This is a genomic window from Streptomyces sp. NPDC021224 (genome assembly GCF_044332905.1).
In the GTDB taxonomy this organism is placed as follows: Bacteria; Actinomycetota; Actinomycetes; order Streptomycetales; family Streptomycetaceae; genus Actinacidiphila.
The window spans coordinates 372,147-461,370 of record NZ_JBIRPW010000007.1; the positions used below are offsets into that span (position 1 = coordinate 372,147).

General features: G+C 74.0%; 73 protein-coding genes and 1 riboswitch (1 of these 74 running past the window's edge). Of the genes, 34 read left to right on the forward strand and 39 right to left on the reverse strand.

All coding sequences use genetic code 11. The annotated features are described in order from the left end of the window. Nucleotides 1-409, reverse strand: the 5' portion of a protein-coding gene (locus ACH4PY_RS20520; RefSeq protein WP_398184419.1) for a ribonuclease H. 314 nt of this gene lie to the left of the window's left edge; the window shows 409 of its 723 coding nt (coding positions 1-409); the start codon lies at nucleotides 407-409; its stop codon lies off the left edge, out of view. Nucleotides 410-551: 142 nt separating this feature from the next. Here ACH4PY_RS20520 and ACH4PY_RS20525 point away from each other — a divergent pair, with 142 nt between their 5' ends. Further along, nucleotides 552-2,564: a SpoIIE family protein phosphatase gene (locus ACH4PY_RS20525; protein ID WP_398184422.1), complete on the forward strand. Its 2,013-nt coding sequence runs from the start codon at nucleotides 552-554 to the stop codon at nucleotides 2,562-2,564. 79 nt (nucleotides 2,565-2,643) lie between these two features. On the opposite strand, the gene ACH4PY_RS20530 is transcribed toward ACH4PY_RS20525, so the two are convergent. After that, nucleotides 2,644-4,008 carry an NAD(P)/FAD-dependent oxidoreductase gene (locus ACH4PY_RS20530; protein ID WP_398184425.1) on the reverse strand — a complete coding sequence of 455 codons (1,365 nt, stop codon included), beginning with the start codon at nucleotides 4,006-4,008 and terminating at the stop codon, nucleotides 2,644-2,646. Nucleotides 4,009-4,304: 296 nt separating this feature from the next. Here ACH4PY_RS20530 and ACH4PY_RS20535 point away from each other — a divergent pair, with 296 nt between their 5' ends. Further along, a complete protein-coding gene (locus ACH4PY_RS20535; protein ID WP_398184428.1) occupies nucleotides 4,305-4,826 on the forward strand; it encodes a hypothetical protein in 522 nt (173 codons plus the stop codon). Here the strand turns inward: ACH4PY_RS20535 and ACH4PY_RS20540 are convergent. Next, nucleotides 4,798-6,045 carry an MFS transporter gene (locus ACH4PY_RS20540; RefSeq protein ID WP_398184431.1) on the reverse strand — a complete coding sequence of 416 codons (1,248 nt, stop codon included), beginning with the start codon at nucleotides 6,043-6,045 and terminating at the stop codon, nucleotides 4,798-4,800. The genes ACH4PY_RS20535 and ACH4PY_RS20540 overlap by 29 nt on opposite strands. Before the next feature lie 180 nt (nucleotides 6,046-6,225). Here ACH4PY_RS20540 and ACH4PY_RS20545 point away from each other — a divergent pair, with 180 nt between their 5' ends. From ACH4PY_RS20545 to ACH4PY_RS20575, 7 genes are all read left to right on the forward strand, one after another. Continuing rightward, the gene (locus tag ACH4PY_RS20545; RefSeq protein ID WP_398184434.1) at nucleotides 6,226-6,690 is read left to right on the forward strand and encodes a MarR family winged helix-turn-helix transcriptional regulator; all 465 of its coding nucleotides are present in this window, start codon (nucleotides 6,226-6,228) and stop codon (nucleotides 6,688-6,690) included. A gap of 85 nt (nucleotides 6,691-6,775) precedes the next feature. Further along, nucleotides 6,776-7,453, forward strand: a complete 678-nt coding sequence (locus ACH4PY_RS20550; RefSeq protein WP_398184438.1) for an NAD(P)-dependent oxidoreductase — start codon at nucleotides 6,776-6,778, stop codon at nucleotides 7,451-7,453. Nucleotides 7,454-7,561: 108 nt separating this feature from the next. Continuing rightward, nucleotides 7,562-8,227, forward strand: coding sequence for an epimerase (locus tag ACH4PY_RS20555; RefSeq protein WP_398184441.1), 666 nt, complete (start codon nucleotides 7,562-7,564; stop codon nucleotides 8,225-8,227). Between the two features lie 100 nt (nucleotides 8,228-8,327). Continuing rightward, on the forward strand, nucleotides 8,328-9,071 hold the full coding sequence (locus ACH4PY_RS20560; protein WP_398184444.1) for an HAD family hydrolase: 744 nt from the start codon (nucleotides 8,328-8,330) through the stop codon (nucleotides 9,069-9,071). Further along, nucleotides 9,068-11,431 carry a glycoside hydrolase family 65 protein gene (locus ACH4PY_RS20565; protein WP_398184447.1) on the forward strand — a complete coding sequence of 788 codons (2,364 nt, stop codon included), beginning with the start codon at nucleotides 9,068-9,070 and terminating at the stop codon, nucleotides 11,429-11,431. Before ACH4PY_RS20560 ends, ACH4PY_RS20565 begins: the two co-directional genes overlap by 4 nt. Before the next feature lie 68 nt (nucleotides 11,432-11,499). Further along, complete coding sequence (gene sthA, locus ACH4PY_RS20570) at nucleotides 11,500-12,903, forward strand: Si-specific NAD(P)(+) transhydrogenase (RefSeq protein WP_398184450.1); 1,404 nt, start codon at nucleotides 11,500-11,502, stop codon at nucleotides 12,901-12,903. Between the two features lie 152 nt (nucleotides 12,904-13,055). Then, nucleotides 13,056-15,146: a cellulose binding domain-containing protein gene (locus ACH4PY_RS20575; protein WP_398184453.1), complete on the forward strand. Its 2,091-nt coding sequence runs from the start codon at nucleotides 13,056-13,058 to the stop codon at nucleotides 15,144-15,146. Nucleotides 15,147-15,227: 81 nt separating this feature from the next. Here the strand turns inward: ACH4PY_RS20575 and ACH4PY_RS20580 are convergent, their stop codons facing one another. The 4 genes from ACH4PY_RS20580 to ACH4PY_RS20595 all read right to left on the reverse strand — a co-directional run bounded on the left by ACH4PY_RS20580 (nucleotide 15,228) and on the right by ACH4PY_RS20595 (nucleotide 18,783). Beyond that, entirely contained in the window at nucleotides 15,228-16,262 is a 1,035-nt protein-coding gene (locus ACH4PY_RS20580; RefSeq protein WP_398184456.1) for a PHP domain-containing protein, read from the reverse strand. Between the two features lie 85 nt (nucleotides 16,263-16,347). Next, nucleotides 16,348-17,181, reverse strand: coding sequence for a GH25 family lysozyme (locus ACH4PY_RS20585; RefSeq protein WP_398184459.1), 834 nt, complete (start codon nucleotides 17,179-17,181; stop codon nucleotides 16,348-16,350). A 105-nt stretch (nucleotides 17,182-17,286) separates the two neighbouring features. Beyond that, nucleotides 17,287-18,021, reverse strand: coding sequence for a DUF4232 domain-containing protein (locus ACH4PY_RS20590; RefSeq protein ID WP_398184462.1), 735 nt, complete (start codon nucleotides 18,019-18,021; stop codon nucleotides 17,287-17,289). 153 nt (nucleotides 18,022-18,174) lie between these two features. Continuing rightward, nucleotides 18,175-18,783 carry a DedA family protein gene (locus ACH4PY_RS20595; RefSeq protein WP_398184465.1) on the reverse strand — a complete coding sequence of 203 codons (609 nt, stop codon included), beginning with the start codon at nucleotides 18,781-18,783 and terminating at the stop codon, nucleotides 18,175-18,177. A 376-nt stretch (nucleotides 18,784-19,159) separates the two neighbouring features. On the opposite strand from ACH4PY_RS20595, the gene ACH4PY_RS20600 reads away from it, so the two are divergent. Beyond that, on the forward strand, nucleotides 19,160-20,260 hold the full coding sequence (locus tag ACH4PY_RS20600; RefSeq protein WP_398184468.1) for a hypothetical protein: 1,101 nt from the start codon (nucleotides 19,160-19,162) through the stop codon (nucleotides 20,258-20,260). 17 nt (nucleotides 20,261-20,277) lie between these two features. Here the strand turns inward: ACH4PY_RS20600 and ACH4PY_RS20605 are convergent, their stop codons facing one another. The 3 genes from ACH4PY_RS20605 to ACH4PY_RS20615 form a co-directional block, all read right to left on the reverse strand. Further along, nucleotides 20,278-21,363 (reverse strand): P1 family peptidase, encoded by a 1,086-nt coding sequence (locus ACH4PY_RS20605; protein WP_398184471.1) that lies wholly within the window; start codon nucleotides 21,361-21,363, stop codon nucleotides 20,278-20,280. 28 nt (nucleotides 21,364-21,391) lie between these two features. Then, on the reverse strand, nucleotides 21,392-21,736 hold the full coding sequence (locus ACH4PY_RS20610) for a hypothetical protein (RefSeq protein WP_398184474.1): 345 nt from the start codon (nucleotides 21,734-21,736) through the stop codon (nucleotides 21,392-21,394). A 69-nt stretch (nucleotides 21,737-21,805) separates the two neighbouring features. Next, on the reverse strand, nucleotides 21,806-22,126 hold the full coding sequence (locus ACH4PY_RS20615) for a DMT family transporter (protein ID WP_398184477.1): 321 nt from the start codon (nucleotides 22,124-22,126) through the stop codon (nucleotides 21,806-21,808). Nucleotides 22,127-22,157: 31 nt separating this feature from the next. Continuing rightward, nucleotides 22,158-22,218: riboswitch (guanidine-III (ykkC-III) riboswitch) on the reverse strand. Between the two features lie 253 nt (nucleotides 22,219-22,471). Between ACH4PY_RS20615 and ACH4PY_RS20620 the strand changes: the two genes are divergently transcribed. Beyond that, on the forward strand, nucleotides 22,472-24,142 hold the full coding sequence (locus tag ACH4PY_RS20620; protein WP_398184480.1) for a GDSL-type esterase/lipase family protein: 1,671 nt from the start codon (nucleotides 22,472-22,474) through the stop codon (nucleotides 24,140-24,142). Here the strand turns inward: ACH4PY_RS20620 and ACH4PY_RS20625 are convergent. Continuing rightward, the gene (locus tag ACH4PY_RS20625; protein WP_398184483.1) at nucleotides 24,132-24,389 is read right to left on the reverse strand and encodes a CocE/NonD family hydrolase C-terminal non-catalytic domain-containing protein; all 258 of its coding nucleotides are present in this window, start codon (nucleotides 24,387-24,389) and stop codon (nucleotides 24,132-24,134) included. The two genes, ACH4PY_RS20620 and ACH4PY_RS20625, sit on opposite strands and share 11 nt — an antisense overlap. Before the next feature lie 353 nt (nucleotides 24,390-24,742). Between ACH4PY_RS20625 and ACH4PY_RS20630 the strand changes: the two genes are divergently transcribed. From ACH4PY_RS20630 to ACH4PY_RS20645, 4 genes are all read left to right on the forward strand, one after another. Next, a complete protein-coding gene (locus ACH4PY_RS20630) occupies nucleotides 24,743-26,188 on the forward strand; it encodes an MFS transporter (protein WP_398184486.1) in 1,446 nt (481 codons plus the stop codon). Between the two features lie 138 nt (nucleotides 26,189-26,326). Continuing rightward, nucleotides 26,327-28,372 carry a DNRLRE domain-containing protein gene (locus ACH4PY_RS20635; RefSeq protein ID WP_398184489.1) on the forward strand — a complete coding sequence of 682 codons (2,046 nt, stop codon included), beginning with the start codon at nucleotides 26,327-26,329 and terminating at the stop codon, nucleotides 28,370-28,372. A gap of 249 nt (nucleotides 28,373-28,621) precedes the next feature. After that, nucleotides 28,622-29,650, forward strand: coding sequence for a LacI family DNA-binding transcriptional regulator (locus ACH4PY_RS20640; RefSeq protein WP_398184492.1), 1,029 nt, complete (start codon nucleotides 28,622-28,624; stop codon nucleotides 29,648-29,650). 274 nt (nucleotides 29,651-29,924) lie between these two features. Continuing rightward, a complete protein-coding gene (locus tag ACH4PY_RS20645) occupies nucleotides 29,925-31,337 on the forward strand; it encodes an MFS transporter (RefSeq protein ID WP_398184495.1) in 1,413 nt (470 codons plus the stop codon). Nucleotides 31,338-31,530: 193 nt separating this feature from the next. On the opposite strand, the gene ACH4PY_RS20650 is transcribed toward ACH4PY_RS20645, so the two are convergent. The 8 genes from ACH4PY_RS20650 to ACH4PY_RS20685 form a co-directional block, all read right to left on the reverse strand. After that, complete coding sequence (locus ACH4PY_RS20650; RefSeq protein WP_398184498.1) at nucleotides 31,531-32,151, reverse strand: TIGR03086 family metal-binding protein; 621 nt, start codon at nucleotides 32,149-32,151, stop codon at nucleotides 31,531-31,533. Continuing rightward, entirely contained in the window at nucleotides 32,139-33,170 is a 1,032-nt protein-coding gene (locus ACH4PY_RS20655; protein ID WP_398184501.1) for an RNA polymerase subunit sigma-70, read from the reverse strand. Before ACH4PY_RS20655 ends, ACH4PY_RS20650 begins: the two co-directional genes overlap by 13 nt. A gap of 116 nt (nucleotides 33,171-33,286) precedes the next feature. Continuing rightward, nucleotides 33,287-34,042, reverse strand: a complete 756-nt coding sequence (locus ACH4PY_RS20660) for an SDR family oxidoreductase (protein ID WP_398184504.1) — start codon at nucleotides 34,040-34,042, stop codon at nucleotides 33,287-33,289. A gap of 122 nt (nucleotides 34,043-34,164) precedes the next feature. Next, nucleotides 34,165-34,533, reverse strand: coding sequence for a DUF427 domain-containing protein (locus ACH4PY_RS20665; protein WP_398184507.1), 369 nt, complete (start codon nucleotides 34,531-34,533; stop codon nucleotides 34,165-34,167). 61 nt (nucleotides 34,534-34,594) lie between these two features. Further along, entirely contained in the window at nucleotides 34,595-36,637 is a 2,043-nt protein-coding gene (locus tag ACH4PY_RS20670) for a GTP-binding protein (RefSeq protein ID WP_398184511.1), read from the reverse strand. Nucleotides 36,638-36,815: 178 nt separating this feature from the next. Beyond that, a complete protein-coding gene (locus tag ACH4PY_RS20675) occupies nucleotides 36,816-37,565 on the reverse strand; it encodes a succinate dehydrogenase/fumarate reductase iron-sulfur subunit (RefSeq protein WP_398184514.1) in 750 nt (249 codons plus the stop codon). After that, nucleotides 37,562-39,520: a fumarate reductase/succinate dehydrogenase flavoprotein subunit gene (locus ACH4PY_RS20680; RefSeq protein ID WP_398184517.1), complete on the reverse strand. Its 1,959-nt coding sequence runs from the start codon at nucleotides 39,518-39,520 to the stop codon at nucleotides 37,562-37,564. The genes ACH4PY_RS20675 and ACH4PY_RS20680 overlap by 4 nt, the downstream gene beginning before the upstream one ends. Before the next feature lie 10 nt (nucleotides 39,521-39,530). Then, on the reverse strand, nucleotides 39,531-40,235 hold the full coding sequence (locus tag ACH4PY_RS20685; RefSeq protein WP_398184520.1) for a succinate dehydrogenase cytochrome b subunit: 705 nt from the start codon (nucleotides 40,233-40,235) through the stop codon (nucleotides 39,531-39,533). Between the two features lie 93 nt (nucleotides 40,236-40,328). Between ACH4PY_RS20685 and ACH4PY_RS20690 the strand changes: the two genes are divergently transcribed. Beyond that, nucleotides 40,329-41,261: a LysR family transcriptional regulator gene (locus ACH4PY_RS20690; protein WP_398184691.1), complete on the forward strand. Its 933-nt coding sequence runs from the start codon at nucleotides 40,329-40,331 to the stop codon at nucleotides 41,259-41,261. Between the two features lie 61 nt (nucleotides 41,262-41,322). Here ACH4PY_RS20690 and ACH4PY_RS20695 read toward each other — a convergent pair whose 3' ends face one another. Further along, entirely contained in the window at nucleotides 41,323-42,774 is a 1,452-nt protein-coding gene (locus ACH4PY_RS20695; RefSeq protein ID WP_398184523.1) for an MFS transporter, read from the reverse strand. Between the two features lie 151 nt (nucleotides 42,775-42,925). On the opposite strand from ACH4PY_RS20695, the gene ACH4PY_RS20700 reads away from it, so the two are divergent. Continuing rightward, a complete protein-coding gene (locus tag ACH4PY_RS20700) occupies nucleotides 42,926-43,336 on the forward strand; it encodes a winged helix-turn-helix transcriptional regulator (RefSeq protein ID WP_398184694.1) in 411 nt (136 codons plus the stop codon). 10 nt (nucleotides 43,337-43,346) lie between these two features. Here ACH4PY_RS20700 and ACH4PY_RS20705 read toward each other — a convergent pair whose 3' ends face one another. Next, nucleotides 43,347-43,973, reverse strand: coding sequence for an RraA family protein (locus tag ACH4PY_RS20705; protein ID WP_398184526.1), 627 nt, complete (start codon nucleotides 43,971-43,973; stop codon nucleotides 43,347-43,349). A gap of 61 nt (nucleotides 43,974-44,034) precedes the next feature. Next, nucleotides 44,035-46,089, reverse strand: coding sequence for a phosphocholine-specific phospholipase C (locus tag ACH4PY_RS20710; protein WP_398184529.1), 2,055 nt, complete (start codon nucleotides 46,087-46,089; stop codon nucleotides 44,035-44,037). Nucleotides 46,090-46,408: 319 nt separating this feature from the next. Here ACH4PY_RS20710 and ACH4PY_RS20715 point away from each other — a divergent pair, with 319 nt between their 5' ends. Next, nucleotides 46,409-48,016, forward strand: coding sequence for a purple acid phosphatase family protein (locus ACH4PY_RS20715; protein WP_398184532.1), 1,608 nt, complete (start codon nucleotides 46,409-46,411; stop codon nucleotides 48,014-48,016). Nucleotides 48,017-48,144: 128 nt separating this feature from the next. On the opposite strand, the gene ACH4PY_RS20720 is transcribed toward ACH4PY_RS20715, so the two are convergent. Continuing rightward, complete coding sequence (locus tag ACH4PY_RS20720) at nucleotides 48,145-49,227, reverse strand: tyrosine-protein phosphatase (protein WP_398184535.1); 1,083 nt, start codon at nucleotides 49,225-49,227, stop codon at nucleotides 48,145-48,147. A gap of 155 nt (nucleotides 49,228-49,382) precedes the next feature. Continuing rightward, nucleotides 49,383-50,210, reverse strand: a complete 828-nt coding sequence (locus ACH4PY_RS20725; RefSeq protein WP_398184538.1) for an endonuclease/exonuclease/phosphatase family protein — start codon at nucleotides 50,208-50,210, stop codon at nucleotides 49,383-49,385. 228 nt (nucleotides 50,211-50,438) lie between these two features. On the opposite strand from ACH4PY_RS20725, the gene ACH4PY_RS20730 reads away from it, so the two are divergent. Together ACH4PY_RS20730 and ACH4PY_RS20735 are read left to right on the forward strand one after the other, a co-directional pair. Then, complete coding sequence (locus ACH4PY_RS20730; protein WP_398184541.1) at nucleotides 50,439-51,107, forward strand: helix-turn-helix domain-containing protein; 669 nt, start codon at nucleotides 50,439-50,441, stop codon at nucleotides 51,105-51,107. A gap of 93 nt (nucleotides 51,108-51,200) precedes the next feature. Continuing rightward, a complete protein-coding gene (locus ACH4PY_RS20735; protein WP_398184544.1) occupies nucleotides 51,201-53,585 on the forward strand; it encodes a glycoside hydrolase family 65 protein in 2,385 nt (794 codons plus the stop codon). A gap of 13 nt (nucleotides 53,586-53,598) precedes the next feature. Here the strand turns inward: ACH4PY_RS20735 and ACH4PY_RS20740 are convergent, their stop codons facing one another. From ACH4PY_RS20740 to uppS, 3 genes are all read right to left on the reverse strand, one after another. Continuing rightward, nucleotides 53,599-54,666, reverse strand: coding sequence for an alcohol dehydrogenase catalytic domain-containing protein (locus ACH4PY_RS20740; RefSeq protein ID WP_398184547.1), 1,068 nt, complete (start codon nucleotides 54,664-54,666; stop codon nucleotides 53,599-53,601). A gap of 138 nt (nucleotides 54,667-54,804) precedes the next feature. Continuing rightward, entirely contained in the window at nucleotides 54,805-55,542 is a 738-nt protein-coding gene (locus ACH4PY_RS20745; protein WP_398184550.1) for a class I SAM-dependent methyltransferase, read from the reverse strand. A 51-nt stretch (nucleotides 55,543-55,593) separates the two neighbouring features. Next, nucleotides 55,594-56,370, reverse strand: a complete 777-nt coding sequence (gene uppS, locus ACH4PY_RS20750) for a polyprenyl diphosphate synthase (protein WP_398184553.1) — start codon at nucleotides 56,368-56,370, stop codon at nucleotides 55,594-55,596. A gap of 349 nt (nucleotides 56,371-56,719) precedes the next feature. Here uppS and ACH4PY_RS20755 point away from each other — a divergent pair, with 349 nt between their 5' ends. Continuing rightward, nucleotides 56,720-58,189, forward strand: a complete 1,470-nt coding sequence (locus ACH4PY_RS20755) for an MFS transporter (RefSeq protein ID WP_398184556.1) — start codon at nucleotides 56,720-56,722, stop codon at nucleotides 58,187-58,189. A 38-nt stretch (nucleotides 58,190-58,227) separates the two neighbouring features. Beyond that, a complete protein-coding gene (locus tag ACH4PY_RS20760) occupies nucleotides 58,228-58,995 on the forward strand; it encodes a TetR/AcrR family transcriptional regulator (protein ID WP_398184559.1) in 768 nt (255 codons plus the stop codon). A gap of 154 nt (nucleotides 58,996-59,149) precedes the next feature. On the opposite strand, the gene ykgO is transcribed toward ACH4PY_RS20760, so the two are convergent. Then, nucleotides 59,150-59,272, reverse strand: a complete 123-nt coding sequence (ykgO, locus tag ACH4PY_RS20765) for a type B 50S ribosomal protein L36 (RefSeq protein ID WP_031521705.1) — start codon at nucleotides 59,270-59,272, stop codon at nucleotides 59,150-59,152. 116 nt (nucleotides 59,273-59,388) lie between these two features. On the opposite strand from ykgO, the gene ACH4PY_RS20770 reads away from it, so the two are divergent. Next, nucleotides 59,389-59,658, forward strand: coding sequence for a hypothetical protein (locus ACH4PY_RS20770; protein ID WP_398184563.1), 270 nt, complete (start codon nucleotides 59,389-59,391; stop codon nucleotides 59,656-59,658). Here the strand turns inward: ACH4PY_RS20770 and ACH4PY_RS20775 are convergent. Further along, on the reverse strand, nucleotides 59,598-60,581 hold the full coding sequence (locus tag ACH4PY_RS20775; RefSeq protein WP_398184566.1) for a LysR family transcriptional regulator ArgP: 984 nt from the start codon (nucleotides 60,579-60,581) through the stop codon (nucleotides 59,598-59,600). The genes ACH4PY_RS20770 and ACH4PY_RS20775 overlap by 61 nt on opposite strands. A 69-nt stretch (nucleotides 60,582-60,650) precedes the next feature. Here ACH4PY_RS20775 and ACH4PY_RS20780 point away from each other — a divergent pair, with 69 nt between their 5' ends. Beyond that, nucleotides 60,651-61,265 carry a LysE/ArgO family amino acid transporter gene (locus ACH4PY_RS20780; protein ID WP_398184569.1) on the forward strand — a complete coding sequence of 205 codons (615 nt, stop codon included), beginning with the start codon at nucleotides 60,651-60,653 and terminating at the stop codon, nucleotides 61,263-61,265. Between the two features lie 123 nt (nucleotides 61,266-61,388). On the opposite strand, the gene ACH4PY_RS20785 is transcribed toward ACH4PY_RS20780, so the two are convergent. Both ACH4PY_RS20785 and ACH4PY_RS20790 read right to left on the reverse strand, forming a co-directional pair. Continuing rightward, nucleotides 61,389-63,488: a SpoIIE family protein phosphatase gene (locus ACH4PY_RS20785; protein ID WP_398184572.1), complete on the reverse strand. Its 2,100-nt coding sequence runs from the start codon at nucleotides 63,486-63,488 to the stop codon at nucleotides 61,389-61,391. A gap of 215 nt (nucleotides 63,489-63,703) precedes the next feature. Beyond that, nucleotides 63,704-64,747 carry a LacI family DNA-binding transcriptional regulator gene (locus ACH4PY_RS20790; RefSeq protein WP_398184576.1) on the reverse strand — a complete coding sequence of 348 codons (1,044 nt, stop codon included), beginning with the start codon at nucleotides 64,745-64,747 and terminating at the stop codon, nucleotides 63,704-63,706. 386 nt (nucleotides 64,748-65,133) lie between these two features. Here ACH4PY_RS20790 and ACH4PY_RS20795 point away from each other — a divergent pair, with 386 nt between their 5' ends. Continuing rightward, complete coding sequence (locus ACH4PY_RS20795; protein WP_398184579.1) at nucleotides 65,134-65,973, forward strand: aldo/keto reductase; 840 nt, start codon at nucleotides 65,134-65,136, stop codon at nucleotides 65,971-65,973. Nucleotides 65,974-66,019: 46 nt separating this feature from the next. On the opposite strand, the gene ACH4PY_RS20800 is transcribed toward ACH4PY_RS20795, so the two are convergent. From ACH4PY_RS20800 to ACH4PY_RS20815, 4 genes are all read right to left on the reverse strand, one after another. After that, nucleotides 66,020-67,027, reverse strand: a complete 1,008-nt coding sequence (locus ACH4PY_RS20800) for a LacI family DNA-binding transcriptional regulator (protein ID WP_398184582.1) — start codon at nucleotides 67,025-67,027, stop codon at nucleotides 66,020-66,022. Between the two features lie 141 nt (nucleotides 67,028-67,168). Further along, the gene (locus ACH4PY_RS20805; RefSeq protein ID WP_398184585.1) at nucleotides 67,169-68,167 is read right to left on the reverse strand and encodes an ABC transporter substrate-binding protein; all 999 of its coding nucleotides are present in this window, start codon (nucleotides 68,165-68,167) and stop codon (nucleotides 67,169-67,171) included. Nucleotides 68,168-68,253: 86 nt separating this feature from the next. After that, nucleotides 68,254-69,306, reverse strand: a complete 1,053-nt coding sequence (locus tag ACH4PY_RS20810; RefSeq protein ID WP_398184588.1) for an ABC transporter permease — start codon at nucleotides 69,304-69,306, stop codon at nucleotides 68,254-68,256. Next, nucleotides 69,303-70,100 carry an ATP-binding cassette domain-containing protein gene (locus tag ACH4PY_RS20815; protein ID WP_398184591.1) on the reverse strand — a complete coding sequence of 266 codons (798 nt, stop codon included), beginning with the start codon at nucleotides 70,098-70,100 and terminating at the stop codon, nucleotides 69,303-69,305. The genes ACH4PY_RS20810 and ACH4PY_RS20815 overlap by 4 nt, the downstream gene beginning before the upstream one ends. 367 nt (nucleotides 70,101-70,467) lie before the next feature. On the opposite strand from ACH4PY_RS20815, the gene ACH4PY_RS20820 reads away from it, so the two are divergent. After that, nucleotides 70,468-73,569 carry a GH92 family glycosyl hydrolase gene (locus ACH4PY_RS20820; RefSeq protein WP_398184594.1) on the forward strand — a complete coding sequence of 1,034 codons (3,102 nt, stop codon included), beginning with the start codon at nucleotides 70,468-70,470 and terminating at the stop codon, nucleotides 73,567-73,569. 69 nt (nucleotides 73,570-73,638) lie between these two features. Here the strand turns inward: ACH4PY_RS20820 and glgC are convergent, their stop codons facing one another. Both glgC and glgA read right to left on the reverse strand, forming a co-directional pair. Continuing rightward, on the reverse strand, nucleotides 73,639-74,856 hold the full coding sequence (gene glgC / locus ACH4PY_RS20825; RefSeq protein ID WP_398184597.1) for a glucose-1-phosphate adenylyltransferase: 1,218 nt from the start codon (nucleotides 74,854-74,856) through the stop codon (nucleotides 73,639-73,641). Nucleotides 74,857-74,901: 45 nt separating this feature from the next. Then, entirely contained in the window at nucleotides 74,902-76,077 is a 1,176-nt protein-coding gene (glgA, locus tag ACH4PY_RS20830) for a glycogen synthase (protein ID WP_398184600.1), read from the reverse strand. Between the two features lie 468 nt (nucleotides 76,078-76,545). Here glgA and ACH4PY_RS20835 point away from each other — a divergent pair, with 468 nt between their 5' ends. The 3 genes from ACH4PY_RS20835 to ACH4PY_RS20845 all read left to right on the forward strand — a co-directional run bounded on the left by ACH4PY_RS20835 (nucleotide 76,546) and on the right by ACH4PY_RS20845 (nucleotide 79,430). Further along, nucleotides 76,546-77,106 carry a GNAT family N-acetyltransferase gene (locus ACH4PY_RS20835; protein ID WP_398184603.1) on the forward strand — a complete coding sequence of 187 codons (561 nt, stop codon included), beginning with the start codon at nucleotides 76,546-76,548 and terminating at the stop codon, nucleotides 77,104-77,106. A 350-nt stretch (nucleotides 77,107-77,456) separates the two neighbouring features. Then, complete coding sequence (locus ACH4PY_RS20840) at nucleotides 77,457-78,443, forward strand: acetylxylan esterase (protein ID WP_398184606.1); 987 nt, start codon at nucleotides 77,457-77,459, stop codon at nucleotides 78,441-78,443. Nucleotides 78,444-78,644: 201 nt separating this feature from the next. Beyond that, the gene (locus tag ACH4PY_RS20845; RefSeq protein WP_398184696.1) at nucleotides 78,645-79,430 is read left to right on the forward strand and encodes an RNA polymerase sigma factor SigF; all 786 of its coding nucleotides are present in this window, start codon (nucleotides 78,645-78,647) and stop codon (nucleotides 79,428-79,430) included. Nucleotides 79,431-79,504: 74 nt separating this feature from the next. Here ACH4PY_RS20845 and ACH4PY_RS20850 read toward each other — a convergent pair whose 3' ends face one another. After that, complete coding sequence (locus tag ACH4PY_RS20850; protein ID WP_398184608.1) at nucleotides 79,505-81,061, reverse strand: MFS transporter; 1,557 nt, start codon at nucleotides 81,059-81,061, stop codon at nucleotides 79,505-79,507. 183 nt (nucleotides 81,062-81,244) lie between these two features. On the opposite strand from ACH4PY_RS20850, the gene ACH4PY_RS20855 reads away from it, so the two are divergent. The 4 genes from ACH4PY_RS20855 to ACH4PY_RS20870 all read left to right on the forward strand — a co-directional run bounded on the left by ACH4PY_RS20855 (nucleotide 81,245) and on the right by ACH4PY_RS20870 (nucleotide 84,437). Beyond that, nucleotides 81,245-81,976 carry a YoaK family protein gene (locus tag ACH4PY_RS20855; RefSeq protein WP_398184611.1) on the forward strand — a complete coding sequence of 244 codons (732 nt, stop codon included), beginning with the start codon at nucleotides 81,245-81,247 and terminating at the stop codon, nucleotides 81,974-81,976. A gap of 35 nt (nucleotides 81,977-82,011) precedes the next feature. Beyond that, a complete protein-coding gene (locus tag ACH4PY_RS20860; protein WP_398184614.1) occupies nucleotides 82,012-82,737 on the forward strand; it encodes a hypothetical protein in 726 nt (241 codons plus the stop codon). Between the two features lie 112 nt (nucleotides 82,738-82,849). Further along, nucleotides 82,850-83,185: a YciI family protein gene (locus ACH4PY_RS20865; RefSeq protein WP_398184617.1), complete on the forward strand. Its 336-nt coding sequence runs from the start codon at nucleotides 82,850-82,852 to the stop codon at nucleotides 83,183-83,185. Between the two features lie 7 nt (nucleotides 83,186-83,192). Further along, entirely contained in the window at nucleotides 83,193-84,437 is a 1,245-nt protein-coding gene (locus ACH4PY_RS20870) for an RNA polymerase sigma factor (protein WP_398184619.1), read from the forward strand. 312 nt (nucleotides 84,438-84,749) lie between these two features. Here ACH4PY_RS20870 and ACH4PY_RS20875 read toward each other — a convergent pair whose 3' ends face one another. Then, nucleotides 84,750-87,434 carry a glycoside hydrolase family 9 protein gene (locus ACH4PY_RS20875; RefSeq protein ID WP_398184622.1) on the reverse strand — a complete coding sequence of 895 codons (2,685 nt, stop codon included), beginning with the start codon at nucleotides 87,432-87,434 and terminating at the stop codon, nucleotides 84,750-84,752. A gap of 330 nt (nucleotides 87,435-87,764) precedes the next feature. On the opposite strand from ACH4PY_RS20875, the gene ACH4PY_RS20880 reads away from it, so the two are divergent. After that, nucleotides 87,765-89,132: a glycoside hydrolase family 3 N-terminal domain-containing protein gene (locus ACH4PY_RS20880; protein ID WP_398184625.1), complete on the forward strand. Its 1,368-nt coding sequence runs from the start codon at nucleotides 87,765-87,767 to the stop codon at nucleotides 89,130-89,132. Nucleotides 89,133-89,224: the final 92 nt, after the last annotated feature.

Below are 89,224 nucleotides of genomic sequence, written 5' to 3' on the forward strand. Positions count from 1 at the left end.
GCCGGTCGCCGTCGACCTGGTGCGCGGGCACGTAGCGGAAGTCCACCTCCCGCCCGGACAGCAGCGCGTCGATGCGCACCACCAGCTCCTGGTTGGCGACGGGCTTGCCCGCGGCCGTCTTCCAGCCCTTGCGCTTCCAGCCCGGCAGCCAGGTCGTGACGGCCTTCATCGCGTACTGGGAGTCCATCCGGACCTCCAGCGCGACGTCCGGTTCGACCGCCTCCAGCAGCCGTTCGAGCGCGGTCAGCTCGGCGACGTTGTTGGTCGTGCTGCCCAGCGGACCGGCCTCCCAGCGGACCGGCTCGCCCCGGTCGTCGGCGATGACCCAGGCCCAGGCCGCAGGTCCAGGATTGCCCTTCGATGCCCCGTCACACGCGGCGATGATGCGTTCACCCACGTGTCCGAGCATGCCAGCTCCCCCGGCCGGGAAGCACATCGCCCCCGGCCGCCGGTCCGCGCGCCCCGCGCGGGCGCGCTCCGCATGCGCCGACCGCCGCCGTCGCCCAGCATGGGTACGGACAGGACCACCGCTGCGGCGAGAGGGCGCCGGGATGGGCAACGGAGCGGGCCGTCCGGCGCCGCGCGAGCCGTCGGACGCCGACAGGCGGGCCGGTTCCGGCGAGCCCGCGGACCCCCGGGACGGCGGACCCGACCCCGCCGAGCAGCGCCAGATCGACGCCATGAACCGCTTCACGGACCACCCGGGCGCCCCTCCCCCGGACCCCGGTCCGGATTCCGCTCCCGCCGCCGGTGGCACGCCCGCCGACGGCCGGCTGCGGGACGCGGTGCTGCTGGAGGCCGGCCACGACCTCGCCGAGGCCGATTCACTGTCGGCCGCCCTCAAGACGGTGACCAGGCTCTTCTCGCCCGGCTTCACACTGGACGGGCTGGTCGTCTTCGGGCTCACCGACAAGTACCTCAAGGTGCTGGGCCAGTACGGATTCCGCCGCCGGGAGGGCGAGGAGACCTTCCGGATGGTGGCCGGGGCGCCCTTCCCGGCCACCGAGGTGATCGACACCGGCCGCCCGGTCTACCTCAGGTCGGCCGCCGAGTACCGCAGGCGCTTTCCCGCCACCTGGCCGATCGCCGCCCGGCACGGTCGGAAGTCCTGGGCCTTCCTGCCGCTCGTGACGTCGGGCAGCATCAGCGCGGTGTGCCTGATGGCCTTCCGCGAGCCGGTGGAGTTCACCGACGACGAGCGGGCGCTCCTGGTGCTGGCCTCGCGGCTGGTCGCGCAGGCCCTGGAGCGCACCCGGACCGGCACCGCGGAGCTGGCCCTGTCGCGCGGGCTGCGGCGCAGTATGGGCGCGACCCCGCCCGCGGTCCCCGGCCTGTCCGTCGCCACCCGTTACATCCCGACCGGCGGCGGACTGGTGGTCGGCGGCGACTGGTACGACGTGATCAACCTGCCCGGCGGCCGCCTGGCCGTCGTCATCGGCGACGTCCAGGGCCACGACGTGCACGCCGCCGCGCTGATGGCGCAGCTGCGCACCGCCGTGCACGCCTACGCGGCCGAGGGGCACGGCCCGGACGCGGTGCTGGCCCGCGCCTCGCGCTTCCTGGCCGCCCTGGACGACGACCGCTTCGCGACCTGCCTGTACATCGAGGCCGAACCGGCGTCGGGCGTGCTGCACATCGCCAGGGCCGGGCATCCGCACCCGGTGCTGCGGCTCGCGGACGGCACCTGCATGCTCAAGCACGTCAACGGCGGGCTGCCGCTCGGCCTCATGCCCGGCACCGAGGACTTCCCCGTCACCGACATGGAGCTGCGGCCCGACGAGATCCTGATGCTGTGCACCGACGGCCTGATCGAGACCGGCGGGCACGACATGTACAGCGGCTGGGTGCGGGTCAGGGACGCCTTCTCGCCGGGGCCCGCCGAGGATCTGGAGGGCATCGCGGACACCCTCATCCGCGCGGTGCACCACCCGCTGGCACAGTCGGCGCAGCGCGGTCCCGAGGGTCACGACGAGCACGCGGCCGCGGGCGCCCGGCACGACCTGGCGCCGCGCAACGAGGACGACATCGCGCTGGTGCTGCTGCGCCGCGACGCCGGGGTGCTCCAGCGGGCGGTGCCCGAGCGCAAGCTCGTGCTGACCATCGAGCAGGACCAGGCGCAGGGCCTGTCCGAGGCCCGCGCGGAGCTGCAGGCGCTGCTGCACGACTGGGCGCAGCCGGACCAGGTGGACACCGCGGTGCTGCTGACGTCGGAGCTGGTCGGCAACGTGCTCATGCACACCGACCAGTCGGCGTCGCTGTCCGCGTCGCTGACCGGCGAACCGGGCCGCCGGGTGCTGCGGGTGGAGGTGTCCGACAACGGCGACGAGCTGCCGCACCAGCGCAGCCCCGGGGAGCTGGCCTCCTCAGGGCGTGGGCTGATGCTGCTGGACATCCTGTCCGGCCAGTGGAGCGTGCGCCCGGAGTCGGAGGGCAAGACGGTGTGGTTCTCGCTGTGGGAGGACGAGGAGGAGAGGGGGGCCGAGGAGGCCGAGGATGAGGCGGAGCAGCTGGCCGAGGACCCGGCGGCCGTGCTGGACCGGATGGAGGACCCGGAGGGGTTCTGAGCTTCCGGGGCGCGTGCGCGGGGCGCGGCCGGGCGGGAGGACCGCCTGCCGCGCCCCGCGTACGCGCCTGCGCCGGCCGTCAGGTCTGCGGCTGCGTCCCGGCGATCTGCTCGCGCATCTCCTCGGCCGACAGGTAGGCGTCGGTGTACTCGAAGTCCCGCAGGGTGGCGGGCTTGCGCGACTGGAAGCCGGTGCGCACGAAATCGTCCCCGGCAGCCGCGTTGAGCAGCCAGTCCGTCATCACCCGGGTCTTGGCGACGTTGGTGCGCAGCGCCGACCAGTGGTAGCCGCGGGCGACGGCCTGCGCCGGCATCCCGCGCAGCTCGACGCCCAGCGGCTTGGACACCGCGTCGCGGCCGCCGAGGTCGACGACCAGGCCCATGTCCTTGTGCCGGTAGGGCTTGAGCGGCTGGTGCCGCAGGGCCGCGATGACGTTGTCGGCGGCGCGCACGCCCTGCCGCATCGCGTGCTGCGCGGTGGGCGGGCAGACCGCGTCCTCGTCGTCCTTGGTGAGGTCGGGGACGGCCGCGGCGTCGCCGAGGGCGAAGACGCCCTCCCGGCCGGGCACGGCCATCTCGGGGGTGACGACGAGCCGGCCGCGCGCGGTCTCCGCGTCCAGCGTGCCGACCAGCGGGCTCGCCACGACGCCCGCGGTCCAGATGAGGGTGCGGCAGGGCAGCACCCGGCCGTCGGTGAAGGTCACCTCGGTCGGCGAGGCCTTGGCGATCGAGGTGCCGAGCGAGATCTCGATGCCCCGGTCGCGCAGGATCTGCTGGGCGCTGCTGCCGAGCTTGTCGCCCAGCTCGGGCATGAGCTTGGGGGCGATGTCGATCAGGTGCCACTTGATGAGCTTCGGGTCCAGCCGCGGGTAGCGGTGCAGTGCGGCGGTCGTCAGCCGTTGCAGGCAGGCCGCGGTCTCGGTGCCCGCGTAGCCGCCGCCGACGACCACGAACTGCAGCCGCGACTCGCGCTCCAGCGGGTCGTGGGAGGCGTCGGCGAGGTCCAGTTGCGCGATGACGTGGTCACGCACGTACGCGGCCTCGGCGAGGGTCTTCATCCCGCGGGCGTTCTCCACCAGGCCGGGGATGTCGAAGGTGCGGGTGATGCTGCCGGGGGCGAGGACGATGTAGTCGTAGGGCTCGTTGAACATCTCGTCGGTTATCGTCCGGACCACGCAGACCTTGGCCTTGGTGTCCACACCGACCGCGCCGCCGGGGACGATACGGGTGCGGTAGCGGCGGCTGCGGCGCAGCGACACGGCGATCGACTGCGGGGCGAGGATGCCGGAGGCGACCTGCGGCAGCAGGGGCAGGTAGAGCTGGTAGGAGAACGGCGTCACGAGGGCGATGTCCGCCTCGTCCCGGCCGAGGTTGCGCTCCAGCCTGCGGACGCAGCCCACTCCGGCGAAGCCGGCTCCCACCACGAGGATCCTGGGTCGTGCCACGATGTCCGTCCCTTCTGGGGCTGCGTACGGTCCGGTCGTTCGCCTTCCCGCCGCCGGCGGCTTCGCACCTCCTCCTGTCCTACCCCGGGCTCCCGGCCCCCGCCAGCCGAGCGGCCCCGGTCGGAGGGCGCGGTGGGCCGGTCCGCGCCGGACCCCGGAGCGCGCGGACGGGTGGCTTCCGGGCGGGGTCCGTCCGGGGCGGAGGCCACTACGATGCAGGTGCTCTCGCACGGTTCGCCCTCGTTGTCCCCCGGGGCCGCGGCCGGCCCCGGGGTCCCCCACTTCCGGAGGTAGACATGCGCAGCACGCACCAGCGGTTACGCAGGTTCGGCACCGTCACGGCCGTCGCCCTGCTGGGCGCCGGTCTCGGGATGCCGGCCGCGTCCGCGGCCCAGGTGGACCCGCTGCCGATCCAGCCGCACCAGACCTTCGTCGGTCAGGTCAACGGCGTCACGATCGGCGCGGTGATCCAGGTCGGCTGCTTCGGCCCGGTGAGCGGCACCTCGACCGGCCACCCGTTGGCCGGCCAGACGGTGTCGGTCCAACTGGTGTCCGGGGCCACGCCGGTCGCGGCCCGGGTCGGGTACACGGGAGAGTCGGCCGACCGCGTCCTGGTCGCCTTCGGCAACCCGACCTCGGCGGCGCCGGCCACCGAGATCAAGGCGTACGGCCTGAACGTGCCGATCCCGCAGAGCCTTAACCTGCCCTGCTCCGGCACCGGCACGGTCGGCTTCGTGCCGGTGCCGACGAGCGCGACGGCGCAGCCCGCCACCGTGGACGTCACCTACGTCAGCGTGGGCGCGACTCCCGCGGGCTGAGCGCGGCCCCCGCCGCGGCCGGGTCCGCGGGGGCGGACCCGGCCGCGGAACGCGCGACCACCCGTCCCGGGCGGCGGGCGCCGCGCTCCAGCACGAGCGACGTCACGGCCAGCAGCACCGCGCCGCCCGCCAGGCCCACACCGACCCAGTTGGCGGCGGTGTAGCCGTGGCCGGCCGAGATGACCAGGCCGCCGAGCCAGGCGGCGAGCGCGTTGCCGAGGTTGAAGGCGCCGATGTTGGCGGCGGAGGCGAGCGTCGGCGCACCGGCGGCCTGGTCGAGCACCCGCTTCTGCAGCGGCGGGGTGGTGGCGAAGCCGAGCGCGCCGACGGCGAAGACGGTGGCGGCCGCGGCGGCCTGGTGGTGCGCGGTCACCGTGAAGGCGGCGAGCACGGCGGCCAGTCCGACGAGCGCGGTGAGCAGGGCGGGCATCAGCCGCCGGTCGGCGAGCCGCCCGCCGGCCAGGTTGCCGACGACCATGCCGAGGCCGAGCAGCACCAGCAGCCAGGTGACACCGCCGTCGGAGAAACCGGCGACGTCGGTCATCATCGGCGCCAGGTAGGTGATGGCGGCGAAGACCCCGCCGAAGCCGAAGACGGTCGTGCCGAGCGCGAGCAGCACCTGCACGTTGCGGAAGACGGCGAGCTCGTGCCGCAGGCTCACGCCTTCCGGGCGCGGCAGGTCGGGGACGAGCCGGGCGACGCCGAACAGGCCCGCGACCCCGAGGACGGCGACCACCAGGAAGGTGACGCGCCAGCCCGCGCCCTGGCCGACGAGGGTGCCCAGCGGCACGCCGACGACGTTGGCGACGGTCAGGCCGGTGAACATCGTCGCGATGGCACCGGCTCGTTTCGCGGGCGCGACCAGTTCGGCGGCGACGACCGAGCCGATACCGAAGAAGGCGCCGTGCGCGAGCGAGGTGACCACCCGCCCGGCCAGCAGCACCGCGAAGTCCGGGGCACCGGCCGAGACAAGGTTGCCGACCGTGAACAGCCCCATGAGCAGCATCAGCATCCGCTTGCGGGTGATCCGGGTGCCCAGCGCCGTCATCAGCGGCGCCCCGGCGACCACGCCGAGCGCGTAGCCGGTGACGGCCAGGCCCGCCGTCGGGACCGAGACGCCGAAGGCGTCGGAGATCTGCGGCAGCAGCCCGATGGGGACGAACTCGGTGGTGCCGATCCCGAAGGCCCCGATGGCCAGGGCCAGCAGCGCGAGAGGCATGAGGCGCAACCCTTCCGATAATCCCGCCGCACGGCACGGCGGCACGTTGCCCGCGAGGGCACGTAACGAGCGTTGACAATAATTGCAGACGCGGATTAATTGCAAGCGCGTTAGAGTAGGGCGAGTGCGCACGGCAGCGGAGCCGGGCGCCGGACCGCCCGCACCGGGCCAGGAGGAGCGATGACCGCCACGGATCCGGCCATGACCGCACTCGCCGGCGGGTGGTGCGCGCTGTCCCTGCTGCACGGCCGGATCGAGGCGCACATCGAGCGCGCGCTGCAGACCGACCACGACCTGAGCGTCCGGGAGTTCTCGCTGCTGGACGTGCTCAGCCGGCAGCACGACGGCGACGGCGGCCATCTGCAGATGAAGCAGGTCGCCGACGCGGTGGTGCTCAGCCAGTCCGCGACGACCCGGCTGGTCACCCGGCTGGAGGAGCGCGGGCTGCTGTCGCGCTACCTGTGCCCGACCGACCGGCGCGGCATCTACACCGACGTCACCCCGGCCGGGGCCGACCTGCTCGCCGCCGCCCGTCCGACCAACAACGCGGCGCTGCGCGAGGCCCTCGACCAGGCCGCCCAGGACCCGCAGCTCGCCCGGCTGGTCAGCGCCGTCGAACACCTCGCCGACCCGGTCGGCGCCTGACACCCCGCCCCGCCCGCGCCGTGCCCGGGTACGGTACGAGCGGGGCCGCGGCCCGGCGTGCCGCCGCCCGCGTACCCCGCCGGACATGCAGCGGCACCGGACACGACAGCAGCGGGAGGACGCCGTGCGGATCGCGGTCTTCGGCAGCAGCGGCGCGACCGGGCGCCAGGTGGTCGCCCAGGCGCTGGCCGCCGGGCACGAGGTGACCGCCTTCGTGCGGGACCCGGCCAAGGCGCCGCCCGCGCGCGCCGGGCTGACGATCGCCGTCGGGCAGGTGACGTCCGACCAGGAGGCGGTGACCGCCGCGGTCACCGGCACCGACGCCGTGATCGTGGCCCTGGGCACCGCACGCACCTGGCAGGGCCTGCGGGCGCCCACCGTCATGGCCGAAGCGGCGCCGCGGATCGTGGCGGCGATGCGCGCCGCCGAGGTCTCCCGGGTCGTGTGGCTGTCCGGCCTCGGCGTCGGCGACACCCTGGCGGAGGTCCCGCCGGTGCCGCGGCTCGGCTACCGGCTGCTGCTCGGCCGGGTCTACGCCGACAAGGCCGCGGGCGAGCGGGTGCTGCGCGACAGCGGCCTGGACTGGACGCTGGTCTACCCGGTGATGCTCACCAACGGCGCCCACACCCGCCGCTACCGGCACGGCGAGAAGCTCGACCTGCACGGGACACCGACCGTCTCCCGGGCCGACGTCGCCGACTTCCTGCTGGGCCGCGCCGTCACCGGCGACTACCTGCACAAGATCGCGGTCGTCTCCGACTGAGCGGTGAACCGGGCCGCCCGCCAGGGGAGTTACCATCGTCCCTCCGCGGGTGCCGCCGGCGCCCGGCCAGCGGTGACGGCGGATGCGGGAAGGCGGCGGCGGTCCGCGATGAAGGTGGTTGTCTTCGGTGCCTCGGGCATGGTCGGGCACGGGGCGCTGCGCGCCGCGCTGCGGGACGAGGGCGTGACGGAGGTGGTCGCGGTCGGCCGCGGCCCGCTCGGCACCGCCCACCCCAAGCTGCGCGAGGTCACCCACTCCGACTTCGCCGACCTGTCCCCGGTCGCGGCCGAGCTGGCGGGCGCGGACGCCTGCTTCTACTGCCTGGGAGTCTCCACCACCGGGCACAGCGCCGAGGTCTACCGCCGGGTCAGCCACGACTTCCCGCTCGCCGCCGCCCGGCTGCTGTCGGCGGGCAACCCCGAACTGACCTTCACCTACGTCTCGGGGGCCGGCACCGACAGCACCGAGCAGGGCCGGGTGGCCTGGGCGAGGATCAAGGGCGGCACGGAGAACGCGCTGCTGGCCCTGGACATGCGCGCGTACATGTTCCGCCCCGGGTACATCCGCCCGGTGGACGGCGCCGTCTCCCGCACCCCGCTCTACCGCACCGTCTACCGGCTGACCTCGTGGCTCTACCCGCTGGCGCACCGGCTGGTGCCGGACCGGGTGACCACCACCGAGGTGCTGGGCCGGTCGATGCTGGCCGCCGTACGGCTGGAGGGCGCGGGCCCGCACATCCTGTCCACCCGGGACATCAACCGGCTCGGCGGCTGAACGCCGGGCCCGCCCGGACGGCGGGCGGCCGTTCGGCGAGTCGGGCGGACTTCCGGGACGGCTGACATACCCGGCCCGGTCAGCGGGCACAAGCTGCGTCATGACCGAGATCGGCCTTCCCGACGGCATCCGTGCCTGCCTCTTCGACCTCGACGGTGTGCTCACCCCGACGGCGCTGGTGCACGCCGCCGCCTGGAAGGACACCTTCGACGCGGTGCTGCGCACCATCGAGGGCCCGGACTTCCAGCCCTTCGACGCCACCGCGGACTACGACACCTACGTGGACGGCCGGCCGCGCGCGGACGGGGTGCGCAGCTTCCTGTCCTCGCGCGGCATCGAGCTGCCCGAGGGCGAGGAGGACGACCCGCCCGAGCTGAACACCGTGCACGGCGTCGGCAACCGCAAGAACGTGCTGGTGCTGGAGAAGATCCGCGAGGAGGGCGTCGCGCCCTACCCCGGCTCGGTGCGCTACCTGGAGGCGGTGCGCGCCGCGGGGCTGCGCACCGCGGTGGTCTCCTCGTCCGCCAACTGCCGGGACGTGCTGGTGGCCGCCGGGATCGAGCAGCTGCTCGACGTGCGCATCGACGGCAACGTGGCCCGTGAGCGGGGCCTGCGCGGCAAACCCAAGCCCGACACCTACCTGGAGGCGGCGAGCGACCTGGGCTTCGGCCCGGACGAGTCCGCGGTCTTCGAGGACGCGCTGGTCGGCATGGACGCCGGGCGCGCCGGGCGGTTCGGCCGGGTCGTCGGCGTGAACCGCACCGGGCAGGCCGAGGAGCTGCGCCGGCACGGCGCCGACGTCGTCGTGACCGACCTCGCCGAACTGCTGGAGCCCGCCCGGTGATCACCGACCCGGCCTACGAGGTCTCACCGTGGAGCCTGCGCGAGCTGGAGCTCAACCTCGACCTGCTGCCGCAGAGCGAGTCGGTGTTCGCGCTGTCCAACGGCCACATCGGCTGGCGCGGCAACCTCGACGAGGGCGAGCCCAACGGCCTGCCCGGCACGTACCTCAACGGGCTGCACGAGCTGCACCCGCTGCCGTACGCCGAAGCGGGCTACGGCTACCCGGAGTCGGGCCAGACGGTCATCAACGTCACCAACGGCAAGCTGATCCGGCTGCTGGTCGACGACGAGCCGTTCGACCTGCGCTACGGGACGGTCCGCAGCCACGTGCGGGAGCTGGACCTGCGGGCCGGGGTGCTGCGCCGGGAGTGCGAGTGGGTCTCGCCCGCGGGGCGCGCGGTGCGGGTGCGCTCGACCCGGATGGTGTCCTTCCGGCAGCGCGCGGTCGCCGCCATCGCCTACGAGGTGGAGCCGCTGGACGGCGAGGTGCGGCTGGTGGTCCAGTCGGAGCTGGCGGCCAACGAGGAGGTGCCGCACTCCCCCGGCGACCCGCGGGTGTCGGCCGCGCTGTCCTCGCCGCTGATGGGCGAGGAGCACTCCGCCACGGGCACCCGGCTGCGGCTGGTGCACTCCACCACCCGCAGCAAACTGCGGGTCGCGGTGGCCGCCGACCACCGGGTGGAGGGCCCGGCGGGCACCACGCAGGTGTCGGCGGACTCCGCCGACGACGTGAGCCGGCTGACCGTCACCTCGGTGGTGGGCGCCGGGCAGGCGCTGCGGCTGGAGAAGTTCGTCGCCTACGGGTGGTCGGCGACCCGCTCGCTGCCCGCGCTGCGCGACCAGGCCGACGCCGCCCTGGTGGGCGCCAGGGACACCGGCTGGAAGGGCCTGCTGGACCAGCAGCGGGCGTACATGGACGACTTCTGGGACCGCGCCGACGTCGAGGTGGACGGCGACACCGAGATCCAGCAGGCGGTGCGCTTCGCGCTCTTCCACGTGCTCCAGGTCGGCGCGCGGGCCGAGGAGCGGGCCATCCCCGCCAAGGGCCTGACCGGCTCCGGCTACGACGGCCACACCTTCTGGGACGCCGAGACCTTCGTGCTGCCGCTGCTGACGTACACCTCGCCGCGGGCCGCCGCGGAGGTGCTGCGCTGGCGCCGCAACACGCTGCCCGCCGCGAAGGAGCGGGCCCGCCAACTGGGCTTCGCCGGCGCCGCCTTCCCGTGGCGGACGATCAACGGCGAGGAGGCGTCCGGCTACTGGCCGGCCGGCACCGCCGCCTTCCATGTCAACGCCGACATCGCCGACGCGGTCGTGCGCTACGTCGCGGTCACCGGCGACGAGGACTTCGAACGCAGCACCGGGCTCGAACTCCTCGTCGAGACCGCCCGGCTGTGGCGTTCGCTGGGCCACCACGACCACGCGGGCGCCTTCCACATCGACGGGGTGACCGGACCCGACGAGTACAGCGCGATCAGCGACGACAACGCCTACACCAACCTGATGGCGCAGGCGAACCTGGAGGCCGCCGCGGACGCCGCCGAGCGGCACCCGCGGCACGCCGCGGAGTTCGGCGTGACCGACGAGGAGACCGCTGCCTGGCGGGACGCCGCGGCGGCGATGGCGCTGCCCTACAACGACGGCCTCGGGGTGCACGAGCAGTCGATGGGCTACACCCGGCACCAGATGTGGGACTTCGGCCGCACCGACCCCGAGAACTACCCGCTGATGCTGCACTACCCGTACTTCGACCTCTACCGCAAGCAGGTCGTCAAGCAGGCGGACCTGGTGCTGGCGATGTACCTGCGCGGCGACGCCTTCACGCTGGAGCAGAAGGCCCGCAACTTCGCCTACTACGAGCCGCTGACCGTGCGCGACTCGTCGCTGTCGGCCTTCGGGCAGGCGGTGATCGCCGCCGAGGTCGGGCACCTGCAGCTGGCGTACGACTATCTCGGCGAGTCGGCGATGATCGACCTGGAGGACCTGGAGAACAACGCGCGCGACGGGCTGCACATCGCGGCGCTGGCCGGCACCTGGACGGCGCTGGTCGCCGGGCTCGGCGGGATGCGGCTCTTCGACGGCGGCCGGCTGCGGTTCGCGCCCCGGCTGCCGGAGACGCTCAGCCGCATCTCCTTCCGGCTGCTCTTCCGCGGCCGCCGGCTGCGGGTGGAGGTCGGCCGCGGCACGGCGACGTACACCCTGGCGTCCGGCGAGCCGCTCCAACTCGTCCACTACGGCGAGGAGTTCACCCTCACCACGGACAAGCCCGCCGAGCGGGAGCTGCCCGCGTCCGAGCACCGCCCGCCGCCCGCGCAGCCGCCGGGCCGCGCCCCGCTGCGGCGCCCGCAGCACCCGAAGTAGCCGCGCCGCCGGGCCCCGCGCGTACCGAAGCGGTGACGCCCGCGCGGCCCGGCTGACAGACTGGCCGGGTGCGCGACTACGACATACTGGTGATCGGTTCGGGCCCCGGCGGGCAGAAGGCGGCCATCGCGGCCGCGAAACTCGGGAAGCGGGCGGCCCTGGTCGACCGCTCGGACCGGCTCGGCGGGGTGTCCCTGCACACCGGCACGATCCCGTCCAAGACGCTGCGCGAGGCGGTGCTCTACCTCACCGGCCTCAACCAGCGGGATCTGTACGGGCAGAGCTACCGGCTCAAGGAGGACATCACCGTCGCCGACCTGACGGCCAGGACGCAGCACGTCGTCGGCCGCGAGGTGGACGTGGTGCGCAGCCAGCTGTCCCGCAACCGCGTCACGGTGCTGGACGGGACCGGGCGCTTCCTGGACGAGCACACCGTGGCCGTGACGGACGCGGGCGGCCAGGAGCGGGTGGCGACCGCCGACCGGATCGTCATCGCGACCGGGACGCGTCCGGCCCGCCCGGCGAGCGTGGAGTTCGACGACCGCACGGTGATGGACTCCGACAGCGTGCTGCGCATGGAGCGGGTGCCGCGCTCCATGGTGATCGTCGGCGCCGGGGTGATCGGCATGGAGTACGCCTCGATGTTCGCCGCGCTCGGCAGCCGGATCACCGTGGTCGAGCAGCGCGAGGGCATGCTGGACTTCTGCGACGCGGAGATCGTCGAGGCGCTGCGCTACCACCTGCGCGACCTCGGGGTGACCTTCCGCTTCGGCGAAACGGTGGCCGCGGTGGAGCGGCACGAGAACGGCACCCTGACGGTGCTGGCCAGCGGCAAGAAGATCGCGGCCGACGCCGTCATGTACTCCGCCGGACGGCAGGGCCTGACCGACGGACTGGCGCTGGACAAGGCGGGCCTGGCGGCCGACAAACGCGGCCGGCTCGCGGTGGACGAGCACTACCGCACCACGGTGCCGCACATCTACGCCGTCGGCGACGTCATCGGCTTCCCGGCGCTCGCCGCGACCTCGATGGAGCAGGGCCGCTGCGCCGCCTACCACGCCTTCGGCGAACCGGCGCACGCGCTCGCCGACCTCCAGCCGATCGGCATCTACACGATCCCGGAGATCAGCTTCGTCGGCCGCACCGAGGACGAGCTGACCGATGCCTCGGTGCCCTTCGAGGTGGGCGTCTCGCGCTACCGCGAGCTGGCCCGCGGCCAGATCATCGGCGACGCGCATGGCATGCTCAAGCTGCTGGTGTCCCCGCAGGACCGGCGGCTGCTGGGTGTGCACTGCTTCGGCACCGGCGCGACCGAGCTGATCCACATCGGGCACGCCGTGATGGGCTGCGGCGGCAAGGTGGACTACCTGGTCGACGCGGTCTTCAACTACCCGACGCTGGCCGAGTCGTACAAGGTCGCCGCGCTGGACGTCACCAACCGCATGCGGCAGATCGACCGGCTCGGCGCCTGACGCCTGCCGCGCGCGTCCGGGCGCGGCCGGGGAGCCGTTCCCGGTCCGCGTCCGGGCATTGACAACGGGGGTCGCCGTGTCAAATATGGGAGCGCTCCCACGCACCGCACCGCGCACACCCCCACGTCACGCCTCGCGAAGGTGAGAGACCGTTGCGTCCAGGCATTGCGAAAAGTTCCGCACATCCGCGCAGACGGCTCGCCGCCTGCGCCTCCGCGCTCGCGCTCGGCGCCGCGCTGCTGGCCGGCGGCGGTACCGCGCTGGCCGACGACCCCGGCGCCCCGGCCCCCCAGTCCGTCGGCGTCACGGTGAACGCCGCCGAGGGCCAGGGCACCATCCCGGGCACCGCGTACGGGCTCAACAGCGCGGTGTGGGACTCGCAGATGAACGTCCCCGAGGTCCAGGACCTGCTGTCGGCCGCGAACATCGGCATGATGCGCTACCCCGGCGGCTCCTACGGCGACATCTACCACTGGGTCGACAACACCGCCCCGGGCGGCTACGTCGCACCCGGCACCGATTTCGACGCCTTCATGGGCACGGTCAAGAAGATCGGCGCGCAGCCCATCCTCATCGCGAACTACGGCTCGGGCACCCCGCAGGAGGCCGCGGACTGGGTGCGCTACGCCAACGTCACCAAGAACTACGGCGCGAAGTTCTGGGAGGTCGGCAACGAGCTGTACGGCAACGGCCACTACGGCAGCGGCTGGGAGACCGACAACCACGCCGACACCTCGCCGACGGCCTACGCGCACAACGTCGCCGACTACGCCGCCGCGATGAAGGCCGTCGACCCGAGCGTCAAGGTCGGCGCGGTGCTGACGCTGCCCGGCAACTGGCCGGACGGGGTGATGGCGGGCGGCGAGACGTCCGACTGGAACCACACGGTGATCCCGCTGATCGCCGGCAAGGCCGACTTCGTCATCGTCCACTGGTACCCGGGCGGCTCGGACGCGGCCGGGATGCTCAACACCCCCTCCCAGCTGTCGGGCGAACTCGCCCAGCTGCACGACCAGCTGGCCGCGGGCGGCGCGGCGGACATGCCGGTCGCGCTGACCGAGCTGAACTCCAACGTCTTCGAGGACACCCAGCCCAACGCGCTGTTCGGCGCGGACGCGTACCTCACCGCGCTGCAGAACGGCGTCTTCACCGTCGACTGGTGGGACACCCACAACGGGCCCGGCGCGATCAGCACCGCCCCGGACGGCGCGACGGACTTCAACGACTACGGCATCCTCTCCAGCGGCACCTGCGTCGGCGACGTGTGCGAGCCCCCGCTCAACACGCCCTTCGCGCCCTACCACGCCATCTCGATGCTCAGCCATCTCGGCACACCCGGCGACCAGCTCATCGGTGCGGCCAGCGGCAGCCCGCTGGTGGCGGCGCACGCGGTGCACCGCAAGAACGGCGACCTGAGCGTCATGCTCATCAACAAGGACCCGGCCAAGGCGCAGACCGTGGCCCTGAGCTACCAGAACTTCCTGCCGGACGGCGGGGCGGCCACCGTCGACACCTTCCGCGACCAGGCCTCCTCGATCGACAGCGCCACCGCGCCGAACACCGGCAGCTGGACGCTCCCGCCGTACTCGATCACCACCGTGACCGTGCACCCGAAGGCCGGCACCGGCTCGGCCCTGAGCGCACCGGGCGCCCCGAAGGTCACCGCCGCGGGCGCCACGACCGCGACGGTGAGCTGGACGCCCTCGACCGGCGGCAAGGTGGACCGCTACGAGGTCTACCGGCAGATCGGCGCCAACAGCGAGCTGGTGGCGACCTCCACCGGCACCTCGGCGACCGTGTACAACCTGGTGCCCGGCAGCACCGGCACCTGGAACATCCTGGCCAGGGACTCCAGCGGCCACCTGTCACGCCCCTCGGACCCGCTCACCGTCCGCACCGGCACCCCGCAGGACTCCACCTGCAAGGTGTCGTACGACCTGACGGCCGGCTGGGGCAACGGCTTCAACGCCAACGTGACGGTCACCAACACCGGCCCGGCGACCATCAACGGCTGGACGCTCGCCTTCACCTTCCCGAGCAGCGGCGAGTCGGTCAGCGGCTTCTGGAACGCCGTCCTGAAGTCCGACGGCAGCCATGTGACGGCGACCCCGGTCGACTGGAACGCCACGCTCGCCCCGAACGGCGGCAACTCGGCGACCTTCGGCTTCACCGGCGCCAACAACGGCGCCTACCAGCCGCCGACGGTCTTCACCCTCAACGGGACGGTGTGCACGACGGTGTGACATCCTTCCCTTCCCGGGACTGCCTGCCGCACCCGGCGCCTGTCAGGGGCGCCGGGCGCGGCAGGTGCTTTTCCGCGCCCCTCACGGCGGGGGCCCGCCGCCGCTCCAGGCGAGCAGCCGGTCGGCGGTCCAGGTGGTGACGACGCGCTCGGCCGGGATCCCGGCCTCCTCGGCGCGTGCGCAGCCGTAGGCCTGCCAGCCGAGCTGGCCGGGCGCGTGCGCGTCGCTGTCGATCGCGAAGAGCACGCCCGCGTCCCTGGCCAGGGCCAGCAGCCGGCGCGGCGGGTCGAGCCGCTGCGGACTGCTGTTGATCTCCACCGCGGTCCCGGCCTCCGCGCACGCGGCGAACACCGCCGCGGCGTCGTAGGAGGACTCCGGACGGGTGCGGCGCTCGCCGATCAGCCGGCCCGTGCAGTGGCCGAGCACGTTCACCAGCGGGTTGCCGACGGCGCCGAGCAGCCTGCGGGTGAAGGCGGGAGCGGCCATCCGCAGCTCGGAGTGCACCGAGGCGACGACGAGGTCCAGCCGCGCGAGCAGCTCGTCGTCCTGGTCGAGCGAGCCGTCCGGGAGGATGTCGCACTCGATGCCGGTCAGCAGCCGGAAGGGCCGGGGCCCGCGGGCGAGCTGCTCGTTCAGCTCGGCGACGGTGTCGAGCTGGCGGCGCAGCCGGTCGGCGGTCAGCCCGTGGGCGACACGCAGCCGCGGCGAGTGGTCGGTGAGCACCGCCCACGCGTGGCCCTCGGCGCGGGCGGCCCGCGCCATCACGGCGATCGGGCTGTTGCCGTCGGACCAGTCGGAGTGCAGGTGGCAGTCGCCGCGCAGCGCCGCGTGCAGGGCGGCGCCGGCCGGGGTGAGCGGGCCGCCGTGGTCGCGTTCGAGGTCGGCGAGGTAGCCGGGGACGCGGCCCTGCGCGGCCTCGGCGAGCACCGTGCCGGTGGTGCTGCCGATGCCCTTGAGATCGGTGAAGCGGCGGGCCGCCGTACGCCGCTCCAGCTCGCCGGGCGGCAGGGCGGACAGTACGGCGGCGGCGTTGCGGAACGCGCGGATGCGGTAGACGGGCGCGTCGGCGCGTTCCAGCAGGAAGGCGATCCGCTCCAGTGCCTCGATCGGCTCCATGGACAGCGGTTTCCCGGCCCGGCCCCGCGCGTAACGGGGCGGCGTGCCGGGTCACACGTTCGGGACCCCGGCCGGGCGGGCGCCGTCAGACGTTGGGCACGTGCAGGGCGTCCCACGTCTCGCGGCCGGGCGGCCACTTCAGCGCGTCGCCGGACCAGCCCTTGTGGTGCTCGGTGTTGTACTTGCGCTGCCAGGCCTCGTAGGAGGCGATGTCGCCGGAGCCGATGACATCCTTGTTGGCCGTGCTCCGGTAGTGGTTGCAGCCGACCGCGACCAGCCGGTCGTGCATCGCGGCCACGACGGGCGAGCGGCGCCCGGTGGTGAACCACGCCGAGCCCGGGAAGGGCTCGTAGCGCGGTGCGGCGGCGCTCCCGCCCGCCCAGGTGTGCAGGGCGGCGCGGTCGGCGAATTGCCCCACGTTGCGGTCCAGGCCGCCGGCCTCGCTGTACTGGTGGAAGAGCCAGGGATGCTCGACGCGCGGATGGCCCTTGGGCGCCGAGGGGTCGGCGATCCACAGGCCGTCGGCGCAGTAGGACGTGCTGTCGCGGTGCAGCCAGAAGTCGCGGTTGCAGTACAGGACGACGCGGTACTCGGGTGCCTTGGCCTTGACGTGCTTGAGCCAGCCGTCCTTGTCGGCGCCGGAGACCCCGGCGTCCTCCCAGTCGAAGGCCAGGAAGTCCCCGGTCTTCGCCCCGGCGTGCGCCAGGAAGTAGTCGGCCTGGGCGCTCACCGAGCCGGGCCGGGCGAAGTGGTAGTGGCCGACGACCAGGCCGTGCTCGCGGGCGGTCGCGACCTGCCCGGCGTGCCTGGGGTTGGTGTAGCTCGATCCCTCGGTGGCCTTGACGACGACGAAGTCCAGGCCGCTGGTGCTGTAGTCGCTGCTCTGGTACGAGGCGACGTCGATGCCGTTGACCGTCACGGCGGTCCCTTTCCGTGCTCGTGCGCTGGTGCGGTGGTGCGGGGTGGTGCGGTGGGTCTCGGGTTCTCGGGGTTCGCGGAAGGCGGTCGGTCGGAGGGGGGCCGGTCAGTGCACGGGGCCGACGTCGAAGGTGTCGCCGCAGACGACGGGGTTCTTCGTGGCCAGCGTCATGGACTGGGTCGATCCGGGCGGGTAGACCATGATCAGCGTGGGCGTCCGCCAGCAGCCGCCGTCCCTGACGCCCTGGTTGAGGGTGTGCAGGTCGGCCTCGACGGTCTGGCCCGGCGCGATCCGCACCGCCGCCGCCTTGACCGTCTGGCGCGTCGCGGGCTTGCCGATGACGCTGCCGTCGCCGCGCAGCAGGGAGACGCCCGGGAAGCCGTTGAGGACACAGGCGTGGCCGGTGGTGTTGGTGAAGTCCAGCGGGTAGTAGATGTTGCCGGCGCCCGGGTCGCCGCGCCCCAGGGTCATCTTGAGGTCGGTGACCGTGCAGCGAGCGGTGGACTGCTGCTGCGCGCCGCCGGAGGAGCCCCCCGAGCCGGAGGAGCCCGCCGAGGCGGAGGACCCGGTGGTGGCCGGGGACTCCGGGGTGGCCGTGGCCTGACCGGCGGACGTGCCGTCGGTGGGCGTCGCGGTACCGGAGGTGGCGGCCGGGGCCGACTGCGAGGTGTCGTTGCCGTCGGCGGAGGGCGCGGCGGCCGAGCCGTCGCCGTTGCCGCCGCAGCCGGTGGCCGCGGCGGACAGCAGGGCCACCGCCGCGGCGGTGAGGACGGCCGGACGGCGCCGCGACCGCGGTCGCGGCCGGTCCGCCGTCCCGGAGGGAGAGGACGAGTTAGCCATACTGCTCGGTTTCTCACGCCGGGCCGGTTTCGAACCTCGTCCGGCTCGATTGTTGCTGTTTCCGCACATTGTCACCGCGCGGAACTGCCGAAACAGCACGCTCGTACGACCCACGTACGTGCGTACGGCCCGGGTGGACGCGGCCCGTCGCCGTCAGTCGTGCTCGCGGCGCCGCTTGCGGACCTGCCACACCACCAGCGCCACCACCACGACGACGGCGACCACGACGGCCACCGCCGTGCCCGCGGTCTTCTCGACGCGCTTGTACGCGTTGCCGGCGAAGTAGCCCAGCAGGGTGAAGCCGACGCCCCACACCAGCCCGCCCAGCGCGTTGAAGAGCAGGAACGTCGGGTAGGGCATCCGCGAGATACCGGCGAGCGCGGGCATCATCGCGCGGAAGAAGGCGATGAAGCGCCCGAGGAAGACCGCGGCGGGGCCGCGCCTGCGGATCAGGTCGCGCGCCTGGTCGATCCGCTCGCGGTGCCCGCGCAGCGTCCTGACCTCCAGGATGCGCGGCCCGTACCGCCGGCCGATCTCGTAGCCGACCGAATCCCCGGCGACGGCCGCCAGTACGACCACGGCGGCCAGCCAGTACACCGAGACCCGGCCCTCGTTGGCGATCACCCCGCCCAGCACCACGGCCGTCTCGCCGGGCAGCACGAAGCCGAAGAAGAGCGCGTCCTCGCAGAAGACGAGGGCCCCCACGACGGCGTAGACCGCGGGGCCGGACAAGCGCGAGAGCCAGTCGGTGATGGAGTGCATGGAGGAAGCCTTCCCCCGCTCGCCCGCCTCCCCGCATCCGCGGCGCGGACGGGTCGGCGAGGAGCGGACGGCCACGGGCGCCCGGGGCGGGTGGGCACCGGGGCGGCTGGGCATCGGCGCGGGTGTGCGTCGGCGCGGGTGTGCGTCGGCGCGGGTGTGCGGAAGGCGGCGTCCGGGACAGGTGTGCCGAACGTGGCGTCAGGGGGGGTGTGCGGGGACGTCCGGAGCAGGTGTGCGGGGCGGGTGTGCGGTGGGTGAAAAGGGCGTTGGGCGCGCATTCACACACTCCTCACCGGAAATTACCTCTCCCGGCCGCAACGGGACGGGCCCCCGGCTCGTCCAATGGGTACGGGCACGTGGCAGGAGGCGGGGAGCTATGGCGGGGGCGGGGAAACGGGCCGTACGGCGGGCCGGGGCGGCGGGGGCGGCGGTCGCCGCCGTGCTGGTGTGGCTGCCGGGGACGGCGCAGGCGGCGCCGGGCGACCCGCCGGGCGGGTGGACGCTGGCCACCTTCACCGCGCAGCCCTCCGTGACGGACTACGCCGACCGCACGATGACGCTGGCCGGGCGGCTGGACCGCCCCGACCGGGGGGACGGCGGCCCGCGCGAGCCCGCGGCGGGCGCCACCGTGGACCTGGTGGCAGGTGATCCGTCCGGAGCCGGCGCGCAACTGCTGGGCACCGTGACGACCGGCCCCGGCGGCGTCTTCCGGCTGCCGGACGCACGGATCGGCCTGCGCCCGGCGGACGCGGGCCCGGGGCCCTGGACGGTGCCGGTGCACGCGCTGCACCGCACCCCCGGCCCCGGCGGCGGCACTTACGGCGACTGGGACGCCGAGGCCGCGGTGGACGTCACGGCGGTGCCCAGCGCCGTACGGCTGACCGCCGCCTACACGCTGGGCGAACCGGCCGCCGCGGGCCGTACGGTCACGGCCTCCGGCCTGGTCGAACGCGCCGCGGACGGCGGCTGGCTGCCGGCCGCGGACGTGCCGGTGCGGATCGCGTACCAGGCCGCGGACGGCTCCGCGCCGGTGGTCCGCACCGTGCGATCCGGGGCGGACGGGCGCTTCACCGCGGACGTCACGGCGAGCGCGGCGGGCACGGCCTCCACCTCCCTGGAGGCGGCCGACGACCCCTACCTCGACGCGAGCGGCGCCGCGCCGCAGACCCTCCAGGTCCCTGCGCCGCCCACCGGCCCGGCGCCGGCCACCACCGCGTCCGGCACACCGACGCACCGTGCGGCCCCCGCGGTGCACCACCGCACCGCGGCGCCCACCGCGACCGCCACCCGCGGGCCCGCGGCCGCCCCGGCTCCCTCGCCGAGCGCCCCGCGCGCCGTGCAGGAGCCCGGCAGCCTCGCGATGACCGGCTCCGGCGGCTTCACCCGCGCGGCCTTCCTGACCGGCGGCAGCACCCTCGTCGCCGCGGGTCTGCTGCTGGTGGTGGCCCGCCGCCGTATCACCCGCGCGGCGGGCTGAGCACCGGCTGTACGGGCTCAGCTGCCGTACAGCTCCCGGTAGGAGGGGAAGTCGCCGCCCGGGCCGGTGACGGATTCGGCCGCCAGCACGGCGTTGCCGATGGCGCGGGCCAGGGTGTCGGCGCCCGCCGCGAAGATCGCGTCCAGGGCGCCCGCCGCGAGGTGGACACCGAAGGCCGGGTCGGCGGCGGGCGCGCCGGGCGGGAGGAACGGGCGGGCGCCGGTGGCCATCGCGAAGACGGCGTCGCCGTCGGAGAGCAGGTGCACCGGGCGGATCGCGCGGGCCAGCCCGTCGTGGGCGGTCCCGGCGAGCTTCTGGGCCTGGGAGCGGGAGAGGTCGGCGTCGGTGGCGACGACCGCGAGGGTGGTGTTCACCGGACCCGCCACCCGCTCGGCGTAGCGCGCCGCGGCGGCGTCGAGGCGGTCGCGCGCCCGCTCCCGTACGTCCTGCGGCACGGGCGTACCGCCCGGGGCCGCGGACCAGAGCAGGCCGGTGGCCGGGTCGACGGCGGAGCCCGCCGCGTTGACGACCGCGAGGGCCGCCACCGTGACGCCCGAGGGCAGCACGGCGCTCGCCGTGCCGGTGCCGCCCTTGAGGCCGCCGACGACCGCGCCCGTCCCGGCGCCGGTCGCGCCCTGCGGCACGGGCGCGCCCTCCGGCGCCGAGGCCGCGTCCGCGGCGGCGGCGCGGCCCATCGCGGCGTCCGGGCGGGCGTACCAGTCGCCGCCGCGCCCGAGGTCGAAGAGCGAGGCGGCGGGCACGACCGGCACCACGCGCCCGGGTCCGCCGACCCGGAAGCCGCGGCCCTGCTCCTCCAGCCAGAGCGCCACGCCCGTGGCCGCGTCGAGGCCGAAGGCGCTGCCCCCGGACAGGACGACGGCCTCGACGCGCGGGACGATGTTGCGCGGGTCGAGCGCGTCGGTCTCCCGCGTGCAGGGGCCGCCACCGCGCGTGTCGACGGCGGTCACGGCGCCGCCGGGCGGGGCCAGCACGACGGTGACACCGGTGAGCCAGCCGTCGCCGGTGCGCTGCGCCTGGCCGACCCGCAGTCCGGGCACATCGGTCAGGGCGTCGGCCGCGCCGGGTACGGTGCCGTTCTCCATGGGATCCCTTCCTTTTCCCCGGTGGCTGTCAGGCCTCGTCGTCCGGCCGCGCGCCCGGTACGCCGTGCGCGTCCAGCGCGGCCAGGAAGGCGCCGACGTCGGCGGGGGTGACCAGCGGACGGACCCGGTGGCCGACGTCCAGCAGCACACCCTCGCTCTTGCGCATCCGGCCGGGGTCGAGGCTCGCCCACACCGTCCAGCTCGCGGTGCCCCACAGCCGCAGCTGCCCGGTCGTCGGGCCGAGCCGGACCCGCTTCGCCGCGGCGAGCGAGCCGTAGCGGATCTTCTTGGTGCCCCAGGGGAAGTAGTAGCCGCGGATGCGTATCGCGTCGTCGGTGCAGCTGATCCAGGTGTCCCGGTAGGTCGCGGTCATGGCTCCAGTGTCCTGCGGGGCGCGGGGAGGCAGAAGCCCCCTTCCCGGAACCGCCGCGTGCGCCGCCGGTCAGTGGCCCGAGGTGGCCTTGAGGCCGACGACGGCGACGATCAGCAGGGCGACGAAGAAGATCCGCGCGGCGGTCGTGGGCTCGCCCAGCAGCAGCATCCCGGCGACGGCCGCACCGGCCGCGCCGATCCCGACCCAGACCCCGTAGGCGGTGCCGATGGGCAGCGTACGGGCGGCCTGCGCGAGCAGCAGCATGCTGGCGGCGATGCCCGCGCCGGTGGCCACGCTGGGCCACAGCCGGGTGAAGCCGTCGGTGTACTTCATACCGACCGACCAGACGACCTCGAGCAGACCTGCGACGACAAGAAGGACCCATGCCATGACGGCACCTCCGTGATCGGGAACGTACGGGGGTGCGCCGTCTTTGCAGGGTCCCGGTACGACGCGCTCGTCGGGTCCCTCCAAGGGTAGCAAATACCGCCATTACGGTCAGGGGATCAGGGGCGGCCGTCCCCCACTGCGGTGTTCCCCCCGTAACCGAACCCCGCCTAGTCCCGCCCGATCCCGCCCAGAGATCGGATGTCAGGAGACTTAATCGCCAGTGTAGGCCGCCACAAACCGCGTTGACCGGGTAATCATCCGAACTCTGCGCCACCGTACGGGTGTCGGCAGGGCTCCTCCGGGGAATGAGCGTGCCGGAATCCCCCACACCCACAGGAGGCACCTGTGCAAGGTCATGTGCGCCAGTTGCGACGCACCGCGGTCCTGGCGACCGCCGCCCTGACCGCCGGACTGTTCCTGACGGCCCTTCCCGCGCGTGCGACCGCCGCCACCCCGGCCGCACCCTCCCCCCACTCCCCCGCCGCCGCACCGTCCGCGGCGGCCGCCGCGGACGGCTGGACCGGCAGCTGGTCGGCCTCCCCGCAGAGCGGCGGCCCCTCGTACGACCACCAGACGCTGCGGCAGATCGTGCGCACCAGCATCGGCGGCAGCGCCGCCCGGCTGCGCATCTCCAACGCCTTCGGCTCCGCGCCGCTGACCGTGTCCGACGTGCACGTCGCGCGCCGCACGTCCGGCTCCTCGGTCGACACCGGCACCGACCGGGCGGTCACCTTCGGCGGCGCGTCCACCGTGACGGTGCCCGCGGGCGGCACCGCGGTCAGCGACACGGTCGGCTTCGCGGTGCCCGCGCTGGCCGACGTCGCCGTCAGCCTCTACCTGCCGCAGCCCACCGGCTCGGCGACCTACCACCAGCAGGGCACCCAGACCAACTACACCGCGAGCGGCGACGTCAGCGGCTCCGGCAGCATCAACGTGAGCGGCACCAGCGGCAGTTACTCCTTCCTGACCAACCTCGACGTGCAGAACCCGGCCGCGCAGGGCGCGGTCGCGACGCTGGGCGCCTCGATCACCGACGGGGTCGCGTCGGCGCAGGACTCCAACCGCCGCTGGCCCAACGACCTCGCGGCGCGGCTCGCGGCGAGCGGCCGCACGGTCGGCGTGCTCAACCAGGGCATCAGCGGCAACAAGCTGCTCAGCGACGGCGCCGGGCAGAGCGCGCTCAACCGCTTCGACCGGGACGTGATCGGCCAGCCCGGGGTGCGCTGGGTCGTCTTCTCCGACGACCCGATCAACGACCTGGGCGCGGGCAACCGCCCGAGCGGCGACCAGCTGATCGCCGGGCTCCAGCAGCTCATCACCCGCGCCCACCAGGCGGGCATCTCCTTCCTGTGCTCGACGCTCACGCCCTTCCAGGGCTCGGGCGGCTGGACGCAGCAGGGCGAGGACGCGCGCGCACAGATCAACGCCTTCGTCCGCGGCGCGGGCAGCGGCTGCGACGGCGTCGTGGACCAGGACACCGCGACCCACGACCCCGCCAACCCGGCCCGCTATCTGCCCGCCTACGACGCGGGCGACCATCTGCACCCGAACGAGGCGGGGCTGCAGGCCATCGCCGACGCGGTGGACCTGTCGCTGTTCGGCCCCGCCGGGCAGCCCGGCGGCAGCTGGATCGCCCTGCGGTCGCACGCCAACGGCAAGTACGTGACGGCGCCGAACGGCGGCGCCTCGCCGCTGATCGCCGCGGGCACCTCGGCGGGCACCGCCGAGCAGTTCGACCAGGTCAACCTGGGCGGCGGGCACATCGCGCTGCGCGCGCACGCCGACGGCAAACTCGTGACGGCGGAGAACGCGGGCGCGGCCGCGCTGATCGCCAACCGCGACGCGGCCGGCGCGTGGGAGACCTTCACGCTGCTCCACAACCCGGACGGCAGCGTCACCCTGCGGGCCGAGGTCAACGGCCGGTACGTCACGGCCGAGGCCGCCGGGGCGCAGCCGCTGATCGCCAACCGCGACGCGATCGGCCCGTGGGAGGAGTTCGACCTGGTCATGCCCTGACCGGCAGCACCACCCGGGAGGGGCGGGCCGCGGCGCGGTGGACGGTGCGCCCGCCCGGCGGACCGGCGACCTCCCAGCGCGGGCGGCTGCTCGCCGCGACATGCAGCCGCACGCGGTGGCCACGGCGGAAGACGTGCGCCGTCGACCACAGGCCCACGTCCACCTCGCGCACCCCGTGCCCGCCGGCGGCCGGCCCCCGCCGCACGCCGTCGGTGAGCGCGAGGTGCCGTCGGGCGCGACGTCGCACAACCGGACCACCCGGTCGGTGGGCCCGGTGTCCGCGGCCGCGAACAGCGCCGTCCGGTCCCAAGGCCGGGTCAGGACCCGCGCGGTCGGCCCTCGGTGCACCGGCCGGGCGCGCGGCCCGCATGCCGCGTGCGGTGTGCGGGTCCGTCCGGCGTCCCGCGGGCGCGCCGCCGAGGTCGGCTCGGGGCCACGCGCCCGGCGGGGTGCCGGACGGTACCGGGCCGGGGAGGGCCGCCGGCGGCGCGGCTCCCCCCGGCCCCTGCCGCGTACCGACTGTTTTCCGCCGCCTGCCGTGTCTGCACGGGCAGGACAGCTCCGCCGCGTCACGGCGGGGCGGGGAGCAGAGGGAGAACGGTGGCTACCGAGAGAGTACGGATGACGTCGGCGCAGGTCTGGATCCTGGGCCTGGCCTCGGCGGCGTCGTTCATGATGTCGCTGGACAGCGTGGTCGTCACGACCATCCTGGGCACGGTCCGGGAGGACCTGACGGCGTCGACCGCCGCGCTGGAGTGGGTGGTCAACGCCTACAACCTGACCTTCGCGGCGCTGCTGCTGACCGGATCGGCGCTCGGCGACCGCTTCGGGCGGCGCCGCGTCCTCACCGCCGGGCTCGCGCTCTTCACCGCCGCGTCGGTGGCGTGCGCGCTGTCACCGGACGTGGGCGCGCTGATCGCCTTCCGGGCACTGCAGGGCGCGGGCGCCGCCATGGTGCTGCCGCTGTCGCTCACCCTGGTCGGCGCCGCCTTCCCGCCGCAGCAGCGCGGCAAGGCGATGGGCCTCTACCTGGGCATCACGGGCCTGGCGACCTTCAGCGGGCCCTTCGTCGGCGGGGTCGTCGCCGAGGGGCTCGCCTGGCAGTGGGTGTTCTGGCTCAACCTTCCGGTGGGCCTGGTGACGATGGCGCTCGTTGGGCGCCGGATCGCGGAGAGTTCGGGGCCCGGCGCCCGCTTCGACCTGCCGGGCGTGCTGCTGGTGACGGGCGGGGCCCTCGGCCTGGTGTGGGGCCTGGTGCGGGGCAACACCGCGGGCTGGGGCAGCGCGGAGGTGCCGGCCGCCTGGGCGGCGGGGGCGGCGCTGCTGGTGGCCTTCGTCCGCTGGGAGCAGCGCACGCCCGCGCCGATGCTGCCGATGCGCTTCTTCCGGCTGCGGGCCTTCGCGACCGCCAACCCGGCGAACTTCCTGGTCTTCGCCTCGCTCTACGGCACGCTCTTCTTCCTCGCGCAGTACTTCCAGACGGTACGGGGCCAGGGCCCGCTCGGCGCAGGCCTGCGGCTCATGCCGTGGACGGCGACGCTGATGGTGTGCGCGCCGATCGCCGGGCGGCTCACCGACCGTTTCGGGGAGCGGGCGTTCGTGGCGGCCGGGCTGCTGCTGCAGGCCGCGGGGATGACGTGGATCGCGGCAGTCGCGGACTCCGGCACCGCCTACCCGCGGCTGCTGCCCGGACTCCTCGTCAGCGGCGTCGGGCTGACCATGGCGATGCCGGCCGCGCAGCGCGCGGTGGTCGGCGCGGTGCGGCCGCAGGAGATCGGCCAGGCGTCGGGCGCGTTCATGATGCTGCGGATCTTCGGCGGGGTCTTCGGCACCGCGGTCACCGTGGCGGTCTTCGCCGGGCGCGGCGGCTACGCCTCGACCGCCGACTTCGGCCGCGGCTTCACCGCGGCGATGGCGGCGGTCGCGGGCTACGCGTTCCTCGGTGTGCTCGTCGCCCTCGGCATCCCGGCCCGCCGCCCAGCTCCCGCACCGGCGGCCTCCGCGCGGGAGCGCGGCGCGGACCGCGCCCCGGCGGCGCGGCCGTGAGCCCCCGTCCGCGCGGGGGAGCCGCCCCCGCGCGGACGGGAAGCGCGGAAGCGGACGCCCGCGCGGCCCGGGAAGGCTAGCCTTGCCCCGAAGCCTGATCTGCGAGGTCCGGTGACGGGTAGGGGTGGGGAGCGGCTCATGAGGAGACACAGCGCGGTCTTAGCGGCGCTGGGGCTGGCGGCGGCGTCGCTGACCGGCCTGGCCGCCGGCGGTCCGGCGAGCGCGCTGACGCCGCCGGTGGCGATGACCGCGGACGACCTGCCGACCTGGCAGACCAACGGCGTGGTGTGGGCGCTGGCCCAGGCGGGCGGCGTGGTCTTCGCCGGGGGCACCTTCTCGTCGGTGCGGCCGCCGGGCGCGGCGGCGGGCACGAACGAGCAGCAGGCGCTCAACTTCCAGGCGTTCGACGCCGCGACCGGCGCCCCGACCTCCTGCCGGCTGTCCTTCACCGTGGGCAGCGGCACCGCCACGGTGCGGGCGCTCGCGGTGTCGCCGGACCACAGCACCCTCTACGTCGGCGGGACGTTCGGCACCGCGGGCGGGGTCCCGGTGAGCAATCTCGCGGCGGTCGACATCGCGAGCTGCACCGTGCGGACGGACTTCAAGGTCGCCGTGTCCGCGCAGGTGCGCACCATCCTGGCGACGAACGACACGGTCCGGTTCGGCGGCAACTTCACCTCGGTCGGCGGCCAGGCCCGGCAGCATTTCGCGGCGGTCAGCACGGCGGGCGCGCTGCTCCCGTTCGCGCCCGCGGCCGACCAGGCGGGCAAGGCCCTGCTGCTCTCGCCGGACGGCTCCCGGGTGGTGGTCGGCGGCGACTTCGACACCGTCAACGGCGCCGCCTCGCACGCGCTCGCCGTGGTGGACGCCACGACGGGCGCGAACGTCCGGACGTACCCGGGCTTCATCGGCGCGACCTCGACCGTGCAGGACCTGGCGTCCGACGCCACCGGCTTCTACACCGCCAACGAGGGCACGGGCGGCTTCGACGGCCGCATCGCCCTCGACTGGGCGACGCTCGACCAGCGCTGGCGCGACACCTGCCTGGGCGCGACCCAGACGGTGCAGGTCTACCAGGGCGTGCTCTACAGCGGCTCGCACGCCCACGACTGCTCCACCATGGGGCAGTTCCCGCAGATGGACGACCGGCAGCACCTGCTGGCGGAGTCGGTCGGCAACCCCCGCCCGCTGCTGGGGTGGTTCCCGGACACCGACGACGGCCCGGCCGGCACCGAGCAGATCGGCCCGCGGGCCATGACGACGGCGAGCAAGGGCGGCACCGACTACCTGTGGGTGGGCGGCGAGTTCACCCGTATCGCCAGCAACGGCAACCGCCTGCAGCAGGGCCTGGTCCGCTTCCCGAACACCCCCGACACCCGCAGCCCCACCGTGCCGCAGCAGCTGACCGGGGTCGCCGCCCCCAACGGGGTACGGCTGACCTGGCAGGATTCCCTCGACCTCGACGACACCGCGCTGACCTACACCGTCTACCGCGACGGCGTCCGGATCGCCGTGGTCGGCGCCTCCTCGACGTTCTGGAACCAGGGCCGGGCGGCCTTCGCCGACACCGCCGCCGGACCCGGCACCACGTACAGCTACCAGGTCACGGCGGCGGACGCGGCGGGCAACACCAGCGCGCGGTCGGCGGCGGTGAGCGTGACGACCTCTGGCACCGCGACGACCACCACGCTGACCGTCCCGGCGGACGCCGACAGCTACACCAACGCGGCCGCGACCACCGCCAACTACGGCGGCGACCAGCAGCTGGCGGTCCGCGGCAGCTCCGCCTACCGGACGTATCTGCACTTCACCCTGCCCGCGGCGCCGGCCGGGATGACGCTGCGGAGCGCGTCGCTGTCGGTGCGCACCAGCTCCGACGCGCTCGCGGCCTCCGCCGACACGCTCAGCGTGCAGCATGTCGCGGACGCGTGGACGGAGACGGGTGTGACGTGGGCGAACCAGCCCGCGCCCGACGCCGGTTCGCTCGGCACCCTGCCCGCGCCCACCGCGCTCCAGACCGACTACAGCGCCCCGCTCACCGTCTCGGCGCTCAGCCCTGCGCTCGGCGGCGGCTACGGCCTGGCACTGACGTCCACGGGGACGGACTCGGCGTGGTTCTGGTCCCGCGAGGCGCCCGGTACGGCGGGCCATCCGCAGCTGACGCTGACCTTCGCCAAGTCCTGACGGCGGGTCCGGTCCGGGCGGGGCGCCTCGGCGCCTCCCCGGACCGCAGCTGTTCCCTCGGCAGCTGCCGTCCGGCGGGCGTCCCGTCCCGGTCGCGACGCGGGGAGGAAGCGGCGCATCGTGGAACACGATGTAACACCGGAGCGCGGCGAGCGGGTGGCTTCCCAGCACACCCCCTGCTTCCCGCCCCTGTCAATACGCGTACGAACGCCGCTAGTCTGCTGCACATGAAACAGAGCGGTGTAACGCGTGGCTAGGCAGCCGGGCTCCCGGGCCACGGTCCGGGCCATCGCGGCGGAGGCCGGGGTGTCGATCGCGACCGTCTCGCGGGTGATGAACGGCCATGCCTCCGTCGCGCCCGACACCCGCGAGGCCGTGCGCCGTGCGGCGGCCCGGCTGGGCGCCGCGGCACCCGCCCGGCGGGGCGCCGCGGACGGCGCGATCTACGTACGCTGCCCGTACGTGCTCAGCGACTACTTCGGGGTCATCGTCTCCTCGATCGCCGAGACGCTGGACCTGTACGGGCGGCGCCTGGTGCTCAGCGCGGGCGACGCGGCCCGCGACCGCGAGGTGCTGGGCGGCCTGCCGGACGACCCGGCCGTGGCGGGCGCGGTGCTCATCGTGCCGCCCGAACCGGAGCGGGACCTCGCGGCGCTGCGCGCGGCCGACTTCCCCTTCGTCGTCGTCGATCCGCGCACCCCGCTGCCGCAGGACATCGCCTCCGTCTCCGCCGCCAACCTCACGGCGGCGCGCGCCGTCACCGCCCACCTGGTGGAGCTGGGCCACCGGCGGATCGGGGTGATCGGCGGCCCCGGCGACTGGCTCGCGGGCCAGTCCCGGCTCTCCGGGCACACCTCGGCCCTCGCCGACGCGGGTGTGCTGCCCGCCCCCGAGCTGCTGCGCAGCATCGAGCCGACCGCGGACTGGGGGTACACCGCGGCCTGCGAGCTGCTCGACCTGCCCGAACGTCCCACGGCGCTGGTCGCGTTCAACGACAAGGCCGCGGTCGGCGCGCTGCGCGCGGCGTACGAGCGGCGGCTGCGGGTGCCCGAGGACCTGTCGATCACCGGTTTCGACGACATCGACCTGAGCCGCAGCACCGTGCCGCGGCTGACGACCGTCCGCCAGCCCCTGGAGGAGATGGGCCGGATGGCCGTCTCGCTGCTCATGCGGCTGCTGGACCGGCACACCGTGGACGCGCTGCACGTCGAACTGGCCACCCAGCTGGTTCTGCGCGGCTCGACCGGCCCGGCCCCGTCGGCCGCCGGCGCACGATGACTTTCCTCCCCCGGTCTGGTCTGTATTCCTGAGGGCCGCGTCCGCCCGCCTTCCCCCTTCCCCACCGTGCCGCTCGCGACGGCGCGCGTTCCCGGGGACGGCGGGGCGGCGCCGCCCGCAGGTGCCCGCGGCGCTCTGCCCCGGGCCGGACCGGAGGTCTTTTCTTCCCATGACGACGACACCCACGACACCGACACCACCGACACCACCATCGGCACCGACACCGCCGGACACCGACAGGGCCGACCGCCCCGCACCGGCGTCCGCGCGGGGCGTGAAGCCGCCCGCACGGACGGCGTGGACGCTGGTCCTCGCCTCGCTGGGGGCGTTCCTGACCTCGCTCGACGTGGTGGTGGTCGCCACCGCGCTGCCCACGCTGCGCGACAGCCTGCACGCGAGCCTGGCCGACATGGAGTGGACGCTCAACGGCTACAACCTGGCCTTCGCCTGTCTGATGCTCACCGGCGCGGCCCTCGGCGACCGCTTCGGGCGGCGCCGGACGTACGCGCTGGGCGTCGCCCTCTTCACGCTGGCGTCGATCGCCTGCGCGAGCGCCGGCTCCGCGCAGGCGCTGATCGCCGCCCGGGTGGTGCAGGGCGCGGGCGCGGCAGTGGTGCTGCCGCTGACGCTGACCCTGATCAGCCATGCCTTCCCGGCGGAGAAGCGGGGCGCGGCGATCGGCGTGTGGGGCGCCGTCACCGGTCTCGGGGTCGCCCTCGGGCCGGTGCTCGGCGGGCTGATCATCCAGGACATCGCCTGGCGGTGGATCTTCTGGATCAACGTGCCGGTCGGCGTCGCGGTCGCGGTGCTGGCGATGCTGCGGCTGGAGGAGAGCCGCGGCAGCCGTCCGCATCTGGACCTGGTGGGCGTGGGGCTGGTCAGCGCCGGGCTGCTGGCGCTGGTCTGGGCACCGGTGCGGGCGCCCTCGGTGGGCTGGGGCTCGGCGGAGGTCGTGGCCGCGCTCGCCGCGGGCGCGGCACTGCTGGCCGGTTTCCTCGGCTGGCAGCGCCGGGCGCGCTTCCCGATGCTGCCGCTGGGCTACTTCCGGGTGCGCGGCTTCTCCGTGGCCAACGGCACGGTCTTCTTCATGACGTTCTCGCTCATCGGCTCGCTCTTCATGATCACCCAGATGTTCCAGCTGGGCCTCGGCTACGACCCGTTGCAGACGGGGCTGCGCATCCTGGTGTGGACGGCGATGCCCATGGTCGTCGCGCCGCTCGCGGGCGCGCTGTCCGAACGCCTCGGCAACCGGCCCTTCATGGTGCTCGGCATGCTCCTCCAGGCGGTGGGCCTGCTGTGGCTCGCGCTGGTCGCGGACTCCGGCACCGGGTACGGCAGCGTGGCCGGTCCGCTGGTCGTGGCGGGCGTCGGCATCTCGATGGTCTTCCCGACGGTGGCGAACGCGGTGGTCGGCGCGGTGCCGGCCGAGGACGCCGCCGTGGCGGCGGGCACCAACAACACCGTGCGGGAGGCGGGCGGGGTCTTCGGCGTGGCCGTCCTGGTAGCCGTCTTCTCCGCCAACGGCAGCTACGGGTCGGTGAGTTCGTTCATGTCCGGCTTCCGGGCCGCGGAGGTCGTCGCCGCCGTGGCGGCGGCAGCCGGTGCGGCGGTGGCACTGCTCGCGCCGGGCAAACGGGAGGAGGACGCGGTGGCCGCCCGGAGTCAGGGAACGCGGGGCACTGTCTGACGTCCCGGCCGCGAGGCGGAGGAGACCGCCGCGAAACCCCTCCGGGGTCCGCGGCGGTCTCCTCGGCTGCGCGTCCGGCGGACGGCCCTTCCCGGGCCTCCGCCCGCGGACGGCCCCGCGCGTACGGCGGACGCCGGGGCCCCGTCCCGCGCGAGCCCCCGGGCGTACCGGCACCGCGGCGCCGCGGACGGCGTCAGGCCCCGGGATCCGGCGGGACGCGGTCCGGGGGGCGGCCGAGGAAGGCGACCAGCCGGTCCCCCGCGCACGCGTGCGGCGGTACGGGCACGGGGGCGGCGAAGAGCGCGGGGCGGGTGGTGGCGTCGGCCACCTGCGGGGCGCGGCGCAGGACGGCCAGCGCCAGCGGCGCCGGGATGGGCCGGGCCCGCCCGCACGCCTGGGCGACGTCCCAGCCGTGCACGGCCACTTCGAGTGCTCCGACCAGCGCCACCGTCTCACCGGGTATCGGCATCCCGCCAACCGCGACGGGCGCGCAGGGCGGACCCGGCCGGGCCGCCCAGCAGCGCCAGCTGTCCAGCAGCTGGTGCGCCCCGGCGGTCACGGCGGCGACCGGGTCGGCGGGCGGCGGGCCGCCCGGCCCCGCGGGCAGCAGCGCGACTCCCCCGCGGTCGGGGGCCTCCCGCAGCGCGGCCATCGACTCGTGCAGATGCCACAGCAGGCGCTCCAGGTCCCAGCCCGCGCAGGGTGTGGGCCGCGGCAGCAGGGCGGGTGTGACGGTCCCGACGCAGTCCAGTCCGTATCCGACGGCCTGCTCCAGCAGCAGCACCGTTCGGCCGCGCTCGGTCAGCGCAGCCATGACACCTCCGGCGCGGTGCCCGGGGCGAGGGCGCCGGGCAGGCCGAGCAGCGGGAAGAGCGCGGGGTCGCGGAAGACGACCGCACGGGCGATCCGCCGCTCGCGCAGCGTCAGGACGCTGACGGCGTGCGGGTGGTACAGCCCGTCGGCCCCGCGCCAGTAGAGGGCGAGCGCGGGCTGCCCGTCGTTGACGGTCAGGCCGCGCATCCGCTGGTCGGGGAGGACGGGGAAGACCTGCCGCCGCAGGAAGTCGAGCGCGACCGAGCGGTCGGCGAACCAGACGGGCTCGGGCGGCATCTCCAGCGTCACGTCGTCGCGCAGCAGCCGGGCCAGCGCGTCGGCGTCGGCCTCCCGGAAGGCGCGGGCGAAGCTCTCGACGAGGGCGCGGCCGTCGGCGTCGAGCGCGTCGTGGACGTCGTCCTCGCGCGGCGCGGCGCGCTCCAGCCGCTCCCGGGCCCGCTGGAGTGCGCTGTTGACGGCGGCGGTGCTGGTGCCGAGCAGTTCGGCGACCTCGGCGGCGCGCCAGGACAGCACGTCCCGCAGGATGAGCACCGCCCGCTGCCGGGGCGGCAGTTCCTGGAGTGCGACGATCAGCGCGAGGCGTACGCTGCCGCGTTCGGTGACGACCGCGGCGGGGTCCGGCGGCGGGTCGGCCATCGGCTGGACCCATGCGACGCCGGCCGGCGCCGCCTCCATGGAGACGTCCGGGTCGTCGCTGGGCGCACCGAGCCCGGCGGGCACGACCCGGCGGCTGCGGTGCTGGAGCGCGGTCAGGCAGGCGCTGGTGGCGATGCGGTAGAGCCAGAAGCGCAGCGAGGAGCGGCCCTCGAAGCCGCGGTGGCCGCGCCAGGCGCGCAGCAGGGTCTCCTGGACCAGGTCCTCCGCGTCGTGCACCGAGCCCAGCATCCGGTAGCAGTGCGCCATCAGCTCCGGGCGGTAGGCGGCGGCCCGCGCGAGGAAGTCGTCGCCGTCGTCGGGGCGTTCGGGGGCGGTGGTGGTCTGGCCGTTCAGGGTGTTCACGTGACCTCTCCGGGTGCTCGGGGACCGGCGTCCACCAGTACAGACACCGCCCGGCCCGCAAAGTCATCGCACCCGGGCGCCCCGCCCCCGCTGCGGGGCGCCCGCGGCCGGTCGCGTCAGTCCGCGAGGGGGGCAAGGCCGTCCGCCGACAGCCCGTACGCGACGGCGTCCGCCCGCTGTCCGCGGGCGAGTTCGAGCACCGCGGCGCCCGCCGTCCCCGGCGTGAGGAGCGGGCCCGAGCGGCGGACGAAGGCCTCGGTGGTGATGCCCTCGTAGGCCGCGTAGGCGGCCGCCGCCTCGGCGCCCAGGCCGGTGGTCGGTGCCAGGGCGGGCAGCACGGCGGTGAAGCGGATGCCCAGCTCGTGGCGGCGGGACTGGCCGTCGGCGTAGGCGGTGACGAAGCGGACGGTGGCCTTGGCGCCCGCGTAGCCGCCGCTGAGCGGCGATCCGCGCAGGGCGGCCCCGCTGGAGAAGGCGATCACGGTGCTGCCGGGCGGCAGCGGCTGCCGCAGCGCGGCGCGCGTCCAGCCGAAGACGTGCCGCACGTCGGTGTGCCAGGCTTCGGAGAAGGTCTCCCAGGTGTGGTCCTGGAGCGGCAGCATCGCGGGCGCGGCCCCCGCGGCGAGCACCACCGTGCGCGGGGTGTGCCGCGTGAGCAGGTCTGCGGCCAGGTCGGGGTCGGTGGCGTCTCCGGGCACGGGGACGAAGCCGTCGCCGAGGTCGGCGCGCAGCTTGTCCAGCGCCTCCCCGTCACGGGCCAGGCCCAGGACCCGGGCGCCGGCCCGGACGAGTGCGGCGGCGACGCCGCGGCCGAAGCCGCCGCAGGCGCCGGTGACGACGGCGGTGCTTCCGGCGAGTTCGTGGACGGGCATGGTGTCTCCCTCGGTGCGTTGTCCTCGTCCGTGGCCCGTGGGGTCACGGGGTGCGCGGACGCCTCACGGATAAGGACAACGGCACGCGGGAAAACTCGTCGGCCCCGTCCGGGCCGCCGGGCTCAGTCCTCGGTCAGCTCGACGTGCTGCGGGTAGAAGGCGACGTGCCCGGCGATCCCGCCGACCGCCGGGAAGGGCTCGGTGTACGTCCACACCGCGTCGGGCACCGTGCCGTCCGCGGTGACCAGCGCGTAGTAGGAGGCGTCGCCCTTGTACGGGCAGTACGTGCTCTTGTCGCCCGGCACCAGGACGCCCGGCTCGACGTCCTCCAGCGGGATGTACTGGACCGCCGGGTACGTCCCCTCGCGGAGGGTCAGCGCCCGCGTGGTGTCGGCGACGACCTTCCCGGCGGCCCGGACGGTGACCCGGGCCGGGTTCGTTTCGACGGTGATCGGGTGGTCCGGACCGGGCGTCTTCACGGTGCGCTCCACGGGGTCCTCCCTGACGTAGCGGTACGGCACCTGCGACCGTAGGCAGATCGTCCGGGCAGGGTCAAGCACCCCCCGCCGCGGCGCGGTGCGGTACGGTCCCGAGCCGCCGCCGTACCGCCAGCAGGTACTCCCTCCGGTCCCGCGGGTCGGGGCCGGTGCGGCGGCGGACCGGGATCTCGCCGGTGACCGGGGCCCAGTGGCCGAAGGAGGTCTCCAGCACGCCCTCGCCGCTGGTCAGGGTGGGCAGCTGCCGCTCCAGGGCGTGCACGGCGGCCGCGGGGATGTCGCCCTCCAGCACATGGCGGCCGGGACCGGCCGCCGCCGAGGTGCGGGGCAGTGCCCGCAGCTTGCCGAGGACGGGCAGCACCGCGCCGAGGGCGTCGGCGGGCAGGTCCAGCCGGAAGCGGTGCACGGGCTCGTGCACCCGGGTGCCGGCCTGCCGCAGCGCGGCCGTCAGCACCAGCGGGGTGAGGTTGCGGAAGTCGCCGGAGGTGCTGGACATGCTCTTGTCGAAGACCGCGTGCGCGTGGCTCTGCCGGGCGCTGTAGCCGGAGTGCGTCATCGTCACCGTGCAGTCGGCGACCTGCCAGCCGTACAGGCCCTGGGCGAGCGTGGCGTGCACGGTCTCCTCGACGGCGGTGAAGAACGCGTAGGGCAGCGAGCCGAGTTCGACCTCGCGGCGGAAGACGACGCCGCTGCCGGGCGGCGCCGGGTCGACGCGCAGGCCGACGGTGGCCAGGAAGGGGTTGGCGTCCTTCTTGTTGAACTCCACGGCCGCGCCGCTGCCGGTGACCCGCTCGATGTGCAGCGTGGTCGTCGGCTCGAAGACCACGTCCACGCCGTAGTCGGCGGCCAGGGTCGCCTGGACGACCTCCTTCTGCACCTCGCCGTAGAGCGAGACGGCGATCTCCCCGCGGTCCGCGTCGCGCCGCAGGCCGATGAGCGGGTCCTGCTCGGCGAGCTGGCCCAGCGCGGTGTGCAGGGCCGCGCGGTCGGCGGTGCGGCGGGCGGCTACGACGGTCTCCAGGGTGGGCGGCGCGAAGTGCCCGGAGGGTGCCCCGGATAGATCGGGGACGCCGACGGTGTCGCCGATCCGTACCGCGCCGAGGCCCCACACCCGGGCGATGCGCCCGGCGGGCACGCTCGTTGTTGGGGTGTCGGTGCCGTCGGCGAAGACGCTGAGCGCGGTGACCCGGCCCTCCCCCGCCGCCTGCGTCCCGCGGTGCAGCGGCGGGCGGTCGCGCACCCGCAGGGTGCCCGCGCCGATCCGGACGTACGCCACGCGCTCGCCCGCGGCGCCGCGCTGCACGGCGAAGACGGTGCCGGACAGCGGCGCGTCCGGGTCGCCGCCCGCGCCGGGCAGCAGCCGGGCGATGCCGTCGGCGAGCGCGTCCACCCCCGCTCCGGTCACGGCGGACCCGGCGTACACCGGGTGCACCGCGGCCCGCGCGGTCTGCGCGGCGAGCGCGTCCCGCAGCCGCCCGTACGGCAGCCCGGCGCCCTCGCCCTCGGCCCAGGCGGCGAGCAGCCCGTCGTCGTGGCCCGCGAGCACCTCGGTGAGGCGGGCGGTGAATCCGGCGTCGTCCGGCGCGTAGGGAACCGCGGCGGCCCGCGGTGTGCCCTGCTGCCGGGCGGCCGTCATCGGCACGACGTCGGGGGTGAGGCGCTCGGCGACGGCGGTCAGCGTGCGGTCGAGGTCGGCGCCGGAGCGGTCGAGCTTGTTGACGAAGACCAGCGTCGGGATGCGCAGCCGGCGCAGGGTGCGCATCAGCACGGTGGTCTGCGGCTGGACGCCCTCCACGGCGGAGACGACGAGGACGGCGCCGTCCAGGACGCCGAGCACGCGTTCGACCTCGGCGATGAAGTCGGGGTGGCCGGGGGTGTCGATGAGGTTGACGGTCGTGCCGCCGAGGGCGAAGGAGACGACGGCGGACTTGATGGTGATACCGCGCTGCCGCTCCAGCGCGAGGGTGTCGGTGCGCGTCGTGCCGCGGTCGACGCTGCCGACCGTGTCGATGACGCCGGCGTGGTGCAGCAGCCGTTCGGTGAGGCTGGTCTTACCTGCGTCGACGTGCGCGAGAATACCGAGATTGAGTGAAGCCACGGGCTGTCATGTCCTCAGGAGGCGAAGGGATTCCTGTCGGGGCGGGCATGACGGAACCGCGCATTGCTCAGTGCTCCTTCGTCGGCGATGAGGACCCGCCGACTACACCAGAACGCCCCCGCGGGCGGCAACCGGATATCCGGCGGACGCGACGCGGGGGCGCGGGCGGGGCGGGTGCCTACTTCCGGGAGACCTTGCGGTTGGCGCGCAGCCACTCGCGGTTCATCGAGGTGATGGAGGTCAGCGGGATGCCCTTGGGGCAGGCGGTCGCGCACTCGCCGGTCAGGGTGCAGCCGCCGAAGCCCTCGGTGTCCATCTGCGCGACCATGTCCAGCACCCGGGTCTCGCGCTCCGGGGCGCCCTGCGGCAGGACGTTGAGGTGGTTGATCTTCGCCGAGGTGAAGAGCATCGCCGAGCCGTTCGGGCAGGCGGCGACGCACGCGCCGCAGCCGATGCACTCGGCGTGCTCGAAGGCGGTGTCGGCGGCGGCCTTGGGCACGGGCGTGGCGTGCGCCTCGGGGGCGGAGCCGGTGGGCGCGGTGACGTAGCCGCCGGACTGGATGATCCGGTCGAAGGACGAGCGGTCCACGACCAGGTCGCGCACCACCGGGAAGGCGGCCGCGCGCCACGGCTCGACGTCGATGGTGTCGCCGTCCCGGAAGGAGCGCATGTGCAGCTGGCAGGTGGTGGTGCGCTCGGGGCCGTGCGCGTCGCCGTTGATGACCAGGCTGCACGCCCCGCAGATGCCCTCGCGGCAGTCGTGGTCGAAGGCGACGGGCTCCTCGCCCTCGACGGTGAGCCGCTCGTTGAGGGTGTCGAGCATCTCCAGGAAGGACATGTCGGGCGAGATGCCGTCCACCTCGTAGGTGGTCATGCCGCCGGGCGCGGCGGCGTCGTGCTGGCGCCAGATGCGCAGGGTGAGCCTCATGCGTAGCTCCGCTGGGTGGGGTGTACGTAGTCGAAGACCAGGTCTTCGCGGTGCAGGACGGGGGCGGCGCCGGTGCCGGCGAACTCCCAGGCAGCGGCGTAGGAGAACTCCTCGTCGCGGCGGGCGGCCTCGCCGTCCGGGGTCTGCGACTCCTCGCGGAAGTGGCCGCCGCAGGACTCGGCGCGGTGCAGCGCGTCCAGGCACATCAGCTCGGCCAGTTCCAGGTAGTCGACGACGCGGTTGGCCCGCTCCAGCGACTGGTTGAACTCCGCCTCGGTGCCGGGCACCTTGATGCGGCGCCAGAACTCCTCGCGGATCTGCGGGATCCGGTCGAGCGCCTTGCGCAGCCCTTCCGCGGTGCGGGCCATGCCGCAGAACTCCCACATCAGCTCGCCGAGTTCGCGGTGGAAGGAGTCGGCGGTGCGGTCGCCGTCCGCGGCGACCAGGCGGTGCAGCCGGCCGGTGGTCTCTTCGAGCACCGCGGCGACCTCGGGGTGGTCGGCGCCGGGGGTGTCGTGGCCGGGGTGCCGGGCGAGGTAGTCGTTGAGGGTGGCGGGCAGCACGAAGTAGCCGTCGGCCAGGCCCTGCATGAGCGCGGAGGCGCCGAGCCGGTTGGCGCCGTGGTCGGAGAAGTTGGCCTCGCCGATCGCGAACAGGCCCGGGATCGTGGTCTGGAGGTCGTAGTCGACCCACAGCCCGCCCATCGTGTAGTGCACGGCCGGGTAGATCCGCATCGGGACCTCGTACGGGTTCTCCGCGGTGATCCGCTCGTACATCTCGAAGAGGTTGCCGTACTTCGCCTCGACGGCCTTGCGGCCCATCCGGGCGATGGCGTCGGCGAAGTCGAGGTAGACGCCCTGGCCGCCGGGTCCGACGCCGCGGCCCTCGTCGCAGACGTTCTTGGCGGCGCGCGAGGCGATGTCGCGCGGCACCAGGTTGCCGAAGGAGGGGTAGATGCGCTCCAGGTAGTAGTCGCGCTCGTCCTCGGGGATCTCGCCGGGCGGGCGGGTGTCGCCCTTCGCCCTGGGCACCCAGATGCGGCCGTCGTTGCGCAGCGACTCGCTCATCAAGGTGAGCTTGGACTGGTGGTCGCCGGTGCGCGGGATGCAGGTGGGGTGGATCTGGGTGAAGCAGGGGTTGGCGAAGTACGCGCCGCGGCGGTGGGCCCGCCAGATCGCGGTGGCGTTGGAGTTCATGGCGTTGGTCGACAGGTAGAAGACGTTGCCGTAGCCGCCGGAGGCGAGTACGACGGCGTCCGCGAAGTACGGGGTGATCTCGCCGGTGACCAGGTCGCGGGCGACGATGCCGCGGGCCCGGCCGTCGACGACGAGCAGGTCCAGCATCTCGGTGCGCGGGTGCAGTTCGACGCTGCCGGCCGCGATCTGCCGGGAGAGCGCCTGGTAGGCGCCGAGCAGCAGCTGCTGACCCGTCTGGCCGCGGGCGTAGAAGGTGCGGGAGACCTGGACGCCGCCGAAGGAGCGGGTGTCGAGCAGGCCGCCGTACTCGCGGGCGAAGGGGACGCCCTGGGCGACGCACTGGTCGATGATCTCCACCGAGATCTGCGCCAGCCGGCGCACGTTGGACTCGCGGGAGCGGAAGTCGCCGCCCTTGACGGTGTCGTAGAAGAGCCGGTGGATGGAGTCGCCGTCGTTGCGGTAGTTCTTGGCGGCGTTGATGCCGCCCTGCGCGGCGATCGAGTGGGCCCGGCGCGGGGAGTCCTGGTAGCAGAACTGGACGACGTGGTAGCCGTGCTCGGCGAGGGTGGCGCCCGCGGAGCCGCCGGCCAGTCCGGTGCCGACGACGATGACGGTGTGCTTGCGGCGGTTGGCGGGGTTGACCAGCTTGGCGGTGAAGCGCCGGGTGTCCCAGCGCTCTTCGATCGGGCCGTCGGGCGCCTTGGTGTCGGCGATCGGCTCGCCGGTGGTGTAGTCGGCGTAGTCGGTGGGGTTGCTCATGTCGGACCCTTCAGCTCACGAGGCCGGTCATGACGCCGACCGGCACGGCGATGAAGCCTGCCGTCAGCAGCAGGGCGAGGACGTTCGCGGTGCCCTTGAGCACCCGGTCGCGGGTGGCGCTGCCCGCGCCGAGGGTCTGCGCGGCGCTCCAGAAGCCGTGCCGGACGTGCAGGCCGAGCGCGAGCATCGCCGCGATGTAGAAGACGTTGTTCCACCAGTCGTGGAAGGCGGCCACGACGTTGTGGTACGGGTGGCCGGGCACGAAGCCGCGCTGCACGGTGCCGGTGGTGAGGTCCAGGATGTGCCAGACGATGAAGAGCGCGAGGATCACACCGCCCCAGCGCATGGTGCGGGTCGCGTAGCTGGAGCGCGCCTTGCGGTGGACGTAGCCGACCGGGCGCGAGCGGATGTCGCGGCGGCTGAGCTGGTAGGCGCACACGCCGTGCGCGACCACGGCGGCGACCAGGCCCGCCCGGACGATCCACAGCGCCCACTCGTAGTGGAAGAAGGGCTCGCCGAGGGTGCGCAGCCAGTGCGCGTAGCCGTCGAAGGTGCCGGGACCGAAGAAGATCTTGAGATTGCCGTACATGTGGACGACCAGGTAGAGCAGCATCACCAGGCCGCTCACCGCCATGACCGTCTTCTTGCCGACGGAGGAGTCCCAGACCGTGCGGACCGCCGAGGGGCGCCGGTCCGGCCGCGTTGCCAATGCCATGGACACGACGCTACGGCCGGGTGCCACCAGTGGTCCAAGACATGATCGGGCTGGAGTCGATAGGCACCGGCTATGGAGAGCTACCCTGGCAGGGTGCAGTTCCAGCAGCTCGCGTACTTCGTGGCCGTCGCGGACACCCGGCACTTCACCCGGGCCGCGCAGGCCCTGCACGTCTCCCAGCCGTCGTTGTCGCAGCAGATCAGGGCGCTGGAGAAGGAGCTGGGCGCGGCCCTGTTCAGCCGGGCCCGGGGCAACATCGCGCTCACCGACGCCGGTGAGACGCTGCTGCCGCTGGCCCGGCGGATTCTCGCCGACGCCGACACCGCGCGGCACGAGGTGCTGGAACTGGTGCAGCTGCGCCGCGGCCGGGTCCGGCTCGGCGCGACCCCGAGCCTGGCCACCGGGCTGCTGCCCGACGTGCTGCGGGCCTTCCACGACCGGCACCCCGGTATCCGGCTGCTGATCGAGGAGGGCGGCTCGCACGACCTGGTGCGGCACCTGGCCCGCGGGGCGCTGGACCTGGCCCTCGTGGTGCTGCCGCTGCCCAGCCCGTCGCCCGCGCTGACCACGGTGGAGCTCTTCCAGGAGGACCTGGTCGTCGTCTCGTCCGCCGCGGCCGGGCCGCCCTCGGAGTCCACCACCGGGCCGCTGCGGATCGCCGATCTGGAGGGCCTGCCGATGGTGATGTTCCGGCACGGCTACGACCTGCGCGACCTCACCCTCGCGGCCTGCCGGGCAGCGGGCTTCGAGCCGTACCTCACGGTCGAGGGCGGCGAGATGGACGCGGTGCTGGGGTTCGTACGGGCCGGGCTCGGCATCGGCGTCGTGCCCGCGACCGTGGCCGCCCGAGCCGGGCTGGACCTGCGGGTGACGCCGCTGGCCCGGCCGGGCCTGCGGCGTACCGTCGCGCTGGCCCACCGCAGCGACGTCGCCCCGCCGCGGGCCGCCCGCGTCCTCCAGGACGTGCTGCTGACCGCGGCGCGCCGGGCGGTGGCCTCGCCGGGCCTGCACCCGGGCCGGAGCTGAGCCCGGGCGCGGGGGCCGGCCCGGCGGGTCGGGGAGGGGCGGACGCGGCCCCGGGTGCGTACTACCCCTCCGTCCGCATCCGCGGCAGCAGGAGCAGCGCCACCAGCAGCGCGGCGAAGGCGAACCCGGCGCCGATGAGGAAGGCCTCGTGGAAGCCGCTCGCCCGAGCGGCCCGCAGGGCGCTCGCGGACGAACCGGAGGCCGTGTGGCCGATCCGGGTGAAGGCCGCGGTGGACACGACCGCCAGGCCGACCGCGCCGCCCGCCTCCTGGCTGGTGTTGATCAGCCCGGCGGCCACCCCCGACTCGCGCTCGGCCACCCCGAAGGCCGCGGCGATCTGGAACGGCACGAAGGACATCCCCAGCCCCACGCCGACCAGCACGAAGGGCGGCAGCACCCGTCCGGCATACCCGGCGTCGAGGGGCAGCCGGGCGAGCAGCAGCAGCCCGGCCGTGGCGAGCGCGAGGCCCGCGGCGAGCACCGCCCGCGCCGGGAGCTTGGTGACCAGGCCGGAGGCGACGCCCGCGCCCACGATCACCGCGAGCGCGAGCGGGACGTAGGCCAGCCCGGTCCGCAGCGCGTCGTAGCCCAGCACCTGCTGCATGAACAGGCTGGCGAAGAAGAACAGCGTGCCCATCGCCCCGAGCATCAGCGCCGTGCCGAGGTTGGCGGCGCGCAGTGCGCGCAGCCGGAAGATCCGCATCGGCAGCAGCGGGGCCGCCGTACGCAGTTCGACGGCGACGAAGGCGGCGAGCAGCAGCGCGGCACCGGCCAGTCCGCCGATGGTCCGCGCGGTGGCCCAGCCCGCCGTGACCGCCTGGTCGAGGGTGAAGATGAGCAGCAGCAGTCCGGCCGTCAGGGTCGCCGCGCCCACGGCGTCGAAGCGGCGCGGTCCGTCGTGCGCTGCCCGGCTCTCGGGCAGCACCCGCGGCGCGAGGAGGAGGGCGGCGAGCGCGACGGGCACGTTGACGAAGAAGATCCAGCGCCAGCCGGGCCCCTGGGTGAGCAGCCCGCCGAGCAGCACCCCGAGAACGGAGGCGACTCCGGCGAGCGCGCCCCAGATGCCGAGCGCCTTGTTGCGCGCGGCGCCCTCGGGGAAGGTCGTGGTGAGCGTGGAGAGCGCCGCGGGCGCGGTCAGCGCGGCGCCCAGGCCCTGGACGGCGCGGGCGGCGATGAGCACGGCGGGCTCGTGCGCGAGGCCCGCGGCGAGCGAGGCGGCGCCGAAGAGCGCCATGCCGGCCTGCAGCAGGCGCCGCCGTCCGAGCATGTCGGCGAGCCGGCCGCCGAGCAGCAGGAAGCCGCCGAGAACGGTGCCGTAGGCGGTCACGACGAGCTGGAGGTCGCCGTCGGCCATGCCGAGGCCGCGCTGGAGTGAGGGCAGGGCGACGTTCACGATCGTGACGTCGAGGTAGACCATCGACTGCACCACGCAGAGGAAGGCCAGGACCAGGCCGGGGTGTACGGCGGCCGGGGCGTGCGGAGCGGGGCCGCGCCGGGCGGCGGTGAGAGACATGGCCCGGACGCTAGCAACGCCGATATAGTAGGTACCTAGAAGAAAGTGGCTACGGATTCTCCCGGCGGGCCCGCCGGATCCGCCGCACGGCGGCCCCGGGCCCCGGCGGCGGGTCCGCCGAGTCCCGAGAGGCGCAGCAGACATGCCCGAGATGATGTCCCCGCCCGCCGGTGCCCGCACCGCCCGGGGCGCCGCCGCGGGGGTCCAGGCGGAGCCGTGCCCCATCGCGCCCGTCGTGGACCTGGTGTTCAGCCGCTGGACGACACCGATCCTGTGGGCGCTCAATCAGTTCGGACGGCAGCGTTTCGTGGAGCTGGAGCGCCGGATCGGCACCATCACCCCGAAGGTGCTCACCCAGCGGCTGCGCCAGATGGAGCGCGACGGCCTGGTGGTGCGCACCTACCACCCGGAGGTGCCGCCCCGGGTGGAGTACGAGATCAGCGAGCTGGGGATGAGCCTCGCCCCGCTCTTCCACCACCTCACCGAGTGGTGGCGCGAGCACGCCGGCGACGTGGCCGACGCCCGCACCGGCTACGACGACCGCGGCGGGCCGATGCCGTGACGGGCCCGGCTCAGTCCCGGTAGCCGCCCTCGGCGAGCGCCGCGTCGATCCGGGCGCGGTGCTCGGCCTCCCAGGCGTCGAGGTCCTGGGCGGCCTCCTTGGCGAGCTTCTTGCGGGCGGCCGCCAGCACCTCGCCGGTCCGGCCCGCGGGGACGACGGCGACGCCCTCCTCGTCGGCCACCACGACGTCGCCCGCGTGCACCCGGACACCGCCGCAGTCGACCGGCTCGCCGAGCGGCAGTACCGCGGACTTCACCCCCGGGCAGGGCACGATGCCGCGGGCGAGCACCGGGAAGCCCATCGCGCGGATCTCGGCGAGGTCGCGGATCACCCCGTCGACGACGAACCCGGCGATGCCGCGGCGCTGCGCGACGGCGCAGACGTTGCCGCCCGCGACCGCGAAGTCGGTGTCCCCGGCCGCCATCACGATCACCGAGCCGGCCGGGGCCCGGTGGATCGCGGCGTGCAGCATGAGGTTGTCGCCGGGCGGGCAGCGCACGGTGAAGGCCGGTCCCGCGATCCGCGGCGCCGGTCCCCACAGCGGGCGCAGTCCGTGGTCCATCACCTGGCCGCGTCCGAGGACGTCGGCGAGGGTCGTCGGGGAGATCTCCCGGAAGTCGTGCGCGTCGCTGCCCATGGTCGGCCTTTCCGTGCGGGGCGCCCCCGGCCGGGAGCGCCCCAGGCACGTTACCGGGCGGTCACCCGGCGGCGAGGGCGGGGTCGCTGACGCCCGGCCGCCCGTTCTCGACGTGTCCCGCCAGGCGGCGCAGGAACGCCGGGTCGTGGTCGGCGGTCACCGTCAGGTCGTACCAGCGCTTGCCGCGGACCAGGTCGACGGTGTGCGTCTCGCGCCGGCCGGGGCGCAGGGTGTGGACGGTGTGCCCGCCGTCGTAGGAGTTGCGGACGGTCAGCCGGACCTCGCCGGGCCCGTTGTTGACGAGGGTCAGCTCGACCCGGCCGGTGGCGGCGTGGTGGCGGGCGGTCACCTCGGGTCCGGCCCGGCGGGCGGAGCCGCGGAAGGCCCGCAGGAATCCGGCCGGGCCGTACGCGGTCACGTCGTAGCCGCCGTCCCGGTCCGCGGTCTCCCACCGGCCGCTGACGGTCCGCCCGGCCGCCGCGGTGTACGTCCGCGGGGCGTCCTCCCCCGCGGCGGTGACGTGGAAGGCGCCCGCGCCCGCTCCGGCGAAGAAGGTGAGGCTCAGCGCGCCCTTGTCCGGGGACACCGAGGCGTCCACCAGCGGCGCGTACGGCAGCGGGCGGGTGGGGCGGCTGCCGCGCTCCTGCACCGGCAGCTTCTGGTCGGCGGGCGGCACGGGCACGTAGCTGTCGTGCCGGTCGCCGTCCTGCGGGCGGTAGCCGTCGGTGGCGGGCAGCGGGGCGGTCCGCTCGCGGGCGAGGGAGAAGTCGAAGGCCGAGGTCAGGTCGCCGCACACGGCGCGGCGCCACGGTGAGATCTGCGGCTCGTGCACCCCGAAGCGGCGCTCCATGAAGCGGACCAGCGAGGTGTGGTCGAAGACCTCGGAGCACACGTAGCCGCCGGTGCTCCACGAGGAGACGACCGTCATCGGCACCCGCTGCCCGAGCCCGTAGGGTCCCGCGGCATAGGTGCCGTTGCCCGGGAAGATCTCCAGGTCGGTGCTGACGGTGGAGGCGCCGCGGCCGGGCCCGGGCGGTGCGAAGGGCGGCACGACGTGGTCGAAGTAGCCGTCGTTCTCGTCGTAGGTGATGAACAGCGCCGTCCTGCTCCACACCTCGGGGTCGGCGGTGAGCGCGTCCAGCACCTGCGAGATGTACCAGGCGCCGTAGTTGGCGGGCCAGTTGGGGTGCTCGGAGAAGGCCTCGGGGGCGGCGATCCAGGAGATCTGCGGCAGCCGCCCGGCGGTGACGTCGGCGCGCAGCACGTCGAAGAAGCCGTCGCCGGCCGCGGCGTTCGTGCCGGTGCGGGCCTTGTCGTAGAGCGGGTCGCCGGGGCGGGCGTTGCGGTAGTTGTCGAAGTACAGCAGCGAGTTGTCGCCGTAGTTGCCGCGGTAGGCGTCCTGGATCCAGCCCCAGGAGTGCTCGGCGTCCAGGCCGTCGCCGATGTCCTGGTAGATCTTCCAGGAGATCCCGGCCCGCTCAAGCCGCTCGGGGTAGGTCGTCCACGAGTAGCCCAGCTCGGAGTTGTCGACGACCGGGCCCGCTCCCTTGCCGTCGTTGCCGGTCCAGCCGGACCACATGTAGTAGCGGTTGGGGTCGGTGCCGCCGATGAACGAGCAGTGGTAGGCGTCGCAGACGGTGAAGGCGTCGGCGAGGGCGTAGTGGAAGGGGATGTCCTCGCGTGTCAGGTACGCCATGGTGGCCGGGGACTTGGCGGGGATCCAGCGGTCGTAGCGGCCGTCGTGGACGGCGGCGTGGCTGCCGGTCCACTCGTGGTTGAGGCCCTCGATGAACTGCATGCCCAGGTCGCCGGCGTCCGGGTGGTAGGGCAGCACGTCGTTGCCCGCGGGGTCGGGCTGGTGGAAGACGGACCTGCCGTTCGCCAGCAGCACCGGCCGCGGGTCGCCGAAGCCGCGCACCCCGCGCATCGTGCCGAAGTAGTGGTCGAAGGACCGGTTCTCCTGCATCAGGACGACGATGTGCTCGATGTCCTTGATGGTGCCGGTGCGGCGCCGGGCCGGGATCGCGGCGGCACGGGCGATGCTGCCGGACAGGGCGCTCAAGCCGGCGGTGGCGCCGGCGATCTGCAGGAAACGCCGCCGGGTGGGTTCGGCCATGGGTCGGAACACCTCTTCGCTCGTCGAGGGTGCGGGAGTGCGGTGGTTGCGGGAGTGGACGCGCAGGGCGGTCCCCACAGCAGCGACCCCGGGCGAACCGTCCGTGACGGCCGTGTGACGTACCACGGTACGCGTCACGAACAGCCGTCCGCGGCACGGCGCGAGCGGCGGTGCGGCGCGCGGGCCGCCGGCGGCGCCGGGAGTCCGGGCGCGGCACGGCCGCGTCTTCCGACCCGCGGTGGACAGCCGGTGTTCAACTGGGCGTCGCCGGAGGGCGCGAGTCTGCACGCGATCCCAGCCCATGCACCAAGGAGCAACGATGGTCGCACAGATGGACACCCCGGAGCCGTCCGCGTCCGGTGACCGCCTCAGCCGGCGTACCGCGGTCGGACTGCTGGGCAGCGCGGGGGTGGGCGCGGTCGCCGTGCCGCTGCTGGGCGCCGGCACCGCGGCCGCCGCCCCGGCCGGGGCGCCCGCCTTCCACCCCACCCCCGACGCGGGCGGCGCCTCCCCGGTGCTGGGCCTGCACCTCACCTTCGGCAAGGACCCGTCGACCCAGATGGCGGTGTCCTGGATCACCGACGGCCCGGTCAAGCGCCCCCGGGTGCTCTACGGCACGCTGGAGCACGGCCTGGGCTCCGGCGCCGCGGCGCGGACGCGCACGTACACCGACGGCAAGTCGGGCCGCACGGTGTACGTCCACCACGTGCTGCTCGGCGGGCTGCGCCCCGGCACCGACTACTACTACCTCGCCTCGCACGACGGCGGCACCCCGGACAGCGGCACCTTCCGCACCGCGCCGCGCGGCCGGCAGCCGCTCACCTTCACCAGCTTCGGCGACCAGTCGGCCCCGCAGGTGACCTGGTCCGCGGACGGCACGGTGGCGCTGGACGCCAACTCCACGCCCGCCACGATGGACATCGTCACCGGCGTCGAGCAGGTCGCGCCGCTCTTCCACCTGCTCAACGGCGACCTGTGCTACGCCAACCTGGACGTGGACCGGGTGCGCACCTGGAACAACTTCTTCGCCAACAACTCGCGTTCGGCCCGCTTCCGGCCGTGGATGCCCGCCGCGGGCAACCACGAGATCGAGTCCGGCAACGGCCCGCTGGGCCTGGGCGCCTACCAGACGTACTTCCAGCTGCCCTCGACCGAGACGGACGACGAGCTGGCGGGCCTGTGGTACGCCTTCACGGCCGGGTCGGTGCGGGTGATCGTGCTGCAGAACGACGACGTGGCCCTCCAGGACGGCGGCGACAACTATGTGCACGGCTACTCCGGCGGGCGCCAGCTGGCCTTCCTGGAGCGGGAGCTGAAGGCGGCCCGGCGGGACCGCGACATCGACTGGATCGTCGTGGCGATGCACCAGGTGATGATCAGCTCCTCCGACGCCAACGGCGCGGACCTCGGCCTGCGGGCCGCGTACGGGCCGCTGTTCGACCGCTACCAGGTCGATCTCGTGGTGTGCGGGCACGAGCACAACTACGAGCGCTCGCTCGCGGTGCGCGGCGTGGTGAGCGGCAGCGAGACGCTGACCCCGAACCCGGCCTCGCACCGCACCGACGACATCGACACCGGCCTCGGCACCGTCCACATGGTGCTGGGCGGCGGCGGTGTCTCGGGCACCACCAACCAGGCCTTCTTCCGGGACGGCACCGCCAAGGTGATCACCGCGGTGGCCGACAGCCGCCCCTCCGGCGGCGGCAAGCGCGCCGCGACGTACGTCAGGGAGCAAGCGGTCTGGACGGGCGTGCGCGACATCGAGCACCCCTACGGCTTCGCGGCCTTCACCGTCGACCCGGGCCGCTTCCCCGGCGACACGACCCGGATGCACGTCACGTACTACAACGTGAACAAGCCGCACGGCGAGCTGTCGGTCTTCGAGCAGTTCACGCTGCACCGCAAGCGCTCGGACGGTCGCGGCTGACACCCGCGTCCCGTCACCGGTGCGGCGGCCCGCGGGAACTGCTCCCGCGGGCCGCCTTCCGCCGCGCCGAATATCGGGTACACAGATCCCCTTCGCGGGGACGAGCCGAGAGGACGGCGGACGCGGGGTCAGACGAGCAGCTTGGCCTTGAGCGCGGCGATGTCGGCGTCGGTCAGCATCAGGCCCTGGTGCAGATAGCCGTCGAAGCTGCCGTAGACCGCGTCGACCTCGTCGAAGGCGGCGTTCAGCCAGGACAGTTCGACCGCGTCGGGGTCGCCCGTGTAGGCGTTGCTGGCCAGGAAGTCGGCCTCGACGGTGGCCCGCGGGACCCCGAGCAGGGTCAGCAGCACGGCGTCGGCCCAGCCGGTGCGGTCCTTGCCCGCCGTGCAGTGGAGGACGGTGGCGCCGGGGTTGTGCTCGACGGCGGTGAGGGCGTCGTGGAAGGCGTAGTCGGCGCCGACGAAGTTCACCATGAAGGGGTAGCCGATGGACTGCCCGAGGTCGGAGGAGCCGCTGAACAGCCCGGCGGCGAGCGCCTGGAGGAGGGTGGCGGCGGCGTCCTTGTGGAACCTGACGCCGTGCGCGACCGAGACGACGTCGGCGACCTGGTAGGCGACGCCCGCGGGCAGCCGGTCGGGGTCGTCGGAGCGCTCGCCCGCGTTGCGCAGGTCGACGTCGAGGGTGACGCCCTCGACGGTGAGCACCTGCTGCTCGGCGGCGGTCAGGCCGCTGAGCTTGCCCGAGCGGTAGACGACGCCGGTGCGCACCCAGTGGCCGTCGGCGGTGCGGTAGCCGCCCGCGTCGCGGAAGTTGCGCGCGTCGGGCAGGCCGAGCGAGCGCTCGGCCACGGTGAGCGCGGAGCCGTCGGGGGTGGTGAGCCGGAAGTACCAGCGCGCGGCGGCCGGCAGGGTGCCCGCCGGGACGGTGAGGCTGCCCGTGCCGGAGCCCGCGCCGAGCGCGACACCGCCGGTGTCCGAAGCGCCGGTCACGGCGGTGACGCCGACCTGGGCAGCGGTCGAGGTCCAGCTGACCAGGTAGCTGCCGTCGGCGTTGAGTGTGGCCTGCGCGGCGGTGAACGGGGCGGCGGACACCACGGCGTCGGCGGCGGCCACGGCCGGAGCGGCGGTGGCCGGAGCGGCGAGCGGCCCGGCGGCGGTGGCGCCGAGGACGGCGGCGACGGCGAGAGCCAGCGCGGTACGGGGGATGCGCACGGAGTGCTCCTCACGTGAGGTGGACGTCGCCGCCATCCATCCCCCTGTACATGACACCCGGGTGGCCCGCCGGGGACCGCCACGGAAAGTCCCGCCGCAGAACTGCCGCAGCGCTGCCGCAGGACCGCCGCGCGAACGCCGCGGCGCGGCCCCCGTCAGCCCCCGCCCGCCATGTCCAGGTCGGCGAGCACCCCGGCGTGGTCGGAGGGCCAGACGCCCGCGATCTCCCCGGTGCCGATCCGCCGCACGTCCAGGACCCGCCCGAGACCGCCGGGGCCGGGCGGCCCGACATGGATGTGGTCCACGCGGGCGGGCGGCTCGCCGTGCACCGCGGCGTACGGGTTGGCCGGGTCCCAGGTCGCGCCGGGCAGCCCGGGGGCGGCGTACTCCCAGGCGTCCAGCAGGGTCAGGCCGGGCGCCGCGGGGGCGGTCCGGTAGCCGCCGAGCAGCCGTATCTCGTCGGAGTCCGGCCAGGCGTTGAAGTCCCCGGTGACCACCGGGGGGAAGCCGGTGCCGCCGCGGCGGGCGGCGACGAGAGCGGCGAGCGCCCGCACCTGCGCGCAGCGCACCGCCGAGGCGGCCAGGTCCGCCGTGAGGTGTGTGGTGAAGAACGGCACCGGGTGCCCCGGGGCGTCCAGCCGCGCGTACAGGGCGAGCCGCCCGTCGTCCTCGCCGGGCCGGGCGGGCAGCTCGACCACCGCCCGCTCGGTGACGGGCCAGCGGCTGAGCACCGCGTTGCCGACCTCGGCGGCGGGCTCGCCGGTCCTGCGCCGCCAGCCGTGCGGTGCCCGGGAGGCGGCCCACGTCCAGTGCATCCCGAGACGCTCCGCGAGCCACCCGGCGAGGTTCTCGCCGTCGGCCTCCCACACCTCCTGCAGGCCCACCGCGTCCGGCCGCAGCTCCCGCAGCACCTCCAGGACCGCCTCGCGGCGCCTTTCCCAGGGGCCGAAGCGCCACCACAGATTCCAGGTCAGCACGCGCATCGCCGTGTCCCTCCCCCGGCGGAGCGCCCGCGACGCCCCGCGTCCTTGCGTACCGGCACCGTCCCGGCCGGTCACCGGCCGGGCACGGGGTGCTCATCCTGCCCCCCGGCGGCGCCGTGCGGCACCCCGCCGCCGGTCGTCCCACGTGGCGCGGTGGGCGAAGGTGCGTGACCCTGGATGTACGGGTGTGGCATCTTGCCCGAGGTTCGGGCGGAGGGAGGGTCCGACATGGCCGGCCAAACGCGCACCGGCGGGCAGCGGACCGAACGTGATCCGATCGTGCGGCGCATAGCGGAGCGCCGGGCGCAGCTCGGGCTGAGCGAGAGCGCGCTGTCGACCCGGGCGGCGATGTCCCCCCGGTATCTGCAGCACCTGCTGGACTCCGGCCCGGACTTCGACCCGGGCGGACTGGTCCGGGTGGCCGCCGCCCTGGACCTCACCTACCAGGAACTCATGGAGGGCCGCCGTGACCCGCCGCCGGGGCAGCCGGACGCCTCCGCGCGCCCGGTGCTCGCGCACCTGAGCACCGACGAGTGCTGGGACCGGCTGGGCACGCACGGTGTGGGCCGGATCGCGGTGCCGGTGCAGCCGGGGCCCGCGGTACTGCCGGTGAACTACCTGGTGGACGGCGGCACGGTGGTCTACCGCACGGAGTCCGGCGGCCCCGCGGCGCCCGCGCCCGGCGAGGGCGTGTCCTTCCAGGTCGACCAGATCGACGATCATCTCAGCCGCGGCTGGAGCGTGCTGCTGACCGGCACCGCGGAGCATGTCGAGGACCCGGCGCAGACCGAGGTGCTGACCGCCCGCGCCCCGGAGCCGTGGGCAGGCGGCGACCGCCCGCTGTGGATACGGGTTCGGCCCAAGAGCGTCACCGGCCGCCGTATCGACACGGAGTGAGCGCCCTCCGCCCGCACCGGCGGCCCGGCCCCGTACCGACCCACCACCGACAGCCGGCGGTTCCCGCGCCGGGCGAGCCGAAGGGACCGCGGCATGGAGGACGGCTGGGCCTGGCGCTACGCGGGCTACGACCCGGAGCGTGAGCAGCTGCGCGAGGCGCTGTGCACGCTGGGGAACGGCTACTTCGCGACCCGCGGCGCGGCGGCCGAGTCACCCGCGGGCGGCCCGCACTACCCGGGTACGTACGCGGCCGGCTGCTACAACCGGCTGACGTCGAAGGTCGCGGGGCGCGAGGTCGACAACGAGGACATGGTCAACCTGCCGAACTGGCTGCCGCTGCGGGTGCGCCCGGCGGGCGGTTCCTGGTTCGGCCCCGACGTGTGCGAGGTGCTCGACCACGAGGTCGTCCTCGACCTGCGCGGCGGCACCCTGGAGCGGCGTACGCGGCTGCGGGACGGCGCGGGGCGGATCCTCGCCACGACCGAGACCCGGCTGGTGCACATGGGCGACCCGCACCTGGCGGCGCAGCGGCTGGTGGTCACCGCGGAGGGCTGGAGCGGCGACCTGGAGATCGAGGCGGGCCTCGACGGGGACGTCGCCAACAGCGGCGTCGCCCGCTACCGCGACCTCGACGGGCACCACCTGACCGGCCACCGCACGGGCGCGGAGGGCCAGGACACCGGCTGGCTGCGCTGCCGCACGTCCAGTTCCGGCATCGAGGTGGCGCTGGCCGCCCGGATCCGCGTGACCGGCGCGGACGTGCGCGCGCAGCCGCCCGTCCCCGGCGGGCGCGGGGTGCTGCGGCGGGTCACCGCGGCGGTGGACGCCACGCGCCCGGTGACCGTGGAGAAGGTCGTCGCGCTGCACACCTCGCGCGACTCGGCGATCCACGACCCGCTGCACGCCGCGCTGGAGCGGGTGGCGCGCGCGGCGGACGTCACGGGGCTGCTCACGGAGCACTCCACCGCCTGGGAACGGCTGTGGCAGCGGGCCAGGATCCAGGTCCCGCGTTCGGTGGGGGCGGTGCTGCGGCTGCATCTCTTCCACGTCCTCCAGACGCTGTCGCCGCACACCGCGGACCTCGACGTGGGGGTCCCGGCCCGCGGGCTGCACGGCGAGGCCTACCGCGGCCACGTCTTCTGGGACGAGCTGTTCGTGCTGCCCTTCCTCAACCTGCACCTGCCGGAGGTGTCGCGGGCGCTGCTGATGTACCGGCACCGGCGGCTGGACGCGGCCTGCCGCGCGGCCCGCGCCGAGGGGCGGCAGGGCGCGATGTACCCGTGGCAGAGCGGCAGCGACGGCCACGAGGAGACCCAGCGGCTGCACCTCAACCCGCGTTCGGGCCGCTGGCTGCCGGACCACACCCACCTCCAGCACCACGTCGGCTCGGCCGTCGCGTACAACGTCTGGCAGTACTGCCTGGCCAGCGGCGACACCGCCTTCCTGCACGGCGAGGGCGCCGAGATGCTGCTCCAGGTCGCCCGCTTCTGGGCGGGCAGCGCGGTGTGGGACCCGGCGTACGAGCGCTACCGCATCCGCCAGGTGGTGGGCCCCGACGAATACCACACCGCCTACCCGGGGACGGACCGCCCGGGGCTGGACGACAACGCGTACACCAACGTCACGGCCGCGTGGGTGCTGGCCCGCGCGCTGGAGCTGACCGGGTCGATGCCCGCGCCGCGGCGGTCGGAGCTGTTCGAGCGGCTGGGGATCGGCGCGGACGAGCCGGAGCGCTGGCAGGACGTCTCCCGGCGGCTGCGGGTGCCCTTCCACGCGGGCGTGATCAGCCAGTTCGACGGCTACGGCGAGCTGGACGAGCTGGACTGGACCGGCTACCGCGAGCGCTACGGCGACATCCGCCGACTCGACCGGATCCTGGAGGCCGAGGGCGACAGCGTCAACCACTACCAGGCCTCCAAGCAGGCGGACGTGCTCATGCTCGGCTACCTCTTCCCGCCCGCGGAGCTGGCCGCGCTCCTGGCCCGGCTCGGGCACACCCTGGACGACGAGCTGTGGGCCCGGACGGTGTCCCACTACCTGGCGCGCACCAGCCACGGCTCGACGCTCAGCGGTCTGGTGCACGGCTGGGTCCTGGCCCGCTCGCGCCGCGAGGACGCCTGGGACCACGTGCGCGAGGCGCTGCTCGGCGACGTCGCCGACCTCCAGGGCGGCACCACCGGCGAGGGCATCCACCTGGGCGCCATGGCCGGGACGCTGGACCTGGTGCAGCGCGGACTGACCGGACTCCAGCCGCAGGCCGACTGCCTGCGGCTGGACCCGGTGCCGCTGCCGCAGCTGTCCCGCTTCTCGCTGTCGCTGCGCTACCGGACGCACTGGGGCGTCGATCTCGCGCTGCACGGCGGCCGGCTGCGGATCGGGGTGCCCGACTCCGGCCAGGACCCGGTCGCGGTGGCGGTCGACGGGCACGTCTACCAGGTCGCCCCCGGCGGCGAGGTCACGGTGGACCTGCCGCGCTGAGGGGCGCCGCGGGTCAGGCGGTGCGCAGTGTCAGCTCCTCGTGCCGGGGCTCGCCGAGCACGACCTTGAGGGCGCCGGTGTCGGCGGCGCCGGCGAAGACCTCGTACGCCTCCTCCATCTGCCCCAGCCCGAAGGTGTGGCTGACCAGCGCGGACGCCGGGAGGCGGCCGTCGACGAGCATGCGCAGCAGGTCGGGGGTGGAGGAGGTGTCGACCAGGCCGGTGGTCAGGGTCAGGTTCCTGATCCACAGGTCCTCCAGGTGCAAGGTGACCGGCCTGCCGTGCACGCCGACGTTCGCCAGGTGGCCGCCGGGGCGGACCATACGGGCGCACAGCTCGAAGCTCTCCGGGCGGCCGACCGCCTCGACGACGACGTCCGCGCCGAGCCCGCCGGTCAGGTCGGCGACCAGCTGCTCGCTCTCGGCGACACCGGCGATGGCGTCGGCGCCGACCCGCTTGGCCACGTCCAGCCGTCCGGGCGCGAGGTCCACGGCGATGGTGCGGGCGGGCGAGAAGAGCTGGGCGGTGGCGATCGCCGCGAGCCCCACCGGCCCGGCGCCCACGACCACGACGGTGTCGCCGGGCCGCACCCGGCCGTTGAGCACGCCCACCTCGTAGCCGGTGGGGAAGATGTCGGCGAGCAGCACGGCCTGCGCGGCGTCCACCGCGGCGGGCAGCGGGTGCAGTCCGAAGTCCGCGAAGGGCACCCGGACGTATTCGGCCTGCGTGCCGTCGACGAGGTGGCCGAGGATCCAGCCGCCCCCGCCCAGGCACTGCCCGTACGCGCCCTGGCGGCAGTAGCGGCAGCGCCCGCAGCCGGTCACGCAGGACACCAGCACCCGGTCGCCGGGGCGCACCCCGCGCACCGCGGCGCCGGTCTCGACGACCTCGCCGACCGCCTCGTGGCCCAGCACCGTGCCCGGCCGCACGTCCGGCACGTCACCGCCCAGGATGTGCAGATCGGTGCCGCAGATGGTGGTGGCCTCGACGCGCACGATGGCGTCGCCCGCGTCCTGGAGCGTGGGGTCCGGGACGTCCTCCCAGCCGGACTGGCCGGGACCGTGGAAGACCATGGCCTTCATGGGGATCATCTCCTCGCAACCGCGACTGTGGCTCGGCCGGCGGGCCGCCCGCGCCGCCGGCGGCGCGCGGACGCCCCCTCGATCCATGGTCGCCGCAGCCGCCCCGTCACGCATGTGGCGCGGCCGCGCGCCCGCCGGTCAGCGGCGGCGGGCCAGCACCAGGCGGGCGCGGGGGCTGCCGTCGGCGCGGCGGCCGAGGGCGGTCAGCGGGGTGAGGGCGACGTCGAAGCCGGCCGCCGCGAGGTCGGCACGGACGGCGGGCAGCGGGAAGGTGCGGTAGTACATCACGAAGGGCGGGCGGCGTACCGCGTTGCGCACCCGCATGGCCGCGTCGAAGCCCGCGAAGGCCCAGTACCAGGGCGACCGCGGAGGTGGCGGGGCGCCCAGCGGGAAGGCGAACAGCCCGCCGGGCCGCAGCGCCCGGTGGACCTGCGCGAAGAGCCGGGGCCGCTCGGCGGGCAGGAAGTGGCCGAAGGCGCCGAAGCTGACGGCCAGGTCGAAGCCCTGCGCGAAGGGCAGGGCACGCGCGTCGGCACGCACCCAGGACCGCCGCGGACCGTCCTCGGGCGCGGCGGCGGCCTGGGCCTGGGCCTGGGCCTGGGCGAGCATCCCGGCGCTGAAGTCGGCGCCCGTCACACGCGTACGGCACAGCGGCGCCAGCACCCGCAGGCCCGCGCCCGTACCGCAGCACAGGTCGAGCCCGGCGTCGAAGGGGCCGAGCGGGGCGAGGGCCTCGGCGGTGGCGTCCAGGACGGCGTCGGGGGTACGGAAGGGGGTGGCGTCGAAGTCGGGGGCGAGCAGGTCGTAGCCGTGCTCGACGGACGACAGCGCCTGGACCGCCAGCTCGCGCAGTGTGGGTCCCTCGGGTGAGAACACCCGGCCAAGGATAGGCGGGCGGGCCCCGCCGCCCCGGTCCGTGCGGGCCGGTCATCTGCCGCGGCGGCGCTCGCGGGCGGCGTAGCTGCGCAGCGCCCGCAGGAAGTCGACCTCGCGGAAGGCAGGCCAGTGCGCGTCGCAGAAGTACAGCTCGGCGTACGCGGCCTGCCACAGCAGGAAGTTGGACATCCGCTGCTCGCCGCTGGTCCTGATCACCAGGTCGGGGTCGGGGTGCCCGGCGGTCCACAGGTGCCGGGCGATGTCGTCGGCTTCGAAGGCGTCGGCGGCCTCGGCCAGCGAGCGGCCCGCCTCGGCGTGCCCGGTGAGCACCTCGCGCACCGCGTCGACGACCTCCTGACGGCCGCCGTAGCCGATCGCGAGGGTGACGTGGTTCCCGGTGGTGATCTCCCGCCCGGCGTCCACGGCCTCCTTGAGCGCGTGCGCGGTACGGTCGGGCAGCACCGACAGGTCGCCGGCGACATGGAGCCGCCAGCGGGCGCCGGGGCGGGCGAGCCGCTCGGTGACGACCCGGGTGATCAGGTCCATGAGGAAGCCGACCTCGTCCTCGCCGCGGCGGGCCAGGTTCTCGGTGGAGCAGACGAAGACCGTGACATGGCGGACGGCGAGCGACTCGCACCAGGCCAGGACGTCGTCCACGTGCTCGGCACCGGCCTTGTGGCCGAGGCTGGGGCTGGCCAGCCCGGCCTTGCGGGCCCAGCGGCGGTTGCCGTCCATGATCAGCCCGATGTGGCGGGGCAGCGCCCCGCCGCGGAGCCTCCGGCGCAGCCGGCGGGTGTACAGGGCGTATACCGGTGTCGTGATCCCCACGGCGGTCTCCCCTTGCCTGGCGCCCCCGCGGTCCCGAGGCGCTCCCTGGGCTCTCCCCTTGCTTTCCTGACCGAAGACTAGGGTGACCGGGCCGTTCCCGGGGGCTGGTCCCGCCGCAGCACACCGTAAGGGGGAGCGCGGGGGCAGGAAAGCGCTCTCCCCGACCCCGGTGCCCGGGTCCGCGGGAACCGGCCGGAAGCTGCAGACCGGCGGCGGCGCACGCGGGCGGGCGGCGTATTCCCCGTATCGATGTGCGCTTTCCCTCATCGCCATGAAACGGAACCGTCATTCCTGATGGCTTATCCTGTATTCCGGAATGATCGTTCCGCTTCACTTCTGAAGGAGTTCCATGGCGTCCGAGACCCGGCGCACACACCACCAGGTCACGTTCGCGGTCCTTGCGGCGGGTGTGACCGCGTATTCGCTGCTCCAGTCCCTGGTCACGCCGGTGCTGCCGACGATCCAGGAAGACCTGCACACCAACCAGAACACCGTGACGTGGGTCCTGACGGCCTATCTGCTGTCGGCCTCGATATTCACGCCGATCATGGGCCGTGTAGGCGACATGATCGGCAAGGAGCGGGTCTTCGTCGCGACGCTCGGCGCGCTCGCCGCCGGGTCGCTGCTCGCGGCGCTCGCGACCAACGTCCAGGTGATGATCATCGCCCGGGCGATCCAGGGCATCGGCGGCGGTGTCCTGCCGCTCGCGTTCGGCATCATCCGGGACGAGTTCCCGCGCGAGAAGCTCAACGGCGCGGTCGGCTTGATCGCTTCACTGCTGGCCGTCGGCGGCGGCCTCGGCATCGTGCTGGCCGGCCCGATCGTCAACGCCCTCGACTACCACTGGCTGTTCTGGCTGCCGATGATCCTCACGCTGGCCTCGGCGGTGGCGGCCTTCTTCTTCGTCCCCGAGTCGCCGGTGCGCACGCCCGGCCGGATCAGCTGGGCGCCCGCGGTACTGCTGTCGGCCTGGCTGGTGGCACTGCTGGTCGCGCTCAGCGAGGCCCCGACGTGGGGCTGGGGCTCGGTCAAGGTCATCGGCCTGCTGATCGCGGCCGTCGTGCTGGCGGTCGGCTGGGTGCTCGTCGAGAACCGCGCGGCCACCCCGCTGATCGACATGAAGATGATGGCCCGCCCGGCGGTGTGGACCAACAACCTGGTGGCGCTGCTGGTCGGCGTCGGCATGTACGCGGTCTTCGCCTTCCTGCCGGAGTTCGTGCAGACCCCGAAGTCCACCGGCTACGGCTTCGGCGCGAGCATCACGCAGTCCGGCCTGATCCTGGTGCCGATGTCCGTGATGATGTTCCTGGTGGGCCTGGGCAGCAACAACCTGTCCAACCGGATCGGCGGCAAGAAGGTCGTCTTCATCGGCTCGCTGATCGGCACCGTCTCGATGGCGCTGCTGGCCTTCGCGCACACCAGCACCTGGGAGCTGTACGTGGCCACCGGCATCATGGGTGCGGGCTTCGGGCTCACCTTCGCCGCGATGTCCAGCCTGATCGTCAGCGCGGTCCCGCCCGCCCAGACCGGTGTGGCCAGCGGCATGAACGCCAACATCCGCACCATCGGCGGCTCCATCGGCGCCGCGCTGATGGCCAGCGTCGTCACCGCGAGCCCGGCGGCCGACGGCCTGCCGCGCGAGGCCGGCTACACCAACGGCTTCGCGATGCTCGGCGGGGCGCTGCTCATCGCGGCCGTCGCCGCGCTGCTCATCCCGGTCACCCGGCGCACCACCCGGATCGACTTCGCCGACGAACCGCAGCATCCGGAGTTGGCGATGGTCCCCGGGGGTACGGTCGTGGGTGACAAGCCCGAATGAGTGGCGGCGGCCGGGCCCGCGGGAGTGAGTGAGCGACGATGACAGGTCATGCGCGCACCAGGGACCGGGCACCCGAGCAGGCGGCGCCTCATCCGCGGACGCCGCCGGCTCCGGCCGCGACCGACGGCACGGCCGCAGCGGACGCCCACGAGCCGGAGTGCCAGCCCGTCCGGCCGATGCGGCGCGACGCCGCCCGCAACCACCAGCTGGTGGTGGAGGCGGCGCGCGAGGTCTTCTCGGAGTTCGGCACCGACGCCAGCATGGAGCTCATCGCCTCCCGCGCCGGCGTCGGCGTCGGCACCGTCTACCGGCGCTTCCCCAACAAGGAGGCGCTGGTCGACGAGATCGCCGGGCTCATGCTCAGGGAGCTCACCGAGGTCGCGGCCCGCTCGCTGACGCTGCCGGACGGGGCGGGACTGGAGGCGTTCCTGCGGGTCATCGGCCGCTCGCTGAGCGAGCACCGCGGCTACGCCGACAAGCTCGTCGGCCACAAGGCCTCCTGCGTGGAGGTGCTGCGCGACCGGATCACCGAGCTGCTGGTCCAGGCGCAGCAGGCGGGCCGGGTCGCGGCGGGCGTCGAGCTGGGGGACGTGATGGCGCTCATCTGGGGCCTGCGCGGCATCGTCGAGACCGGCGGCACCGTCGTGCCGGACGCCTGGCGGCGGCATCTGGACATCCAGCTCGCGGGCCTGCGCTCGGTGACCGTCCCGCAGGACAGCCCACCCGCGGCCACCCGCGAGCAGTTGCGCAGGATCGGCACCGCGACGGCGGACGCCCGGCACCGGGCGGCGCACCCGCACGGCTGACGGGCCCGGGGCGCGCACCCGCACGGCCGGCGGGAAGCGGCGGCCGTATACGAAAAGTGGGCCGTACAAGGGCCCGAGGCGCCACGGCCGGGCCCCAGGCACACGAGAGCGGCACGCCGGGGACGGCGTGCCGCGGGGTGTGCGGGGGCGGCGGTCAGCCCTGGCGGGCCTTCATCCGCGGGTCCTTGCGGTTGATCACGTAGACCTTGCCGCGGCGGCGGACGATCTGGGCGCCCGGCCGGTTCTTCAGCGACCGCAGCGAATTGCGTACCTTCATTTTCCGGCCTTTCTCCTCGTATGCCGGCCAGCCGGTCATACTTTGTCGTGCACGCACCACAACGGCGGCGGTCCCGCGTTCATTCCGCGCGGCGCCCGCGCGCACGGAGGGCAGGTATGAGCCAGGATTCCGCAGCCGGGGACGACGACTTCTCCCCCGGTTACTCCAGCCCCGACTTCTCCAGTCCGGACTTCACCGGCCCGGACGACACGATCGGCGACTTCAAGGTGCCGGACTTCACCGTCCCGCCCTTCGAGGGCCCCGACTACGAGGCCGAGGACGCCGACGACCTCGTTCCCGAGGAGGCCGGATTCTCCCGGCCCGGTTACTCCAGCCCCGACTTCAGCTCGCCGGACGACGAGCCCGGCACCGGACGGGAGGACTGACCCCGTCCGCGCCGCGGCGGCCCCTGCTCCAGGGCCGCGGCCGCGGCGCGGACGACCGCCGCGGTGAGCGCGGCCAGCGGCGGCGAGTCGAGCTTCCACTGCTGCCAGTACAGCGGTACGTCCACCGGCCGCTCCGGCGCCAGCCCGGTCAGCGCCCCCGCGGCCACGTACGGCGCGGCCTGCCCGTCGGGGATCGCGCCCCAGCCGAGCCCGGCGGCGACCGCGGCGACGAAGGACTCCGACGCGGGCACGTAGGTACGCAGCTGCCCCGAGGTGCGGCGGCCGGGTGCGAGACCGCGCAGGAAGGCGTCCTGGATGTCGTCCTTGCGGTCGAAGACGATCATGGGCGCGGCGGGCAGCGTCACGGCGAGCGGGCCGTCCGCGAGATGCCGGGCGGCGAAGGCCGGGGCGGCGTAGGCGCGGTAGGTCATCCGGCCGAGCGGGCGCACCGAGCAGCCCTGCACCGGCTCCGGCGACGAGGTGACGGCGGCCATCACGCGGCCCTGCCGCAGCAGCAGCGCGGTGTGGTCCTGGTCGTCGCGGTGCAGGTCGAAGCAGACGTCCGCGGTGGCCGCGGCCTCGGCGAGCGCGGGCAGGAACCAGGTGGCGAGCGAGTCGGAGTTGACCGCGACCGGCAGCGTCGCGGGCCCGGTCGCACCGGCCAGCCCGAGTTCCGCGCCCGCGTCCTGCTCCAGCCGGGCGAGCTGCCGCCCGAAACGGACCACGACCTCGCCGGACGGCGTGGGGCGCACTGGCTTGGAGCGCAGCAGCAGCACACGGCCCGTGCGCTGTTCGAGCGCCTTGACGCGCTGGCTCACCGCCGACGGCGTGACGTGCAGCCGCTCGGCCGCCGCCTCGAAAGTGCCCTCGTCGACGGCTGCGAGCAGAGTGCGTACCTGGTCCAGCGGAAGTCCGTCCGTCATCACATTCGCTAATCTTACGTAAGAAAGCTGAGCTGGACTGTTGTCCGTCCGGCTTCCTACGCTTCGATCATGACCACCGCACTGCTCGCCGCCCTGGCCGGACTCGGCACCGGACTGTCGCTCATCGTGGCGATCGGCGCACAGAACGCGTTCGTGCTGCGGCAGGGAATACGGCGCCAGCACGTCGCCGCCGTGGTGGCGATCTGCGCGCTGTCCGACGCCGCGCTGATCTCGGCGGGCATCGGCGGCGTCGGCTCGGTGCTGCGCGCCTGGCCGTCCGCCGTCACCGCGATCGGCTGGCTCGGCGGCGCCTTCCTCGTCTCGTACGGGGTGCTGGCCGCCCGCCGCGCGCTGCGCCCGCAGGCGGCGCTGACCGCCGCCGACGGCACGGGCGGCTCACTGCGCACAGCGGTGCTCACCTGCCTGGCGATGACCTGGCTGAATCCGCACGTCTACCTCGACACCCTGCTGCTGCTCGGCTCGGTCGCCAACGGCTACGGCCACGCGCGGTGGGGCTTCGGCGTGGGCGCGGTGACCGGCAGTGTGGTGTGGTTCACCGGCCTGGGCTTCGGCGCCCGGCTGCTGGAGCGGCCCTTCTCCCGGCCCGGCTCGTGGCGGGCGCTGGACGCGGCCATAGCGTGCACGATGATCACCCTGGGCGTGCTGATGGCGGCCCGCGCCTGAACCCGTACGCCCCCGGTCCGTGAAGGCCTCCCCGGCACGGACCGGATCCGTACGCTCCCGGCCGCGAGCAGCCGTGGTGCGTGCCTGCCCCGGGCCGGACCGGCGCCGTCCCCGGCGTGCGGGTCAGGTGCGGGCCTCGGGCGGGTCGGGGCGCGGCCCGCCGTTCCGGGCGATGGGCCGGAAGCCGATGACGGCGGCGTCGTCGCGCCGGTCGGCCGCGGAGGCCAGCAGCCGGGCGCACAGCGCGGTCAGCGACAGCGCCCCGCTGCGGGCGCGCACCGCCTCCTCGGCGAGCGCCGCCATGCCCTCGCTGATGTCGGTGCCCGGCACCTCGATCAGTCCGTCGGTGTAGAGCAGCAGGGTGTCCCCGGCGGACAGCTCCTGGTGCCAGGTCCTGCGGTCCAGGGAAGGGGCCACGCACAGCGGCAGGTCCGGCCCCTCCCCCTCCAGGAAGCGCGGCGGCCCCGCGGCGGGCAGCAGCAGCGGAGGCGGGTGGCCGGCGTTGGACCAGGACGCCTGCCAGCCGCCGTCCGGGCGGGCCACGAGATGCGTGTGCACCGCGGTGACCAGCGGCGCGATGCCCAGCCCCTCCACGACCCGGTCGAGCCGGGCCAGGCTCTCGGCCGGGGTCCCGGGATGTCCCGGGTCGTAGGCGATGACCCGCAGCATGCTGCGCAGCTGGCTCATCGAGGTGGCGGCGTCCAGGTCGTGGCCCGCGATGTCGCCGATCGTGAGGGTGACCGAGCCGTCGGGCAGCAGCAGCGAGTCGTACCAGTCCCCGCCGATCTCCGCGGTGGTGCTCGCGGGCTGGTAGTGCGCGGCCAGCTCCGCGCCCGGCACCCGCGGGGTGGGCGTCAGCAGCGACCGCTGGAGGGTCAGCGCGGTGTGCCGGGTGCGCTGGAGCTCCATGGCCTGCCGCAGCGGATCGCGCACCTCGTGCAGCACGTCGCCGAGCAGCTGGAGGTCGGCGGGGCCGGGCGGCGGGCTGTCCGCGCACCCGACGGCCGCGGCGAAAGCGGCCACGGCCGCGTCGATCACGATCGGCACCAGGGCGACGCTGGTGGCCCGCGCCTCGCGCAGCCACTGCGCCGACATCTCCGCCAGTGCCCCGGCCGGGGGCTCGCCCGCGGGGAAGGTCAGCAGCCGCGGGCGGCGGCTCTCGACGACCTGCCGGGCGACCGGGCCGAGCGGCCGGGGGTCGCCGCCCAGCGCGGGCATCGCGGGCAGCCCGTCCCGCGCGGTGGCCGCCGCGCGGGAGGCGGACGGGCCGCCGCCCGGCGCCTCCTGGCCCATCCCGTGCCCCGGCAGCAGGAAGACGGTGCAGGCGTCGGCCAGCTCGGGCACCACCGCGGCGGTGACGGCGGCGAAGGCCTGCGGCACGTCGGCGGCGGCGGTCACCGTCGCCACCCGGGCCAGCAGCCGCTCGCGCAGCCGGTTGCGCCACTGGTCCTCCACGTCCGCGGTGGTCCCGATCCACTCGACGGCCACGTTGCCGCGCACGATCGGCACCGCGCGGGACTGGACATGGCGGTACGTGCCGGAGGCGGTGCGCATCCGGAAGGTGCACACGAACGTCGACGGGGTATCGGCCGCGGCCTCCCGCCAGGTGTGCACGAGGCGGTTGCGGTCGTGCGGGTGGACCGTGGCCAGCCACTCCTGGTCGATGACCGGGCGCCACGGCAGCCCGGTGAACTCCTCGAAACCGCCGACCAGCTCGGTGATCTCACCGGTCGGCTGCATCAGCCAGACGATCTGGCTGACGGCGGACATCAGCGCCTCGTAGCGCTGGAGGGCCTGGTGGCGCTGCTCGGAGAGCCGCTGGGCGCGCTCGGCCGCGGCGACCTGCGCGCTGGTGTCGATCGCGACCGCGAGCACACCCGGCCCGTGCCGGGAGACCACCGGCGAGCAGCTGTAGACGAAGTGCTGCACACCGGGCGAGCCGGGGGCGCTGCCGTCGGTGGTGCGCGGCGAGGTGACCTGGCGGGCGGTGTGGTCGCGGTAGACGTCCTCCAGCATGTCCACGAACCGGGCGGCGGCGGGCTCACCGAAGGCCTCACGGGCCGGGGCGCCGAGCCGGCGCGGCCCGAAGAGCCCGTGGAAGGCGGCGTTGTAGTAGACGAGCAGGTGCTCGGGCCCGGCCGTGATGGCCACGGGCACGATGGCGCTGTCGAACACTTCCGGTTCGAGTTCGGGCATGCCCGTGTCCTGGCCGCTGCGGCTCATCCTCCGATCATCCCGCGGAGCACGCGCCGGGGCGCGCCGAGCCACCCACGGGGCCCGGCCCCTCGGCCGCGGCCCGAGTCTCCCGTCGGTCTGCCCGGCCAGGAACCGGACCCCCAGCCGGACGCACGGGACCGGGGGCGCGGGCCCGGGAGAGCGCTCCCCCGGGTGGTCGGACGGCGGCTCCGGCCCTCTCCCGCCCCCGGCAGGGGCGTCGCTCATGCCGAGGCGCGCAGCACCAGGCGGGTCGGGGTGATGATCGGCGAGGCGGCGGTGCCGTCCGGGCTGTCCTGGAGTTCCAGGGTGCGCAGCAGCAGCTGGGCCATGAGGCGGCCCATCTCCTCGATGTCCTGCCGGACGGTGGTGAGCGGCGGGTCGGTCCACTCGGCGACCGAGACCATGTCGTCGAAGCCCACCACCGCGACGTCCTCCGGCACCCGCAGCCCGCGCGACCGCAGCACCCGCAGCGCGCCCGAGGCCATGACGTCGGAGGCGGCGAAGACGCCGTCGAGGTCGGGAGAGCGCTCCAGCAGCTGCTCCATGGCGCGGGCGCCGCCCTCGGGCGTGAAGTCGCCCTCGGCGATCATCGCGGGCCCGGCGTCGGGGGCCACGTCGCGGAAGCCGTCGAGGCGGTCGACGGAGGCGGGCTGGTCGAGCGGCCCGGCTATGTGCCCGATGCGCCGCCGGCCGATCGCGAGCAGCCGCCGTACCGCGTCCCGCGCGCCGCCGCGGTTGTCGCAGTCGACGTAGAGGGTGCGGCGCCGCGCGTCGGTGTCGGGCCAGGTGGGGCGGCCGCCGATGACGGTGGGGACGCCCGCCTTGCGGGCGAGGGCGGGCAGCGAGTCGTCGGCGTGCAGCGAGAAGATCAGCGCGCCGTCCACGTGCCCGCCGGTCAGGTAGCGGCCGACCCGCTCCCGGTCGGTGGCTCCGCCGGTCAGCAGCAGCAACAGCTGGTTGTCGTGCGCGGACAGCTCACGGCTGATGCCGCGCACCTGCTGGGCGAAGAACGGATCGGTGAAGAACCGCGACTCCGGCTCGGCGACCACCACCGCGATGGCCCCGTTGCGCCGTGTCACCAGGGTGCGGGCGGCCTGGTTGGGTACGTAGCCCAGCTCCTCGACCGCGGCGCGGACCCGCTCGGCGAGCGGGCTGCGCACCCCCGCTCCCCCGTTGACCACCCGGGAGACCGTGGCCCGCGACACCCCGGCCCTGGCCGCGACGGCTTCCAGCGTGGGGCGGGCGGCGGGGGGCGGCTCGGACAACGGGGGGACTCCTTCGCGCGGTGGGGCGGCGGGACTGCGGAACTGCGGGGCCGGGGAACGGGCAACCGGGGCGGGGTGGGGTGGGGGAGGGCCGCGGACGGCGGGACGGCAGGGGGCACGTGCGGGAGCACGACACGCACGGGCGGTGCGCCGACGGCCGGGCAGGGCCACAGCGTATCGGGTCGTGACCCCCTGTGAGAGCGCTCTCCCAAGAGATGCCCCGGCGTCCGCGCATGACCTCCGGCGGACCGGGCAGCCGCCCGGAAGAGGAGACCGGGCCGGTCCCGGCCGTCGCCGCCGGGTGCCACCGGCCCCGGCAGCGGCCGCAACCGGCCCGGCACGAGCAAGGACGCCCAGGACAGCGGGGGGAGCAAGGGACCGTATCCATGACGCACATCCCCAGCCTCACTCTCAACAACGGCACCTCGATACCCCAACTCGGCTTCGGGGTCTTCCAGATCCCGCCCGACGACACCCGGCAAGCGGTGCTCACCGCCTTGGAGAGCGGTTACCGGCACATCGACACGGCACAGATGTACGGCAACGAGCGGGAGGTCGGCACCGCCGTGCGGGAGTCCGGGCTCGCCCGCGGCGACGTCTTCGTCACCAGCAAGCTCAACAACGGCTACCACGCCCATGACGCGGCCCTGACCGCCTTCGGCCGCTCCCTGGACGACCTCGGGTTCGACTACCTGGACCTCTTCCTGATCCACTGGCCGCTGCCCGGCATCGGCGACTTCACCGAGACCTGGCACGCGCTGGAGGAGATCTACGCCTCGGGCCGCGCCAAGGCCATCGGCGTGTCCAACTTCAACCCGCACCACCTGGAGCGGCTGGCGCAGAGTTCCTCCACCGTCCCGGCGGTCAACCAGATCGAGATCCACCCCTATCTGACCCAGGACGACGTCCGCGCCTACGACACCGACCACGGCATCGCGACCGAGGCATGGTCGCCCATCGCCCAGGGCAAGGTGCTCGGCGACCCGGTGATCACGGCGATAGCCGAGCGGCTGGAGCGCACACCCGCGCAGGTGACGCTGCGCTGGCACATCCAGCGCGGCGACATCGTCTTCCCCAAGTCGGTGACGCCGGCCCGGGTCGCGGAGAACTCCCGGATCTTCGACTTCGACCTGACCCCTGACGACATGGCGGCGATCAGCGCCCTGGACCGCGACGAGCGCACCGGCCCGGACCCGGACACCTTCAACTGGGTGCCCGACGACTGACGCCCCGCCACGTCGCGGAGCGGAGTCCGCCCGCCGGGAGCGCCGTTCAGGCCCCGGCGGGCGGCGGCTCGCCGGAGCCGCGGATCACGAACCGGGTCAGCAGCACGACCGAGCGCGGCGCCGAACGGTCCCCGGCGATACGCGAGAAGAGCAGGTTGGCGGCGGTGCCGCCGAGGGCGACCGGGTCCTGGCTGACGACGGTCAGCGGCGGGGTCAGCCGCTCGGCGAGCGGCAGGTCGTCAAAGCCGACCAGGGCGAGCGGCGCCGGGTGGCCGAGGGCGTCCAGGACGCCGAGGGTGATCACGTCGTTGCTGGTGAAGACGGCGGTCGGCGGATCGGGCAGGGTGCGCAGGGCGGCGAGCGCGGCGCGTGCCTGCGGCTGCGAGCGCAGTTCGTGGCGGACGAGAGCGGGGTCCTCGGGTATGCCGTGGGCGGCGAGCGCGTCGCGGTAGCCGGCGTGCCGCTCGGCCTGGGTCCAGATGTCGTAGCGGTCGCCGAGGTAGGCGATACGGGTGTGGCCGTGGCCGAGCAGGTGGGTGACGGCGCGTCCGGCGGCGGCCCGGTTGTCGACGGTGACGGTGTCGACGGCGAGCCCCCTGGCGGGCCGGTCGACGCACACCACCTGGGTGCCGCCGTCCATCGGGCGTTTGAGGAAGGCGTGGCTGCCGCTGGTGGGGACCAGTATCAGGCCGTCCACCTGGCGGGCGGTGAAGGCGGCGATGACCTCGCGCTCGCGCTGCGGCTCGTCGTTGGTGCTGCCGACCAGGACGACATGGCCGCGGCGGTGGGCCTCGTCCTCGACCGAGCGGGCCATCAGGGCGTAGAAGGGGTTGGCGAGGTCGTCGACGACCAGGCCGATGGTGGAGGTGCCGAGGTTCTTCTGGCGCAGGCTGCGGGCGTTGTCGTTGCGCTGGTAGCCGAGCCTGCGCACCGCCTGGCCGACGCGGGCGGCGGTCTCGGGGGCGACGCCGGGCGCGCCGGACACCACCCGGGAGACCGTCATGGGGCTCACGCCGGCCGCGCGGGCGACGTCCTTCATGGTCGGACGGTTCACGGGCCTCCTCGTCGCTGTGCCGGCCGGCTGGTGCGTCGATGATGGCAGGGCCGCCGCCGTGTGCCGCGGCCGGGCCCGCCCGGACGGCCCGCCGTTCCCCGGCGGCCCGGCCCCGTGCGGGCCGCCGGTGCGGAGTCGGCGTCAGCAGGCCGCCTGGTAGTAGTACTTCTTGATGTCGGGCTGGTTCATGTTGGCCTTGGTGATGGCGACCATGTCCGTGCCGATGTGCTGGGTGACCTGCTTCTTGTCGATCGCGGCGAGCGCCTGGTCGACGCCCTGCCGGCCGATGGCGCCGGGGTCCTGGGCGACCAGCACGTCGAGCGTGCCGTTGGTCAGCGCGGTGATCTCGTCCGGCTCGGCGTCAAAGGCGGCGACCTTGACCTTGCCCTGCTTGCCCGCCGCCTGGAGGCCGGTGGAGATGCCCTGGGCGGTGTTGGTGTTGCCGGCGAAGACCCCGGCCAGGTCGGGGTGGGCGGCGAGGGTGGACTGGATCTGCGAGGCGGCGGTCGCGGGCAGGTCGTTGTCGTAGAGCACCGGGAGCAGGGTGATGTTCGGGTGGTTCTGCTTCATCTCGTCGGTGAAGCCCTTGATACGGGCGTCGGTGGTGGACACCCCGGGCTTGACGCTGATGACGATCGCCGAGCCCTTGTCGCCCATGAGCTGGGCGAGCGCCTTGGCGGCGGTGCGGCCGCCCGCCTCGTTGTCGGAGGAGATGCGGGAGACGCCGACGGAGGAGTCGCTGACGTCGGTGTCGACCAGCACGATCTTGGTCCCGGCCCCCTGCATCTGCTGGAGCGCCGGGGTCAGGGCGGCGGTGTCGACCGGGGAGATGAGCAGGCCGTCGGGGTGCGTCGCGGCGACGGAGTCGATGATGGGGCGCTGCACGGACACGTCCCACTGCGCGGAGCCGTTGACGGTGAGCTTCACCCCGCGCTTCTTGGCCTCCTGCTGGGCCGCGCAGGACATGGTGATGTAGAAGGGGTCGCTCTTGACGCCGGTGATGAGGTCGAGGGAGTGCGAGCCCGAGCCGCCGCCGGAACCGCCGCCGCAGCCCGCGGTGGTGGCGGCGGTCAGGGCGAGCACGGCGCAGCAGCCGGCGATCCGGACGGTTCTTCTGGACGGGCGGAGGGACTGGCGCATGGCGGGCGGCCTTTCGTGGGTACGAGGGTGGGCCTTGCGAGGGGGCGCGCGGGGCGCGGGCGGCGCGGGTGCGGCGGGCGCGCGGGTCAGCGGCGGTCGGTGCCGCGGCGGCGGAGCTGGTCCACGTAGACGGCGGCGACGAGGACGACACCGATGGCGACGTCCTGCCAGTACTGCTGGACGCCCATGATGATCAGCCCGGTGCTGAGCACCGCGGGGATGAAGACGCCGATGACGGTGCCGAGCACGGAGCCGCGGCCGCCGAAGAGGCTGGCGCCGCCCAGCACGACGGCGGTGATGACCTTGAGGTTGTCGGTGGAGTGCCCGGCGATGGAGGTGCTGCCGAAGTAGGCCAGCCACATCACGCTGCCGAGGCCGGACAGCAGTCCGACCAGGGCGTAGACCTTGACCAGGTGCGCGTCGACGTCGATGCCGACGCGCCGGGCGGATTCCGGGTTTGAGCCGATGGCGTAGGTGTAGCGGCCGAAGCGGGTGAAGGCCAGGACGAGGCCGAAGACCACGGTGGTGGCGAAGGCGATGACGACCAGCCAGGGGATCTGGCCGAAGAGCTTGCCGAAGCCGATGGTCCGCTGGAGCCTGCCGGAGACGGCCCCGGCCGGGTCCTGGCCGCCGGTGATGATCTGGGCGACGCCGAGGGCGGCGCCGAAGCCGCCGAGCGTGACGATGAGCGGCGGGACCTTCGCCTTGGCGACCAGCCAGCCCTGCAGCGCGCCCCAGACCAGGCCGGTGGCGAGCGCGATGAGGGTGCTGACGGCGATGGTCCCCCAGCCGGCGTTCGCACCGCCGTGGTGGATGGTGTATTCGGCGGACAGCACGGCGGAGAGCACCAGCACCGAGCCGACGGACAGGTCGATGCCGGCGACGATGACGACGTAGGTCATGCCGACGCCGAGCACCAGGTAGATGGCGGCGTTGGTGGCGATCTGGGTGATGTCGTAGCGGGTCAGGAAGGTGCTGGGCCGGGCGGCGGTGAAGAAGGCGACGAGCAGCGCGAGCACCCCGAAGGTCCAGGACTCGTTGGCGCGCGCCAGCCGCGCCAGCCACGGGGGCACGGCGGGGCGGCGGCGGGCGGCGGGCCGCTGCTCGTCCTTGCGCTGGGCGGGGGCCTGGGCGGTCACCGGGGGCCGTCCTCTCCGCGGTCGGCGGCGGGGCCGCCGGCTTCCGCGTCCAGGGCGCCGGTCATGGCGCCGACGAGGTCCTCCACGCTGGTTCCGGCGGCGGTGAAGCGGGCGACCCTGCGGCCGAGCCGCAGCACCTCGACCCGGTCGGCGACGGACAGCACTTCGGGCATGTTGTGGCTGATCAGCACGACGCAGATGCCGCGGTCGCGGACCCGCCGGACGGTGTCGAGGACGCGGCCGCGCTGGACGACGCCGAGGGCGGCGGTGGGCTCGTCCATGAAGATGATCCGGTGCGCGAAGGCGACCGCGCGGGCGACGGCGACGGACTGCCGCTGCCCGCCGGACAGGGTCGCGACGGGGGCGCCGACGTCCTTGAGGTCGACGCCGAGTTCGGCGAAGGCCGTGACGGCGGAGCGGCGCATGGCGGCGCTGTCGAGGACCTTGAGCCGCCCGAGGAGGCCGCCGCGGTAGATCTCCCGGCCCAGGTGCAGGTTGGCGGCGGCGTCGAGGTCGGGGGCGAGCGCGAGGTCCTGGTAGACGGTCTCGATGCCGTGCCGGCGGGCGTCCAGCGGGCTTTCCAGCCGTACCGGGCGGCCTTCCACGAGGATCTCCCCGCTGTCCGGGGTGACGGCCCCCGACAGCGCCTTGACCAGACTGCTCTTCCCGGCCCCGTTGTCACCGATGAGGGCGACGACCTCGCCGGGGTAGGCGGTGAAGTCGGCCTCGCTGAGCGCGGTGACATGGCCGAATCTCTTGGTCAGCCGGCGTGCTTCCAGGAGCGGTTCTGCCATCGGCGGTTCCCCCAGTGTCGTGTCGCACGGCGCTTGGTAACGTTCGCAAGCGTGCCCGGATTGTGCGATCGTGATCATGACATGTCAAGGCGTCGCGCACACACCCGGTCCGTCCGCACCCCTTCGGTGGCCGATCCGCATTCCCTTCGCGGCGCCGGGTATTGACATGCCGTCAGCGGCGCCGGAAGATGCACTCCGCCTTGGTAACGTTCACATCGTCAGCGCCCCGCGGCCCGGTCATCGCCTCCGCGGGCCGCCCCCGGTGTCGGACGTCCCGCTCGTCCCCGAGCCCCCCCCACAGTGCCCAAGAGGCTGCCGGGCCGTGCGTCATCCGCGGCAGGCCGCCGCCACGAGAAGGTGGTCCTTCGTGCTCCCTCCCGTGTTCCGCAGCAGAACAGCGGGCGCCGCCGGCGCCCTGTTACTCGCCGTCCTCGGCATCGGCGGCCTCGCCGCCGCACCGGCCGCCCAGGCGGCGACCGACTACACCGGCTACGTCGACCCGTTCGTGGGCACCGACGACAGCAACGCCCCCAACCCGGTCGGCGGCGGCGCCGGCGGCAGCACCTACCCGGGCGCGGTGGCGCCGTTCGGCGGGGTGCAGTTCAGCCCCGACACCCCCACCGCCTCCCCGTCCGGCTACCGCTACTCCGACTCCTCCGTGGAGGACTTCAGCCTCACCCACTTCGACGGCGCCGGCTGCCCCAACAACGAGGACCTGCCGCTGATGCCGTTCACCGGCTCGGTCGGCACCTCCCCCGGCAGCAACTGGACGAGCTACGCGTCGCCGTACACCAAGGCCAACGAGTCGGCCTCGCCCGGCTACTACAAGAACCGGCTCGACAAGTACTCCACCAACGTCGAGCTGACCGCCACCACCCGCACCGGCATGGCGCGGCTGACGTACCCCTCGACGACCAGCGCGGGCCTGCTGGTCAACACCAGCCGCAGCGCGACCGGCAACCGCAGCGGCTCGGTGAAGATCAGCGGATCGGAGCTGACCGGCAGCATCACCGCGGGCGGCTTCTGCGGCTCGTCGAAGACCTACCAGATCTACTTCGACATCCGCTTCGACCGCGCCCCCAGCGGATACGGCACCTGGAACGGCGGTACGGTCTCGGCCGGCTCCACGTCCACCTCCGGCACCAACACCGGCGCGTACGTCACCTTCGACACCACCGGCAGCCAGACCGTGCAGGCCAAGGTCGGCCTGAGCTACGTGAGCGTGGCGAACGCCCAGGCGAACCTCACGGCCGAGAACAACGGCTGGAACTTCGACACCACGCGCGGCGCCACCTCGGCGGCGTGGAACGGCGTGCTCGGCCGCGCGCAGGTCACCGGCGGCTCCACGGAGAACCTGAAGAAGTTCTACACGGCGCTCTACCACGTCTTCCAGAGCCCGAACATCTCCAGTGACGTCAACGGCGACTACCGCGGCTTCGACGGAGCGGTGCACAACTCCTCCCGCCCGGTCTACCAGAACTACTCCGGCTGGGACATCTACCGCTCGTGGGCCGCGCTCATCGCGCTCATCGCCCCGACCGAGGCCTCCGACATCGCCAACTCGATGGTGCTGGACGGCCAGCAGGGCGGTCTGCTGCCCAAGTGGTCGCAGCAGACCAACGAGGACTTCGTGATGACCGGCGACCCCGGCCCGATCGTCGTCAGCAGCATGTACGCGTTCGGCGCACGGAACTTCGACACCTCGGCCGCGCTCACGCTGATGGAGAAGGCGTCCAACGGCGGCACCGCGCAGGGCTCGCCGATCCGCGGCAACCAGGGCCCGTACACCAGCCAGCACTACCTGACCGAGCCGTCGGACTCGCTGGAGTACAGCGCGTCGGACTTCGCGGTCGCGCAGTTCGCCAAGGCGCTGGGCAACACCTCCAGCTACAGCACCCACATGACCCGCGCCCAGTGGTGGCGCAACACCTTCGGCCCGGACTCCGGCTACATCCAGACCCGCAACTCCGACGGCAGCTGGGCCTGGCCGCTGCAGCCGGCCAGCCAGTCGAACTTCACCGAGGGCAACGCGGCGCAGTACACCTGGATGGTGCCGTACGACTACGCCGACCTGATCAACGCGATGGGCGGCCCGGCGACCGCGGCGCAGCGCCTGGACCACCACTTCACGCAGGTCAACGCGGGCCAGAGCCTGCCGTACTACTACATCGGCAACGAGCCCGAGCACGGCGTGCCGTGGGCGTACGACTTCGCCCGCGACCCGGCGGGCGCGGCGGACGCGGTGCGCAAGGTGATGACCGAGTCCTTCACCACCGGCGCGGGCGGCCTGCCCGGCAACGACGACCTCGGCGCCACCTCGGCGTGGTACGTCTGGGCGGCGCTCGGGATGTACCCGGTGACGCCCGGCGCGGACACCCTGGCCGTCAACGGCCCGCAGTTCCCCTCCGTGACGGTCAAGCGGGCGGCGGGCGACATCACCGTCAACTCCACCGGCAGCGGCGGCTACGTGCAGGGCCTGAAGGTCAACGGCACGGCCACCACGCACAACTGGCTGCGCTACCCGGACGTGTCCGGTGGCGCGACGCTCGACTACACCATGGGCGCGGCTCCGAGCGCGAGCTGGGGCACCGGCGCGGGCGACGTCCCGCCCTCCTTCCAGGACGGTGCGACGCCGATCCCGGCGGCCCCGGACACCGGCCCGGACCTGGCGCTGGGCAAGACGGCCACCGGGTCCACGCCGTGCGCGAGCACGGAAGGGGCGGACAAGGCGGTCGACGGCTCGCTGAAGAACAACAGCAAGTGGTGCTCGAAGGACGCGAACCCGACGCTGACCGTGGACCTCGGCTCGGCGCAGACGGTCGGCTCCTTCGCGGTCGAGCACGCGGGCCTCGGCGGCGAGGACACCTCGTGGAACACCGCGGCCTTCCAGATCCTCACCAGCACCGACAACAGCACCTGGTCGCTCGCGGCGAACGTCACCGGCTCGCGCGCCAGCCGCACCTTCCACGCGATCGCACCGCGGCAGGCCCGCTACGTCCGGCTGGCGATCTCGGCGCCCACCAACACCGGCGGCGACACGGCGGCGCGGATCTACGAGTTCCAGGTGTTCGGCAAGTCCGGCGGCGCCGCGGTCCCGCACGCGATCACCGGCCTGGCCGGCAAGTGCGTGGACGTCGCCAACTCCGGCACCGCCAACGGCACCCACGTCCAGCTCTACGACTGCAACGGCACCGACGCGCAGTCCTGGACCGTGGGCACCGACGGCACGGTGAAGTCCCTCGGCAAGTGCCTGGACGACGCGAGCAGCGGCACCGCCGACGGCACCCTGGTGCAGCTGTGGGACTGCAACGGCAGCAACGCCCAGAAGTGGACGGTCAGCGGCTCGCAGCTGGTGAACGCGGCGGCGAACAAGTGCCTGGACGTCCCGGGCTCGAACTCCGCCAACGGCACCCAGCTGGACGTGTGGACGTGCAACGGCGGCGCGAACCAGCAGTGGTCGGTGAGCTGACCGCCCGCTGAGGGCGGGGGCGCTCCGGCGCCCCCGCCCTCTCGTCCCGGCGCCCCCGCCGGAGCGCCCTCACCCCACCCGCTGCCCCTTCCCGAGCGCGATGACCCCGCCCGCGGAGACCGTGTAGAGCTCGCGGTCGCGGTCGGGGTTCACGCCGATCACCGCACCCGGCGGCACATCGACGTTCTTGTCCAGCACCGCCCCGCGCACGATCGCGCCGCGGCCGACCCGGACGGCGTCGTGCAGCACCGAGCCCTGCACCACCGCGCCCGCATCGACGACCACCCCGGGCGACAGCACCGAGCGGGTGACCTGCCCGCGGATCACACAGCCGGGGCTGATCACCGACTCCCCCACGATGCCGCCGGCCGCGATCTTCGCGGGCGCCAGCTGACCGGGGTGGGTGTAGATCGGCCACTTGCGGTTGTCCAGGTTGAAGGCGGGCTGGTCGGAGATGAGGTCCATATGGGCGTCGTAGTAGGCGTCCAGGGTGCCGACGTCACGCCAGTAGCCGTGGTCGCGGGGGGTCTCGCCGGGTACGTGGTTGGTGTCGAAGTCGTAGACCTGCGCGACACCCGCCGCGGTCAGCCGGGGCAGGATGCTGCCGCCCATGTCGTGCACGGACTGCGGGTCCTCGGCGTCCGCGTGCAGCGCGTCGACGAGCGTCTTGGTGGTGAAGAGGTAGTTGCCCATCGAGGCGAAGACCCGGTCCGGGTCGCCGGGCAGGCCGGGCGGGTCGGCGGGCTTCTCCAGGAAGCGCTCCACCGCGATCCCGTCCGCGGCGGGCGTGATGACCCCGAAGGACGAGGCGTCGGCGCGCGGCACCCGGATACCGGCGACGGTGACGCCCGCGCCGTGTTCCAGGTGCTGGGCGAGCATCTGCCGCGGGTCCATCCGGTAGACGTGGTCGGCGCCGAAGACGGCGATGTAGTCGGGCTGCTCGTCGTACACCAGGTTGAGCGACTGCAGGATGGCGTCCGCGCTGCCCAGGTACCAGCGCGGGCCGAGCCGCTGCTGCGCGGGCACCGGCGTGACGTAGTTGCCGAGCAGGCTGGACATCCGCCAGGTGGTGGTCACATGGCGGTCCAGCGAGTGCGACTTGTACTGCGTCAGCACGCAGATCCGCATGACCTCGCCGTTGACGAGGTTGGACAGCACGAAGTCCACCAGGCGGTACGTACCGCCGAAGGTCACCGCCGGCTTGGCGCGGTCGGCGGTCAGCGGCATCAGCCGCTTCCCGGCGCCGCCCGCCAGCACTATGCCCAGCACCGAAGGTCCACCGCGCATCGCGTCCCCCTTGGGTCGTCTTCCGCTCCGCCGCACCGCCGGGTGCTACGCGGCGTCCAGCACCTGTCCGTACAGACCGGCGGTCCGGCGGGCCACGGTGTCCCAGCCGAACTCTCCCGCCGCGCGCTCGCGTCCGGCCGCGCCGAGCGCGGCGGCCCGCGCGGGATCGGCGGTCAGCTCACCGAGCGCGGCCGCGAGGCCCGCCTCGAACTCCTCCGGCCGCTGCTCGTCGTAGGGCACCAGCAGCCCGGTGACGCCGTGCTCGACGACCTCCGGGATCCCCCCGACGGCCGAGGCGACCACCGCGGTGCCGCACGCCATCGCCTCCAGGTTGACGATGCCCAGCGGCTCGTAGACGGACGGGCACGCGAAGACAGTGGCGTGGCTGAGCAGCTGCACCACCGCGGGCCGCGGCAGCATCGCCGGGATCCAGTGCACCCCGTCGCGCACCGCGTTCAGCTCGTCGAACAGCGCCCGGAACTCCCGGTCGAGCGCGGGTGTGTCGGGCGCCCCGGCGCACAGCACGAGCTGCACCGCCGGATCCAGCGCGCGGGCGGCGCGCAGCAGGTGCGGCACACCCTTCTGCCGGGTGATGCGGCCGACGAAGAGCACGTACGGCCGGGCCGGGTCGATGCCGATCCGGCGCAGCACGTCGGTGCGCTCGTCGGGGCGGTAGGTGTCGGTGTCGATGCCGTTGCGGATGACGTGGACGCGGCCGGGGTCGAGCGCGGGGTAGCAGGACAGAATGTCGCGGCGCATCCCGTCGGACACCGCGACCACCGCGTCCGCGGACTCCATCGCGGTCCGCTCCGCCCAGCTCGACAGGGCGTACCCGCCGCCGAGCTGCTCGGCCTTCCACGGCCGCAGCGGCTCCAGGGAGTGGGCGGTGACGACGTGCGGCACCCCGTGCAGCAGCTTGCCGAGGTGCCCGGCGAGTCCGGCGTACCAGGTGTGCGAGTGCAGCAGGTCGCGGCCCTGCAGCCCGGCGGCCATGGCCAGGTCGATGCCGAAGGTGCGCAGCGCGTCGTTGGCGCCGTCCAGGGACGCGGGGGCGCGGTGCCTGACCACCCCGGCGTCCCGGTCACCTTCCAGCGCATCACCCCAGCAGTGCACCTCGACGTCGGCCAGCGCGCGCAACTGCCTGGCCAGGAACTCCACGTGCACCCCGGCACCGCCGTAGACCTCCGGCGGATACTCCCGGGTCAGCAGCCCGATCTTCACCGGTGCCCTCCCGCTCCGACACTCCTCGGCCGCGGGCCGTACGGCACCGGGCCGCGCCGCTGCGGCCCCGCCCGTGATCCGGCCCCTTCCGTGCCCTGTCCCTTCCCCGATCCGCGCCCGGTTACCGCCCGCGGGCCGACCCGTTCGCCGCCGGGCGGCGGGTACGGGTTTCGGCCATGCCTTCACGGGCTGTCCGGAGCCCGGCATGTGAACCGGTTCGCAAAGTGTCACAGGGAGCGGTGACAGGTGATGGTGTGTCAGGCCACCGCAGCGACTGCTGAGCCGTGCGGTTCGACCGTCCGTGCGCACCCGTCGCTTTGCGCGACCGCCCCGGCGCCGGGGTGAAGCACACAACGCCCGCACACACGTACAGTTCGCCGGATCTGGTCCGCACCAGGGGCCGCCGGATTGACGCTTTATGGACGGCTGCAACCCCCGTAGCACGGGCACACGTAGGAGAGACAGGACGTGACCACCGACACCACACCGACCGCACCCCTACCACTGCGCGCCGGCAGCCGGTTGGCACTGGCACTGGCGAGGGAAGAGATGATGCAGGAATACCACCGGTGGGAGACCGACCCGGCGACCGTCGTCGGCTTCGGCGCCCGCTGGCCGGTGTCCTGGGAGGTCTTCCAGGCGCGCTTCCACTCCGCCCACACGTCGGCTCACTACCAGCTCTTCGAAGTCCTCCACACGCGGAGCGCCACGCCGGTCGGCACCGCGGCGCTCAGCGTCGACCAGTCCGTCAACAACGCAGAATTCATCCTGGTGATCGCCCCGGAGCAGCGCGGCCGGGGCTATGCGGCCGAGGCCACGGCCCTGACCCTGGAGTGGGCGTTCGCCATCGCGTCGCTGAACTCGGTGTGGCTCCAGGTGCCCGCGCCTCACACCCCCGCGGTGAACGCCTATGTGAAGGCGGGATTCCGGGCCGCCGGACGGCTGCGCAACGCCGCCCTGTGGCACGGCAGGCGGGTCGACAAGCTGCTGTTCGACTGTGTGCCCGACGACCTCGCAGAGAAGAGGTGACCACCATGTCCTGCCCCGACGTGAACTGCCGCAAGGGTGGCTGCACGACCGACCCGGGTCGAGGCCGGCCCGCCGGCAGCGGCTCCCAGCGCTGACCCGCACCGGACGGCGGCGGCGTCCGCACGTCCGGCGTTCTCGACATTTCCGGCATTCAAGCCGTTCCTAATTCTTCCTGCCATGACGGCACGATCGGGACGACCGGTCCCTCCGGCGGCACCGTGCTTCCGGACGCGTCCGGCCGTCCCGCCCCGCCCGATCGTACTCAACCGGTTAAGCGGGGGCTTCTGTGCAGGCCGATCAGCACGTACCGTGTGGGTGATCGACCCGCCGCCCAGCCAGAAGGACGTCCCATGGCCCTGTTCGACCTGCCGCTCGACCAGCTCCGCGAACGGCGCAGCAGCTCCGTGGAGCCCGCGGACTTCGACCAGTTCTGGGCGGACACCCTCGGCCAGGCGCGGCAGCACGACCTGGCGGCCGTCTTCGAACCGGCACACACCGGGCTCACCACCCTCGACACCTACGACGTGACGTTCGCCGGATTCGGCGGCCACCCGGTCAGGGGCTGGTTCACGCTGCCCGCGGGCACCACGGAACCGCTGCCGGTGGTCGTGGAGTTCATCGGCTACGGCGGCGGTCGCGGCCTGGCGCACAGCCATCTGCTGTGGGCCTCGGCCGGCTACGCGCACTTCGTCATGGACACCCGCGGCCAGGGCGGCACCTGGTCGGTCGGCGACACCGACGACCCGGTCGGCAGCGCGCCGGCCACCCCCGGCTTCCTCACCCGCGGCATCGAGGACCCCTACGACTTCTACTACCGCCGGGTCTTCACCGACGCGGTACGCGCCGTCGAGGCCGCCCGCTCGCACCCGCTGGCCGACGCCTCCCGTACGGTCGCGGCCGGGGTGAGCCAGGGCGGCGGCATCACCGCGGCGGTCGGCGGCCTGGTGCCGGACCTCGCGGCGGTCATGCCCGATGTGCCCTTTTTGTGCGACTTCCCGCGCGCGATCACGGTCACCGACGAGCTGCCCTACCGCGAGGTCGGCCGGTACCTGTCGGTGCACCGCGGCCGCCGGGCCAAGGTGCTGGAGACCCTGGCCTACTTCGACGGCGTCCACTTCGCCGCCCGCGGCCGCGCGCCCGCGCTCTTCTCCACCGCGCTGGAGGACGAGGTCTGCCCGCCCTCCACCGTCTTCGCGGCCTTCAACGCCTACGCGGGCGCGGACAAGCAGATCGAGATCTACGACTTCAACGGCCACGAGGGCGGCGGCGCCGCCCAGCAGGCCGTGCAACTTCGGTGGCTCCCGGAGCGGTTGGACATGAAGTCGAAGGAGAGCTGAAAAAGATGGCATGCTCCGGCGATTCCCGGGCAGGTGGTACGCCATCAGTCGTACGAATGGGGCGATGACGTGACCGCACAGCTGGAACAGACCCAGAGCACGGACGTAACGGCGCCGGACGCGCCGCGGCAGGACGGGCCGTGGCCGTACGGATCCCAGGCGGCCACCGGCGGGCTGCCGTATGTCGACGATCCCTCGGCGATGGCGCCGCAGGACGCCAGGGCGCTGTCGAAGCTGTTCTTCGACCGCCTCCAGGAGATGGAGGAGGGCACACCGGAATACGCGTACGCGCGCAACACCCTGATCGAGATGAACCTCTCGCTGGTGTACTTCGCGGCCTCGCGCTACCGCAACCGCCCGGCCACCGACCACGAGGAGATCGTCCAGGTCGGCACGATCGGCCTGATCAAGGCGATCGACCGCTTCGACCTCTCCCGGGAGACGGAGTTCACCACCTTCGCGGTGCCCTACATCGTCGGGGAGATGAAGCGCTTCTTCCGCGACACCAGCTGGGCCGTGCACGTACCGCGGCGGCTCCAGGAGCTGCGGGTGGAGCTGAGCAAGGCCAAGGAGGCGCTGTCGCTGCGGCTGGACCGCGACCCGACGGTCGGCGAGCTGGCCGAGCACCTCGGCATGCCGGAGGAGGACATCATCGAGGGGCTGGTCGCCGCCAACGGCTACACCGCGGGCTCCATCGACACCCCCTACACCGACAGCGACACCTCCTCCGACAGCGAGGGCCGCACCCTCGGTGAGACCTTCGGCGAGTGCGATCCCGCGCTCGACCTGTTCGAGGACTTCCACGCGCTCGCGCCGCTCATCGAGCAACTGCCCGAGCGCAGCAGGCTGCTGCTGCAACTGCGCTTCGGCGAGGAGCTGACCCAGGCCGAGATCGGCCAGCGGCTGGGCTGCTCGCAGATGCACGTCTCCCGGCTGCTCAGCCGCACCATCGCCCGGCTGCGGGCCGGGCTGCTCGCCCAGGACTGAGCCCGGGGCGCCGCCCCGCTCTTCCCCTTCCGGCCGCCGGCCGCGCGTGACGCGCGACCGGCGGCCGGGGCCGTTCAGGACGAGGGCGACGGCGAGGTCTGCGACAGCGGGGTGGCGATGTCCTCCAGCGACCGGCGCTCGGCGTTGATCGCGAGGAAGGCCGCGACCAGACCCGCCGCGCACATCAGCGAGGCGCCGATGACGAACGCGGTGACGGTGTCCGAGACCACGCCCGACTTCGTCAGGTCGGCGAAGACCAGCGGGCCGCTGATGCCGCCCGCCGCGGTGCCGATGGCGTAGAAGAAGGCGATGGCCATCGCCCGGGTCTCCATCGGGAAGACCTCCGAGACCGTCAGATACGCGCTGCTCGCGCCCGCCGAGGCGAAGAACAGCACCGCGCACCAGCACGCCGTCATCGTCGTGGCGTCCAGCGAACCGCGGTCGAAGAGCCAGGCGGTGCCGAACAGCAGCACACCGGACAGCAGATAGGTCGACGAGATCATGATCCGCCGCCCCACGGTGTCGAACAGGTGTCCGAGCAGCAGCGGTCCGAGGAAGTTGCCCGCCGCGATCACCGCGAAGTAGTAGCCGGTGTCACCGGTGGACACCCCGAAGAACGTGGTCAGGATGTTGCCGAAGCCGAAGGTGATGGCGTTGTAGAGGAAGGCCTGGCCGACGAAGAGCGACAGGCTCAGCACCGCGCGCCGCGGGTAGCGGGTGAACACGGTCCTGGCGATGACGCCGAAGCCGATGCTCGCCCGCTGGTGGATGGTGATCCGGCTGCCCGCCTCAGGCAGCTTCTCGTGCTTCTCCGCCTCGACCTGCTGTTCGACGTCCGCGACCAGTTCGTCGGCCTCCCGGCCGTGGCCGTGGATGAACTGCCAGCGCGGGCTCTCCGGCACATGGCGGCGCACCAGCATGATCACCAGGCCGAGCACGACGCCGAGCGCGAAGGTGAGCCGCCAGCCCACGTTCTTGGGGAAGATGCTCGTGTTGAGCGCGACGATGGACAGCAGCGAGCCGCCGATCGCGCCCAGCCAGTAGCTGCCGTTGATGATCAGGTCGACCCGGCCGCGGAAGCGGGACGGGATCAGCTCGTCGATCGCGGAGTTGATCGCCGCGTACTCGCCGCCGATGCCGAAACCGGTCAGGAAGCGGAAGGTGAAGAACCACCAGGGCTGGAAGGACAGCGCCGTCATCGCGGTGGCGCTGAGATACACCGCCAGCGTGATCATGAAGAGCTTCTTGCGGCCGTAGCGGTCGGTCAGCCAGCCGAAGAACAGCGCGCCCGAGCACGCCCCCGCGACGTACAGCGCGGCGGCGATGCCGGTGATCTGGGACGCCGTCACCGACAGACCGCTGCCGGGCTCGGCGATCCGCCCCGCGATGTTGCCGACGGTGGTGACCTCCAGGCCGTCCAGGATCCAGACGGTGCCGAGACCGATCACGATCATCCAGTGCCAGCGCGACCACGGCAGCCGGTCGAGCCGCGCGGGCACGTCCGTGGTGACGGTGTCACCGTCCCCCGCTCCCCCGCCTCCTGACGCCGTCCCCCGCGCCTTCCCGGACGCGGACCCGCGCGCCTCACCGGGCGCCGCTCCGTCCGCGGCTCCGGCCGCTGATCCGGACATGAAGATCACCTCCGCCTCGCAGTCTCACACCGTGCGGCGGTCCCGGCGCGGCTGCCACGCCCGGCGGGGGGCGCCCCGTGGGGGTGATCCGCCGCCCCGCCGCGCGGTGGTTGCGCCTGCGCGGCCGCACTGGGTACGTCTGTCCCGTACACCGTCCGCCACGCACCAGGAGGCCCGTCCGCCGTGCACCCGCTGCTCCGCGAAGCCCGCGACACGCTCGTCCCGCGCCCCGCCGGCCCGCACGGTCCGCTGCCGCCGCTGCTGCTCGCGCTCACCCTCGTCACGGGGCTGGTGGACGCCTTCAGCTATCTCGTCCTCGGCCACGTCTTCGTGGCGAACATGACCGGCAACGTCGTCTTCCTCGGCTTCGCGCTCGCCGGCGCGAGCGGCTTCTCGCTCACCGCCTCGCTGCTCGCGCTCGCCGCCTTCGCCGCCGGGGCGGTGCTCGGCGGGCGGCTCGCCCGCGCGCTGCCCGCCCACCGCGGACGGCTGCTGCTCGCCGTCTGCGCCGCGCAGACCGTCCTGGTGCTGGCGGCCTGGGCGGTCGCGGCCGCCGCCGACCTCCCCGCCCGTGGCGGTACGCGCGCCGCGCTGATCGTGCTGCTGGGCCTGGCCATGGGCGGCCAGAACGCGGTGGTACGGCGGCTGGCCGTACCGGACCTGACGACCACCGTCCTGACGATGACGATCACCGGCATGGCCGCGGACGGCCGTATCGCGGGCGGCTCCGACGCGAAGGCGGGCAGCCGGCTGCTGTCGGCCGCGGCGATGTTCGCCGGCGCCCTGGCCGGCGCCGCGCTCGTCGAACACGCCGCACGCTCGCTGCCGCTCCCGGTGGCCGCGGCCGTCCTCGCCGCGGTCAGCGCGGCCCTGCTGCCCGCCCGGCACACCACCGCGGCCTGGACGGGCGCCTGACGGAGCGCCTGCGTCCGGCCCCGGGCCGAAGGAGAATGACGGGCGGTCAGCTCCCGCGTCCCGGCACGGAGGAGGTACCCGGTGGCACCGACCGGAGACCACGAGGAACGGGACCGGCCCACTCCCGGCGCGCCGCAGGCTCCGCCGGGCGCGAAGGCGGAAGCGGCGCCGGGCCCGGACACGGCAACGGCGACGGCCGGGGCGGGGGGGGGCGGGAGGAGCCCCGGCCGCTGTGGCGCAACCGGGACTGGACGCTGCTGTGGTGCGGGCAGGCGCTGTCGGTGCTGGGCACCAGGACCTCCGCCGTCGGGACCGGGCTGGTGCTCGGCTGCTTCGGGGTGGGCGGCCTCGCCGGTTCGCTCGCCTTGCCCCGGGCGGCGCTCCGGCTCTCGCCGCGGGCCGCCGCGGTCGGCGGGACCTGGCTGTGGGCGGTGCTGCTCGTCCCGCCGGCGGCGGTGTCCGCCCCCTGGCAGCCGGCCGCGGTGACGGCCGCGCCGGCCTTCGTCGGGCCGGTGTGGAACGTCGTCGTCACCGGCTACCGGTACCGCGTCGTCCCCGCGCCGCTGCTCGGGCGGGTCAAGAGCGTCGTGCTGCTGGTCAGCTGGGGCGCCATGCCCTTCGGCCGGCTGCTCGCCGGGGCGCTGCCGGGCCTGACCGACCCGCGCGGCACCGTCGTCGTCCTCGCCGTGCTCGCCCCGGGCGTCGCACTGCCGGCCACGCTCGCCCCGGGCGTCCGCCGGCCCGAGCCGGCGGCGGCCTGAAAAAAATCCGGCCGGACGCGGCGCGGGATGTACATCCGGGCGGTCGCCGATCGTCGTAGGAGTGACCGGGCACCATGGAGCCCGGACGGAACCGCCGACGAGGAGACGTGCCATGAAGTACCTGCTGCTGATCTGCCAGGAGACCGCCGAGGGCTTTCCCGGGGCGACGCCCGAGGAGCTGGACGCCGAACCGTGGGTCGAGGAGATGACCCGGCGCGGGGTGCGGCTGGACGGGAGCCGGACCCGGCCCTCGGAGGACGCCACGACCGTACGCGTCAGGAACGGCTCCCGGCTCGTGACCGACGGGCCCTACGCCGAGACGAAGGAGCAGATGGCGGGCTTCGACGTCATCGAGTGCGCCGACCTGGACGAGGCCATCGAGGTGGCCGCGAAGCACCCGGTGGCGAAGTTCGGCATGGTCGAGGTCCGGCCCTTCTGGACGGACTGAGGCCGGCGTGCGGGACGCGGTGAAGGAGGCCGTCGCCACGGCCTGGTCCCAGGAGTGGGGCCGGGTCGTGGCCGCGGTCATCCGGCAGACCGGCGACTGGGACCTCGCCGAGGAGTGCGCGCAGGACGCGTTCGAGCGCGCGCTGGAGCGCTGGCCGCGCGACGGGGTGCCGCGCAGCCCCGGCGCGTGGCTCACCACCACCGCCCGCCACCGCGCTCTCGACCTGCTGCGCCGGGCCGCGAACGAGAACGTCAAGCTGCGCCGGGCCGCCCGGCTCGAACCGGAGCCGCCGCAGGCCCGGTTCGAGGCGGCGGACGCGGACGACGGGCTGCCCGACGACCGGCTGCGGCTCGTCTTCACCTGCTGCCACCCCGCGCTGCCGCTGCCCGCGCAGGTCGCCCTCACCCTGCGGACCCTCACCGGGCTCACCACCGCGGAGATCGCCCGCGCCTTCCTGGTGCCCGAGGGCACGATGGCGCAGCGGCTGACCCGCGCCAAGAACAAGATCAGGAACGCCGGGATCCCCTTCCGGGTGCCCCCGCCGGAACTGCTGCCCGAACGCACCGAGGCCGTGCTGGCGATCCTGTACCTGCTCTTCAACGCCGGTTACGCGCCGGGGGCCGCGGGCCCCGACCAGCAGCGCGTCACCGCGGAGGCGATCCGGCTGGCCCGGCTGCTGGCCGGGCTGCTGCCCGGCGAACCGGAGGCGGCGGGGCTGCTGGCGCTGATGCTGCTGCACGACGCGCGGGCCGCCGCCCGCACGGACGCCGCCGGGGACCTGGTGCCGCTGGAGGAGCAGGACCGCTCGCGCTGGGACCGGCAGCGCATCGCGGAGGGCACCGCCGTGCTGGAGGCGGCGCTCGCCCGGCGGCGGCCGGGGCCCTACCAGGTGCAGGCGGCGATCGCCGCGTGCCACGCGGAGGCGGAGAAGCCGGAGGGCACGGACTGGGCGCAGATCGCCGGGCTCTACGGGGAGCTGGCCCGGATGGCGCCCGGACCCGTCGTCGAGCTCAACCGTGCGGTGGCCGTCGCGATGACGCAGGGCCCGGCCGCCGGCCTGGCCCTGGCGGACGCGCTCGACGCGTCGGGCGCGCTCACCGGCTACCACCTGCTGCCCGCGACCCGCGCGGACCTGCTGCGCCGCCTGGGCCGCCACCCGGAAGCGGCCGCCGCTTACCGCGCGGCGCTGGAGCTTGCCCCGACGGAGGCGGAGCGCCGCTTCCTGGCTCGCCGCCTGGCGTCCCTGACCTGACCGGGCCCCGCGGCCGCCCGCTCCGAGCCCGCGGTGGGTTCCGCGACCTCGCGGTGGACGGGGGTTGCTCGCGCAGTTCCCCGCGCCCCTGGGCTGCCGCCCTGCGCGGCACGCGCGAGCCCTCACCGCGCCAAATGAGCGTTTGTCAGGGGCGCGGGGAACTGCGCGAGCGACCCACCGCCCACCGCGAGGTCGCGGAACCAGCCTCGCGAGGCACCACGTGGCGTTCCCGCCCCCCGGGCGGAGCCCACCGCGGCGGGCGGGGGAACGCCCGGCCGCGGGGGGGGGAGTCAGCCGACCCCTCGGGGCAGGTCAGGTGCAGGCCACCCCGTTCAGGGCGAAGCCCGTGGGCGCCGCGTTGCTCGTGGAGTACGTGGCCGTGAAGCCCGGGTCCACGGTGCCGCCCGCCGGGAGGGCGGCCGCCCAGGACGGGTTGGTCACCGTGACCTTCTTGCCGGACTGCGTGAAGGTGCCGCTCCAGCCGCTGCCGACCTGCTGGTCGCCGCCGAAGGTGAAGGTCAGCGTCCAGCCGTTGAGCGCGGCCGAGCCGGTGTTGGTGACCAGCACGTCCGCCTGGAAGCCGCCGGACCAGGAGTTGGTCACCTTGTAGACGGCCGTGCAGGCCGCCCCCGTACCGCCGCCCGGCGGGGTGCCGGTCGTCGTGGTGGTGACCGTCACCGCGGGGGACGCCGCCGAGACGTTCCCGGCGCTGTCGACGGCCTTGACGGTGAAGGTGTACGGCGTGCCCGGCGTCAGGCCGGTGACGGTGTAGCTGGTCGCCGTGGTCGTGGTGAGCAGCGTGGATCCGGAGTAGACCTGGTAGCCCGCCAGCGGCAGGCTGCCGGGCGTGGCCGCGGGCCAGGTCAGGGTGACCGACGAGTCGGCGACCGGCGAGGCGGCGGGCTTGCCGGGCGCGCCCGGCGGGGTGGTCTGCGGCGGGGTGGTGCCGCCGTCACCGCTGGGCGCGGTGCCCCATACGGCGGTGGAGCCGTCGTAGAGCACCATGTCGTTGACGGTGACGGGCGTGGAGCCGGGCGTGGTCGAGACGCCCTGGTAGGACCAGTCCTTGGTCGGGTCGTGCGCGCCGGGGAAGCTCAGCCGGAACTGCACCTCGCGGTGGAAGGCGGACTGCCCGGCGGGCGCGATGTCCTGGCCCTCGCAGCTGACCGTCACGTAGTAGACGCTGCCGGAGAACTGCGTCGGCCCGGTCGGCGCCGAGCACTGGTTGTAGGCCGAGGACAGGGTGACCTGCGAGGGGCTGGTGCCGGGGTCGAGCGTGAAGTAGTAGCGGAAGCTGCCGTGCGTGAGGTGCCGGGCGGGCCAGCCGGACTTGTTGACCACCTGCACCTTCAGCTCGTAGAAGTTCGTGCCGGACGCGTTGACCGCTGCCTGGAGGAATTCCTCGGGCCCGTCCGGGGTCTCCTTGGGCGGGAAGTTCGCCAGCGGGCTGCCGCCGTACTCGTCGGTGAGGGCGGCGAGCGCCCCGGAGAAGCCCGCGTTGTAGTCGAGCGCGCCTTCCGTCTCGCCGTAGTTGGAGCGCTCGTCGGAGAAGCCGTCGTCGGCGGAGCCGGGGCCGCCGACCAGCAGGCCGTAGTCGAGGTGCCGGGTGGTCGCGGGCTCGGTCATGGACTGCGACCAGGAGCCGTGCGCGGCCCTGCTGTGCGGGTTCTGCGGCCACTTGGTGTTCTTGCCGGAGTTGGTGAAGCCGATCTCGTAGCTCTCCTTCAGCGGGTTGTCGCCGAGGACGTAGTCGATCTGCCGCGCGCCGAAGTCGTGGTACGTCTGCGCCTTGGCCACGTCCTTGCCCTGCGCGGTGAGCCAGTCGGAGAACTGGAGTGCGGCGAAGGCGGTGTTGGAGGAGTAGCGCAGCGAGCCCCAGGTGTCGAGGAAGGCCTCGCCGCCGGGCGAGTAGGCGACCTTCTGGCCGTTCACCCCGGTGGTCCACCAGTCGAGCCAGCGCTCGGCGTCGTCGACGTAGGTCTGCTTGCCGGTCAGTTCGGCGAGCAGCACGTAGTCGCCGTAGGACTTGTCGTCCCAGGCGATCGTCCAGTTGTACTCCGGTGTGGTGGTCTGGTTCATCTTGGGCAGCTGCGCGTAGTACGTCTCGGCCTTCGTCAGGTACGTGCTGTCGCCGGTGGCGCGGTAGAGCCACAGCGCGCCCCAGACCAGCTCGTCCCAGTAGCCGCTCCAGGAGTTGTAGTAGCCCTGGGCGGCGGTGATGCACTTGTCGTACGTACCGCGGTAGGTGTCGGCGAAGGTGTAGAGCTGCTTGGCGTTGGTGAGCAGGGTGGCCGCGTAGGCGGCGTCGCTCTGCTTGAAGATCATGGACGAGGACGCGAGCGCGGCCGCGGCCTCGCCCGCGAGGTCGGAGCCGGGGCAGGAGGCGTCGATCTTGTACGAGGGCCGTGGCGAGGGGTTGACCTCGGGCGGGCCCCAGAAGGAGTGGTCGCTGCCGCCGTCGCCCACCTGGCCGTACAGGACGTTGGCCGACGGGTGCGCCTTGAGCAGCCAGTCGTCGCCCCAGCGCAGGTTGCGCAGCAGGTAGGTGTTCTGGCCGCTCTTGGCGTAGCCGGAGGCCTCGTCGATGCCGCCCCAGCCGAGCATGGTCATCGAGAAGGCCATCGGGAAGCCGAACTTCACCTCGTCGCCGGCGTCGTGGTAGCCGCCGGTCAGGTCAAGGCCCGCGTCGGCGCCGTCGGTGAGGTCGGAGTCGCCGCGCCAGGTGACGCGGTTGTCCGCGGGCAGCTTGCCGGAGCGCTGTGACTCGTAGAAGAGCATCGAGTCCTGGAGCGCCTCGGCGTAGTTGTAGCTCCCCGCGGCGGCCGGTGCGGCCGCCGGGGCGGCGGCGTGGGCCGCGGGGGCGCCGGCGGTGGCCGCCATGGTGAGCGGCAGCAGGGCGGCCGCGGCGGTGACCGCCGCGGTCCTGGCGCGGCGGGCGGCGCCGCGTACGGAGAAGGGTTTGCCGGTGTCGCGGGGCACGCGGGTTCTGGACAGCACGCGTCCTCCTGGGAGGGCCATGGTCGTGGTGGGGGGACGCGCCCGGGGGCGGGCGGACGGCCGACCGGGAGTCGTCAGCCGCCCACCCGCCTATGGGAGCGCTCCCACATGCTCGCCCCGCAGCTCGCGCACCGTCAAGAAGTGTGCGTACGGCGGCGCAGGGGATGCGAGAACCGGAAGGGCGGGGCAGGATGATCAACTCACGAGGGTTTTTTCTCCCGCCGCCCGGGACGAGCACTGTCCCGGGCGACGGGAGGAAGCGGAAGAAGCAGCAGCCGCCGCCGTGTCCGGCCCCGCCGGACGACGACCGATGAGGTGTGAGGTCCCGCCGTGTGCCAGCCGACCCCCAGCCCCGCCGACCCGCGCGCCCGCCGCGCGCCCGCGACCCGCGCCGGGTACCGCCCGCCGCGCCGTCCCGGGCTGCGCGGCACCGGGCTCGCCCTGGGCCTGATCGCCACCGCCACCACCGGGCTGACCGCGTGCGGCGACGGCTCGGGCTCGTCCGGGAGCGGTTCGACCACCACGACGGCGTCCTCCCCCGCCACCGTCACCGCCACGACCGGCACCCCGTCGCCGACCACCACGTCGCCGTCGCCGTCCCGGACGGCCGCGCCGCCGCCCGCCACGTCCGCCACCGGCAGACCGGCCAGCTGCGTGGACAAGGCGGTCGCCGGGATGACCCGCAGCCAGCAGGTCGGCCAGCTCTTCATGACCGCCGTCACGAGCACCGGCATGACCTCCGCGCAGTCCGGCGCGATCACCGCCGGGCACGTCGGCTCGGTCTTCCTGATGGGCCACACCAATTCCGGCACCGCGGCGGTCAAGGGCGTCACCGACCGGGTCCGCAGACTCGCGACCCCGGTGAAGGGCGCCAAGGTCGGCATGCTGATCTCCACCGACCAGGAGGGCGGCAAGGTCCAGGTCCTGAACGGCCCCGGCTTCAGCACCATCCCGGCCGCCGTCGACCAGGGCAAGCTCCCGGCGGCCATCTTGCAGAAGGACGCCGAGCAGTGGGCGAAGGAGCTGAAGTCGGCGGGCGTGACGATGAACCTCGCGCCTGTCGCCGACACCGTGCCGCCGAACCTGACGAACGTCAACGCGCCCATCGGCAAGCTCCAGCGCGAGTACGGCACCAACCCCTCGGCGGTCGCCACCCACAGCACCGCCTTCCTGCGCGGCACCCTGGACGCGGGCCTGCTCGCCAGCCCCAAGCACTTCCCCGGACTCGGCCGCGTCACCGGCAACACCGACTTCACCCTCGGTGTCACCGACGACGTCACCACCCGCAACGACGCCTACCTCCAGCCCTTCCGCAGCGCGATCGCGGCGGGCGCGCCCTTCGTGATGGTGTCCTCCGCGATCTACTCCAAGATCGACCCCAACAACCAGGCGGCCTTCTCCTCCGCGGTGATCCGCGGCATACTGCGCGACTCGCTGGGCTTCAAGGGCGCGGTCATCTCCGACGACCTCGGCCAGGCCACCGCCGTCAGCGACCGCACCCCGGCCGAGCGCGCGGTGGACTTCCTCAAGGCGGGCGGCAACCTGCTGCTGACCGTCAAGGCCTCCGACATCGCCCCGATGACGTCCGCGGTGCTCGCGCAGATGCCCAAGGACAAGGCGCTCGGCAATGCCGTCTCGGACAGCGTGCGGCGGGTGCTCGCGGCCAAGCAGAAGGTGGGCCTGCTCAGCTGCGGCTAGTCTTCTGAGTCAGGAATTCGCTTCAAATATCCGGCGAGGCGCTCGAGGATGTCGTCGGCGGTCTTGGTCCAGATGTAGGGCTTGGGGTCGGT

Excerpts from the sequence above, each read along its gene's own strand:
- ACH4PY_RS20805 (WP_398184585.1), bottom strand. The coding sequence starts at position 68,167 with ATGCGCCAGTCCCTCCGCCCGTCCAGAAGAACCGTCCGGATCGCCGGC.
- ACH4PY_RS20700 (WP_398184694.1), top strand. The coding sequence starts at position 42,926 with ATGATGTCCCCGCCCGCCGGTGCCCGCACCGCCCGGGGCGCCGCCGCG.
- ACH4PY_RS20730 (WP_398184541.1), top strand. The coding sequence starts at position 50,439 with ATGGCCGGCCAAACGCGCACCGGCGGGCAGCGGACCGAACGTGATCCG.
- ACH4PY_RS20535 (WP_398184428.1), top strand. The coding sequence starts at position 4,305 with ATGCGCAGCACGCACCAGCGGTTACGCAGGTTCGGCACCGTCACGGCC.
- ACH4PY_RS20590 (WP_398184462.1), bottom strand. The coding sequence starts at position 18,021 with ATGGCTAACTCGTCCTCTCCCTCCGGGACGGCGGACCGGCCGCGACCG.
- ACH4PY_RS20545 (WP_398184434.1), top strand. The coding sequence starts at position 6,226 with ATGACCGCCACGGATCCGGCCATGACCGCACTCGCCGGCGGGTGGTGC.
- ACH4PY_RS20540 (WP_398184431.1), bottom strand. The coding sequence starts at position 6,045 with ATGCCTCTCGCGCTGCTGGCCCTGGCCATCGGGGCCTTCGGGATCGGC.
- ACH4PY_RS20735 (WP_398184544.1), top strand. The coding sequence starts at position 51,201 with ATGGAGGACGGCTGGGCCTGGCGCTACGCGGGCTACGACCCGGAGCGT.
- ACH4PY_RS20795 (WP_398184579.1), top strand. The coding sequence starts at position 65,134 with ATGACGCACATCCCCAGCCTCACTCTCAACAACGGCACCTCGATACCC.
- ACH4PY_RS20680 (WP_398184517.1), bottom strand. The coding sequence starts at position 39,520 with ATGAGCAACCCCACCGACTACGCCGACTACACCACCGGCGAGCCGATC.
- ACH4PY_RS20815 (WP_398184591.1), bottom strand. The coding sequence starts at position 70,100 with ATGGCAGAACCGCTCCTGGAAGCACGCCGGCTGACCAAGAGATTCGGC.
- ACH4PY_RS20550 (WP_398184438.1), top strand. The coding sequence starts at position 6,776 with ATGCAGCGGCACCGGACACGACAGCAGCGGGAGGACGCCGTGCGGATC.
- ykgO (WP_031521705.1), bottom strand. The coding sequence starts at position 59,272 with ATGAAGGTACGCAATTCGCTGCGGTCGCTGAAGAACCGGCCGGGCGCC.
- ACH4PY_RS20560 (WP_398184444.1), top strand. The coding sequence starts at position 8,328 with ATGACCGAGATCGGCCTTCCCGACGGCATCCGTGCCTGCCTCTTCGAC.
- ACH4PY_RS20695 (WP_398184523.1), bottom strand. The coding sequence starts at position 42,774 with ATGTCTCTCACCGCCGCCCGGCGCGGCCCCGCTCCGCACGCCCCGGCC.
- ACH4PY_RS20865 (WP_398184617.1), top strand. The coding sequence starts at position 82,850 with ATGAAGTACCTGCTGCTGATCTGCCAGGAGACCGCCGAGGGCTTTCCC.
- ACH4PY_RS20635 (WP_398184489.1), top strand. The coding sequence starts at position 26,327 with ATGAGGAGACACAGCGCGGTCTTAGCGGCGCTGGGGCTGGCGGCGGCG.
- ACH4PY_RS20660 (WP_398184504.1), bottom strand. The coding sequence starts at position 34,042 with ATGCCCGTCCACGAACTCGCCGGAAGCACCGCCGTCGTCACCGGCGCC.
- ACH4PY_RS20760 (WP_398184559.1), top strand. The coding sequence starts at position 58,228 with ATGACAGGTCATGCGCGCACCAGGGACCGGGCACCCGAGCAGGCGGCG.
- ACH4PY_RS20555 (WP_398184441.1), top strand. The coding sequence starts at position 7,562 with ATGAAGGTGGTTGTCTTCGGTGCCTCGGGCATGGTCGGGCACGGGGCG.
- ACH4PY_RS20615 (WP_398184477.1), bottom strand. The coding sequence starts at position 22,126 with ATGGCATGGGTCCTTCTTGTCGTCGCAGGTCTGCTCGAGGTCGTCTGG.
- ACH4PY_RS20605 (WP_398184471.1), bottom strand. The coding sequence starts at position 21,363 with ATGGAGAACGGCACCGTACCCGGCGCGGCCGACGCCCTGACCGATGTG.
- ACH4PY_RS20785 (WP_398184572.1), bottom strand. The coding sequence starts at position 63,488 with ATGAGCCGCAGCGGCCAGGACACGGGCATGCCCGAACTCGAACCGGAA.
- ACH4PY_RS20650 (WP_398184498.1), bottom strand. The coding sequence starts at position 32,151 with ATGGCTGCGCTGACCGAGCGCGGCCGAACGGTGCTGCTGCTGGAGCAG.
- ACH4PY_RS20705 (WP_398184526.1), bottom strand. The coding sequence starts at position 43,973 with ATGGGCAGCGACGCGCACGACTTCCGGGAGATCTCCCCGACGACCCTC.
- ACH4PY_RS20840 (WP_398184606.1), top strand. The coding sequence starts at position 77,457 with ATGGCCCTGTTCGACCTGCCGCTCGACCAGCTCCGCGAACGGCGCAGC.
- ACH4PY_RS20860 (WP_398184614.1), top strand. The coding sequence starts at position 82,012 with ATGACGGGCGGTCAGCTCCCGCGTCCCGGCACGGAGGAGGTACCCGGT.
- ACH4PY_RS20525 (WP_398184422.1), top strand. The coding sequence starts at position 552 with ATGGGCAACGGAGCGGGCCGTCCGGCGCCGCGCGAGCCGTCGGACGCC.
- ACH4PY_RS20600 (WP_398184468.1), top strand. The coding sequence starts at position 19,160 with ATGGCGGGGGCGGGGAAACGGGCCGTACGGCGGGCCGGGGCGGCGGGG.
- ACH4PY_RS20740 (WP_398184547.1), bottom strand. The coding sequence starts at position 54,666 with ATGAAGGCCATGGTCTTCCACGGTCCCGGCCAGTCCGGCTGGGAGGAC.
- glgC (WP_398184597.1), bottom strand. The coding sequence starts at position 74,856 with ATGCGCGGTGGACCTTCGGTGCTGGGCATAGTGCTGGCGGGCGGCGCC.
- ACH4PY_RS20595 (WP_398184465.1), bottom strand. The coding sequence starts at position 18,783 with ATGCACTCCATCACCGACTGGCTCTCGCGCTTGTCCGGCCCCGCGGTC.
- ACH4PY_RS20845 (WP_398184696.1), top strand. The coding sequence starts at position 78,645 with ATGGCGCCGCAGGACGCCAGGGCGCTGTCGAAGCTGTTCTTCGACCGC.
- ACH4PY_RS20685 (WP_398184520.1), bottom strand. The coding sequence starts at position 40,235 with ATGGCATTGGCAACGCGGCCGGACCGGCGCCCCTCGGCGGTCCGCACG.
- ACH4PY_RS20710 (WP_398184529.1), bottom strand. The coding sequence starts at position 46,089 with ATGGCCGAACCCACCCGGCGGCGTTTCCTGCAGATCGCCGGCGCCACC.
- ACH4PY_RS20780 (WP_398184569.1), top strand. The coding sequence starts at position 60,651 with ATGACCACCGCACTGCTCGCCGCCCTGGCCGGACTCGGCACCGGACTG.
- ACH4PY_RS20675 (WP_398184514.1), bottom strand. The coding sequence starts at position 37,565 with ATGAGGCTCACCCTGCGCATCTGGCGCCAGCACGACGCCGCCGCGCCC.
- ACH4PY_RS20775 (WP_398184566.1), bottom strand. The coding sequence starts at position 60,581 with ATGACGGACGGACTTCCGCTGGACCAGGTACGCACTCTGCTCGCAGCC.
- ACH4PY_RS20850 (WP_398184608.1), bottom strand. The coding sequence starts at position 81,061 with ATGTCCGGATCAGCGGCCGGAGCCGCGGACGGAGCGGCGCCCGGTGAG.
- ACH4PY_RS20610 (WP_398184474.1), bottom strand. The coding sequence starts at position 21,736 with ATGACCGCGACCTACCGGGACACCTGGATCAGCTGCACCGACGACGCG.
- ACH4PY_RS20715 (WP_398184532.1), top strand. The coding sequence starts at position 46,409 with ATGGTCGCACAGATGGACACCCCGGAGCCGTCCGCGTCCGGTGACCGC.
- ACH4PY_RS20770 (WP_398184563.1), top strand. The coding sequence starts at position 59,389 with ATGAGCCAGGATTCCGCAGCCGGGGACGACGACTTCTCCCCCGGTTAC.
- ACH4PY_RS20755 (WP_398184556.1), top strand. The coding sequence starts at position 56,720 with ATGGCGTCCGAGACCCGGCGCACACACCACCAGGTCACGTTCGCGGTC.
- ACH4PY_RS20725 (WP_398184538.1), bottom strand. The coding sequence starts at position 50,210 with ATGCGCGTGCTGACCTGGAATCTGTGGTGGCGCTTCGGCCCCTGGGAA.
- ACH4PY_RS20580 (WP_398184456.1), bottom strand. The coding sequence starts at position 16,262 with ATGGAGCCGATCGAGGCACTGGAGCGGATCGCCTTCCTGCTGGAACGC.